The sequence below is a fragment of the uncultured Algibacter sp. genome (assembly GCF_947487575.1).
Taxonomy (GTDB): Bacteria; Bacteroidota; Bacteroidia; order Flavobacteriales; family Flavobacteriaceae; genus Algibacter_B.
In genome coordinates this window covers 1-115,343 of record NZ_CANKXG010000012.1, presented here as the reverse complement: position 1 = coordinate 115,343, position 115,343 = coordinate 1, and the positions used below count along the sequence as shown (strand labels likewise).

The window sequence follows — 115,343 nt, the reverse complement described above, 5'->3', positions numbered from 1 at the left end:
AATAAATGCCATTCCATGGGGTAATTTAGAAGGCTATTATCCAATGTCTGTTTACACCTATACTAACACAGATGATATGTCTGGAAATGGTAATCAAGGTGCTTTGAGAAACTTAAATACAGTAGATTACCAAACTGCTCCATTACCATATGAAACTCAAGCTGCAGGTTCATGGGATGCCGATGCTACATGGTTAAATAACGCAGTTCAACCGTTACCAAATTCATTATCAATTATTGATGGCACAACACCTATTGGCTGGAATATTGTTGAAATAAACCATGACACTTATTTAGGTGCATCTCCAACAGCTGCAAGAAGCAGAGATTGTTCGGTAGAAGGATTAATAATTAATAGTGGTGATTTACAAGTAAACGGAGATACTGCTTCAAATACAGGTATTGGTCTTACGGTGTCGCATTACTTAAAACTTGATGGTACTATAGACTTAGAAGGAGAATCGCAATTAGTACAATTGGATAGAAGTGATTTTGATGCTACCAGTACTGGTACTTTAGAGCGTGACCAACAAGGTTATTCCAATACCTATTTATACAACTATTGGTGCTCACCTGTGTCTCCAACAAGCAATGCAACCTATACCTTACCAGATATAATGACTAATGTAGGCTTCCTAACTTGGGGGTACGACGGTACGGCTTCACCAATTCAAAATGCCGATTATTGGATATGGAAATATGCAAATAGACCAACTAATGATTATTCAGAATGGCAACATGTAAGAAGTACTGGATCATTATCAGTTGGACAAGGATTTACAATGAAGGGCCCTGGAACTTTAACTTCAGATCAAAACTACATTATGCAAGGGCAGCCAAACAATGGCGATTTTAACTTAGCCATTAACTCGGGTAACGATTATTTAATAGGTAATCCATACCCTTCAGCTTTAGATGCAAATCAATTTATTCTAGATAACATCCATACAGCAGATGGAGGTAATAATGATAGAAACGTTATTAATGGTGCATTATATTTTTGGGATCATTTTGCCGTAAACAGTCATCATTTAGCTAATTACCAAGGTGGTTATGCCGTTTATACATTAATGGGAGGTACTGTGGCAATATCAACAGATTCTAGAATTAATGCAACATATGCTTCTGGAACTAAACTTCCTGAAAGATATATTGCTGTAGGACAAGGCTTCTTTGTTTCAGCTAATGATGGCGGATTAACAGGCTTAGTTCAACCCATTATAGATGGTGATTTAAATTTTAAAAATAGCCAAAGAGTTTACCAAAAAGAAATAGTTTCTGGAAGTAATACTGGTTCTGTATTCTATAAAAATGGTAAAAAGTCACAAAACAGTGCCAAAAATGAGATTGATACTAGAGAAAAAATAAGATTAATGTTTGATTCTCCTGATGGATTTCATCGTCAACTATTAACTGGTGTTGATAAAAATGCTTCAAATAATTTTGATTTAGGGTACGATGCTGTTCTAATTGAAAGTAACGAAGAAGATATGTATTGGAGTTTAGATGAATCCAAACTATTAATTCAAGCTGTCAATAATTTTAATGAAGAACAAAAAATACCTTTTAGCATGAAAATAGCAAAAGAAGGCTTAGCTGTTGTAAGAATCGATAATTTAGAAAACATAGATACTAATAAAAACATTTATGTTCATGATTTACAATTAGACACTTATCATAACTTAAGAGACAACGCATATAGTTTATACTTAACTCCAGGAGAGTACAATAATCGCTTTCAGATAACCTTTACTAGTAATAGTTCTTTAAGTACAGAAAGTTTCGAAGAATTAGATTTACAAGTATATTTTTCAAATGATAAAGAGAACCTTATCATTAACAATCCTAAACTAATAAACATTAAAACTGTTGAAATGTATAATGTATTGAGTCAATCAATATTCAATATAAATGATGATGACCTTGACCTTAACAAAAACTACCATGAGTTTAACATTAAGCAACTAAATACTGGTGTTTATATTATAAACTTAACAACAGAAAATAAAACTATTTCTAAAAAGATATTAGTTAATTAATAATCAAAATAACAGTAAAACACAATTTTTAATATAAGAATATGCCCTAAATATAATTTAGGTCTTTTTTACAAAAAATACACTTAATCGGACTTTGTAATCATTTTATCGATTATATGGATTATAATTGCTATATTCGCTAAGCAAATTTTTACATATAAAATAATGTTTAGCCCCAAAACAAACATCTACTCATGAAGCATTTTGCTACTAATATATTTATATTACTCTCTCTATTATTTTGTAGTACTAAAATTTACGGACAACTTCATTCTAAACCTAATTGTGGGCAAAATTTCAATTTAAATTGGACTACAAACTCTGCTAGTGACGATTATTATTGGCCACCAGGAAAATTAACTAACACATATACTAATGTAGATGGTTCAGAAACAGATGTTACTATTACATTTACTGGAGAAACAGAAACCCTAGGTTTTTGGTCAGGAAACACTCCTAAAGTAGGCACTCAATCTAGTTATTTATACAAAGGCATTGACTTACTTTCAAATGGGTTTTCTGGAACAGGAATTACCTGTACCATAACATTTAGCAAACCTATATACGCATTATCATTTGATATTCACCACATAAACAAATGGGAAACTAATGGTGATAAATATACATTTACGGGTAAAGACAAAGATGGAAATACTATTTATCCCGAATTCACGCACTCCCCTTCTCCTTCTTATAATTCAGATACCAATACAGGAATTGTAAATGCAATTTCTAACTTAACATCTTCAAACAATGCAATAATTGGTGTCAACTTTTCAAACTCTAATTATATTAAAAGCGTGTCTTTTTTATGGGAAGATTGCGATACCTGCGACCATTATTTACCTCATGCAACAGGTATAGGGAATTTTAGCTTTTGCGCACCACAAATTATAGATTTTGATGGTCAAGATGATTATATTAATAGTGACGCTTTTTTAGGAGGCAGAACAGAAGTAACCATGATGTCCTGGATTAAATTAGATGAAGGATCGGATGGTGGTGAAATTATGGGGCAACGCAACTTTAGATTGTTTGTAGACTCATCTAAAAGGTTAAACGCATTTTTAAAAACTAATACTGAATCAGAAATTAAATCTCCAGATTTATCAGAGTACATTTTAAATGAAAACATTTGGCATCATGTTGCTCTAAAATTCAATAGTAACGAAGGAAGTGTAATACTATATTTAGATGGAAAAGCCATTTGGAATTATTCAGATAATGCCCTAGTGGGAACCACTATTGATGGCACTACTATTTGGAACCTAAACCATGATTTTGAAATAGGACGCAATTCACAATTTGATAACGATTATTTTGAAGGGTCCATTTATGAAAGCAGAGTGTTCAATAAAGCTTTAAATGAAAATCAATTACACCAACAAATAAATCAAGAAATTGAAAACAATAATGGAAATATTAGAGGTACAGTAATACCTAAAAATATTGAAGGTTTATTTTGGGATGATTTGTTACTATACTACAATATGAAAAATGCAAATACTGGATTTGTTTCAGATATTTCCAATAACAATAGAAATGGTATTTTGAATAACATGCTAATATCGCAAGAAAGTCAAGATTATACAGCCCCTCTACCCTACGAAACAACAAATTCGTGCGATGGAAACTGGACCAATTCAAATAATTGGCTTCATGGAAGAGTTTGGAATATAAATACTAAAATTCCTGAGCATTCAATCATTAAAATTAACGGAAATTTAGAAGTAGGCATGGATATTCTAACCACTGGACTTATCGTTAATAAAGATGGTATATTAAAAGTAAACCAAAACGTTGCATTAATTAATTCTTGGTACTTATTACTTGATGGAATTATCGATTTAGAAGGAAAATCTCAATTAGTACAAACAGAGAATAGTACATTGGATAAAATTAGTTCTGGCATTCTTGAAAAAAACTTACAAGGAACTGCAGATAATTTTACTTATAATTACTGGTCATCCCCTGTTGGTAAAATAAATAATTCTACTATAAATAATTGCTATACCGTAAAAGACATTTTTCCCAATGTAAATTTTTTAACTGCTGGCTATGATGGAATCATTTCTCCATTATCAATTTCAGATTATTGGATTTGGAAATATAGCAATAAACTTACTGACAATTATTCTTCATGGCAACACGTAAGAAGCTCTGGAGAAATAATACCAGGTGAAGGATTTACAATGAAAGGTCCTGGGGCAAAATCTATAACTGAAGTTCAAGAATATAGACTACAAGGAAAACCAAATAATGGCGATATTAGTTTACCAGTATACGCAGGAAACGACTATTTAATAGGGAACCCATATCCTTCTGCTATTGATGCTGTTAAATTTATTCAAGACAATAAATCAACCATATCCGGTCAAGGATCAACAGATGGCACACTATATTTCTGGAATCATTGGGGGGGTGGTTCACATATAGCGACCGATTATCAAGGTGGTTATGCCTCATATTCACTTTCAGGAGGTGTTCCTGCAGTTGGAAAAAACAACGACACAAAAAATACTGCAACAGGAAACTATCAAGAAGATATTCCAAATAGATACATACCTGTTGGCCAGGGGTTTTACACTACCACTGAAACTAACGGATCAATAAATTTTAATAATAGCCAACGTGTTTTCTACATTGAAGATACCCAAACTAATGTAGCTCATAAAAATGGTAGTAAAACAAATAATGTAGTTAATGGTAATGACTCAAGAATGAAATTAAGAATTGGTTTTAATTCTGTGAACACCTTACAAAGACAACTATTAATAACGGTTGATAAAAATGCGACCTCTGGATATGATTGGGGTTATGACTCCAAATATATTGATACACAAGTTGATGATATGTATTGGCTAATTGGTAATAATAAATATATTATTCAAGGAATTAATGAAATTAATCATGAAACGATTATTCCTTTAGGGATTCACACAAAAACTGATGGATATAATAGCATAAAAATTGATGATTTAAAAAATGTACAAAGCGATTTAGAAATCTATTTATATGATAAAGAACTAAATATTTATCATGATTTAAGACAAAGCAAATATGAAACCTACCTAGAAGTGGGAGAGTATTTAAATCGTTTTGAAATTACCTTTTCTAAGAATAATACTTTGGATACTCAAGAAAATGAAAACAAAAAGATAGAAGTTTATTTTTCAAATGAGAAAAACGATATTGTCATAAATAATCCAGCATCTAAGCAAATTGAATATGTTGAAATGTTTAATATTCTAGGACAAACCCTTTTTAGATTTAACTCTAATACTAACCAAAAACGTATTAAATATAATGCCAAACAAATTAAAACGGGTAATTACATTTTAAAAATTGAAACGGAATTTGGAATGATTTCGAAAAAAGTTTTAATTAATTAAGATATAAAATTCAGACAAAAATTTGTATTTTTATGTTTTTTATCGAATTTTTTATACTTTTCATCTTTATTTGTAAGATATTTTATATATTAGATCATGATTATTTAAATCATATATAAAAAACAATAGTTAGCCCCAAACTAATTAACCCATTTATGAAAAAAATTACTATAACAGGATTTATGGTATTATTTAGCGTCCTGTGTTCACTAAAAGTGACGGCTCAATTACATAGTCCTCCAAGCTGTGGAGAGAATTTCACATTAGATTGGTCTTCTACTCCAATGACATCCAGTGAATTTGATTGGTTAGCCGCTGGTGCATTATCAAATACATTTACTAACGTTGATGGTTCTGGTATAGATTTTACAGTAACCTTTACTGGCGATACTGGTTCTTTAGGTAATTGGGGGGGGCAAACTCCAAAAGTAGGCACATCTGCAAGTGGCACTACAGATGAATACCTAGATCTTTTTACAAATGGTCTTTCAGCGGGAGGCATAACATGTACTATAACTTTTAGTTCTCCTATTTATGCTCTTGCATTTGATTTAGCCCATGTAAATGCAGGTGGAGCTAATGGTGATAAATATACAATAATGGCTACTACCACTTCAGGTAGTACAATTTACCCAACTTTTACAAACTCAGCAACCCCATCCTACACAAGTAATAATGCTACAGGAGTTGTTAATGCTAATAACCCATCTACTTTTGGCACAAATGCTATGGTAGGAATAAACTTTTTAGATTCAGATTACATTACAAGTGTTTCCTTTTTATGGCAAGATTGCGATACTTGCTCAAACTTTAACATTCATGGCTCTGGGTTAGGAAATTTTAGCTTTTGTATTCCGCAAACATTAGATTTTGATGGTGTTAATGATTATATCGATAGACCAGCCTTTTTAGGAGGAAAAACTAACCTTACTATGATGACCTGGATAAAATTAGATAGCGGTTCAGATGGTGGAGAAATAATGGGACAACCTAATTTTAGAATTTATGTTGATGGAGGAAAAAAAATAAGAGGATTTATACGAACAAATAACAATGTTACAGTTAGCAATCCAAGTCCTGCCAGTATTCTATTAAATGATAATATCTGGTATCATGTAACGTTAAGATACAATGGAGATTTAGGAATAGCAGATCTTTATTTGAATGGAACAAATATTTGGAGTTATACAAATGCAGTATTAGTAGGTACGTCACTTACTACTATGCCCTCATGGAATTCTGATCATGATTTTGAAATAGGGCGAAACACACTCAATGATAATGCATATTTTGAAGGGTCTATATACGAATGTAGATTATATAATAAAGCACTTAACTTAAATCAAATCCATAGACAAATAAATCAGGAAATTGAAAACAATTCTGGAAATGTTAGAGGCACTATTATACCAAAAGATATAGAAGGCTTAAGTTGGAGTGATTTAGAGTTTTATTACAAAATGGGTATAATTGATACTGGATATACGCCAGACGAATCAAATAACAATGTTCCTGGTCACTTAAACAACATGAGAACCTATCAAGAATACACCGCGCCTTTACCTTATGAGACAACAGCATCTTGTAGTGGAGATTGGACAGATTCAAGCAATTGGCTTCATGGAACAGTATGGGATATACACAGTGCACCCCCAGAATGCGCCATTGTACATATTAAAGGGGATATGGAAATTAACACCGACAAAACAACAGTTGGTTTAATTTTAGATAGCAGTAGTAAACTTGATGTTAAAGGAGACTCTGGACTATACAATTCTTGGTATGTTAAACTTGATGGTGACATAGATTTAGAAAATGAATCACAATTTATTCAAACAGCAGATAGTGAGCTTGATGCTACTAGTTCTGGAACACTAGAAAGAGATCAACAAGGCACTGCTGATAAATTTACTTATAACTATTGGTCATCTCCAGTTGGCGTATCCAATAATTCCACAAATAATAATAGTTACACAATCCCAGATGTTATAACTAACATTAACTTTTTAACTTATGGGTATGATGGTTCTGCATCGCCTGTAGCAGTAGCAGACTATTGGATTTGGAAATATAACAACAGGCTAACCGATGACTATGCTTCTTGGCAACATGTACGCAGTACAGGAACCATGTTAACAGGAGAAGGATTTACAATGAAAGGACCTGGAACTGGTGATATTTCTGACCCTCAAAACTATATTTTTAATGGAAAACCAAACAATGGGAATATTAATTTAACGGCTAGCCCTGGAAATAGTTATTTAGTTGGTAACCCTTACCCATCAGCCATTGATGCCCATCAGTTTATAATTGATAATGGTCCTGTAATTTCAGGAACTGATGTTGGTTCAACTATAAATGGTACATTATACTTCTGGGAACATTGGGGAGGTGGCTCTCATCATCTTAGTGATTATCAAGGTGGTTATGCAACCTATTCGTTATCTGGAGCCGTTCCTGCTGCAGCTATGGGAACTTCAGACCCTGATGTGGCTACTGGAGGAACACCAACAAAATTGCCTGGACGTTATATACCAGTATCACAAGGTTTCTTTGTTACTGCCGAAAATGGCGGCACTATTAATTTCAACAATGGGCAACGTGTATTTCAAAAAGAAGATGGTAGTAATTCCGTATTTACCAAAAATTCTGATACAAAAAAATCTAAATCAACTAAAACTAATAACTTCAATGATACTAGAATGAAGTTAAGAATAGGATTTAATTCTATTAACACACTTCATAGACAACTTTTAATAACTGTAGACGAAAACACAACTCTTGGATATGATTGGGGATATGATTCTAAATATATTGACACACAAATTGATGACATTTATTGGTTAATTGAAAATGAAAAATTCACAATTCAAGGTGTCAACCAAATTGATGAACAAACTATTATTCCTTTAGGTCTGCACACCAAAAATGCTGGTTTAAATAATATTACTATTGATAAGTTAGAAAATGCACCAAGTAATTTAGAGGTCTTTTTACATGATAAAGATTTAAATATTTACCATGATTTAAATCAAGGTAAATATGAAACTTACCTTCCAGCTGGGGAATATTTAAACCGTTTTGAAATTACATTTTCTAAAACTCAAACATTAGGTGTAGAAGAAAATAGTAGCCAACAAATTGAAGTATATTATTCAAATGAAAAGAGCAGTATTGTAATAAATAACCCTGCATCAAAAACAATAGAATCAGTAGAAATGTTTAATATTCTTGGTCAAGCTTTATTTAGGTTCCAAACCAATACTAATGAAAACCACTTGGAATACGATGCCAACCAAATTAAAACTGGTAATTATATTTTAAAAATTAAAACTGAATTTGGTACTATTTCTAAAAAAGTATTTATAAAATAAAAAGTTGAGTTCTTAATGAAATTATTTTGAAGTTAGTCACAAAAAATGTCTTCTTTATACTTAACTTATTTTCAAGTCCTGGGTTGATCCTCAGGACTTCTTTATTATAGAAACTAATGCTTCAAGCAAAACTTTATCTTGCTCTCCAGAACTCATGTTTTTTAGAGTGTACGTATTAGATTCTATTTCTTGTTCACCAACCAAAACTACAAATGGAATATGGCGCTTATTAGCATGATTCATTTGTTTTTTCATTTTAGCAGCATCAGGGTATAATTCTGCGTTAACACCTTGAAAACGTAATTGCTTAATTGCTTTTAAACTAAACAAAGCTTCTTTGTCTCCAAAGTTGATAAACAAAACTTCAACATTTTTGTTTACCGTTTCCGGGAATAAACCCAATTCTTCAAGTACTAAATAAATACGGTCTAATCCAAAACTGATTCCAACGCCACTAACATCTTTCATTCCGAAAATGCCAGTTAAATCATCATAACGACCGCCGCCTCCAATAGAACCCATTTTCACAGATTTAGGAGCAGACACTTCAAAAATAGCACCTGTGTAGTAGTTTAAACCACGAGCTAGAGTAACATCCAATTGTAAGCTAGCAGTTGACAATCCTAACTCGATAATGGCTGAATTTATAAAATCTAATTCTTTAATACCTTTTTGTCCATCTTCGGAAGTATTAAGAATACCTTTTAAACTTTCAATTTGTGATTCAAATGAACCAGACAATGTAAATAAAGGCTGTAATTTTGAAATACCTTCATCTGAAATACCTTTAGAACGCATTTCTTCTTTTACTTTCTCCTCGCCTATTTTATCTAACTTGTCTAAAGCAACCGTAAAATCAATTAACTTATCACTTGCTCCAATAACTTCAGCAATGCCTGAAAGTATTTTTCTGTTATTTATTTTAATGGTAACACCTTTCAGTTTTAAGGCTGAAAAAACAGTGTCATATAATTGTATAAACTCAACCTCTTGCCATAATGATTTACTTCCAACAACATCTGCATCACATTGAAAAAACTCTCTAAAACGGCCTTTTTGAGGTCTATCTGCACGCCAAACTGGTTGTATTTGGTAACGTTTAAACGGGAATTCAATCTCGTTTTGGTGTTGTACTACGTAGCGCGCGAATGGCACTGTGAGGTCGTATCGGAGGGCTTTTTCAGAGATTGATGAAGTAAGTTTAGTCGAATCTTTTTCGGAATAAGCTTCATCATTAGCTTTAGATAAATAATCACCAGAATTTAAAATCTTAAAAATCAAACGATCCCCTTCATCACCATATTTTCCCATCAACGTATCCGAGTTTTCAAAACTAGGTGTTTCTATAGGCTGAAATCCAAAGGTTTCAAAAGCATTACGAATGGTATTAAAAATATAGTTTCGTTTTGCTACTTGTTCTGGATTAAAATCTCTGGTTCCTTTTGGTATACTTGGTTTTTGAGCCATAACTATGCCTGCGAAAGCAGGTATCTCATTTAATGATTATTAAAATTTATTCTTCAAAGTGGATTCCGCATCAAGTGCAGAATGACAAAAATATAGAATGAAAATGTCATTGCGAGCTTTTTCATCAGAAAAAATTAGCTTGTACTCAGCGCAGTCGAAGTATGGCAATCTCATGAATTAAAACTATAATTAACAGATTGCCACGTCGTGCCTCCTCGCAATGACGGTTCAATTCTAATTTATCAACTTATAAAAATAATTATATAATTCGCCTTTGGTAATGTTAGCACCTTGTTCAATCATTTTGAACTTATCCAAATTTTTATCTTCGCTATAATCTTTATCAGCTTGTAAAAACTCAACGTTTTCGTCCATTAAGTTTTCACGTAACCATGCATAGCCTTCTTGAGTTGTAATATCAACATCATTTTTTAAGTTTACAACTATGGCGTGCATATTAGCATCATCTAAATGAAACAAATACATATGCTGTGGCGCAATATGCTCTATATACTCAGCTTTATTTAAAGCGCCTTCCCAAATTAAATCGCTAAATACATCTAATTCCATTTCAGCCAAATCAGGCTTATTGGCTTTCAAATTAGTCCACTCATCTGCAGTTATAGATTGTGTTGCTAAAAAATTGATGAATTCCTGATGTAATTCTTCAAACTGTTCTTTTGTAAGTCTTGCGTATTTCATTAAAAATTATTTTTTTCGTAAAAACGTAAATCATATAAATTTTACAAAAAAAGCCCCAACTAGGTTGAGGCTTTCAAAATATGTTTATTTAAAGCTTATGCTTGCGCTATAACTTCAAATTCTAAATCAACTGATACTTCTCTGTGTAAACGAACTACCGAAGTATATTTACCTAAACGCTTAACAGTAGTAACTGTTATGAATTTTTTATCTATTGATTGTCCTTCTTTTTCTAAAGCGGCTGCTATATCAATGTTATTTACAGATCCAAATAATTTGTCTCCTGAACCAACTTTAGCAGGTATTTTAATTTCTAATGCTTTAATTGCCTCGGCAATTTTGTTAGCATCATCAACTATTTTCTTTTCTTTAAAAGCACGTTGCTTTAAATTTTCAGCTAAAACTTTCTTTGCAGAAATTGTAGCCAATATCGCTTGTCCTTGAGGAATTAAAAAGTTTCTACCATAACCGTTCTTAACTGTTACAACATCGTCTTTAAATCCTAAATTTTCAACGTCTTGTTTTAATATAAGTTCCATTGTTATCGGTATTTTATTTTAATAAATCTCCTACGTAAGGCATTAATGCTAAGTGACGTGCTCTTTTTACAGCTACTGCCACTTTTCTTTGATACTTTAATGAGGTTCCTGTTAAACGACGTGGTAAAATTTTACCTTGCTCGTTAATAAAACGCATTAAAAAATCAGGATCTTTGTAATCTACATACTTAATACCAGACTTTTGAAACATACAATATTTCTTAGTCTTGTTAGTATCAATATTAAGCGGCGTTAAATATCTAATTTCGCCGTCTTTTTTTCCTTTTGATTGTTGTTCTATTGATGACATAAATTAGGCTTTTTGTTTAAGTTTAACTCTTCTTCTTTCTGCCCAAGAAATTGCATGTTTATCTAACGCAACCGTTAAATAACGCATAAAACGCTCATCACGCTTAAACTCAACTTCTAATGGGTTTATTACTTCTCCAGATACAGTGTACTCAAATAAATGATAAAAGCCACTTTTCTTGTTTTGGATTGGATAAGCTAATTTCTTTAGTCCCCAATCTTCTTTTGATACCATCTTAGCGCCGTTCGAAACAAGAAAATCTTCGTATTTCTTTACTGTCTCCTTTATCTGATCTTCAGATAAAACGGGATTTAAGATGAAAACAGTTTCATAATGATTCATAAAAATCGTTTTTATTGTTAAAAATTGGGTGCAAAAATAAATATAATTTACCTTTCTGGCAACGTTTTTGTTATTTAATAATTTAGATGTGCTATTTTGTTAATATTATGTTAAAAAACGCATTTAAACGATGTTTTTTGGTTTTTAACCGAATTATTCGTACTATTGTCGATATCTTAACCGAAATAATATAAATGTTATGACTTTAAACTGTGTAGTAGTAGACGATTCAGCAATACAACGTCTCTCTATTGTTAAACTTGTAGAGAATCACCCCTCTCTTAATTTAATAGCAGAGTACAGTAGTGCTTTAGAGACTAAAAATGGTTTAAATACGCATCAAGTTGATTTAATTTTCCTCGATATTGAAATGCCAGTATTGAATGGATTTGAACTTTTAGACGTATTAAACAACAAACCCCAAATTATTTTTGTAACCGGTAAAACCGAATATGCTTTTAAAGCTTTTAATTACGACGCTACCGATTACTTACATAAACCAATTACAAGAGAACGTTTTAATACTTCTGTAGATAAAGCCTTAGAGCAACATAGATTGACTTTAGACTTTAATGAAGAAGAAGGAGAACATATATTTGTGAAGAGTAACCTTAAAAAACGTAAAGTTTACATTAAGGATATCAAGTGGATTGAAGCTCTTGGTGATTATGTAAAACTTGTTACAGAAGAAAACAGCTTAGTAGTATTATCTACAATGAAGTCTTTTGAAGCTGAATTACCAGAAGGTAAATTTTTAAGAATTCATAAATCTTATATCGTGAATCTTGATAAGATTGACAGATTCAACAGTAAAAATGTTGAAGTTGGCGCTTACGAAATTCCTTTAAGTAGAAATAAAAAGACCCAATTAGTTGATGCTTTAAATAATATTTAAAAGCACACAACAATATTAAAAGTTATCGACATTTAAAATTACCCTAACTGACCGAAAATCTTTTATACTCAAGAAGCTATTATTAATTTTAATAATAGCTTCTTTCGTTTTTGCTAACGAGTGTTGTTTAGGAATTTTAACCAAAATATTTTTATGAAACTGATTTCTAATTCTAGCTATAGGCGGTGACTCTGGCCCCAATACATGTTCTTTAAAAAGCTGCCTTAATGATTTAGCGTACCAAATTGAAGCTGTTTCTACTCTATTATAATCCTTATGCTTTAAAGTGATTTTTATCTGTTTATAAACTGGCGGGTATTTAAAATTATACCGATCGTCCATTTGTTCCTTAAACATATCAATATAATTATTAGTAGATACTTGTTGTAATATATTATGATATGGGTTATAGGTTTGGATTAAAACCTTTCCTCGTTCCTCAGTTCGTCCTGCCCTACCCGATACTTGAAGCATCAATTGAAAACTACGTTCATGTGCCCTAAAATCAGGGAAGTTTAGCATATTATCAGCATTCATAATACCAACCAACTTTACATGCCTAAAATCCAACCCTTTGGTTAGCATTTGCGTTCCTACCAAAATATCAATTTCTTGTTGCTCTAAAGCTGTAATTATTTTTTCGTAACCATATTTGCCTCTAGTAGTATCTAAATCCATACGCGCTACTTTATGTTCAGGAAATAACAATTTTACTTCTTCTTCTATTTGCTCTGTACCAAAACCTTTATTATCTAAATCTTGACTTCCACAAGCTTCACAATCTTGCATCATAGCAGCATTATATCCACAATAATGACAACGCAGTTGATTTCTATATTGATGATACGTTAAACTCACATCACAATTTGGGCATTGCGGAGAATGACCACAGGTTTTACACTCTATAATAGGCGAAAATCCACGTCGGTTTTGAAACAATATAATCTGATTACCATCTTTTAAAGTTTCAGTCATTTCTTCAATAAGCCTATCACTAAAATGCCCTTTCATCCGTTTCTTCTTCAGCTTATCTTTAATATCAACCAACTCAATATCTGGCATTAACACATCGTTATAACGCTTTGTGATTTCAACAAAACCATACTTATTTTGTTTCGCATTAAAATAACTTTCCAAACTTGGTGTAGCTGAACCTAAAAGTGTTTTAGCTTGATGCATATATGCCAAAATAACAGCAGTATCTCTGGCATGATAACGTGGAGCAGGATCAAACTGCTTAAAGGATTGCTCGTGCTCTTCATCAACAATTATTAATCCTAGATTATTAAAAGGCAAAAATATAGATGAGCGCGCTCCTAATATTATTTTCGCTTTCGCGGAATTGTGCAGAACATTATTCCAAACTTCAACACGCTCATGAACTGAGTATTTTGAATGAAAAACGGCTACTTGTTCTCCGAAATAATTCTGAAGCCTTGTAATTAATTGAGTGGTTAGCGCTATTTCAGGAAGTAAATACAATACCTGTTTCCCTTCGTTTAATGTATCTTCAATTAACTTAACATATACTTCTGTTTTACCTGAAGACGTTACACCATGCAGCAAGGTAACTTGGTGTTTCTCAAAAGATGCTTTTATTTCGCCTAAAGCTGTTTTTTGATATTCATTTAATCGTTTTGAAGCTTCAGTATCTTCACCAGAATATTCTACTCTATCAGTTTGAATATGATACTCTTCCAAAACACCTTTATCTACTAATGCTTTTATAATGGATGCGGATGCACCACTTTCTTCTGATAAATCTTTAACTTTTACGGGCTTTTTCGTCTTAGCTGAAATAGAAAACAAAGTCATCACAACATCACGCTGCTTTGGTGCTCTACTCAATTCATCTAATAAACCATGAAGCGCCTTTTCTGAAGTAAAACTAGTGTGTAATTTAACATAGCGTACCAATTTAGGCTTATACTTTTCAAACACTTCTTCATCAACAGAAATAGCCTCTTTTTCAATAAGTCTTTTAATTACTGTAAGCACATTCTTCTTATCAAGAATATTAGAAATATCGTGAATTTTTAAATTTGATTGATGATGCAAAGCTTCATAAACCAAAAACTCATCATCCTTCAAAATTGATTCATCAATAGTTTTAACGCTATTTTTAGAAATTACAGTTTCACTTTCTAAAATAAAAGCACTTGGTAATGCCGCTCGCATAACATCTCCTAGCGTACACATGTAGTAACTTGAAATCCACTCCCAAAGCTGTAATTGAATTTGATTAACAATAGGTGTTTCATCTAAAATTTGTTGAATATCCTTGGCTTCATAAGCGGTAGGTGCATTATTATGAACATTATATACAATACCTGTGTAAATTTTAGATTTCCCAAATGGTACAGCAACACGCACACCTGGCTTTATAAAATTAGCCTCAGAATTGGTAATACTATAAGTGAATAATTTTTGAAGCGGAATTGGAATAATAACATCAATAAAGAAAGCCATAAGCTAAAAGTAATATTTTAAAATTATTCTTCCTTTTTTGGATATTTTCTTAAAAATTGAAGTGATGCATTAAGCTCATAACCTAACAATAGAATATTAGCATTAAGCCACAAATAAAATAATAAGATTAACAAGGCTCCAATTGAACCATAAAGCTTATTATACTGCCCGAAGTTTTCAATATACACACCAAACAAATACGATGTTAGCATTATTAATAAGGTCGTAAAAATGGCGCCAACAGAAAAGAATTTAGAATCGCGACCTTCTCTAGTACCAAAATAATATAAAGTTGCTGTTGCAATATAAACCATAACTACAAAAAATAAATACTGCACAATGTTTGGCCAAAACATATCATTTGAGTCTACCTGATACCCCCTACCTTCCAAAGCTTGCAGTAATTCTTTCACAACATAAATTTGAATATATCCTAAAACTATAATGGTAATAATGAGTAGAAAAGCCAAAATCAAAGCAATACTCAACGCATACAAATACTGTTTAAAAACGCTACGTGTTAATTGCTCATGATAGGAATTCTCAAAACCAGAAAACACCGCATTCACACCAAAAGCCATTAAAGCAATAGACAATACAAAAACAGAAGACAATAAGCCTCCACGTTGAGATTGGTCTATGTTTTCAAAAATATTTTCAAAGAAAAAATCGGATGTACTTGAAGGTAAAAAAGATTCTAAAAATTGTAAAAATTCTATTTTAAAATCGTCAATTGGCACATAAGGAATAATAATTAGCACAAATAATAAAAAGGGAAATATTGCAGTAAAAAAACTAAAAGCAATAGCACTTGCCCTAGTTGTTAATGCTCCTTTAACTATGCCTGTAATGTATAAAACTAATAAATCATAAAATGATAAACCTTCAAGACCTGGAAGCTTTAACTGTCGTAAAAAACGCACCAATATATTTATAATGGGGATTTTATCAAGTTTTTCATCAAGCGCCTTAGACATTAATAATTTGCATTTTTAATATTTATAGCAAAGTTATTAAATTAAAAAAGTAAAAAAGCAATAAGAAAAGAGTTAAATTATTTTATGGCTTTTAAACTTAAATCCATGTTATGCACAGAATGTGTTAACGCACCACAAGAAATATAGTTAACACCACACTCTGCATAATGTCTAATAGTAGTTTCGTTTATATTCCCTGAAGATTCAGTAAGGCATTTATCACCAATTAGCTTAACAGCTTTTCTAGTATCTTCATAATCAAAATTATCTAATAATATTCTAAAAACACCTTCATTCAATAAGATTTCCTGAACTTCAGATAAATCTCTGGCTTCAACCATTATTTGTAAATTTCTTCCGGTTTCTTTTAAGTAGTCTTTAGTCAATTCAATGGCTTTAGTTATACCTCCTGCAAAATCAATGTGGTTGTCTTTAAGCATTATCATATCATAAAGCGCAAACCTATGGTTATCACCACCACCAATTTTTACTGCCCATTTTTCTAAAACGCGAATACCTGGTGTTGTTTTTCTAGTATCTAGAATTCTTGTTTTTGTACCCTCTACTAAATTAACAAACATTCTAGTTTTAGTAGCAATAGCACTCATACGTTGCATAGCATTTAAAACAGTACGCTCTGCTTTTAATATAGATTGCGATGATCCTTCAACATACATTACAATATCTCCAAATGTTACTTCGCTTCCATCTTCAATTCTAACATCTAATTTTAAATTCTTATCTACGTGAGCAAACACCTTTTTAGCAAAATTCACACCACCAATAACGCCTTTATCTTTAACTAAAAGCTTCGCTTTTCCTCTTGCATTTGTTGGAATACAGGCTAACGAACTATGATCGCCATCACCAACATCCTCGCGAATAGCATTTTCAATAATCATCTTCACTTCTGTATCAAACTGCTCTTGTGTAATCATAATAAATCATTAGTTAGTTACAGCAAAAATAAGAAATAGATTCGCTAAAATAAATTTTACATTTACGAAATTTATAATTTTTTTTCTAATTAAATGTATTATTCATAAATATGAAACACTAATTTTGTTTTTATGACTATAGCACTAATCACTATTGGTAAGACTGATAACAAACAACTTACATCCTTAATTGATGATTATATTAAGCGTTTAGGGCATTACATTAAGTTTAACTTAGATGTAATTCCAGACATAAAAAAATCTAAAAATTTAAGTGAAGCACAACAAAAGCAGAAAGAAGGTGAACTTATTTTGAATAAAATAAAGCCAACAGACACTTTAATTCTACTTGATGAAAATGGGAAACAGTACGATTCCTTATTATTTTCATCTTACTTACAAAAGCACATGAACTCTGGCATAAAACGTTTAGTTTTTGTTATTGGTGGTCCATATGGCTTTTCTGATGAGGTATATAAAAAAGCAAATGGGAAAATATCATTATCAAAAATGACATTTTCCCATCAAATGATTCGTTTATTTTTTATTGAACAAGTTTATAGAGGCTTCACTATTTTAAGAAATGAGCCTTATCACCATCGTTAATGCGTTTTATAAACTTCTTTACGCTTTTTTAATTGACGCTCTAAATCACTTATAGTTTCTCTTACTGATACTTCAAAATTACGTTCGTTTGAAGTTGCAAAAATTCTTGGGCCTGGCAAGCTTAACTCTATATTACAAATTTTACCATCTTTATAATTTTTCTCATCTAATTTAAAGTGTACCGATGCACTTATTAAAAACTCATATCTGTTAAATAGTTTTTCTAATTTCTCTTTTGTGAAAGCAGAAAGAGTTTCGCTTACATCTACCCCTACATACTGAAAATTTACTGTCATATTCGTCTTCTTTTTAATGTTTAAATTCTATTCTAAGATACGAGTTTTATAAATAAAAAAAAGCAACAAAAATCATAAAATAAAGATAAATTTTTCTTTTAAAAAATTAAATAATCTCTATATCATTTAAAATCAAATAATAGTATTTTTGAAATCTTAAATATTTAATCCATGAAACTTGTTTTCGCTACAAATAATTTAAATAAACTTGAAGAAGTTCAAGCTTTAATTCCAGCAAGCATAAAATTATTAAGCTTAAAAGATATAGGGTGCTTTGAGGATATTCCAGAAACGCAAAGCACTATAGAAGGTAATGCTATCCAAAAAGCAAAATACATAAAAGAACATTATGCCTTTGATTGTTTTGCAGACGATACAGGTCTAGAAGTCGAGGCACTAAACGGTGCTCCTGGCGTATATTCTGCTCGCTATGCAGGAGAACAGCGAGATGACAACGATAATATGAATAAACTATTAAACGCGTTGACTAATAAAAAAAATCGCAGAGCTCAATTTAAAACTGTAATTGCACTTTATATTAATGATACTTTACAATCGTTTTCAGGAGTTTGTAAGGGGAAAATTACTAAAATCAAACAAGGAAAAAAAGGTTTTGGTTACGACCCCATTTTTAAACCAAATAACTTTAATGAAACATTTGCTGAAATGGATTTAAATATAAAAAACAGTATTGGACACCGAGGAAAAGCTGTTTCAGAATTGGTGAAATTTTTAAATTCTTAAGAACGAAAAAATTACTAATAAAAAAGTAAATTTCTGGTTGGCTGTTAATATTCTTTATGTTACTTTTAATCTATGACAGAGGAAGCAATAGAAATAGAAAACGCTGCCATTACAAGGGCCTACAAAGAACTACTAAAGGTAAGTTACACCACGCTTTCTACTGAAGACAAAAAACTTATTCGTAGTGCTTTTGAAGTGGCGTTAGATGGGCATAAAAACCAACGTAGAAAATCTGGCGAAGCTTATATTTTCCATCCGCTTGCTGTGGCAAAAATTGTAGCTCAAGAAATTGGTTTAGACGCTACCTCAATAGCTGCTGCCCTACTCCATGATGTGGTAGAAGATAGTCCGGACTATAAAATTAATGATATAGCTAAAAAATTTGGCAAAACTATCGCTACCATTGTTGATGGACTTACAAAAATATCTTCCTTAAGTAAGGAAAAAGATATGGACGTGTCCTTGCAAGCAGAGAATTTCCGTAAAATGCTTTTAACCCTTAATGATGATGTTAGGGTAATTATTATTAAAATTGCAGACAGGCTTCACAACATGCAAACTATGGACTCTATGCGTCCTGACAAGCAAATTAAAATTGCATCTGAGACCTTATATATTTATGCGCCATTAGCACACAGAATTGGGCTTTATAATATAAAAACTGAGTTAGAAGATTTAGGTTTAAAGTATACTGAACCTGATATTTACAATGATATTTTTGATAAAATAAAAGAAAGCAAAGAAGAACAAGATAATTACATTGCTTTATTCAGTGAGGTAATAGAAAATTCTCTTAATAAAGAAAACTTAAGATACACTATAAAAGGAAGGCCTAAATCAATTTTTTCAATTCGAAAAAAAATGGTAAACCAAGGGGTTTCCTTTGATGAAGTTTATGATAAATTTGCTGTACGTATCATTTACAAATGTGATTCTGACCCACAAAACGAAAAATTTTTAGCTTGGAAAATTTATTCTGTAGTAACAGATCATTTTAGACCAAACCCTATACGATTACGTGATTGGATTTCTTCACCTAAATCTACAGGGTACGAAGCGCTGCACATTACCGTTATGGGTCCAAAAGGCAGATGGGTAGAGGTTCAAATTAGAAGTGAGCGCATGAATGAAATTGCCGAAAAAGGTTATGCTGCACACTATAAATACAAACAAAATAACGAAAAAGAAGATAATTTAGAAAGTTGGATTAACAGGCTTCAAGAAGCTCTTGAAAATCCAGACATGAATGCTGTTGATTTTGTAGAACAATTTAAATTAAACCTATATTCAAAAGAAATATTTGTTTTTACACCTGGTGGCGATTTAAAATCTTTACCAAAAGGAGCTACCGCGCTAGATTTTGCTTTTAGTATTCATACAGAAGTTGGCATGAAAACGCGTGGTGCGAAAGTAAATGGCAAACTAGAACCTTTGAGTCATGAATTAAATAGTGGCGACCAAGTTGATATTATTACTTCAGAAAGTGTAAAACCTAATCCAAACTGGTTAGACTATACTACAACGGCACGTGCACGAAGCAAAATAAAATCGGCCTTAAAAGAAGACAAAAAACGTATTGGTGAAGATGGCAAGGAAATACTTCGTCGCAAATTAAAACAATTAAAAATTACACTTGATGAAAAAACCATTAACGGAATGGTTAACTATTTCAAGTTAAAAACAAGTCTCGATTTATTTTACAGGATTGGAATTGGTACTATCGATAATACCATGCTAAAAAGCTACGCTTCATCAAGAAGCAATGCTTTAATGAGTTTTATCAAGAATAAAATCAATAAAAAATCTACAATTAAAAAAGAGGAATTAGAAAAACAAGAAGTCACTTTAAAATATGATTCACTCGTTTTCGGTAAAGAGGAAGAAAAACTAGATTACAAATTATCTAATTGTTGTAATCCTATTCCTGGAGATAATGTTTTTGGGTTTTTAACAGTAAATGAAGGCATTAAAGTGCATAAAAAAAACTGTCCAAATGCAGTAAGTTTACAATCCAACTATGCATACAGAATAATGTTTGCAAAATGGGTAGATTCTACTCAGCAAGAGTTTTTAGTTAAAATAATTTTAACCGGAATTGATCATATTGGATTAGTAAACGATATTACTAAAATTGTTTCTGAAAACATGCATGTAAACATGAAAAGCATAAGTTTTGAAAGTAATCATGGTCTTTTTTCTGGAAAAATTGATGTTATAGTAAAAAATAATACTATTATAAAAAAGCTTTTAGAAAAACTTAAAAAAATTAATGGCATAGATAAGGTTAGAAGAATGTAAAAAAGCTTAAATTTGCGACGCAATTATGGACGAAAAGGCAGATTCAAAAAATCAAGAGATTGTTAAAAGTGTATTTACTAGCTTTTTAGAAAGCAACGGGCACCGAAAAACTCCCGAACGTTACGCCATACTACAAGAAATTTATAATAATACAGAACATTTTGATATAGAGTCTCTATATCTTAATATGAAAAATAAAAAATATCGTGTTTCTCGTGCTACGCTCTATAATACCATTGAATTACTTTTAGAATGTAAATTGGTTAGAAAACACCAATTTGGAAAAAACCAGGCGCACTATGAGAAGTCGTATTTTGACCGCCAGCATGACCACGTCATTCTTACTGATACTGGGGAAGTTATTGAATTTTGCGATCCAAGAATCCAATCTATAAAAAAAACCATCGAAGACATTTTCGATATCGAAATTAATAACCATTCACTCTATTTTTACGGAAATAGAAAATCAACAACCAATAACTAATTTTTTACAATGGCAGTAGATTTACTACTAGGACTACAATGGGGAGACGAAGGCAAAGGAAAAATTGTTGACGTACTAACCTCAAACTACAATATTATTGCACGTTTTCAAGGTGGACCAAATGCTGGACACACCTTAGTTTTTAATGGCAGAAAACATGTGCTACACACCATTCCATCAGGGATTTTTCATGACGATGCCACCAACTTAGTTGGTAACGGTGTAGTTATAGACCCTGTGATTTTTAAAGGTGAACTAGATAAATTAGAGGAGCAAGATGTTGATTATAGAAAATCATTAATGATTTCTAGAAAAGCACATATTATTTTACCAACCCATAGATTACTTGATGCGGCTAGTGAGGCTTCAAAAGGAAAAGCTAAAATTGGTTCTACTTTAAAAGGTATTGGACCAACTTACATGGATAAAACTGGAAGAAACGGTATTCGTGTTGGCGATTTAGAACTAAGCGATTGGAAAGAAAAGTATAGAGCCTTAGCTGATAAGCATGAATCTATGATTGCTTTTTATAATGTAGAAATTGAATATGATTTAAAAGAATTAGAAATTGAATTTTTCAAAGCTGTTAAAGTTTTAAAATCTTTAAAATTTATTGATTCTGAAGAATATATTTACCAGGCTCAAAAATCTGGACAAACCATTTTAGCTGAAGGTGCACAAGGATCATTATTAGATATTGATTTTGGAACATATCCATTTGTAACTTCAAGTAACACCACTGCAGCAGGAGCTTGTACTGGCTTAGGTGTTGCGCCAAACCAAATTGGTGAAGTGTTTGGGATTTTCAAGGCATATACAACTCGTGTAGGTTCTGGCCCATTCCCTACTGAGTTATTTGATGATGATGGAGCAACTATGGCCAAAGTTGGCAACGAATTTGGTGCCACTACAGGTCGCCCAAGACGTTGCGGTTGGTTAGATTTAGTAGCTTTAAAATATGCATGTCAAGTAAACGGAGTTACACAACTTATGATGATGAAAGGCGATGTACTTTCTGGTTTCAAAACATTAAAAGTGTGTACTGCATATAAATATAAAGGCGAAGTAATTGAACACTTACCATATAATATAGAACCTGAAAATGTGGAACCAATTTATACTGATTTTAATGGTTGGCAAGAAGATTTAACTGAAATGTCTGAAGCTTCTCAAATGCCAAAAGCGCTTAATGAGTATATCGAGTTTTTAGAAAAAGAATTAGAAATTCCTATTACTATAGTTTCTGTTGGTCCGGATAGGAAGCAGACTATTTTTAGGAAATAAAATTTCTATTTTAATATTAGATTATAAATAAAGACTACTTTTTAAGTAGTCTTTTTCTTTACATTTGTTTTATGAATGATTTGAATTTTAATATCTATAATTTAATTATCTTTTCTGGCATACTACAAGGGTTGATTTTTAGTATTGTTATTTTTTTTAATAAACATTACTCTTCAAAAACTAATAAATATATTGCTTTAACAGTATTAGTTTTATCACTAAGTAATTTACAATACTGGTTTTTAGATGTTGGTTTTAATGGTATTTTTTCTGTTTTTAATAAATTAAGAATTCCTTGTGATACTTTAATAGCTCCTTTTTTCTATTTATATGTAAACAGTTTCCTAAAAAATAAAAATAGAAACGAAATAATAATATTATTATCAATTCCTTTCTTTATTTCTTTAATAGTAAATATAGTCCTATATAGCAATACCTTCTCTACTAATACTATATTTAGAACTATCAATATAGTATTAGAAAATTTATCCTTCATATATAATTTAACTCTTATAATATTAATTCTTTATAAAATAAGAGTTTATGAAAGAAGGAATAAAACATATAATATTTTCAATGTTAGTGTTGAAACTAAATGGTTAAAAAACATTCTATATATAGGTGGGGCGATGTGTTTGTTTTGGTTTTTAGAAATTATATATATGCAAACAAAATATAATGCAGGCGGATTAGGTATATATTATCCTCTTTGGATAAGTATATCTTTTCTTATCTATTGGATATCTTATGTAGGAATATTAAAATCTAAAATACAGAAAGAAAGAGTGTTAATTAGAAATTCTATTATTAATACTATAATTCCAAAAAAAAACAAAACAAAATCCTAAAGGATTCTTAAAAATAGAAAATCATATTAAATCTAATAAAAATTATCTAAACCCTAATTTATCCTTAAAGATTCTTTCCAAAGAACTTAACCTAAGCGAAGGCTATATATCTCAACTTATAAATAAAAACTCAAATCTAAACTTCAATGATTATATCAATTCATTAAGAATTACTGATGCTAAAAATATGCTTGTTGATTCTGAATACAATAACTACACCATTTTAGCTATTGGTTTAGAATCAGGTTTTAATTCAAAATCTAGTTTTTATACCGCATTTAAAAAATTTACGGGAAAAACACCTGTTGAATACAAAAAAAGTGTCCGAAATCTTTAACTTTATATATACTGGACTTTATAAATATCTTGTTAATTTAATATTGTTTCATTAATTAATTTATACATCATATAAACATGAAACAACTATTTTTAAGAACTATTCTATTATTATTCGTTGCATTGTCTTTTACAAATTGTAATGACGAAGTTATTGTTAATGAGAATAACCAATTAAATAAATCAAATAACACATTACAGATTAGCAAAGTAACATTGGATGAAATACAACAGGATAGTAAATTACAATCTGCTTTAAACAAAATAAAAGAGCAATTTGATTATAACAAAAAGAGTAACCTATCATTAAAAACATCAGATAACTCAATTTCAATACTAACTGATGAAATTATTCATGTAAAAACAGATTCTACGGAGGCTTTTACTTTTAGAATAGATAAATTAACCCATCCTAAATCTTCCTTTGAAAATTTTATTATAGAAAAAAGAAACGATGATGAATATCGGTTCTTTATTTATAGATATAGTCAATCAAAACAAAAACATAAAGGAGAAAACATATATAATTTATCAAGAGATTTAGTTGAAAATGCCAACATAACTATAGTAACTCCAAACAACAATGCAAGTAAATATATGTATGATGAAGTCACAGATTGTCTTTATTGGTCATATACATCCAGCGATTGCAGTTGTGAAATTACTGAAATAGATACCTGTGGAGGAGGATCAATAGGAGGAGGATCTGGAGGCTCCACTTCCGGAACTGGCAGTTCTACTTCAGGTGGAGGTACTTCATCTGGTGGTAGTAGTAGCGGTACATCTAACGGCAGTAGGTCTACTGTTGGTCTTTTAACCCCATCTGAAACAGCCGTCTTTGATTCTATTGTAAATTGCTTAGAAGATGATTTAAGTAACGATGCTTTAGCTTGGCTACAAGCCAAAGATCAATTTGAAATATTACCAATTAGTAATTATTTAAATGATAATCGCTGTAGTGATGGAGCTAAAGAAAATATTAGAATTGCGATTGAGGGAGTGATTAGTGGTGAATCTTGGTCAAATTTATTTCCTGAAACACTGTCAAACCCCAAAATAACTGATATTGTAGACTATTTAAAATGTTTTGATTTAACAAAAAATGCTACTTTAAAAATATATGTTGACCAACCAAAAGCCAATTCCAGTAATACTTATAGATTTACATTTAATCCATTTGACCCAATTGATGTAGGTCATACTTTTATATCAATTAATCAAAGTGGTATTACCAGAACTATGGGTTATTATCCAACTCCTGGTACAATAGACCCAACAAATGGCGCTAATAGTTCTACAGCCATATTAAGAAATGATGGTAATCATGAATATGATGTTAGCCTAACGACTGATATAACCCCTTCACAATTATCTTCATTACATAATAAAATTACTAACTTTAATTCAACTTATGATTTAAATACCTATAATTGTACAGACTTCGGTATAAGTATTGGAAATTCGATAGGTTTAAATTTACCCGACACTTCTGGCACTTGGGACTATGGTGGAAACGGAAGTAATCCAGGGAATTTAGGTCAAGATATTAGAAATATGAGTCTAGGATCTGGTGTAACAAAAACTACAAGAAACGGCAATGCTCCAGCAAATACTGGAACTTGTCCTTAAAATTTTATAAATATGAAAAAAATAATTTTAGCATTAATTTTAGTGTCAAATATGGCTACATCCTGTTCTCAAGAGAAATTAATAATATCAAATGATGGGGTAGGAGAAATTAAATTAGGAGAACTCTTAATTGAAAAACCAGATATAAAAGGTTTAGAAATCATTACCAATAAGGATAATGTAATACAATTAATTAAACTAACCTCAAATAATTATAGAACAAAAGAAGGTTTTGGAGTAGGTTCTAATTTTAATCAAATAGAAAAAACTTACAAAAAAACAATGCGAAAATCTTTAGGTTCAACAAAAGGAAATATAATCATTGGAAATTTAGGTGAAATAATAGTATATGAAAATATATCATTTGTTGATAACAACAATGATAATAAAGTCGATACTGTTTGGGTTCAACAATTTGTAATTAATAAACATTAAATTCCATAATTTTATTAAAAAACGCTCCAAAACATTTTGGAGCGTTTTTTGTTTCAAAATACTTAAACATCATTTTAATCGTTATTTTTGCTACAAACATTTTTTTATTTTGAACAAACTACAAGCTCTACTTTTCATTCTCTTTTTTGGTTTTGTATCAACATTTAGTATTCATGGGCAATCCGCAAAAAAAATTAATATTGAATATGCCGGTAAATTAACTATTGATGAAGAAAATTATCCAGGCGCAAAAATCTTAACACGCGATGATGCTCAGCAGGTACATATAGAACATGGTGGGTCAAATATGTGGTGCGATAAAGCCATTCATTACAGTAAAGAAAATTTTATTGAAGCCTATGGTAATGTCATCTTAAAACAAGGTGACACCATTAATATGACTTCAAAATATATAGAATATAGTGGCATTACAGAATTTGCATTTGCAAGTGGAGATGTTGTTATGACTGACCCAAACTCAACCATTACTTCAGACACGCTCTATATGGATAGAAGTAGACAACAAGCGTATTATAAAAGTGGTGGTACTGTTGTAAAAGATTCTTCTGGCACTATCACTAGTAAAATTGGTAGATATTATATGAACACTAAAAAATATCGATTTCTTGAGGATGTTGTTTTGGTAAATGATGAATCTACAATTAATTCAGATTACTTCGATTTTTATTCTGACACTGGATACGCATACCTTTATGGGCCTTCAACCATAACAACAGAAACAAGTATAACTTATTGCGAAAAAGGGTTTTATGATACCGAAAACAAAGTGGGTTATGCACTTAAAAATGCTAAAATTGATTACGATAATCGTATTATTGAAGGAGATAGCTTATATTTTGATAATAATACCAGTTTTGCATCTGCAACTAACAATATAAAAGTTACTGATACTATTAACAAAAGCGTAGTAACAGGTCATTATGCTGAAGTATTCAAGGAAAAGGACTCTTTATTTATTACAAAACGCGCTTTAGCCATTACCGTTCAAGAAAAAGATTCGGTGTATATCCACGCAGATAAAATTATGGTAACAGGCAAATCAGAAAACCGAATTATAAAGGCATACTATAACGCAAAAATTTTTAAAACCGATTTAAGCGGAAAATCAGATTCCATACATTCTAACCAAAATACAGGAGTTACCAAACTATTAAATATTTCAACTCTATCTTCAGGTGATAAATTTTCGGTAAAACGAAAACCTATCCTTTGGAATTTTGAAAGCCAAATGACTGGAGATACCATTCATTTATTGTCAAATAAAGAAACAGAAAAAATAGACTCGCTTCTAGTATTTGAAAATGCCTTTATTATTAGCCAAGATACTATTAGTAAAACGGGATATAATCAAATAAATGGAAAAAGACTAGTAGGTTTATTTAATGATGAAAATAGATTAAAACAAGTTGATGTAACAAAAAATGCACAATCTATTTTCTATGCTAGAAATGACAAACAAGAACTTATAGGTATTGACAAATCAAAATCTGGAAGTATTACCATATTATTTGAAAACGGTGATATTGATGAATACACAAGGTATAATCAAGTTGATGGCGACCTATATCCAGAATCTAAGTTCCCTGAAAAACACAGATTTTTAAAAGGTTTTGATTGGCGAGAGGAAGAGCGCCCTAACAGTGTTGAAGATTTATTTAAAGATGACCCTCCTTTAGAATTACCAATTATTAAAGGCTTAGATGATTATATTCCTGAAGAAGATTTTGTTGATGAAGATTTGCTTAAACGTGCTAAAATAGCAGACGAAAAAACTCAAACGATTCAAAAAAACAAATCCAAAGCTTCCCGTAATTTCCCTAAATCAATTAAAAAAAGCATCAAGGATAAATCTTTAAAAAAGGGTGTTAGTCCCAAACAAAAGGAAGCTAAACAAATAACAAAAAAACCTGACTTAATTAAACAGATATAAATGAAGTCTGACTTCTTCAAGTATCAAGCACAAACAACACCACACCCATTGGCCTTGGAGATTTCTCATGCTAATGGTTCTTATATTTACGACAAAAATAATACAGCATACTTAGACTTTGTTGCTGGTGTTTCGGCTTGTCCGCTAGGGCATAATCACCCAAAAGTTGTAAGTGCCATAAAAAAACAACTAGACAGCTACATGCATGTTATGGTTTATGGAGAGTACATTCAAAAATCAGCTTTAGAACTTGCTAAGTTATTGGCAAATAATTTACCAAAATCTTTAGAAAAAACATACCTAACAAATTCTGGAACAGAAGCCATAGAAGGAGCTTTAAAATTAGCAAAACGTGCTACTGGGCGTAGCGAAATTATAGCAGCTCATAAAGCCTATCATGGAAATACTATGGGCGCCATGAGCGTTATGGGTTTTGAAGAGCGTAAGCAAGCTTTTAGACCACTTTTACCAAACATTAACTTTATTGAGTTTAATAGCGAAAAGGATTTAAAAAAAATCACCAAGAAAACAGCCTGTGTTATTCTAGAAACCATTCAAGGTGGCGCAGGGTTTATTGAACCAACTAAAGGTTATTTAGAAAAAGTAAGAGCAAGATGTACTAGCGTTGGCACACTTTTAATTTTAGATGAAATCCAACCCGGAATTGGACGTACTGGTAAACTTTTTGGATTTGAAAACTATAACTGTATTCCAGATATTTTAGTAACAGGAAAAGGTCTAGGAGGCGGTATGCCAATTGGCGCTTTTACAGCTTCAAGTAAGTTAATGGATTTACTACAAGTTCAACCCGCTTTAGGACACATTACTACTTTTGGAGGACATCCCGTTATTGCCGCTTCAGCATTAGCTACATTAAAAGAAATTACAGAAAGCAATTTAATGCAGAAAGTATTAGAAAAAGAACAACTATTCAAGACACTTCTAGTGCATCCACTAATATTGCAAATTAGAGGAAAAGGATTAATGCTTGCACTAATTACACCTTCCTCAGAAATAACAAATACTTTAATTTTAAGGTGCCAAGAAAAAGGTTTAATACTATTTTGGCTTCTTTTTGAACCTCGAGCAATACGAATAACACCGCCTTTAACGATTACAAATGATGAAATTACTATAGGATGTCAATTAATAATTGAAGTTTTAGATGAAATGTACAATCAGTAAATCATATTTAAAATACTGATAATCAAATTATAAGTTACAAACACCTATACAAACACTAGAAATGTTGATTACTTTGTTAAAAACATTTAATTAATCTCCCTCTAAAAAGCAAATAGAAGTTTAATTTTAATCAAACAGAAACTTTTAAATGCGCTTATGGAGTTTAGTCATGATGACAACAACAATTTGCCTCTTACCAAGTTTGAATCAATGCTAAAAACAAATCATGTTTTGTTTTTTGATTCTGAAGAATTTGAAAATATTATTCACCATTACCTAAATCAAGGTAAAATAGCTTTGGCTAAAAAAGCGATTAAATTAGGTTTAGACCAGCACCCAACTTCCATTAACTTAAGACTCTTTAAAGTAGAAGTTTTTGTTTTTGAAGACAAACTTTCTGAAGCTGATATACTACTAAATGAGTTATATAATATAGACCCTACCAATGAAGAAATATATATTCAAAAGGCAAATATATTTTCAAAAAAAGATGAACACGAACAGGCTATAAGTATTCTTAAACAGGCCATTCAGCTTACTAATGATTTTGTGGATTTGTATTCTCTTATTGGAATGGAATACCTGTTTCTTGATAAATATGAAGATGCTAAATCATATTTCATGAAATGCCTAGAAGCAGATGTAAATGATTATTCAGCACTCTACAATATTATTTACTGCTTCGAGTTTTTAAATCAAAATCAAGAGGCTATCACGTATTTAAATCAATTTTTAGATAAAAACCCATATTGTGAGGTAGCATGGCATCAATTAGGTAAACAATATTTTACTTTAAAAGATTTCAAGAAAGCATTAACTGCTTATGATTTTGCTATTATTTCTGATGACACTTTTGTTGGCGCTTACCTAGAGCGAGGTAAAGTTTTAGAACAACTTAAGCGTTATGAGGATGCTATAGAAAATTATACTATTACTTTAAAATTAGATGAGCCTACTTCTTTTGCATTGTTACGCATAGGAACCTGCTATGAAAAACTAGACAAAGAAGATTTAGCAATTCAATATTACGATAGAACTGTTCATGAAGACCCATTGTTAGATAAAGGTTGGATTGCAATCACAAAATTTTATAATAAAAAAAATGATTACAAAAAGGCATTGTTTTTTATAAACAAAGCGCTTAATATTGATTCTGAAAATGTTATCTATTGGAAACTATACTCGCAAATAAATCAGCGTTTAAAATTATATGAAGAAGCTGAACGTGGGTATAAAAAAACTATAGAACTAGGTAACTATGAGTTAAACACATGGCTTTCTCGAGGAGATTTATTAATTAAACTAGGCGAACCACAAGCTGCAATATTTAATTTTGAGCAAGCTATAGAATTCTATCCTGAAAATGCCGAATTGGAATACCGTTTAGCAGGGTTATATTTTGTTTTAAAAGAAAATGACAAAGGCATTTTTTATCTTAAAAACGGACTCAATCATAATGAAGATTATGCTTTCATTATTGAAGAACTTTTCCCTAAAGTTTCTAACAAACTTCAAATAAAAAATATAATTAATCAAACCCTTAAATAAAGTTTTCATAGAGTTATATTATTTTTTTTTAATAACCAATTGTATACCTTTGATTTTAAATAAAATCAAAGTATGCGAAGACAGTTAAAAGATTACCTAATTATTTCGTTTAAAGGATTAGCCATGGGAGCTGCAGATGCCGTCCCTGGAGTTTCTGGAGGTACTATCGCTTTTATTTCTGGTATTTACGAAGAACTTATATCTACAATTAGTAACGTAAATGGGGCGCTATTTAAAACCCTTTTTAATAAAGGTCTTAAAGCATTTTGGCAGCAAGCAAATGGAAATTTCCTATTAGCACTTCTCTCTGGTGTAATAATCAGCTTTGTGTCTTTTATGAAGCTTGCTAAATATTTACTTGAGCACCACCCTGTTTTAATATGGTCGTTCTTTTTTGGCCTTATCATAGCTAGTATTTACTTTGTTGGAAAACAAATTACAAAATGGAATCTTGTTTCAATATTGGCTTTAATTATTGGAGCTGCAATTGCTTTTTATATAAGTAAACTACCATCATTAGGCACTAATGACAATCCATGGTTTTTATTTCTGGCAGGAGCTATAGCTATCTGCGCTATGATTTTACCAGGTATTTCAGGCTCTTTTATACTAATTATTCTAGGTGCATATAAAACGCTTAGTGATGCCATTCATGATATTGACATAAAAAAAATAATCATTTTTGGGTTTGGAGCTGTTGTTGGACTTTTAAGCTTTAGTCACGTTTTAAAATGGCTTTTTAAACATTATCACAATATCACACTAGCCCTTTTAACTGGGTTTATTTTTGGTTCATTAAACAAAGTATGGCCATGGAAAAATACAATAACATGGCACACAAATTCAAAGGGAATAAAATCTCCTTTATTACAGGAAAGTATTAGTCCTTTGTCCTTTGAAGGGAATAATCAACTTACATTAGCCATAGTACTTATGATTTTAGGTTTTTTAACAATTTTTATTCTTGAACGTTTGGGCTCTAAAAAATAATAATGGAAAGTACCAGAACACTTACAGGTAAGTTATTTCTAATTTTAAAAGGATTAGGAATGGGTGCTGCTAATAAAGTACCTGGTGTTTCTGGCGGTGTTGTAGCATTTGTTGCTGGCTTTTATGAAGAATTTATTTATTCTCTAAAAAAAGTTAATTCTAAAGCCTTTAAACTTCTCATAAACGGGCGATTTAATAGCTTTTACAGGTATATAAACGGGCGTTTTTTAGGTTTGCTTTTCTTAGGAATGATTGTAAGCTATTTTAGTATTTCAAAAGTTTTAGACTATCTTATTAAGCATTATGAACTCTATATTTGGAGTGTGTTTTTTGGAATGATTGTAGGCTCAATTTATTATATCAATAAAGATTTTAAAGACTGGAATTATAAAACCTATACTTCGCTTGCTATTGGTATTTTACTCGGACTCGGAATTAGTTTTTTAAACCCAGCAAAAGAAAACGACAACCTTTGGTTTGTTTTTTTCTGTGGAATAATTAGTGTTTCTGGCATGACTTTACCTGGTTTTTCAGGTTCTTTTATTCTTATTCTTTTAGGTAATTATGTACTGCTTTTAGTTGACTCTGTAAATGCATTATACGATACATTTTCTGAAGTCATCACTGGAAATTTTAGCTTTATTGAAAATAATGAGCGCTTAAGAATGTTAAAGGTTTTAGTGGTTTTTACCATAGGTTCAGTTGTTGGTTTAGTAACATTCTCGCATGTATTAAGTTACATATTAAAACGCTTTAAAAGCATAACACTTTCAACTATTATAGGCTTCATAATAGGTTCATTAGGCGTTGTTTGGCCATGGAAAGAAACCATTTATAAATTAGGTGAAACCGGAAGTTTTCTATTGGACTCAAGAAATGAAAAAATTATAGAGAATTACCAGCGTTTCATTCCAGATTTAAACACCCAAACTTATTACGCTATTTGTTTTATTATTTTAGGAATAGTCATAGTTTTGGCATTAGAATGGTACGGACAAAAAACTAGAAAAGCAACATGAACAAACTAGGTTTATTAGGTAAAAATATATCATATTCATTTTCAAGGTCATACTTCAAAAAGAAGTTTGAAAATGAAAATATTAAGAATATTTCTTATGAAAATTTTGATATTGAAAACATTGATTTGTTTCCTTCAATTATAGAAAATACGGAAGGCATAAAAGGTCTTAATGTTACCATTCCATACAAAGAACAAGTCATTCCGTTTCTCGATAAAATTAATAAAAAAGCGAAGGCTATTGGAGCTGTAAATACAATCAAGATTACAAAAAAAGGAAAACTAGTAGGTTACAATACTGATTATTATGGGTTTAAAAACACACTTAAACCATATATTGAGCCGCAGCATAAAAAGGCCTTAATATTAGGTACTGGGGGTGCTAGTAAAGCTATTGCATATGCACTTAGCAAAATGGGTATAGATTATCAATACGTATCAAGAACGTTAAAAGAAGGGATAGGCTTTTCGTATGATACGTTAAACGAAAAAGATATAAATGACCACCAAATTATTATTAATTGCACACCTTTAGGAACGTTTCCTAATATCGAGGAATGTCCTAAAATTCCTTATAGTGCAATAAATGAAAACCATATTCTCTTTGATTTAATATACAATCCCGAGGAAACCAAATTTTTGCAACAAGGCAAAAAAAATGGAGCAACAATAATTAATGGATTAAACATGTTAAGACTTCAGGCAGAAAAGTCTTGGTCTATTTGGGATATTAAATAAAACAGTTCATACTGCTTTGTAAATACTATACTTGTTAGTATCTTTAATGTCGAAAGTAATTTTGACGAACCTTAACATTTTTAAAAATGTCTGATATTAATAAACCTCAAGAAATAGATGGAGTTGAAGAAAATAACTCTGAAGATAGCACCATCGAATTAAATGAAAATCAAAACGTTGAAGCCACTCCTAGTGATGTTACCGAATCTACTGTACCTAATCAAGCTATAGAAGACGAGAGTATTAAGAGTGATGACGTTGTTGAAGAGCAAGACGAGGTAATTAATGAAATTGAAGACTCAAATGCTGAAGATGCAGAAGACGAAGGCAATAAAGACAGGCATACAATTGAGGTTAAAGAGTACGATACTATGTCGTTAGAAGCTTTAGCTATTGAGCTAGAAAAGCTTATAGAGAAAGAAAAGGTACAAGCTATTAAATCTCACGTTGATAATATAAATTCTGAATTTAAAACAAAATTTCAGGCTTTAATTGATGAAAAGAAAGAAGATTTTATAAATGATGGCGGAAACATAATAGACTTCTACTACTCTTCTCCCGTTCAAAAAAGATATAAGGAAGCTTATAGACAATATCGCAAAAAGGTAAATGAACATTATCAAAGTTTAGAAAAAAACTTAAAACAAAATTTAGCTGATAAACTTGAGATTATTGAAGAGTTGAAAGGGCTAATTAATGTTGAAGAAAATATTAATACAACATACAAACACTTTAAAGAATTACAAGAACGCTGGAGAAACACAGGCCCTATACCAAGAGACAAGTATAATAACGCCTGGAATAGCTACCACCATCATGTAGAACGATTCTATGATTTTTTAAACATTAATAGAGAGTTACGTGACTTAGATTTTAAGCACAATCTCGAAAAAAAATTATTAATTATTGAGCGCGCTGAAGAATTAGCAAATGGAGATGATGCCATGCGTGCTTTTAGAGAGTTACAAGAACTTCACAAAATGTGGAAGGAAGAACTTGGCCCAGTTTCTAGAGAACATCGCGAAAGTATTTGGGAACGTTTTAAAACTGCCACAAAAACTATTAATGATAAGCGTCAAGTTTATTATAAAGAAATTGACAAAGTTTACGAAAAAAACCTAGAGCATAAACTAGAGATTATTTCAAAAATTGAAGACATAGCTACTCAAGACACGCAATCGCATAGTGCTTTACAGAAAAAAATTAAATATGTTGAGGAACTAAGAGAAGCATTTTTTAGTGCGGGAAAAGTACCTTTAAAAGTTAATGAAGCAACTTGGGCAAAATTTAAGGACGCAGTTAGAACTTTTAATAGAAAGAAGAACGCATTTTACAAAGACCTTAAAAAAGATCAATTCAAAAACCTACAACTTAAACTTGATTTAATAAAAGTAGCAGAAGACAATAAAGACAGTGACGATTTTGAAACCGTTACACCTTTAATGAAAAAAATTCAAAGTGATTGGAAAAGAATTGGTCATGTTCCAAGGAAAGATAGCGATAAAATCTGGAAACGTTTTAAAGCGGCTTGTAATGGCTATTTTGATAGAATACACGCCAAGCGAAATGCGGCTAGTGAAGAACAAGTTGAAGCTTACAACAAAAAGAACGAGTTCTTAAAAAGCTTAAAAGATTTAGAACTCCCGAAAGATAAAGAAAAAGGTGTTGAAACCATAAAAGAGCATATTAAACAATGGCAAATCTTAGGGCGAGTTCCTAATGATAAACGCTATATTGATGGTAAGTTTCAGAAAACTATAGATAGTTTACTTAATGGATTGAATCTCGACAAAACCGAGGCTGAAATGATTAAGTATGAAAATAAACTGGATAGTCTTCATAATCCTGATGACACAAGAAACCTTGATAACGAGCGTAATTTTATTCGTAAGAAGATTGACGAAGTTAAAGGACAAATCAATCAACTTGAAAATAACTTACAGTTTTTCACTAATGTAGATGAAGAAAATCCACTTGTTAAAGAAGTACATACTAATATTAAAAAACATAAAGAAGCTTTAGATCTATGGAAAGCTAAGCTTCAAAAAATTAAAGGGTTTTATTAGTTAGTTGTTAGTTGTTAGTTGTTAGTTGTTAGTTGTTAGTTGTTAGTTGTTAGTTGTTAGTTGTTAGTTGTTAGTTGAAAATAGTAAACTGAGACTGTAAACTATAACTTCTTAGCTTCTTCCCAAAACACATCCATTTCAGCAAGTGTCATGTCTTTAAGTGGTTTGTTTAATGCTTTAGCTTTACTTTCTAGATACTGGAAACGTTTTGAGAATTTTTTATTAGTACGTTCTAATGCATTTTCTGGGTTTATGTTTAAAAAGCGAGCATAGTTTACCATAGAGAAAATAACATCACCAAATTCACTTTCCATTTTATCTTTATTACCAGATTGTACTTCAGCTTTAAATTCGTTTATCTCCTCCTCTACTTTTTCCCAAACTTGATTTGGTGCTTCCCAATCAAAACCAACACCAGCAACTTTTTCTTGAATTCTGTTGGCTTTTACTAAAGCTGGTAAACTTTTTGGAACACCTTCTAACACACTTGTTTTACCTTCTTTAAGCTTTAGGTTTTCCCAATTACGTTTTACATCGTCTTCATTTTCAACTTTTACATCGCTGTAAATGTGTGGATGCCTATTTATTAGTTTTTCGCAAATGCTGTTACATACATCGGCGATATCAAAATCTTTGGTTTCGCTTCCTATTTTTGCATAGAAAACTATGTGTAATAACACATCGCCTAATTCTTTTTTAACTTCTTTTAAGTCTTTATCCAGAATGGCATCTCCAAGCTCATAAGTTTCTTCTATGGTTAAGTGGCGCAAGGTTTCCATAGTTTGCTTTTTATCCCACGGACATTGCGCGCGCAACTCGTCCATAATAGTTAATAATCTATCAAAAGCTTTTAACTGGTCTTGTCTGGAGTTCATTTTTTTGAAGTTTTTTCAAAAATACGGTTTTGATGTTTTGGATTAAAGGTAATATGTCTAATAATTGTTCCTAGTAGTGATATTTTGTATTTCTTGACTTTATCAGAAAAATTGACTAACTTCTTTTAATACTATAACCTAGTAAATAAGTGCGTTAGGGATTGCAGTGGCATCCTTTTTAAAAAATAGATAGTAATAAATTGGCTTTAAAGTAACCAATAAACAGATAGCCACGTCGCTCACTCCTCGCTATGACGTTTTAAAAAGATATAACGGAAAGCCCGACCCTTTTTAGGGTAACGCCCAAAAAATCTTAAATATAAAAAAAGACCTGTCAGGTTTTAAAAACCTGACAGGTCTGTGTAAGCTATTTGATATGTAATTATGCGTTTTGCTTCTTAATTAAATTAAGCGCTGAACCTTCGTTATACCATGCTATTTGTGCATTGTTATAGGTGTGGTTCAATTTGATGGTATCTGTTGATCCGTCTTCATGAACTGCTTCTAGGGTTAACTGTTTTCCTGGTGCAAATTCATTTAAATCTGTAAAATTGAAGGTATCGTTTTCTTGGATTAAATCGTAATCGCTTTCGTTAGCAAAGGTTAAACCTAACATCCCTTGTTTTTTAAGGTTTGTTTCGTGAATACGGGCAAAAGATTTTACAATAACCGCAGCGACACCTAAATGGCGTGGTTGCATGGCAGCATGTTCTCTAGATGAGCCTTCGCCATAGTTATGGTCTCCAACTACAATGGTTTTGATGCCTACAGCTTTATATGCTCTAGCCGTATCTGGAACGCCTCCGAATTCTCCTGTTATTTGGTTTTTAACAAAATTAGTTTTCTTACCAAAGGCATTTACTGCGCCAATTAAGGTATTGTTTGCAATGTTATCTAGATGCCCTCGAAAACGTAACCAAGGACCTGCCATAGAAATATGATCAGTAGTACATTTTCCGAATGCTTTGATTAATAGTTTTGCGCCTGTAATAGAATTTCCGATAGGTTCGAAAGGTGTTAATAATTGTAAACGCTCTGAATCGTCTTTTACTGAAACTTGAACATGGCTACCATCTGCTTCGGGTGCTAAATAGCCGTTATCGTCTACGGCGAAACCTTTTGGTGGTAATTCCCATCCTGTTGGCTCATCGAACATGACTTCTTGCCCGTCTTCGTTGATTAACTTATCGGTTAACGGATTGAAATCTAAACGTCCAGCAACCGCTATAGCAGCTGTTAATTCTGGTGACGCTACGAATGCGTGGGTATTTGGATTGCCATCCGCACGTTTTGCAAAGTTTCTGTTGAAAGAATGAACTATACTATTTTTTGGCGCATTTTTAGGATCTGAATACCTTGCCCATTGTCCAATACATGGTCCGCAGGCATTGGTGAATATTTTTGCGTCTAGGTTTTCAAAAATCCCTAGAATACCATCACGTTCTGCTGTGTAGCGTACTTGCTCTGAACCTGGATTAATTCCTAATTCGGCTTTCATTTTCAAACCTTTATCTAAAGCTTGTTGCGCAATAGATGATGCTCTTGATAAATCTTCATAAGATGAATTTGTACAAGACCCTATTAATCCCCATTCTACTTTTAAAGGCCACTCGTTTGAAGTTGCTTTTTCAGTCATGGCTTTACCAACTGTTGTTGACAAATCTGGAGTGAAAGGGCCGTTTAGTAATGGCCCTAATTCTGATAGATTGATTTCTATAACTTGATCAAAATACTGTTCTGGATTAGCATAAACCTCAGCATCAGCCGTTAAGTGTTGTTTTACTGTATTTGCAGCATCGGCGACATCTGCTCTATCTGTAGCACGTAAATAGCGTTCCATAGAGTCATCATATCCAAAAGTAGATGTTGTTGCTCCTATTTCAGCTCCCATGTTACAAATGGTTCCTTTTCCTGTACAAGACATAGATGTTGCTCCAGGCCCAAAATATTCAACAATAGCCCCTGTTCCTCCTTTTACCGTTAAAATTTCGGCTACTTTTAAAATAACATCTTTAGGCGCTGTCCAACCCGATAATTTTCCAGTTAACCTAACACCAATTAATTTTGGAAACTTTAATTCCCATGCCATGCCAGCCATAACATCTACCGCATCAGCACCGCCCACGCCTATAGCTACCATTCCTAAACCTCCGGCATTAACCGTGTGAGAATCGGTACCAATCATCATTCCTCCGGGGAATGCATAATTTTCTAAAACTACTTGATGTATAATGCCTGCACCTGGTTTCCAGAAACCAATTCCGTATTTATTAGACACTGACTCTAAGAAATTAAAAACTTCACTACTTACATTATTAGCGTGTTTTAAATCTGTTGCCGCACCTTCTTTAGCTTGTATTAAGTGATCGCAATGTACCGTTGTTGGTACTGCAACCTCTGTTTTTCCAGCTTGCATAAATTGTAATAATGCCATTTGCGCTGTAGCATCTTGACACGCAATTCTGTCTGGTGCAAAATCTACATAATTCTTTCCTCTAGTAAAAGCCTCGGTAGGCTCGCCATCCCAAAGATGAGAATATAAAATCTTTTCTGATAGTGTTAGTGGTTTCCCTACAATCTTACGTGCTTTATCTACACGTTCAGCCATTTTGGTGTAAACACCTTTTATCATGTTAATGTCAAATGCCATAGTATATTTTTTAGTTTTTTTAAGTAACCTAAGATACGAAATAAAGCTTGACTTTAAAAGCCGAATTTTACTCCAGAAATTGAAACTTAGTCCTGAAGTGCGTTAGGGATTGAAGCGGCATCCTTTTTTTTAAAAACCACTTAAAATAAATATATTGAACTACAATTAGACAGATTGCCACGTTGCATACTCCATGCAAAGACGTATAAAAAAAGATATAGCGTAAAGCCCGACCCTTGTGGTAACGCCCAAAGAATTGTATTAAATAAAAGTGCAAAAAAAAATCCCAAGTCTTAGACTCAGGATTTTAAATTATTAAAAATCTGATGACTATCTTACTAATTGCTTTTGCGAAGGCTTAAACTTAGTTAAAACAATGCCATCGACAGCAGCTTCATATTCCGCCATAGTTGGTGTTCTACCCAAAATTGTAGATAATACAACCACTGGTGTAGATGATAATAATGATTCTCCTTTTTTCTCGCCAGAATCTTTTACAACTCTACCTTGGAACAAACGTGTTGATGTTGCCATAACCGTATCGCCTGGTTCCGCTTTTTCTTGGTTACCCATACATAAGTTACAACCTGGACGCTCTAAGTACAGCATGTTTTCGTATTTGGTACGTGCTAATCCTTTTGGTGCGCTATCGTCAAATTCAAATCCTGAGTACTTTTGAAGTACTTCCCAATCGCCTTCTTCTTTTAACTCGTCTACAATATTATATGTTGGAGGTGCAACAACTAATGGCGCTTTAAATTCTACCTTACCTTGTTGTGCTTCAACATTCTTTAACATTTGAGCCAATATTTTCATATCGCCTTTATGTACCATACAAGATCCTACGAATCCTAAATCTACTTTTTTAGTGCCGCCGTAGTAAGATAATGGCCTAATGTTATCATGCGTGTAACGTTTAGAAACATCTTCGTTATTTACATCTGGATCTGCAATCATTGGTTCAGCAATTTCATCTAAATCAATAATAACTTCAGCATAATACTTTGCGTTTGAATCTGGTCTTAACGATGGTTTAATTCCGGTTTTAAGCTCCGTAATTCTAGTTTCTGCTTTATCAACAAGACCTTGAAGCACTTGTTTTGCATTGTCCATACCTTTTTCAATCATGATTTGGATACGACCTTTTGCAATTTCTAAAGATTCGATTAAGGTATCATCTTCAGAAATACAGATAGATGCTTTTGCTTTCATCTCTGCCGTCCAATCTGTAAATGTGAAAGCTTCGTCTGAAGTTAAAGTTCCAATATGAACCTCGATTACACGTCCTTGGAATACGTTTTCACCGCCAAATTGCTTTAACATTTGAGATTGCGTTGCATGAACAACATCACGGAAATCCATATACGATTTCATTTGTCCTTTAAAAGTTACTTTAACCGATTCTGGAATTGGCATAGAAGCCTCGCCTGTAGCTAATGCTAAAGCAACGGTTCCTGAATCTGCTCCGAAAGCAACACCTTTAGACATACGTGTATGAGAATCTCCACCAATAATGATGTCCCAATCACCCACCGTAATATCGTTAAGCACTTTATGAATAACATCGGTCATTGGGAAGTATTTTCCTTTTGGATCACGACCAGTAATTAAACCAAAGTCGTTCATAAAGCTCATTAATCTTGGAATATTAGCTTTAGATTTATCATCCCAAACTGATGCTGTATGACAACCTGATTGGTACGCACCGTCTACAATTGGAGAAATAACTGTTGCAGCCATCATCTCTAATTCTTGAGAAGTCATTAATCCTGTAGTATCCTGAGACCCTACAATATTTACTTCTGCACGAACGTAAGAACCTGCATGTAAGGTTGCTCCAGAAGTTCCTACTGCATTCTTATTAAATATTTTTTCCACAGCTGTTAAACCTTGTCCTTCAATAGATACTTCTTTTGAAGGCGCATATACTTGAGGTGCTTCGATACCTAAAGTTTTAGCTGCAAATGTTTGTAATTTTTTACCGAAAACAACAGCGTAAGAACCGCCCGCTTTCATGAACTCCATTTTCTGTGGTGTAAATGCCGCAGAAATGTCTTTTAATTCTGTATCTCCGTTATATAATTTTTTCTCTTTTGTGTTAATTGTAAGTACCGTTCCTGTTGCTACAGAGTAGGTTTCTTTTAATACTGGTTCTCCGTCTTTATCACGAATTGTTTTTCCATCTGCATCTTTTTGAATTACCCAGTTTTTCAGGTCTAAACCAATACCACCAGTTACGCCAACCGTAGTTAAAAAAATTGGAGCAATACCATTTGTACCAGCAATTACTGGAGCAATATTAATAAATGGCACGTAAGGACTAGACGAAATACCTGTCCATAAAGCTACATTATTTACACCAGACATTCTTGAAGAACCAACGCCCATGGTTCCTTTTTCTGCAATAAGCATCACACGTTTATCTGGGTGCTGAGCTTTTAAAGCTAACACTTCTTTTTGCATGTCTTTATTATGCTCAAAAATACATTGCCCGTGTAATTCTCTATCTGAACGCGAGTGCGCATCTCCTCCTGGAGATAATAAATCGGTAGAAATATCACCAACTCCGGCAATATAAGTTACGACTTCAATTTCTTCGTCTATTTCTGGTAGTTTAGTAAAGAATTCAGCTTTTGCATAACTTTCGATAATATCTTTTGCAATTGCACTTCCTGAATTCAAAGCGTTTTCTAAACGGTCTGTATCAGCTTCGTACAAGAAAACTTGAGTTTTTAAAACTTTGGCCGCTTCCTCAGCGATAGCAGTATCGCTGCCTAAAGCTAAATCTAATAACACCTCAACCGAAGGTCCACCTTTCATGTGTGATAACTGCTCGAAAGCAAATGCAGGTGTAATTTCTTTAACAATTGACTCTCCTAAAATAATTTCTTTTAAAAACTTAGCTTTTACACCAGCAGCACTCGTGGTCCCTGGTAAAACATTGTAGATAAAAAAGTTAAGAGAATCCTCTCTATATTCGTTATCTAAATCTTTAATTTGGGTAATGATTGCGCTTAGTAATTCGGCACCATCAATTGGCTTAGGATGAAGTCCTTGACCTCTTCGTTTTTCAATCTCCTTGATGTAATCTTTATAAATACTCATAAAAGAAGTTTTTTCAGTATTAAATTGGCCTCAATTATTAAATCTAAGCCAAATAGTTAATTATTTTTTAGTTCTACAAACTTAATGAATTAAAGCAAAGTTTTAAAAAGAAACACTAGAATACAACAAGTAATTATAGTTATTTATTATAGTGATATTATTAATTTGATTGATTATGGTTTTACTACTATTTTACTAATAAAATTGATTATTATTTAAGCTAATCACAAAAATACCTTCTTATAGACTTCAAATCTCTTAAATCGGTCATTGGTTTTTCAAAAAACCTGTATAGTAAAAAAGCTAGGGCAAAGGAAGAAAGCCAGTAAACAGCCAATAAAATTATTTTTATAAATACAGATTGCACCTCAATATTTATAAAATGTTGCATTGTAAGTAATATTAAAGAGTAATTAACAAGATACAAACCGTATGACAAAATACTTATTTGGGTAATTTGAGATTTAAATCTATTCGATTGGTCCCAATTAACAAATACTGGAAACAGCAACAACAAGCTAATGGATAAAAGTGGTAAATAAAATATATTGAAAAAAAGTGTTGCATGTTCTGGCTGTAAATCAAATCCAAAAATCAAAATATGAATTCCCAAAAAAAGGACTAATCCAATCCAAAAAAAACGGCGTTCAAATTGCTTTACAAAACTATTGAAATTATAAATTAAGAATGCCGCCAAAAAACCGTAGTATATACTATCAATTCTATATATAACCACTTTTCTTATCTCCTGACTCCATTCATGCATTGATTGTATTTTATTACTTAAATGAAAATTAAACCTCAAGCAAGTCACTAAAATTATAATACCTAAAACTGTAATTAAAAACAATTGGTTTTTGGATGTTTTTTTAAAATAAGAAACCAAAATAAACAAAAGTAAAGGGCCAATTATATAAGCATACTCCTCAATAGATAAACTCCATGCTTCGGTAAAAAAATTAGGATGTGGGCTATTAAAATTTTGTAAAAATCCAAAATAAGTAATTACTTCATTTATAATTTTTCCTTTCAAGACATATAACGCCAGGATATTTAGTGAAAGAATTAAAAAATAATTTGGTAAAGTTCTAAACCAACGACGCATCCAGAAATAACAAAAATCTTTAAATTTAGTCTTTCCTTTTTGTAGTTGCTTTAAAATAATTGTTCCAATGAGGTATCCACTTAGTACAAAAAATAAATCGACACCAATAGTTCCAAAAAATTGAATTATGGTAATTAATAAATGTTGTTGATTAGGAAATAATAAAAGCGTTGAATGTGAAAATAAAACCATTAGGATAGCAATTGCTCGAAGAACATCTAATCCAAAGATTCTATTTTTATAATCTATATACATCGAAGCCCGTTCAATGTAACTAATTTAAAATAAACTCTTAATAATCTGCGCTTCTGAAACGCCTTCTGCTTCTGCTTTATAATTTTTAATGATTCTATGACGTAATATACTTTGAGCTACGGCTTGAACGTTTTCAATATCAGGAGAAAATTTACCATGTATTGCAGCATGAGTTTTTGCTGCTAATATTAAATTTTGCGATGCTCTAGGGCCTGCACCCCAATCTAAATAAGTTTTTACTAAATCTGGAGCTGCTTCTGAATTTGGTCTTGTTTTCCCCACCATAGAAACCGCATATTCAATAACATTATCCGCCACAGGTATACGGCGAATTAAATGTTGAAAATCTACAATATGCTGAGCAGAAAATAAAGCATTTACTTTAACTTTAATATCTGAAGTTGTTGCTTTTACAACTTGTACTTCTTCCTCGTAAGTTGGGTAATCCAAATTAATAGCAAACATGAAACGATCCAGTTGTGCTTCTGGCAAAGGATATGTTCCTTCTTGTTCTATTGGATTTTGCGTTGCTAAAACAAAATATGGTAAATCTAAATTGTAATGATGACCAGCTACAGTAACAGAGCGTTCTTGCATAGCTTCTAGCAAAGCGGCTTGTGTTTTCGGCGGTGTTCTATTAATCTCGTCTGCTAAAATGATGTTTGCAAAAATTGGGCCTTTTATAAATTTAAAATGACGGTCTTCATCTAAAATCTCACTTCCTAAAATATCACTAGGCATTAAATCTGGAGTAAACTGAATACGTTTAAAATCTAAGCCTAATGCTTGAGCAATGGTATTTACCATTAATGTTTTTGCTAAACCTGGGACACCAATTAATAATGAATGCCCTCCAGAGAAAATTGAAATAAGAATTTGAGTAACTACTTCGTCCTGTCCAATTATGACTTTGGAAATTTCTGTTTTTAAATCTTTAAATTTTTTTACAAATTCCTCTATTGCAGCGACATCAGACATATTAACTATTTTTTTAACCAGTTTCCAGAAAAATCACATCCTTTATGTTCTTTACTTATTTTAACATAGGTATCAATAATTTTTTCATCTTGCCACTTTTCAATAGCTCTAATTTTCTTTTCTTCTAATGCTAAACCTTTAATTTTCAAATAATCACGTGCATAATCAGCTTGGTGTTCATCAATTCTATCAGTAACCGTTAGGAGTTTAAATTTTTGCCCACCAGTTCTATCTTCTTCCCTTAATACCAAACTCACTTCTTCATCTTTTAAGTTTTGAATTTGAGCATATAATTCTGGATCCATTCTTGTTAACTCAAAATTATAATCTTGTGTTGTTGGGTTTATCAATTGACCACCATCACTTCTAGTCTCTTTTTCATCACTAACTTCTCTTGCTGCATCAGCAAAAGAAATATCACCAGCAACAATGCGCTCTCTAACTTTTTCAAGACGCTCCTTAGCTTCTTGAATAGCTTCACTAGACACTTGAGGGGTTAATAAAATATGGGCAACATCATATTCTTGCCCTCTAATTTTTTCTAAGGTAATAATATGATAACCATATTCCGTTTTGAATGGCTCAGAAACTTCGCCTTCTTGTAATGCAAACGCTACTTGCCTAAACTCTTTAACCATTTTTGGTTGCTTTTTGTTAAGCGTATATTTACCTCCTCTACTTGCAGAGCCAGGGTCTTGCGAATATAAAACAGCTTTAGAACGGAAACTTGCTCCTTTTTCAATAATATCTGCTTTAAATTGTTTTAAACGGTTAATGATTTTTTGATTTTCTTCATCAGAAACTTTAGGTTCAGCCACGATTTGTGCAACTTTAAGCTCTGTACCAAAATTTGGTCGTTCATCCTCTGGTATTTTATTGAAAAAAGCTCTAACCTCTTCTGGTGTAATTTCAACTTCTTCAACAATTTTAGCTTGCATTCTCTGAGCTAATAAGTTTGATTTATTTATCTCAAACATTTCATCTCTAAAACTTTGCTCATCGTCTTTATTATAAAACTCTAAAAGACGCTTCATAGACCCATTTGTTTGTTGTAAAAACTGTTGAATTTGATAATCAACATTTTTTCTTACCTCAGCATCTGAAACAGGTAGACTATCTTGAATAGCATGATGTGCATAGAGTTTTCTTTCTAACATCAAACCGAATAACTCACAATCTTCAACACCTTCAATGGAACCTCCGCTTGCTTTTATTTGATCCTTTTCTTTTTGAATATCTGATTCTAAAACTATAAAATCTCCAACTACAGCAGCAACACCATCAACTTTAAAGGCATTTGATGTATCAACAGAATCTACTTTTTTAATAACCTCTTCCTTCTTAACTTCATCTTCAATAATTTCTTGGGCGCCAATAGTATTTACTGCTAACAAGACTACACATAAAATAATTATGTGTTTAAGGTTAATTGTATATTTCAAATTGTTTGTTTTTAATCGCATCTTTTGTGATATCTTTTTCTAATTCTCTAATAAATTCGAGCTTACGTTTATTAATGACTATTTGGTCGATTGTAGGCTTAACATATTCTAACGGTGCCGTGTCATTTCTAACTAAAACATCATTAATTTGCATCAAATATACTCCTAATGAATCTTTGAGTTGTACAAAATTAGATTTTTTTAACAGTTGATTTCTGTTTTCTGGATTTACAGATGGAATTTTTTTAATTACTTGACTTAATTTAATCCAAATAGAGTCGTTAAGTGAGTAAGATTTAAATTGAATTGAGATAGAATCTAAAGCCCTTTTATCTTCGTTATTGTAACGTTTTAGCTTCTTTTTTATATTTTCAAAATCAATAATATTTTCGTTAACATGGATATAACGAAACTTAATAAGTTCTTCGTTCAACTTAAAAACTTCTTTATTATTACTATAATATGATTCTGCTTCTTGATAAGAAACATCTCTATTTATGCTACGCTTTACTAAAGCTTCAATATAGGCCTTACTATATAAATCATTTTTATATTGATCAACCAATCTATTAAAAGCTTCTTGTTTTTCTTCTGTTAAATTTAGTTTAGCACCATCAACAAATAATTGCTGAGTAGCCCAACGCTTAATAAAATTTTTAATTAAAAGTGTACTATCTTCTTTTGATGCGTCTTCTGAAACCAAGCCTTTAATATCATCTTTATAAAGATAATTATTATTAACTCTAGCTATTGCTTCTTGCTCATCCGAATTTTTTAATAAGTCGCAAGAACTTACTAATACTAGTAATAATAATAAAATGACTTTAACGCGCACCTTTAGTTTTTAAGTTTTGTTTTAATAGCTTTTAATGTTTCTTGATTCAAAGCTATTTTATATTTATCCTTTAAGTTTTCAATCCAGTTTTCTTCTTTATAATTTTGATAATCGCTTATAACATTGCCTTTAGCGTCTTCAAATGATTTTTGTGTTTGCGGCAATACCTCTTTTACTTTAACCAACACAAAAGCATCGTTATGTTTATAAATTTCTGAAAGCCCTTTTTTAAATTCAAAATTATCTGGAAGCGCTTGGTGTTTAGCATCCATAATACCTGTTGTAAAAATAACATCAATTTTGACACCACTGTTCACAATTGATTTTATTTCATCTAACTCTATTTCTTTACTTAAAAGTTTAGATACTTTTTTTAGTGTTTTTTGTTTTGCTGAAACCGCTACAATAGCATCCACACGCTCTGGCAACATATAATTTGTTTTATGGTTATCATAATACGCCTGTATAGCTGTTGAATCGGTTTTTGCTGTGTTCCATATTGTTGTTTCCATAAGATCAAACAATAATAAACCATCTCTGTACTCTGAAACTATGTATGCATAGTCTTCGTTTTCTTCTTCTAAATGGTCTTCTTGATATTTAATCAAGTTTTTATTTAAAAATAAATTAAACTTTTTTGATACTAATAATTTAATTGGTTCCTTGCCAGAATTATCACGCTGGGTATTGGTTAAATAGACTCCAAAATCATTATAAGAAAATTGCTTCTCACCTATTTTAACTAAATCTTGACGCCCATTAAAATCTGCTGGAAGCTTCCAAGTTTTTTTAAAATAGTCATCATTTAAAATAGAAACAAAGTAATCTAAATTTGGAGGCGTATCGCTAATACTATATTTTACCCTAAGCTTGTTTGTAAGGGCTTTATCAATTAGTTTTGAACGGCTATCGCGTCTTACTTTTTCTACTAATTCTGATTTAATAGCTTCAAAACCAGGTATAGGAGTAATTTCATGTAACTTTACAATGTGCCATCCAAAATCGGTTTTAAAAGGCTCAGAAACATCGTTAATATTTTTTAAACCAAAAGCCACATCTTCAAATTCTTTGGCTCTTAATTGCCCTCCAGAAAATGCTCTAAGCTTTCCGCCTTTTGAAGCAGAGTTTTTATCATCAGAAAATTGTTTAGCTAAAGCTTCAAAAGTTTCACCTTGATTTAATTTTTTATAAATATCTTGAATTCTAACTTCTGGTTTTTCTGCTAAAGAATCTTTTTTGTTTTCCATAACCATAATATGAGAAACCGTACGCTCTCCTCTTGATTCTCGCTTGTCTAAAATATTTACTATATGATAACCAAAACGTGTTCTAAATGGTTCTGAAATACCGCCCACATTCGTATTAAAAGCTGCATTTTCAAACTTATAAACCATTTTAAAACCTCCAAAATACCCCAACTTTTCACCATAAATGGATTGTCCGTTGTGTACTTCTGCTCTTACTTTTTCAAAACCTTCTTTTAAAGCTCTCTCTTTTAATTTAGTTATTTTATTATATGCCGCCAATGAATCTTGTGGGCTTGCATTTTCGTCAACTTTTATTAAAATATGATTTGCATTAACCTCGTACAACATACGCTCATAGGCTTCTGCTACTAATTTATCTGTTACCTTAGAATCTGTTATATAATTTTTGGCTAATTGCTTTTTGTAATTAGCAAGTTCTCTTATATAGGAAGGTTTATTTTGTAAGCCCAAAGTTTTAGCCTCTTCAAGCTTTAATTTATAGTTAGTAAAAAGCTTTAAATATTCGTCAACATCTTTTTGGGACTCATCTTGAACCAAATCTAGGTTTTTGTTATAAACTCTCAGAAATTCTGAAGCATATACAGGTTTACCTTCAATTGTAAAAAGCACATCGTTATCAACTGATTGTGCCTCTACATTTAGCATGAATAATGCTAAAAATAAAGTAAATAAATATCTTAATATCATAGAGTAATTTTTTTTCAACGCTTACAAAAATAATAATATAAACGTATAATACAAGTTGTTTTGCTAACGATTAAAAAAAGTAATTATTATATACTCAATACTTTAAACAACGAATTATATTTCATTCTTTTAACTTTATATTTGAGCAAAATTTCACAACACTCATAATCACTGAAAATAGTTAACAAAACATATGCGTAAACTAAAACTAATTTGGGACTTTCATGGTCCTGATGCCAGCAAAATTGCAGAACACCACGAAATACACCTTAAAGAATACATCCAATTAGAAAAATTAAATATTACCATTACAGGAATTGAAAATTTAAGTAATATACACACCATTGCATTTTTGGTGATTGATGAAAACAAAATGAAACCTATAAGAGATGTTTTAAAACCACATAGAGGACAAGTTTATACAGAAAATGCTTGATACATTATTTATTGAATTTATTATACCATTTTTGATTTTATCAACTTGAATTTGTCAGAAAAATAAACTAACTTCGTTACATCGAATATAAGTCATTAAAACGACGTCATATTCGCTTAGTTGGAGTGAATTCCTGCGTTATTCACTCCAACGTCCCCGCGAATAAGATTTGGAGCGACTGCCAAAAGGCACTCACACCAACAACGAATAAAATTCATTGAAACAAATCTTATTCGCGGGGACGTAACGAAAACCAAAAATTTCAACGCTTAGGATACTGCTTCCTTATGTTCCAAATCAGTTCTTCCAAGCCATTTAGCTTCAATTCATAAACCTGTTCCAACATCGTACCTAATTTTCCTTTTGGAAACCCCTTGTTATGATACCAAACCACATAATATTCGGGTAAATCAATTAAGTAACGGTCTTTATATTTTCCGAAAGGCATTTTAGTATGTGCCAAGTCTATTAAAAATTGTTTATCGGGCAGCATTTGGTTATTGGTTATTGGTTATTGGTTATTGGAACTTAGTAATTATTATTTAGAAGTTGATTTATATTTAGAGTACTTTTTAAGCTCAGTATCTATATAAATTTTCCATGTAGTCTGATATTCAAAATTTCTAGAATAATCAGTTTCATTATCATACTTGTCTTGCATCTGCGCCAATTCAACATTAATATCATTATGCATTTTCTTAAGCTGCCTCCTAACGTTATTCGAAACTTTTAATTGGCTAATTCTATATCTAAACTTACGTGCATATAATTCAGTAATATCAAAATGTAATTGTTCGTGTCCTAAAATATGATTATCGGCCTGTTTAATTTTATACCAAGATTGCTCAGGATAAAAATGTGCAAACACTTCAGTTGTAAAACTAACCACTTCGTTTTTATCAGTTTGAGTAATAGAAAACCCAAATGTAATACCCGAAGCTGTTATAGCAACTGCGCTTTCATTCATATTGGGTTTGTCTTTAAAATCTGCCCAAGATAATTTGTAAGATGCGTTCCAAGGTAAAACTGGTTCTTCATCTTGAACACAAACAAAACATAAAAATAAAAGAAGCATTCTAACCACAGAAACATTATAGGTTTAGTAAATTATAATTTAAACCAAAGTATAAACAGATTGTTACACTGCGTTCACAATAACGTAGCTATAAAACGAACAGCCTTAAATCTTATTGTTTTACCTCAACAATAGTTAAATCGTTGTACTTAACAAGGTAAACAGAGTCATTAAAATAGCCTCCAAAAAGTTTCTTGGTATAGGCAAACTTATTTTCAACATACTCCGTTAAGGGTGCATTATTTACTGATGCATATAAATCTTCAGAAGACACCAAACGCAATACCACATCCATAGTTAAATCAAAACCTTTAACCGCTCTTTTATTAGGCGTAATATTATAAAGCTTAGTATACTCTTTAACAAAAGTATTATTATCATTCTCGCTATACTCTTTTGAGGCGGTAGCAAAATGAAACTGTAAATTAGACAAGTGTGTATTGTTTATTTGCTCACCCTCAAAAGCTGAGTTAATATTGGTAGTGACCAATAAAATTTCTGGAGCAGCTTCCTCTTCTTTTTCAGGATTTATTCTATTATTTAAAGATGCCAAAACACTCGTTACGTTTGATGCATACCCTTCATTTTGAGTTTCTAAGAACACCATGTTTTTTCCAGGTTTTAAGGCAGCTTCAATATCCTCTTTAATTACAAAAAACTCATCTTCACCTTCTTTATTCTTCCTTGAATACACCACCTTAGCCGCATTAAACTCACGCTTCAATTCATTTGCAATGGTTATATTTTTGGTATCAGTAATAACAACAATGTTTTCTACCAGCGTATCAGATTTCACAAAATTAATAACCTTGGTTTTCAATAAATCATCAGATGGCCTAGACTGGAACACATTATCATGCAATTTTAAATTTGTTCCTATTGGAGAAATTACAGGCGTATTATACTTTTTTAATTCCTTGGCTACTGTATTAAAACTAGCAGGTGTTAATGGTCCTATAACCGCATCAACATTTTCAAAATCATTTTCGCTTAAAATTCTTGACACCTCACTAACTTCGTATCGTGTATCATAAACATCAACCTTTAAAGAGAGTCCTAAGGATTTTAGCGAATCTAAAGCCATTAAAACTCCCGAATGAAAATCGAGAGACACATTTAAATATGGGTCTTTCTTTAAACTCTTTTTAGCATCACTTATAGAATCAAAATCAACACGATGCATTCTAAAAGGCAACATAATAGCAATGTGCTTTGTGTTATAATCCGATATACTATCAATCAAACTTATAGCTGCTTTTTCAGCACCAACTACACCTTCAACAGCATCAGTAAAAGGTATTTTTAAAATCATTCCAGACTTTAAGCCCGTTTCTTTTAATCCTGGATTTAAAGCCTCTATTTCATCTTGTTCAAGGTCTAATTTAAGTTTTAAACGATAAAACCCTTCTTTTGGCAAGACCTTATAATAACTATACTGATTGTCAAACTGTTTCTGCTCATCCTCTTCTATATTAGGTACATTAATAATAGCACCTTCCTCTAAAACCTCAGCCATATCTGGGTTTAGAACTTCCAATTCTTCAACCGAAATTCCGAATTTATAAGCAATACGCCATTTACCTTCTTTAGGCAAAACCGTATAGGTTTTTGTAGTAGCAACTTCCTCAATAATCTCAGTAATTTTATAATTCGGAATTTGAAGTTTATCACCTTTACGCAACGGATTAGAATACAAAAATTTATTATATTTCTTAATATCCTCCTCAGCGACATTATACTTTTTAGACAAGCTATAAAGCGTTTCTTTACGTTTCGTTTTATGCTCCTTAAAACCTTGTAACTCTTTATTAACAGTAACCTTAGGCTTTAAAGCTTTAGATATTGGTATAATTAAAACCGTATTAGGTTTCAATTCCTTTTTAGCATCAGGGTTTAACTTATAAATATCTAAAGGCGTTACAAAATAACGTTTTGCAATCCCCTCAATAGTTTCTCCCTTTTTAACGTTGTGCGTACTAAAGTTCTGCGCTTCAACAGTAGTAAAACCAAATGCTAAAAACAAAACAAATACTAATAAAAATCTCTTCATGTTGTTGTATCTCCTGGATAAATATAATAAAACCTGACTACTTAATAATATACGTTCCATATCTCTATTACAGACTAAAACGAAATCTCTTTTCTTAACATTAGCACATAACATGCCAAAATTTTATTTGGGCGTTACCCAAGGGTCGGGCTATTCGTTACAAGTCCTCGCACCTCCTTCGTCGGGCTGTGGGCTTTCCACTACTATCCCTAACGCGGGCAAATCTGCAAAATTAGTTTCAGTTCCAGTCTCAGTAACCACTTATAACTTCCAGCTTCTAGCTAATTTACTCCCATTCAATTGTAGCTGGCGGTTTCGAACTAATATCATAAACTACTCTATTAACGCCTTTAACCTTATTTATTATATCGTTAGATGTTTTTTGCAAAAACTCGTATGGTAAGTTTACCCAATCGGCAGTCATACCATCAGTACTTTCTACAGCTCTTAGTGCTACACATTTTTCATAAGTACGCTCATCTCCCATTACACCAACACTATTAACAGGTAATAACATAGCTCCTGCTTGCCAAACCTTATCGTAAAGCCCCCAATCTTTTAAACCTTGAATAAAAATATGGTCTACCTCTTGTAGCATACGTACTTTTTCGGCAGTAATATCACCCAAAATACGAATCCCTAATCCAGGACCAGGAAATGGATGACGCCCAAGTAATTCTGGATCAATACCCAAAGTTGTTCCTACACGCCTTACTTCATCCTTAAAAATAGCACGAAGAGGCTCTACTATTTTAAGCTTCATAAAATCTGGTAAACCTCCTACGTTATGATGACTTTTAATAGTAGCTGACGGGCCACCTGTAGCGGAAACACTCTCAATAACATCAGGATAAATAGTACCCTGTGCCAACCATTTTACATCTTCTAATTTATGTGCCTCATCATCAAACACTTCAATAAAAGCGTTTCCAATAGCTTTACGTTTTTTCTCTGGGTCTTCAATACCTTTTAAAGCATCTAAAAATCGTTTAGAAGCATCAACCCCTTTAACGTTAAGTCCCATACCCTCATACTGGTTTAGTACGCTTTCAAATTCATCTTTACGAAGCAAACCATTATTTACAAAAATGCAATACAGGTTTTTCCCTATAGCCTTATTTAGTAAAACAGCCGCTACAGTAGAATCTACACCTCCCGAGAGACCTAAAACCACTTTGTCATTTCCAACTTTAGCTTGAATAGCTTCAACCGTTTCTTCAACAAAAGAATCTGGTGTCCAATCTTGATTGATATCTGCAATTCTTACTAAAAAATTTTCTAATATCTGCTTACCATCTTTTGAATGATAAACCTCAGGATGAAATTGAATTGCATAAGTCGTTTCACCTTCAATTCTATAGGCTGCATTTTCAACATCATTTGTACTAGCTAATAAAACAGCTCCTGTTGGTAATGCTTTAATAGTATCGCTATGACTCATCCAAACTTGGCTACCTTCAGAAATGCTAGAAAAAAACGGCTCACCCTTTTGGATAAAAGATAAATTTGCACGACCATATTCTCTTGTGTTTGATGGTGCCACTTCACCTCCTGAAAAATGAGCTAAATATTGAGCGCCGTAGCAAACAGCAAGCATTGGTTTTTTACCTCTAATTTCTGATAAATCTGGATGCAATGCATCTTCACCCCTTACTGAGTTTGGGCTACCAGAAAGAATTACAGCTTTGTATTCTGCTATATTTGTTGGAATTTTATTAAATGGATGTATTTCGGAGTATATGTTGAGTTCTCTAACTCTACGAGCAATAAGCTGAGTGTATTGCGATCCGAAGTCTAAAATTAATACCTTGTCATGTTGCATGCGCAAAAATAGGAATTGATTTTAAAATGACGAATTTGGAATACCTCTTTTTTTATTAATTTTTAAACCATAGAATCTAAAATCATTTCTATATCCTTTTCAGTAGTATCTGGATTGATAAAACAAAATCGTGAAACAGTTTCAAAACTATCTCCATTTTTCCATTTTGTAGGGGTTACCAATGCAAAACCATTCTTGTGGTTTTGATAAGTCCAATGTGTGTAATCTTCAGGCTCCCAATCAATTCTTCTATATAAAACACAAGATAAACTTGGTACTCTCACCAACTCTACATGGGGTTTACCTTCAATCAGCTCTCCTGCAATTTGAGCTAACTCAATACCTCGCTCTACTGCTTCTTTGTACCTGTCTGTGCCGTGTGTTGCTAATGAAAACCATAATGGCAAGCCACGTACCCGACGTGTAAGTTGTATTTGATAATCTGTAGGGTTAAAACCATGTGCACCTTCATCTTTAAATATATCTAAGTATGACCCGTCTTGTGAGTGCGCTTGTTTTGCTAATTCGGGGTGTTTATAAATAACAGCGCCGCAATCGTATGGTGAAAACATCCATTTGTGTGGGTCTATGGTAATACTATCAGCTTCTTCTATACCGTTAAATAAATGGCGTACAGAATCTGCAACTAAGGCCCCTCCTCCATAAGCAGCATCAACATGAAACCACAAGTTTTCCTTTTTACTAACTTGAGCAATACCTTCTAAATCATCTACAATTCCAGCGTTAGTAGTTCCACCAGTTGCAACAACAGCAAACAGTCGTTGTCGTTGTTGTATTGGTAAATTATCGATTGCCTTTTGCAATGCCTCCTTCTCAAGTCTATCTTCAGTGTCAACTAATACCACATCTATATCGGCAACTTTTGCCATAGCTTTAATTGAGGAATGTGCGCCAATAGATGTTATAATAAGCCCTTTTTCAAGATTATTCCTCTGTTTTAGGTTCTCCAATATTCTCTAGCCGTTACGATTGCAGAAAGGTTAGCTGCCGTTCCTCCACTGGTAAATACCCCAAATGCACCTTTTGGTAATCCTGTTAAAGAAACAATCCAACGCATAGCTTCATTTTCGCAAAAAATACCACCAGCGCCTTCCATCCAATAAGCGCCATGAATACTGGAAGCAGAGGTGACCAAATCAAACATAACTGCTGCTCGTGTTGGCGATGCCGGCACAAAGGCTAAATGCCTAGGGTGGTCAATAGGCACATTCGATTTAGCTAGATGTTTTCGCCATAATTTAAATGCAACCTCACCACCAACTCCTTGTTTTGTGATGGTTTCACCAACCAAAGCTTTAAGCTCTTCTTCTTTTTTAGGTATACCAATTTTGTTCTTAGTGTTGGATAATCGGTCTATAACATACTTCATGACATCCATAGTCATGTCAACTAAATCTATATCTATTTTGTGCATTCTAGATAGTTATTATAGAAAATTTACTCTTTAAAGGCTCTAAACTTTCTAAAAGTTTTGGAATTAATCGCTCTCCATACTCCAAATAAAACTCAGAAAAATTAGTATTACGCTCTTGTAAACTTCCGTTTGGAAATAGTTCATTTTTAATATCTGTCATTCTTTGAACTTCATCAGAAAGTTTTCTTTTTTGTGCTTTTAATAGTCGCTTCTCAAGAGTATCAAGCCCTTTTAATTGTTTAATTTCTTGTGCTTTTACAGCTCCTAAAAAAGATTTATCGGTTTGTTCTGTTAGCTTAAACAACCCTTCAAATTGCTGTTTTAAATGTAATTTTTGAGGAGAAAAATCAATATCAATATTAGATATTTCTCTAACTTTTTTATTAATTAGAACATCTCTATTCAAAAACAAATCTTCTTTTGAAATATTTAATTTATGAAGTTTTTCTTCATGCTTTTCAGTTTGGATTAAAGCAGAATTTCTTAATAATAATATTGGAAATGGCATTTCTACTTCATCAAAATAATCTTTTAACTGCATCCAATAGGCCAATTCGCCACCTCCTCCAATATAACATAGATTAGGCAATACAACTTCTTGATACAACGGACGCATAATTACGTTAGGTGAAAATCGTTCTGGCGCCTTATTTAGATGTTTTAATATCTCACTCTCACTCCAAACAATATCTGTGTTTAACACTTTATAACTGTCATCCTCAAAAACAATACGCTCTCTTAAATTTTCTTTTAAATAGAATAAATTGATTTCTCGAGGATTAACTTGAATTTTATAATCTTCTGAAATGTTAGATAACCTTTCATTAGTTTTAGTAACCGCAGTAAATGCCGTTTTATTTAATAATTCAGTTTTAACAAAAGGAATAAATTGATTTTTTAATTCGGAATTATTGGCATCAATAATAACTAAACCATATGGTGCAAATAATTCATTAGCTAAAAACCTAGTAGCATCAGTAAGGTTATCATGATTTAGATAAGCTCTGTTAAAAAGATCTTTTAAACCCTGAGCATTTTCACCTTGCCCAAGCTCTTCAGAAAAAACTTTGAATACATCATTTAATCCCTCGATATTCAACTCTCCCACTGCTCCACTTGCTTCTTTATTCCATTGGAATTTCTTTCCCTTAAAATTAAAATAATTAATTTCATCAAAATCATGGTCTTCAGTAGCCATCCAATATACAGGTATAAAATTTTTATCTGGATATTTAGATTTTAGTGCTCTTGAAAGATTTATTGCAGACACTATTTTATATAAAAAATAGAGTGGACCAGTAAATAAATTAAGTTGATGACCTGTTGTAATAGTGAATGTATTTTCAGAACTTAAACTATTAATATGCTTTTCTGTTATTTGAGATGTTTGTATACCTTGATACTGCTTTTTTAAAACTGAAACTAATGTATTTCTGTCCTGTAAAGAAAAAGCATCTCCTTTTTGACTAATTTGATTTTTAAAATTATCAAGACTAGGAAAACGGTTATAAAATGTCCTCAATTCTTGTTTTTCATCTAAATAATCACAAATTAAAGATGAAAAATATCCTGTTTCACTAAATGCAATATGATTTTGTTTCATGTTATAATTAAGAATCATGTAAATATACAGCTATTCTAATTTTTGAAATCTAAAAAATACGTTAAGAGTTTATACGAATAATTATTCCTATAAAACTTACTAAATACGTAATCTAAAAAGTTTCTTAGACAAAAACCAAATACAATTTAATCATTTGTTTTTTAGGTATTTACAATAAAAAAATGTATTTTAATCCTAAAATAAAAAGTCATGAAAAAATCAAATTTATACAAGCTTCATTTAATAATATACCTTTTGCTATTTAGTTCCACCAGCGTTTTAGCTCAAGAAGTCAATTTAGATTTTAAAGAAATAGAGGCCAAAGTTATTGATAGCGACACAAAGAGTCCTTTAATTTTTACAGATATTCTTATTAAAAACTCAAATATTAGTACGGTTACCAATAGCGATGGAGAATTTCTTTTAAAAATACCAAATGCTTTTTCAGGAGGTAGTTTAATACTATCTCACTTAGGGTATAAGCAAACTGAAATAAAAATAGCTTTAATAAAAAAGCATGAAAAAATTGCGCTTAAGCCGGCAGTAACCGAATTAAATCAAATTAATATAACTACAACTACCAAAGATGCTAGAAAACTAGTTGAAGAAACGCTTAAAAAGAAAAGCAGTATTTACAATGACAATAACACTATTATGACTGCTTTTTATAGAGAAACTATTAAAAAACGTAGAAAAAACGCATCAATTTCAGAAGCCGTAATTAAAATACATAAGCAGCCTTATAACAATTTTAGAAATGATAATATTGAACTTATAAAAGCGAGAAAAAACACAAATTACTCTAAACTAGATACTGTAGCTCTTAAACTGCAAGGAGGTCCTTTTAGTAATCTATATACAGATATTATTAAATATCCTGATTTAATTTTCACTTCTGAAGACATTCCTCTGTATAAATTTAGTTTTGATAATTCTACAAGCATAAATAATCGTCATATTTATGTGATTAACTTTAAGCAAAAAAATGATGATGGCATCCCTCTTTATTTTGGAAAATTATATATTGATGCTGAAACTTTAGCGCTAACTAATGCCGTGTTCAGTTTAAATGTTTCAAATAGAGAATTATCTAGTAGAATGTATGTACGCAAAAAACCAAGAAAAGTTGATGTATATCCAACCGAAGCAACCTACAGAGTAAATTATCGAACAACAAACGGAAAATGGCATTATGCGTACAGTAATATATCATTAACATTTAAAGTAAATTGGAAAGGCAAACTATTTAATAGCACCTACACCTTAAATAGTGAAATGGCCATTACAGATTGGGAGATATATAATACCAAGCTTGCGAAAATAAGAAGCAGGTTAATTCGTCCTTCTACTATTCTAAATGAAAAGGCTTCTGGTTTTTCAGACCCAAGATTTTGGGGCACTTATAATATAATTGAACCTGAAAAATCTATTGAATCTGCAATAAAAAAAATACAAAAACAATTAAAAAGAACTTAGAAACTAAAATTTAATTAAAAAAATTTAGAACTCGAAACGGTAAAAAAAATATACTGTTTCGGGTTTTTTTTTAAATTATTTTTAATCAATTTACATGATTGTTTAAAAATCCATATAATTAATAAATAGTCTTACTTTTTCAGTAAATCCCCAAAACAGGGCTACACAAAATCCCTATATTGCAAACTTTTAATAAAAAGTAAACGGAAATCATAGCTTTTTATTTAACCATCAAAACCATTATTTCATGCAAGAAGTAGCAGTAGCAGCCATAGAACAAACAGAATTAATTTCAGCAATTGACACTGTTTGGGTGTCTATTTGTGCAGCAATTATATTTTTAATGGAAGGTGGTTTTGCCCTTTTAGAGGCAGGATTTGTGCGTTCAAAAAATGCCATGAGTATTATAGCAAAAGTTTTTATTGACATCACATTTGGTGGCTTAGCATTTTATATAATAGGATTCGGAATTGCCTATGGAGCATCTAATGGATGGTTTGCTTTTGATACAGGAATTACTGATGGTGATTTAGGATTAGGATTAACCGTTTCTAATAAATTATTTTGGTTTATTCAACTAGGCTTTGCCATAGCAGCTATATCAATAGTTTCTGGTGCAGTTGCTGAAAGAATGAAAGTTTGGGCTTATGCACTTTATGTTATTATTTTTTGTGCCGTATTATATCCTTTAGCAGCTAATTGGGTATGGAACCCAAATGGCTGGTTAGCTATAAGAGGTTTTAACGATTTTGCTGGTTCTGCAGCCGTTCATGCTATGGGTGGATTTGCTGCTTTAGCCGCAGCAATTGTTCTTGGCCCAAGACTAGGTAAATATGATAAAAATGGTAACGCAGTAGCTATTCCTGGACATAATTTACCTCTAGCCGCTGTGGGTGGTTTTATTCTTTGGTTTGGTTGGTTTGGATTTAATCCAGGATCAACTTTAGGAGCTGTTGGAAACTGGGAATTAATTGGAACCATTGCTACAAATACATTTTTAGCATCTGCCGCTGGTGGAGTTTCAACCATGTTTTATACATACTTTAAGTACGGACAAATTGATATTACAATGACTATAAATGGTGTATTAGCCGGTCTAGTGGCAATTACTGCTGGTTGCAATGTTATGGATTCTGGTTCAGCAATAATTATAGGATTAATTGCAGGTATTTTAGTAGATATGGCAGTATTATTTATTGACAAAACAAAAATAGATGACCCTGTTGGAGCTATAGCTGTTCACGGTGTTAATGGATTATTTGGAACTATAGCAGTTGGATTATTTGCTTCGGAAGATGGTTTGTTTTTTGGAGGTGGTACAGAATTATTACTTACACAAGCCATTGGTGTACTTGTTATTGGTTCTTTTTCTTTTATTATTACTTTTATTATAATGAAGGTTATGAAAAAGACTATTGGTATTCGTGTAAATCGTTCTGAAGAAAACGCGGGTATTGATGCCGTTTCATTTGGTGTGGAAGCTTACACTACTTTCGAATAAATAATCATAAACTAAAAACTTAAAATTAAAAAGATGAAAAAGGTAGAAGCCATTATAAGACCATCAAAATTAAAAGCTGTACAGCGCGGACTAAAAGAAGCTGGCATCCCATGCTTAACAGTAATCCCTGTAAAAGGAACTGGGCTACAAAAAAGCTACTCTGAACGCTACCGAGGTACTGAACAATCTATGATTATGAAAACACGAATAATGATTATGTGCATAGTAAGTGATGATAATCTAGAAAAGTGTATCGATACTATTTTAGATAATAGCTCAGAAAGTAGTGTTGGCGATGGTAAAATATTTATTTATAATGTAGAAGAGGCCATAAGAATTAGAACGAGAACTAGAGGAGCTGAAGCTATTAAGTAATTAATTTACTGCTAACCTAGCAAGTATAGGTTCATGATCGGAAAGTTTTAAATTAAAATTTTGGTGAGATAAAACTTCTATATCATTATCTACTAAAATAAAATCTATCCTAAATGGATAGTTAAATAGCGGGTAAGTGACTCCTAAACCGAAACCTGCCTCTATAAAAGAATCCTTTTTATTATTTTTTAAATAATTATAGTTTTTTGAATATTGGGTACTATTAAAATCCCCAGCAAAAATAACTTTCCCTTTAAATGTTTTTGCATGGTTAAGAATAATTTGAACCTGCTTTTCTTGTTTACTTTGAGCTGTATTAACCTTATTTACTAGCATGTTAACTCCTTGAGGATTAAAATTTGACTTACTAATTTTTAATAAATAAGATTGTAAATGAATATTGTAAACCCTAACAATTTCATTTTTTATATTAATATCTGAGTAAATAGCTAAGTTCCTAGTATTAGGAAAATCAACATACCCTTTACTAACAATTGGATATTTAGAATAAATAACTTGCAAAGACTTTTCAAAATTTGGTCTGTAACCAATAAATTGATAGGGATATAAGGGAAAACTTTTTAATTCAAATTTTGAAAACTCTTGAAAACTTATAATATCAGGATATTCGTTTTTAACAAAATCTATTATTTTTTCACTATTTACAGAATTCCTAACATTATGGCTTGCTCCAAATGCCCTGGAATTAAATGTCATAAAACTGAAAACATTTTCCTTGTTTACATCACGTTTACCATTAAATTGTAATGGTGAGCTAAAAAAAATAAAATATATGAATAAGCTTAATAAAGGGAAATAACTATAACCTCTATGTTTTATAAACCAATAAAACATAAAAAGTGTATTGATAATCAGTAATATTGGAGCTATTAATGAAAATAAAAAAGCAAAAAAGTTTAATTTAAAATTACAAATGATGCACCCTACCATCAAAAGTATTGAAGAAATATAAGTAAGCAGCATACTAATCTTACTTCTTCCAGATACTTTTTTAGAAGTTTTATATTTCATCATTTAAAGAAAACCTATTTAACCTTATTTTTTAAAACAGGGTGATTTGCCCCTCATCATCAATATCAGTATCCTCATTTGATTCAGGTTCATTCTTTGAAGTCTTATCATTTTTATTTTCCAAAAATGCAGATGGCACTTCTTTTTCATCAACAACTTCTAAATCATCAGCATGTACTTCTTCTGGGGCTTCATAAGGTAGTGGCTCTAAAAGATTTACTTGGTTTACCTTATCTTTAGTTAATTGATTTCCTAATGCGTTTATCCCTTTAATAGTAATGAATTCCTCAAGATTAATTTCTAAATTACCTTTACGGTCTTTACCCCGTTCTTTTGAAAAAACAATTTCTGCCATAGGCTTCCAATCTGTAGAAACAATTTCTAATTGTGAATTAGAGTGTTCAGATATAAAAGACTCTTCTCTGCCTTCTTGCTCTATAAGAAAACGTTTTACATAATAAAGTTCTTTTTCACCATTAAAGTAAATAGCCGATATTGGTTTTTTAGGTATCCACTTTTCCATTACAATCATATCATCATCAAAATGCATCGTCACCTCTGGTGTAACCGTTTTAAGCATTCCCGACTGATTGATTATTAATAATTTGTCTTCGCCTCTAAACTCTCCTATAAGCTCTCCTCTACCATCAACATTTAAACGCTGGACTGTATCATCAAACCAAATTTTTCGAGGTTTTAAGGTAGATACCCCTTTCTCTTTAAGTTCAACACGTTTTACAGGATATTTAGTAACCAAATTACCTTTTGAAGTTCGTGCTTTAATCAAAATATCAGCAAAATCAATATCCCATTTTAGTTTTTTAATACTTCCTGCTTGCCTTAAATTAATGGATACAACTTCTGCTTCTCCATTAGGATTAGCTGAGAAATATAAACTAACAGAGCCTTTATTACCATTGGTTAAATCGTACTCTCTGTCTCTAGTCATACTAGTAACAGCAAAACGTTTAATGTATGAAGGTCCTTTTTTACCATCACGATAAATCATGTTGTAAATGGTACGCTTATCTTTCTTTTTAAAGACCGCTACATGAATAATATCTTTTCCGATAAATGTTTTAGAATCGACTTTAGTAACCATCATTTTACCTTCTTTGGTAAATACAATAATATCATCTATGTCACTACAATCGCATACGTACTCGTTTCTTCGTAAGGATGTACCAATAAAACCTTCTTCACGATTTACATATAACTTAGTGTTTCTGATTACCACTTTTGTAGCGTCAACATCATCAAAAGTTCTAATTTCAGTTTTACGTTCTCGTCCTTCTCCGTATTCTTTTTTAAGCCTTTGAAAGTAAGTAATAGCATAATCAATAAGATTTGCTAAGTGATGTTTTACTTCGGCTATTTGATCTTCAAGGGCATCAATTTTTTGCTGCGCTTTATCAATATCAAATTTAGAGATACGTTTTATGCGTATTTCTGTTAAACGTGTAATATCCTCAGTAGTTATCGCTCGTTTTAAATGTTTTATATGAGGTTTTAAACCTTTATCAATTGCAGAAATTACACCTTCCCAAGTTTCTTCCTCTTCAATATCGCGGTAAATTCTATTTTCAATAAAAATGCGCTCTAAAGATGCAAAATGCCATTGTTCTTCAAACTCACCTAATTTAATTTCTAATTCTTGTTTAAGAAGTTGAACCGTATTATCTGTTGAACGACGGAGCATTTCAGTAACTCCTATAAATAAAGGTTTATTATCTTCAATAACACAGCCTAATGGCGAAATAGATGATTCACAACTTGTAAAAGCATAAAGCGCATCTATAGTTTTATCTGGAGATAATCCTGATGGAAGATGCACTAGTATCTCAACTTCAGCTGCCGTATTATCCTCTATCTTTTTAACCTTAATTTTACCTTTATCATTCGCTTTTAAAATGGAATCTATTAAAGAAGATGTTGTTGTTCCAAAAGGTAATTCTGTAATAACTAAAGTATTCTTATCTAACTGAGAAATCTTAGCTCGAACACGAACTTTGCCACCTCTATTACCATCATTATAATTTGAAAAATCTGCTATTCCTGCAGTTGGAAAATCTGGCAAAATAGTAAAACGTTTTCCTTGTAAATGTTTGATGGAAGCATCAATAAGTTCAATAAAATTATGAGGTAAAATTTTAGTTGATAACCCTACAGCTATACCTTCGCCACCTTGAGCTAAAAGCAACGGAAACATGACTGGTAAGTTTACTGGCTCTTTACGCCTACCATCATAACTTGCTTGCCATTCAGTGATTTTTGGATTAAAAACCACATCCATACCAAACTTAGAAATACGAGCTTCAATGTAACGAGAAGCAGCTGCACGATCACCAGTTAAAATATTTCCCCAGTTTCCTTGGGTATCAATCAATAAATCTTTCTGGCCTATCTGCACCATTGCATCAGCAATACTTGCATCTCCATGTGGATGGTATTGCATAGTATGACCTACAATATTGGCTACTTTATTATAACGTCCATCATCAAGATCCTTCATAGAATGCATAATGCGGCGTTGCACAGGTTTAAAACCGTCTTCTATAGCTGGTACAGCTCGTTCTAAAATAACATACGATGCATAGTCTAAAAACCAATCTTTGTACATACCAGTAACTCTGGTTATGGTTTCTTGAGGCTCGTTTTGATCGTTTGTTAATTCGTCGTTTTCTTCGTCTATCATAAGTTATGATACTTTCTCATCTTCAATTAAATCTAATTCCACTTTTAGATTATCAATTATAAATTCTTGTCGTGTTGGTGTGTTTTTACCCATATAGAAAGATAATAACTCTTCAATAGACATATTATCATCTAACATGATTGGGTCTAAACGAATATCATCACCAATAAAATGTTTGAATTCGTCAGGTGATATTTCACCTAATCCTTTAAATCTAGTTATTTCTGGTTTAGGTTTTAACTTTTCAATAGCATTTCTTCTTTCCTCTTCAGAATAGCAATAAATGGTTTCCTTTTTATTTCTTACACGGAATAGTGGCGTTTGCAAAATATATAAATGTCCTTCTTTTATTACTTCAGGAAAAAACTGCAAAAAGAATGTAATTAATAGTAAGCGAATATGCATCCCATCAACATCGGCATCTGTAGCAATTACCACATTATTGTAGCGTAAATCTTCTAGAGATTCTTCAATATTTAGAGCAGCCTGTAATAAATTAAACTCTTCGTTTTCGTAAACAATTTTCTTTGTTAATCCGTAACAGTTTAATGGCTTTCCTTTTAAACTGAATACTGCTTGTGTATTAACATCTCGAGATTTTGTAATACTACCAGAAGCCGAATCTCCCTCAGTAATAAATAAGGTGGTTTCAAGATTCCTTTCGTTTTTAGTATCTCCAAAATGTACACGGCAATCGCGTAATTTTTTATTATGAAGGCTTGCCTTTTTTGCTCTGTCTTTTGCTAATTTTCTAATACCAGAAAGTTCTTTTCGCTCACGTTCTGCTTGAAGAATTTTACGCTGAATCTTTTCAGCGGTATCTGCATTTTTATGCAAATAGTTATCTAGTTTGGTTTTTAAAAAGTCGTTGATATAAGTTCTTACCGTTGGTAAGTCTCCTCCCATATCTGTAGATCCTAGTTTTGTTTTTGTTTGACTTTCAAAAACAGGCTCCATAACTTTTATAGCAATGGCACTAACTACAGACTTTCTAATATCTGAAGCATCATAATTTTTTCCATAAAACTCACGAATGGTTCTCACTAAAGATTCTCTAAAGGCATTTAAATGGGTTCCTCCTTGGGTTGTATTTTGTCCGTTTACAAAACTATTATACTCTTCGCTGTATTGTGTTTTACTGTGTGTTAAAGCTACTTCAATATCATCACCACGTAAATGAATAATTGGGTATAGCAAATCTGTTTCAGCAATTTTTTCAGCTAGTAAATCTTTTAATCCGTTTTCACTATAGTATTTTTCACCATTGAAAACTATAGTTAATCCTGGGTTTAAATACACATAGTTTTTGAGCATTTTTACAACATACTCACTCCTGTATTTATAATTTTTGAAAATAGTTTCGTCTGGCACGAATGATACCTTGGTTCCTTTTCTTCGAGTAGTATCATCAAGTAAATCTTGATTAGTCAAATTTCCTTGTTCGAATTCCGCAGAAGCGGACTTACCATCTCTGTTAGATTCTACTCTAAAATAATTGGAAAGCGCATTTACTGCCTTTGTTCCAACACCATTTAAACCAACCGATTTTTTGAAGGCTTTGGAATCATACTTACCACCAGTATTCATTTTTGAAACCACGTCTACCACTTTCCCTAACGGAATACCACGACCATAATCTCTAACAATAACTTTACTACCTTGTATAGAAATATCAATAGTTTTGCCGGCTCCCATCACATACTCGTCAATGGAATTATCTAAAACTTCTTTAAGGAGAATATAAATCCCATCATCTGGAGAAGACCCATCACCAAGTTTTCCAATATACATTCCTGGACGCATACGGATATGCTCTTTCCAATCTAATGAACGTATATTATCTTCGGTATATTTGGTTTGTTCAGCCATAAAAAAGAGTGTGATTTAATGCTTTCTATTAGTAAAAATAGAACATAGCATGCTAATATAGCACAACCTTTCAAAAAATAAAATAGCTAGCTAACAAAGTAATTAACAATGACTATTCTATTTTGTTGAGAACATTTAACTAAGACTTACCCGTCTTATTTAAAGACACTAGTAATATACCTAATATAACTACCAAAGCACCAAATAGTTGTAGTAAAGTCAGTCTTTCATTTAGAAAAATTGCAGCTAGAATTATAGTAGAAATTGGACCTACTCCTGCTACAATTGCAAAATTTGAAGAACTAATCATTTTAATTGAAGCTGACACTAAAAACGATGGAATTACGGTTGCAAATACAGCAATTAAAAAACCTAAGCCATAAACTTCCCAAGAAAAGCTAAAAAGGTTTATTTCGCTAATTAGACTATAATGAACAAACACACAAATGCATGATATAATCATAGCGTAAGCTGTAAATTTCATGATGCCAAATTTTGGAATTAACCAACCACTCCCCACTAAATAAGAGGCATAGGTTATAGCACTTAATAATATGAAGAATCCTCCTAAATAAGTGCCTTGACCAGAAATGGCGACTTCGTTTGAAAACGCAATGATAATTCCTAAATAGGTTAGCCCAATGGCGCCCGCTTGAATTTTAGTTATAGGCTGTTTTAAGAAAATTTTATTTAAAAGAAGTACTATGGTTGGATATAGAAATAAGATGATGCGTTCTAGACTTGCTTTTATATAAGTAAGCCCTACAAAATCAAAATAGCTTGCTAAATAGTAACCTACAAATCCGAAAAACACAAGCCATAGATAGTCTTTTGAATTTGGTTTATCTAATGATTCTTGATTTCTATAGATGTATGCAATAACAATATAGAATGGAAAAGAAAACAACATGCGTAAAAGTAAAATACTAATAACATCAACCTTATAATTATAGGCTAATTTTACCATTACTGCTTTTGAGGAAAATAGAACAATTCCTAAAATACCAATACCTATTCCATACCAAAATTGCTTTTTTGACTGCATGAAACAAAAATATAAAGGTAATTTTTACGAGTATTGAATAAAACGTTTATATTACGATGCCCAACGTTACTATTCTTCTTTTAGAAATTTAAGAACTAGGATGGTTTAAAGCTGAATAAGCTCTTGTCTAGAAAGTTTTAGAGATTTGAGTCTATCTTTACAAATTTTTTCAGCTTCTTTTTTCAATAATTTATTTCTAGTTTTTAATAGCTTTTTCATATAACGCTTCAAAAATAGAATATTAGCCGTTTGCCCTAAAAGGCCAAAAGGAGATTCAAAATGGAACTTATCAATCATTAAAGTTTTATCATCAACTTTATAAAAAATATGTTCATGTCTAAAAGATTTAAAAGCCCCCAACACCATTTCATCTACAAAGTAATTTGGGCTTTCAAATTCTGTTATTTTTGATGTTAGATGTTGAACAAAACCTAAATGCTTAGCCTCCCAGCTTACCCACTCACCAAGTTCAATTAAACCTGTTGTTTTTCCAGCTATAGCAATTTCGCCTGTATGCTTCAAAGATTCTTTGTGAATATCAATATTCCTAGCCAAATCAAAACAGGTTTTGACGTCACAATCTATTCTAGTATGAATTTCAATTAAGGGCATTTTTATATAACTGTCTTAATTATTTGCACCGAAAATAAATAAAAACTTACATAATTACAATGTTTTATTATAAAGTTTGCTAAAAAAAGCTACACATTAAACAAAAAATGCATTACATCGCCATCTTTAACGACATAATTTTTACCTTCTACCCGCATTTTGCCTGCTTCTTTTACTTTAGCTTCGCTTCCATAACTTATATAATCATCATAAGCAATAACCTCAGCACGTATAAATCCTTTTTCGAAATCTGTATGAATTACACCTGCAGCTTGTGGTCCCGTTGCACCTATATCGATAGTCCAAGCACGAACTTCTTTTACACCTGCAGTAAAATAGGTTTGTTGGTTAAGTAACTTATACGCAGAACGAATTAATTTTGCAGAACCCGGCTCATCTAAACCTATATCTTGCAAAAACATTTGGCGTTCTTCATAATCATCTAATTCATTAATATCAGCTTCTGTACCAACTGCTAAAACTAAAACCTCAGCGTTTTCGTCTTTAACAGCTTCTTTCACTAATTCTACATAATCGTTTCCTGAAATAGCTGCACCTTCATCTACATTACAAACATACATAACAGGCTTATCTGTAATAAACTGAGAGGGTTTTACGTAATCTGCATAATCCTCTTCAGAAAAATCCAAAGCTCTTACCGAAACGCCAGCCTCTAAATTTTCTTTTATTTTTAATAAAACTGCTTCTTCTTTTTGAGCTTCTTTATTCCCTGTTTTGGCAGCACGTTTAACTTTATCTAACTTCTTTTCAGCAGTTTCTAAGTCTTTTAGCTGTAATTCCATATCGATAGTTTCCTTATCACGAATAGGGTTTACATTGCCATCAACATGCACTATATTATCATTATCAAAACAACGTAAAACATGAAGAATGGCATCAGTCTCACGAATATTAGCTAAAAACTGATTCCCTAAACCTTCGCCTTTGCTAGCACCTTTAACTAATCCAGCAATATCAACAATCTCAACAGTTGCGGGTAAAACACGTTCTGGATTTACCAAAGACTCTAATTTTTCTAATCGCGGATCTGGCACATTTACCACACCAATATTAGGCTCTATTGTACAAAACGGAAAGTTAGCACTTTGCGCTTTTGCATTTGATAAACAATTAAACAACGTTGATTTTCCTACGTTTGGCAATCCTACAATACCTGCTTTCATAATTAAATATTTTGCGAGTGCAAATGTAGTTAATAAAAAAGAATTTTGGGTCTAAATTTAGTATTGCCGTCTTCGGGTTATTTTAATTTAAAAATTTAAGTTTCCTTTAATAAAACGAAGTAAACTAACATAATTAAAAGTTAAATCGATAACCTAACTCTTTAATCTTTGTAACATTATTTAACTTCACTCGTTTAAAAAATATAAATCATCATCAAAAAAATGAATATTAAAATTACACTCATTTTATTGCTTGCGAGTTTTACTGTTTTTTCTCAAAATATAACAGCAAAACTTATTGATAAAAGCACAAAAAAACCAATTCCGTATGCCACTATAAAAACTGGCGATTATTCTGGTGTTATTTCTAATGACGATGGATTTTTCACTATTAATTCTGAATACGGCAACAAAAGCTTAACCATTTCATGTATGGGGTATCAAAATAAAATTATGACTATTCACGAATTAAATCTTTTAAAGCATATTATTGAATTAGATGTAGCCATAAATCAACTTGGGGAAGTTTACATTAGCAATAAAGCTGCAAATGCTGATTCTATAATTACAAAAGTTAAAAACAAACTAGCTATAAATTATAGTTCTAATTTAAATAAACATAGTGTATTTAGAAGAACTACAGACTATGTAGATTTTAAAAGTTTAGAATTTGAAATTGAAAAAGCATCACACGTTAAGAAAAGAAATCTTGAATCTGTTAATGAAGATTTACAAGCGCTATCCAACAAAATAAAAGAAAGTAATATTGTTCAATTTGATGATTTTAAAGGAGAATTTTATGCCTTTAATAAAGACAGTAGTAAACTTAAAGTAAACAAAGCAACACAGTTACTAGATTATAAAAATGATTTCTCTGTAGAACAAATACAGGAAAAAGCACAACATATTATTTTAAAATATCTTGATACCACCAAAACTTATAAACTTAAAACTGGGATTTTTAAAATTGAAGACTCTCTATCTCTAAAAGATGAAAACCAAGAAGAACGAAATAAACATGAATACAAAGTGTCTCATTTAAATCATGCAACACGAAAACTTTTAAGGCATTCTCAATTTTATGAAAACTCATTTTTAGACAAACTTTTAAGCTTTAATTTATACGAATACACTTATGAAGACACGGCATATAACAATAACGAATTAACCCATATTATAAGCTTTACACCAAAAAGAGGAAAAGCAAAATATACTGGTCAATTGTTTATTAGTAATAATACCTATGCCATAACAAGGGTAGACTACAAATACTATAAAAACAGACATGGCGAAAAGGTAAACCTAAAACTTATTTTAGGCGTTAAATACATTGGAAATGTTAGTACAGGAACGCTTTTATTTGCAAAAGATAGTAGCAATATTTATAATCCAAAATACTTAAAACGTACTACAGGAAGCTATTTTTATATAAACAGAGATGTTAAGTTTATTGAAAATAGCACAGCGCGAAACAAAGTGAGTTTTAGTTTTAAAATTGAAGGCGATAACCAAGAAAAAGAAGAGCTATTATTTACTGCAAATAGCAAACTGAGTTTACAAGATTTTGAAGGTATAATAGAAGATTCTGTTGTGCCTTACAAACAATTAAGCAAGTTTGAAAAAACCATTTGGGACAATGAACAGATTATTGAACCTACTTTGGAGATGAAGGCCTTTACCACAAATTAATTAGTTCTATTTGATGTAAACTGTTTTTGTTAGTGTAGCTCTTCCCCAGTTATAATTAGGCGGATTTGCATCCCACATATTAAACCTATAATTATGCGTAATGCCACTTCTAAGTTGTTCAATATAACCATTTAGCGTATAAGTAATAGTCCTAACCGCTGCTGCACTCGCAAGGTTTTCTGTATAAACATTAGAAATAGTAATCATGTTAGCTGTCTCTTCTTGATTATCACTATTATTTAAAACTGAAAATTTTCTAGATCCTGATGGAGCTTCTACCCCATCTTTTAAAAATCTAATTCCATAATATCCTACTGGTTCTGTAAAAGAGGCAAGCCCCATTGGTACTGAATAATTCATAATTATTCTAGCTTCTACATTGGCAGGTATAGTAACTACTATAGAAAGTCCTAAATCAATATTGTTAACAATGATATCGGCACTTGTGCTATAATTTACTGGAACTACAGCAACTTGTGAATCTACATCCCACAATACAAAATTTTGTGATTTAGATATATTTCCGTCTGCATCAGCTGTTAAAACACTTGTAGCTAAGTTATTTATTGGCAAATTTCTAATCCTCAATTCGCCATTAACATCTAAATCTTTTGTAGGGTCTGTTGTATTAATACCAATTTGAGAGAAACTCAGATTGCAAAAACAAAGTAAAGTAAAGTAAAGTAAAGTAAACTTGTACATCATAATTAGGTAGGTTTGGTTATAATAGTTTTTAAATTAAATTCAAAAAAACTTTGATTAACTCTAAGCATAAGAGAGTAAGGAAGTTACAATTCACTTAGCAAATATAAACAAAAAAAGTACAGACGAAACATAGATAATAAAAACTAGAATTCTACCTTCTTCTAATTAGTATTAACCATAAAAAATCCCAAGCCAAAGCTCAGGATTCATTTTATAATTTAATATCGCTTATCGATTCTACTATCCTTCAGGATGCATAAATTTTTGTTTAGCCAGTAACTCTTCTTCTGTTTCAACAACATCTTCATCAGGTATACAACAATCTACAGGGCAAACCGCTGCACATTGTGGCTCATCATGGAAACCTTTACATTCTGTACATTTATCTGGTACAATATAGTAAAGCTCATCACTTACAGGCTCTTGTGCTTCATCAGCATCAACTTCTTTACCATTTGTTAAAACCACAGTACCTTCTAAACTCGTACCGTCTTTATAGCGCCAATCATCAGCACCTTCATATATTGCTGTATTTGGGCATTCAGGTTCGCAAGCACCACAATTTATACATTCATCTGTTATTATAATTGCCATAGTAATTTTTTATCTTTTAAAATTTAAGAACTCTATTGAGATTCCGTAAATTTGCAGTTGCAAAAATAAAGCCAAAACCATTCATAACCAAATTAAGGATGCAATTACAAGAAAGAATTGATGCTTTTGTAAAATTAGGAGATTTTTTAAGGCAATTTTCTAACGAAGTTATCCAAAAAGCAGATAATATTGAACATAACGAGTTATTCTTTGATGGCTTTAAACACCAGCTAAAACTAGCGAAAGAGAGTAACGGTTGGTTTACTGAAGAGAATATTAGCTTTGCATTAAAGTCGTGGTCTGATGCATTAACATTAAGCAATCTTAATACTTGGCTAAAACCATATACTATTAATAATATAGACTCTAAACAAGTTGCAATTATTATGGCTGGTAATATTCCTTTAGTAGGATTTCATGATTTTTTATCAGTACTAATTTGTGGTCATTCTGTTTTGGTTAAACAATCCTCAAACGATAAGCACTTACTACCCTATTTAGCTAAGTACTTAGAGTTTATTGAACCTCAGTTAAAAGGAAAAATAACTTTTACTGATGCCAAAATTGAAAATTTTGATGCAGTTATTGCCACCGGGAGTAATAATACAGCACGCTATTTTGAATACTATTTTAAAGGAAAACCATCTATTATTAGAAACAACAGAAATTCTGTAGCTGTTTTAACTGGAGAAGAAACAACTGAAGATTTAAAAAACTTATCAGAAGACATTTTTAGATATTATGGATTAGGCTGTAGAAATGTATCAAAACTCTTTGTACCAAAAGGTTATGATTTTAAAGTGTTTTTTGAAGCCATTTACCATTGGCATCCCATTGTTGAAAAAGCAAAATATGCCAACAATTACGACTATAATAAAGCTGTATACTTAATGAGCGAATTTGACATGCTCGAAAATGGTTTTTTCATGATTAAAGAAGATAAAAATTTTGCATCACCTATAGCAACAATGTTTTATGAATACTATGAAAACGCATCAAAATTAAAAGAAACTTTAGAAGTAAAAAAAGAGCAAATTCAATGCATTGTTTCACATGGATTTATAAAAAAAGAAATTGCATTTGGAGCTACACAAAAACCTCAACTTTGGGATTATGCGGATGATGTAGATTCTGTTGAATTTTTGTTAGCAATTTAACGAAAAAATTATTGAATTTTTAACGCATATTACCCAATTAATTAGCAACTTTGTATCTTAAATTTTTATCATAGAAAATGAAAATACATAACTTTAGTGCAGGACCGTCTATTTTACCACCAGAAGTATTATTAAAAGCTTCGCAAGCTGTTGTAGATTTAGATAATAGTGGTTTATCTTTAATCGAAATCTCTCACAGAAGTAAAGCCTTTGTAGATATTATGGAAAATGCTAGAGCACTCGCTTTAGAATTACTTGGTTTAGAAGGAAAAGGTTATAAAGCTTTGTTTTTACAAGGTGGAGCTAGCACACAATTTTTAATGGTAGCTTTAAATTTATTAGAAAAAAGAGCAGGTTATTTAAACACAGGTGCTTGGGCTGCAAAAGCCATTAAAGAAGCTAAAATATACGACGATATTTATGAGGTTGGCTCATCAAAAGATGCTAACTATAATTATATTCCAAAAGGTTATGAAATCCCTGAAGATTATGATTACTTTCACTGTACTTCTAACAATACCATTTTTGGTACACAAATGAAATCATTTCCAAAAACCAACATCCCAATGGTTTGCGATATGAGTAGTGATATTTTTTCTCGTACTTTAGATTACTCTCAGTTTGATTTAATATATGCAGGTGCTCAAAAAAACATGGGCCCTTCTGGAACCACTTTAGTAATTGTAAAAGAAGATATTTTAGGAAAAGTATCTCGTAAAATTCCATCAATGATGGATTACAAAATACATATTGATAAAGGGAGCATGTTTAATACACCTCCTGTATTTCCAGTTTATACTACCATGCTAACTTTAGAATGGCTAAAAGGTCTAGGAGGAATCGCTGCTATTGAAAAGGAAAATGAAAAGAAATCGCGTTTAATGTATTCTGAAATAGACTTAAATCCATTATTTAAAGGATTTGCATCTAAAGAAGATAGATCAGACATGAATGCCACATTTACCTTAGAAAACGATAACCTAAAAGACACATTTGAAACAATGCTTAAAGAAGCAGGAATTAGTGCTGTAAACGGTCACCGTAGTGTTGGTGGTTATAGAGCTTCTATGTATAACGCTCTGCCATTAGATAGTGTAAAAGCATTAGTGGAAGTAATGAGTGAATTAGAAAGTAAAGCATAAAAATTCGCAGTAAGCAGCATCAGTTAACAGTTGCTTACTCAAAAACAATTAAAATTTAATTTAAAGTTGAATAACTAATCGTTCGCAGAACTTTTAACTTTTTAACTTATAACTTATAACTTATAACTTATATAATGAAAGTATTAGCAAACGACGGAATTTCTCAAAGTGGTATTGATGCCCTAGAAAAAGGTGGTTACGAAGTAAGCACTACAACCGTAGCGCAAGAACAATTAATAAACTACATTAACGAAAATGACATTTCAGTTTTATTAGTACGTAGTGCAACCACAGTACGTAAAGATTTAATTGATGCATGCCCAGGATTAAAAATAATTGGTCGTGGTGGCGTTGGCATGGATAATATTGATGTAGAATATGCTAGAGAGCAAGGGCGCAGTGTAATTAATACGCCGGCAGCATCTTCACATTCTGTTGCAGAATTAGTATTTGGACACTTATACGGTTTAGCTCGTTTTTTACATAACGCAAATAGAGAAATGCCTCTTGAAGGAGATAGCAATTTTAAAGGCTTAAAGAAAGCTTATGCTAAAGGAACTGAACTTAAAGGCAAAACTTTAGGTGTGTTAGGTTTTGGTCGTATTGGTCAGGCTACAGCTAAAGTAGCTCTAGGAGCCGGTATGAAAGTAGTTGCCTTTGATCCGTTTTTAGAAAATGCTAACTTAGAATTAGATTTCTTTGATGGTCAAAAAGTAAACTTTGATATTAAAACCATTTCTAAGGAAGACGTTTTAAAACAAGCAGACTTTATTACATTACACGTTCCTGCTCAAAAAGATTATGTTATTGATGAAGCTGAATTTAACATAATGAAAGATGGTGTAATTTTAGCAAACGCAGCTCGTGGTGGTGTACTTAATGAAGTAGCACTTGTAAAAGCAATAGAAAGCGGAAAAGTAGCAAGAGCCGCTCTTGATGTTTTTGAAAAAGAACCAAAACCAGAAATGCAATTATTAATGAATCCTGCCTTATCATTAACACCACATACTGGTGCAGCAACTAACGAAGCACAAGACAGAATTGGCACAGAATTAGCATCACAAATTATCAGTATCTTAGGGTAAGTGATTCCCGATTTCGAGAGAATGACAACTTAAAAGAAAAACTCAATTAAAAAATTGAGAAACTCTTTTTCAAACAAATTGTGACCTAAATATAATTATTGAGTCCTAACTATATAAGTTGGGACTTTTTTTGTACATTCAGCTTCCAATTTTATTAAATTTTATTAATTAATTCATACAACAAACATGGCAGGAATTTTAGATTTATTAAACAGCGACATAGGAAAAACTATTATTAGTGGAGTAGCAGGTTCAACAGGACAAGACAAAGGAAAAACAGGAGGCTTATTAAGTATGGCTTTACCCGTTTTAATGAAAGCTATGGAACGTAATGCATCCACACCACAAGGGGCTGAAGGATTAATGGGGGCCATTAGTGGAAAACACAACGGAAGCATTTTAGATAATCTTGGTGGCTTATTTGGTGGCGGCGTTGACGATGGTATAAAACAAGACGGTAGTAAAATATTAGGTCATATATTAGGAAATAAACAAGCTGGTGTTGAACAGGTATTAGGGCAAAAATCTGGCATGGATACTGGCGCTGTTGCAGATGTATTAAAAGTTGCTGCGCCAATACTAATGGGCGTTTTAGGAAAACAAGCTAGCCAAAACAATGTAAGTTCTGCTGGAGATTTAAGCGGACTACTTGGTGGATTACTTGGTGGAGCTAGTCAAAGCGGTCCAGTTACTCAAGAGCAAACTTTTCTTGAAAAAATGTTAGATAGCGATGGTGATGGTAGCGTTATTGATGACGTTGCAGGAATGGTTTTAGGTCAAGCAACAAAAGGAAAAGGTGGTCTTGGCGGTTTGCTAGGTGGTCTTTTTGGAAAATAACTTTACACATAAATAAAATTAAAAAGAGCTAAACTTATGTTTGGCTCTTTTTTGTTAAAAAAAGCTCAAATTCAATATTTTAGGAATAGTTTTTGTAAATTTATTAAGTAAGCAATACTTTTTACTCATTGAAACTAGTAGTTAACTTATTCCTTATTTTTAAACTTGGTGATATAGCATACTTTTGAAAAAGAAAAGCAACAATCATGAAAAAAATAATTTACATCTTACTGATTTCCGTTTTTTTATTCAACTGTAATACATCAAAAAATACAGCATCAAAAAAAGATGAACGTTTAGAAAGTTTAAAGCAAAATGATACCGTAAAAATTGCAAATGAGGACATTGAATATGAAATCCTAATTATTGAACCAGGCTTTAATTTCTGGTTAGCAAGTACAGCAAGACAAAGAGGTTACTACTCCCAGCAGTTCCTAGAAAACAGGAATAGATTATATGTTATTGAATGGAACCAACGTGTACTTCAACCCCAACGCTATAGTCCAAATTTATATGAATTACAAATTGATTACCAACAAGGTATAGATTATGGCTATGAGGTTAATTATGTGCTTTACAACTACTTTATTTACTTTCAATTAACCTATAAACAAAGATTAGGGGGTTTTGTTCCTAGAATTTAATTTTAATTTAATATTTTTGCAAGCAAATTGCTAGAGTGAAAAAGCTAAAAGAACGTTGGGGAATAGAATCCAATTTGCAGATTATTTTAATACTGATTGTTTTTGCAATAACTGGTTCTACAGCCTCTTATATTGGAAAACCAATACTTTCTAGCCTTAACATAACACCAGAAACTTTTAGTACGCCTGGATATTGGATAGTTAGAATTCTTATTCTATTTGTAATGTATCAATTTCTATTAGTATTTTTTGGCTGGGTATTTGGTCAATATAAATTTTTCTGGACATTTGAAAAGAAAATGCTTGTAAGATTAGGCTTTAAAAGATTCTTAGATTAATTGGAGAAACAACAAAGACATATTATATTTAGAATAGTTTCTACACTAATTGTAGTGATTCTTCTAATCCCTTCAGGTATAAAGCTTATACATGTTTTCGAACATGAAAACCATCCTCAATGTTCAAATATTGATACTGATAATTTTCATGAATGTGAAGTAGATTGTGTGCTTCTTAAATACAGTCTTCAACACCATAATTTAAAATCTCAAAATTATAATATAAGTATTTATTTAATCAATAATTTTGAAATTCCATCCGCAACATATGGTTTCTTTTATAACCATCGCGTTTTATCTTTCTCTCTAAGAGGCCCTCCTACTCTAGTTTAACACTCTGTTTAAACTAAAAAATAATACAAAAAAATAATACAATGAAACACAATTTATTGATTGTGGTATTGTGCATTTTCAGTACGATTCACTCTCAAAATTGTAAGTATACTTTTATTGGTGAAATTATGGATTTCCATGATGCCACGCCAATGTCTGGAGCAACAGTATATATTGAGACACTAAATAGTTACACAACAGGAGATATTAATGGTAAATTCTCTATTAAAAACCTCTGTAACGGCAAATTAGTTCTTGTTATATCACATGTAGGGTGTGAAACTAAACGTATTGATGTAGATATTGTTGGAGATACATACGAGAAGATAAGTATGGAACATCATCTAGAAGAATTAGATGAAGTTAGCTTACAAAATAAAGGTAACAAAACCACAAAAACAGCTCAGGAAACTGTTATTAAAGATAACGTTTTAAAACGCTATAGTAGTCTCAGTTTGGGTGATGCACTAAAAGAAGTTGCAGGTATATCCTCAATTAATACAGGAAGTACTATTGTAAAGCCTATGATAAATGGCCTACACAGTAGTAGAATACTAATTCTTAATAATAGTGTGCGTTTACAAGATCAAGAATGGGGTATTGAACATGCTCCAAATATTGATATTAATAGTGCAAACCAGATTTCTGTTATTAAAGGCGCTGGAGCATTAGCTTATGGAGGTGATGCAATTGGAGGTGTTGTGGTTATAAACTCAAGTAAAGTAATTCGTAAGGACACACTTTATGGACGAACCATTTTAGGAGGGCAAACTAACGGAAGAGGCTACAATATATCTTCAACTGTAAATAAAAATTATAATTCTGGGTGGTTTGCGCAAGTGCAGGGATCCTATAGAAAAAATGGTGATTTTAAAGCTCCTGATTATAATCTTACCAATACAGGGCTAGATTCTAAAGGCTTAACAACGAGATTTGGTAAAAATAAATTTCAATCTGGTTTTGAAGTATATTATAGCTATTTGAAAAACGAAATTGGAATTTTAGGTGCATCACATATTGGTAGTGTTTTTGATTTAGAGCGCGCTATAAATTTAGGTCAACCTTCTATTCGAAGAGCATTTAGTTATGATATCAATGCGCCAAAACAAGACATAACACATCATTTAGCAAAGGTGAGTTATTACAAACGTTTTTCAAACTTTGGTAAAGTAACTTTTCAATACGATTATCAAAATAATAAACGCCTTGAGTTTGATGTTAGAATAGGCGATAGAAGGAATATTCCAGCTATTGATTTAACATTACAAACCCATACTGTTTTAGCAGATGCTAACTTGGATGCAAACTTGAATCGAAAATTTAATTTTGGTATAATGGGGCGCTATCAGGATAATTTTGCAAACCCAGATACGGGCGTAAGACGCTTAATTCCTGATTATAACAAATATGACTTTGGTGTTTACACTACAACAGAATGGCGATTAAACAATGATTTAATTCTTGATGCTGGTATACGCTACGATTTTAATCGATTTGATGCGAAAAAGTTTTATCGTAAATCAAGATGGGAAGAACGTGGTTATGATGTTGATTTTTCAGATATCATTATTGACGAAACTCCAACACAATTTTTAACGAACCCTGTTTTTGATTATCATAACATTTCGGCTTCTGTTGGTGCAAAATACTATCTAAATGATAAAAGTTATCTTATAGGTAACTACGCATTATCTAGTAGACCACCAAATGCTTCAGAGCTATTTAGTGATGGCTTACACCATTCTGCAGCTAGGTTTGAGCTTGGTGATATAAGATTTGATAAAGAAATTTCTAATAGAGTTTCTGCATCTTATAATTACAATACATCAAAATTCAACCTTGTTACTGAAATATTTTATAATAGGATTAGTGATTACATCTATTTAAAACCTTTTGCTTTTATACCAACAACTAGAGGCCCATTCCCATTATGGGAATACCAACAGGCCGATGCTGAATTGTTTGGTATTGATGTAAATACCTCTTATGATGTAACGAATAACTGGCAATGGCAAAATAAAACAGCATTTATAAAAGGATATGACTTAAAAAATGATATTCCTTTAATTGACCTGCCAGCATTTAATACGATGAATCAAATCACTTATAACAATAAAGCTTGGTGTAATTTTTCGGCTAGTATAAAATCTGAATGGGTATTTGAACAGAACGAATTTCCTGATTTCAACTTTGAAATTACAGATGCACTTACAAGTGAAAAGCGGGAGATAGATATCAGTACACCTCCACCCGCCTATCATTTATTACACTTTTATAGTGAAGCTACTTTCTCTTTTGGCGAAAAATCAAATTTAAATGTAGCCTTAGGAATTAATAACCTCTTTGATACATCTTATAGAAATTACTTAAACCAATTGCGCTTCTTCGCTGACGATTTAGGGCGTAATGTAACATTACAAATACAATTTAATTATTAATAAACATGAACACAAAAACTTTAAACCTTAAAACAATGAAAATCAATTATTTAAATTCAAATCTTATGAAAACTAGTAAATTATTTCTTAGTGCACTTTTTTGTTTAACGCTTATTACATCATGTTCAGATGATGATGATCCAGAAGCCGTTCTTGAAGAAGAGCTAATAACCAATGTTACATTAACCTTTGTGAATGATGCAGATGCTACAGATATTGTTGTTATGACTAGTGTAGCACCAGATGGTCAAGATGGCGCTTCTATAGAGGACGTTACTGGATCTTTTACTGCTGGAGCAACATACGCTTTAACACTCTCTATACTTAATGCAGAAGATCCTAATGATCCTGAAGATGTATTAAATGAAGATATTATTAAAGAGGCCGATGAACACTTTTTTACTTATGCTGTAAGCGGCGGTATTAACTTAACAATGTCTAGAGATGGCGATGACATAGATGGAGCTGATAGTAATAAATTAGGTGTAAATACAACGTGGGTTGCAGGAGCTGTAAGTACTGGAAATGTGCAAATCAAATTAATTCATTTACCAGAAGGTGCTGATGATTCTGACGAATTTGGTTCAGTAACTGGAGGTTCAGAAGACTTAAATATTACATTTACTAGCGTTGAAATCCAATAGGGTTTTACAAATATTTATCTAAGCTGTGATAATTAATTACAGTAATATCAAAAAAGGTGGAAGTATTAACTTCCACCTTTTTTATTTGATTTATCTTGAATAATTAGGAGACTCTTTAGTAATGGTTACATCATGTGGATGGCTTTCATTAATACCACTTGCTGTAATTTTAACAAATTGTCCAGTTTCTTTAAGTGCCTCAATATCTTTAGCTCCACAATACCCCATTCCTGCACGCAAACCACCTACAAATTGATGAATACTTTCGTTTAATTCGCCTTTATAAGGTACGCGTCCCACAATACCTTCTGGAACTAGTTTTTTAATATCATCCTCAACATCTTGGAAATAACGGTCTTTACTTCCTTGTTTCATAGCTTCAACAGATCCCATACCACGATACGACTTAAATTTTCGCCCTTCGTAAATAATAGTTTCTCCTGGAGATTCTTTAGTTCCTGCTAAAAGTGACCCTAACATCACGGTATCTGCACCTGCTGCAATAGCTTTAGGGATATCACCTGTGTAACGAATTCCACCATCTGCAATAACTGGAACGCCTGTTCCCTTAATAGCTGCCGCTACTTCTAATACTGCAGAAAACTGAGGAAAACCAACACCTGCAACAACTCGCGTTGTACAAATAGACCCCGGACCAATACCAACTTTTACAGCATCTGCTCCTGCTTCTACTAAAAACTTAGCTGCTGCACCAGTTGCAACATTACCAACAATAACATCTAAATCTGGAAATTTATTTTTAACAGATTTTAATGCTGTTAGCACTGTTTTTGTATGTCCATGCGCTGTATCTATAACAACCGCATCAACACCAGCATTAACTAAAGCTTCTGCTCTATCTACAACATCGGCAGTTACACCTAAAGCAGCAGCGACACGTAAACGTCCATATTTATCTTTATTAGCATTGGGTTTTTGTGTTAACTTGGTAATGTCTCTAAATGTAATTAATCCAGAAAGTTTATAATTATCGTCTACTATAAGTAGTTTTTCTATTTTATGATTTTGTAAAATTGATTCGGCATCAGCTAACGAGGTTCCAACAGCAGCAGTAACCAAATTTTCACTTGTCATTACTTCTGTAATAGATCTTTTGTTATCGTGCTCGAAGCGTAAATCGCGATTGGTAACAATACCTTTTAAAATACCATCTGCATCTATAATAGGAATTCCTCCTATACCATGCTCTGCCATGTACTGTTTAGCATCTAAAACTTTAGCGGTAAGCGGTAAAGTTACAGGATCGATAATCATACCGCTTTCGGCACGTTTTACCTTTCTAACTTTAAGAGCTTGCGCTTCTATAGTCATATTTTTATGTAATACACCAATGCCGCCTTCTTGTGCCATGGCAATAGCCATTTTACTTTCGGTAACGGTGTCCATTGCTGCAGACACAATAGGTACGTTGATAGTAATGTTTCTTGTAAATTTTGTTTGAATACTAACTTCTCTTGGAAGAACTTCAGAAAAAGCTGGAACTAATAGAACGTCGTCGTAGGTTAATCCTTCTCCAACTATTTTGTTTTCGTGTGCTGTCATTTGCAATTACAGTTATAATTGCGTGCAAATATACAATTTAAAAATAGATAAAAGTGCTTCTTTTTTGTTAAGAAATTAACAAGATAAATCTAGTCTTTATGAAAGACCTGTTTTAAGATAATAAGCGTTGAGGCTGTAAAAGTAAGTGTCATTAATATACCAGACAGCATAACAATGTATTTCATCCAGAGCATACCTGTCCAGAGTAGATAAAGACCTCCAAAAGTTAGAATAACAGACAGAAAGGGTTCTACTATCAGAAAGGTTTTTAGTTTTTTTGGAAGTTTGGTTATTGAAACTAACAAGCCTACTAAAAAGAAAATAATAGACATGGATAAAATATGGTTATGAACCAGTGTAAGCATTTCTTGTGGGCTTTTTTTGAAACGCATTACCTCAGCGTTTTCATCATCTTCATTTCCTAAATATTGTTCTTCAATGCCGTTCGGGTTTGCTGAAGAGGTTTCTCCAACAAATAACAAACCTGTATAGAAACCAATACTTAATACAATTACGAATGCACCGATTAATAATTTAATCTCTTTAGGTAGTGTAAATATTAATCCGTTTAGTTGCATTTATAGGATATTTTTGCTTTGAAGGATTTTTAATGACTGAAGAAAATCGTTCATGGCATTGGTCATGGAACGGACAGAAATGGTTGCTCCAGAAATGGCTATAATATTTTCGCCATGTTTTAGCTGGTCTCCTCCTTTTTTTCCTATAAATTGTTTTAACCAACGTGTGCTACCAATTTCGCCTCCATATTCTTCTCTATAAATTAAGATTTTTGATTTTAATACAATTAAATCTTTATCAAGTAATACTAAATAATCGAAAAGCGCTGTTTTACTTGGTGCTTTAGATAAATAGGCATACCCTAAAAGGTTTCCATTTTCTTCAATTTTAAATAAGCTATTAGCTTCGAATTTTGATGGTAAGTCTTTTGTAACATTTGAAGCTATGGCAACTTCGGTAAGGTTAAAGGTTTCAATGTTATAGGTTTTAACTATTTCTTTATTTAATTTTTTCTGAATGTTTTTGGGTAAACCAAAAGACATCATGATTAAAGCTAAAACTAATATTGATATGTGTTTAAAACGCATAGTGCAAAAGTATTGTTTTTTATTCTTTTAACAATTAAAATGCCAAATAGCTTATTGATAATATAAAATTAACGAATAAGCTATTTGGTACTTGTGCGTTAGGGATTGCAGTGTAAAGCCCACAGCCTGACGAAGGAAGTGCGAGGACTTGCAACGTAAAGCCCGACCCTTTTCGGGGTAACGCCCAAATTATTTTAAAACCAAACTCCGATTCCGAAATTTAATCTATTTGCAACATCGCCACCAGAAACGGCGTTGTCTCTAAATTGGTAATCGCCTTTAAGCACAACTCCAGGTGCTAAATGGTAGCTTAAACCAGTTGTTAAGTCGTTTCGATTGTAGGCATCGTTTCTTTGTATACCAACTGTACTGGCGTGAGTGTCATACTGCTCGTACCTTGCAAAAGCAAATAAACGTTGTTTTTTTTCTTGAGGTAGTAGGTTGTAAGCTGCTTCTAGATACCAACCTTGTAACTCGCTTCCTAAATCTTTACCTGTTAGGTTATTATAATCTTCAGTCCCTGATAATGAACCGTGAACGTACTGTCCACGAGCCGTGAAACGTTGGAATGCATAACGTGCATCTAGACCAACCATAGAGATGCCAATGTTGGCTCCTTTGATATCTTCTACATCGTCTTCGGCTTGTGTGTCTCCAAAATATCCTGAAAGTCCTAAACGTAAACCTGGGATGCCGTAATAATCGAATTTCATTGAAAGTGTTGGGCTATCTACAGTAGACTTAATTGCTTTTTGACGACCTGAGCGTAATCCGTTTGATCCTTTTAAAACACCGTTTACTCCACCTTCTCCATCGAAAGAAGTAGATTTGAAGCCGTTGAAAATATAAGCTTGATAACCAAGAGACAACTCGTTAAAGCGTCCTGTTACACCTACTCCAAGCTCTCTCCATGTGGTTGGAATAATTACATTATCTACTGATGGTCTTTCTACACCGTTGAATGTTGTTGGTTCGTGAAACTCGTTTATAATACCAAAAGGTACTAACATTAAACCACCTCGTAAACTAACATTTGGTGCTACATTATAGTTTACAAAAGCTTGTTCTACAAAAATTTCTACGGTATGCTCAACTTCTAATTCTGTTACAAACTGTGTTCTGTCATCAAATTTATAACCGAATAGTAATACTAAGCGTTGAATATCTAACTCGCCATTTAAAGCTTCTGGCTGATTGTAAGTTAACTCTCCATAAGCCCCTACAGTTACTGCTTTTCCATAGTTTCCAGAAAGGATACGTTGCGCTGCATTTAATTGTTTTTGAGGGTCGAAAGTAATTGAATCTTGTAATGTTTGTGAGCTTGCTATTGAAGCTAATAAGATTGAAAAAAGTAAGGTTAATTTCTTCATTTTTTGTTTGATTTATTGTTTTTATTTAGACTTATTATAAATAATATTTCAATTGAAGATGCAAATATAAAACTCATAATCACTTACACAAAGTTTATTTAGATTAATTTTAAATAAAGAAATAAAATAAAAAATAAGATTCTGAAATACAGTGTATTACACTATAAATTTAAACATAATAAATATCTTAAAAAAGAACAAAAGTTTAATGGAAATGATTAAAAATCTTTGAAGCTTCATTGTAAGCACTTTCAAAACTTAACGCATTTAAGCTATTATTTTGTTGAGAAGTAAAGTATGAAAGTAGTTTTTCTGTAGGCATATTTCCAGTTAATTCGTCTTTTGCCATAGGACAGCCACCAAAGCCTTGTATAGCGCCATCAAAACGATAACAACCAGCTTTATATGCTGCATCAACTTTTTCGAACCAAGTAGTTGGTGTTGTATGTAAATGTGCACCAAATTCTATATTTGGATATTTTGGAATTAAATTTGAGAATAAATAATCTATGCTTTCTGGATTTGATGTTCCAACAGTATCGCTTAGCGATAATATTTTAACACCCATGTTTGCTAATTTTTCTGTCCACTCTCCTACTATATCCACATTCCAAGGGTCTCCATAAGGGTTACCAAACCCCATAGAGATATAAACAACAACTTCTTTTTTAGATTTATTGGCTATTTCTAAAATTTCTGAAAGCGTTGTCACAGATTCCGCAATGGTTTTATGCGTATTACGCATCTGGAAGTTTTCTGAGATAGAAAATGGATACCCTAAATAGTCAATTTCTTGATGCTTAGAGGCATCATTTGCACCTCTTGTATTTGCAATAATTGACAAAAGTTTACTTGTAGTTTTACTTAAATCCAGTTTCGATAATACCTCGGCTGTATCTACCATTTGCGGAATAGCCTTTGGGGAAACAAAACTTCCAAAATCGATGGTATCAAAACCTACCCGTAATAATGACTGAATATACTGCACCTTTTGCTTAGTGGGTATAAACTGCTTTATACCTTGCATAGCATCACGCGGGCATTCTATTATCTTTATTGGTTTCGACATATATTGATACTAAATAGAGGATAAAAATACTATTATTTTTTATGATTGTAAGTTTTTAAGTTTATTTACGACTTATAGGAAATTCTATATAATTTCTACAAAAATATAATTATGAAAAAAATTACTTTACTACTTATTTCTTTTTTAGTATTCTCTTCCAGCTCTTTTTCTCAGACTACTGCGATTTACGACATTTCTGTAACTACAATATGGAATAGTACCGATCATTCATCTTTACCTAGTGGAGCACATTGGTCTCCATTAGCTGGAGCTACGCACAAAAACATTAATGATATTTTAGAATTTGGAGTTACAGCTCCTTTAACTAATGGTATAAAGAGTATTGCAGAAACTGGAAATACTACTAATTTTAATAGTGAAATTAATGATGCTATTAGCGCTGGTAATGCCGATCAATATTTGCAGCAAGCATTTTCTCCGTTTGCTGGAAATAATAGCGTTTCAACATTAACGAACATCTCTGTAAGTGAAGATTTTCCATTAATAACGTTAGTATCAATGGTTGCACCAAGCCCAGATTGGTTTATAGCAGTTAATAGTTTAAACCTTCGCTCTGGCATTAATCCTGATTCTAATGGATGGGAAAACACATTTACTATTGATGTTTTTGCTTATGATGCTGGTACTGATGATGGAACCAACTATGGTTCTGGCGACATAATTAGCGCTCCAAGACAACCTATTTCAATGGTATCTGGATTTCCTATTAACGGAAATAGAATGGCAACTATTACGTTTACATTAAATAATTCAACTTTAAGTACTGAACCTATAAAACCAATAGAAAGTTTAAAAATATATCCAAACCCTTCAAATGGTAATGTAACTATTTCTAATATTCAAAATGTTGACTTAAAAACAATAGAGATTTACAGTGTAATAGGTAAGTTGATGAAAATTATTCAGGTTAAAAATCAATCAAAATTAAATTTAGATTTATCACAATTTAACAAAGGAATGTATTTGTTGAAAACGTTGAACAGAAGTGGTTCTAGCTTTACCCAAAAACTTGTAATTGACTGATAAACATTAGGTTTTAAGAAAAACTAATAAGACATTAACTTATTAACAAATAAGTTGCTAAAATGTTAATAATCGAAAATATTAACATTATAACGTTTATTTTATATTTAAGATCCATTTAGGTATACATTTGATTATAAATGTTTTCACCCCAAATGAATATTTTTACCTATAAATTAAACGTTATAATGTTTTCGATATTTATATCGATGTCATTTAGTCTATTTTCTCAAAATAGTGACGAGGTAAACTGTGGAAACATTACAAGCTCAAAATCAATTGAATTTTACAATAGTATTAAACCTCAACTCAAAAAATTTGAGACTTCTTTTTTGTTGTCTAAATCTTCCAGAGGTACTATTCCTACAAAGTTTATAAATTCCATTCCTGTAAAAGTATATGTTATTAGAAATTCAGACGGCTCGGGAGGTTTAAGTAGTACTGAAATTAATGATGCTTTCACTAATTTAAATTCTGTTTTTAAAGATGCCTTACTTGAATTTTTCTTGTGTGACGGTATTGAATATATTGATGATGACAAACTCTGCCATTTTAAAAGAGGGGACGAAAAAAGTTTCACAGAAAACAACTACGTTCCTGGATTAATAAATATATATTTTACTAACAACCTTAAAAACGAGTCTAACGAAAGTATTTGTGGTTACAGTGATAATGTTAGCAGAAATGATATGGTATTTATGACAAATAGCTGTGCTACAAACGGCTCTTCACTTCCACATGAGTTAGGTCATTTTTTCTCTTTATTACACACCCATGGTTTAGATAATAACACTATGACATCAGAGTTGGTTAACGGTAGTAATTGCGATACAGATGGAGATGGCATATGTGACACACCTGCTGACCCTATGCTAACTAGCTCAGCAATTGATAGTTCTTGTAACTATTCTGGAACAAAAACTGACGCCAACGGTGATGTGTTTAGTCCAGACACAAGCAACATTATGTCTTACTCAAGAAAAAATTGTAGAACACTTTTTTCTGAACAACAACTCGCTAGAATGTACGCGTTTTACATGACTACAAAAAGTTATTTATCATGTCCTTCTTTTAATGCTGATATAACCGTTAACAAAAGTGAAACTTGTGAAACATCACTAACTGTTAATTTTGAAAGCCTAAGTGAGAATCTTACTAATTGGCAATGGGATGTTGATGGTGATGGAATTACTGATTACCATACTAAAAACCCATCACATACTTTTGAATCTGGTATTTATGATATAACACTTACGGTATCCAATAAGTCTAAAACAATAAGAAAAAAGTTTAGCAACTTAATTAAAGTAGGTACATACTCCAATCTTTTAGATGAAGATTTTGAAAACTTTAATATACTAGAAAAACATGGTTGGACAAATCAAGATATTTCAAGCAATGGTTACCATTGGTATTCAAATTTTGGTAATACACAATCAAACAAAACTGGCCCTTCAAATTATAAAAACGCTCAAAACGGCTTAAATACTTATATTTATGCTGAAGCATCAGGTGCCAAGGAAGGCGATGTAACATCATTTATATCACCTTGTATTGATGTTAACTATCAAAACAGCGAATTAGAATTTTCATACCATATGTTTGGTAATGATATTGGCGAACTGCATGTAGATATCTTAACTGATTCTGGTTATATAAATGATGTAATAGACCCATTAATCGGGAGTCAACAAGGTAGTCAAAGTGATGATTTTATTACTAAAACTATTGATTTATCAACCTATACCAGCGAAACTATTAAAGTTAGATTTAGAGCCGTAAGAGGTTCTGGATGGAAAGGTGATATTGCTATTGACAATATCCGTTTTAATACAGTTTACACGCCTATATCTGACGAATTATATAAAGTATATCCCAACCCAATTAAAGGTGATTTACTTTATATTAAATCTAATGATTTAGAAACTTTATCAACTTTCACTATCACAAGTTTAATAGGTCAACCTTTTTTATCTGGCGTGGTAACAGATAATCCTATTGATTTTAGTAGTCTATCTTCAGGCACTTATTTGCTTACTTTAATTCATGGCAATTCAAGAGTTGTAAAAAAGATAATTAAATAAAAATTACTTACTTATTAAGAAGTATCGCTTTATTTATAGATTTTATTAAACTTGGACCTTCGTAAATGAATCCTGTATAGATTTGAACTAGGTCTGCCCCTGCATCTAATTTTTCAAGTGCATCTTTAGCCGAATGAATACCACCTACTCCTATTATTGGAAAAGATTTATTACTTTTATCTGAAAGATATTTTATAACCTGAGTACTTTTTTGCTTTATTGGTTGCCCACTTAAACCACCATTACCTATAGCTTCAAGGCTTTCTATGGAAACTTTTAATCCACCTCTATCGGTAGATGTATTACTTGCAATAACACCATCAAGATTTGTTTCTTTAACGAGTTCAACAATTTCATCTAATTGATTGGTATTTAAGTCTGGTGCTATTTTTAAGAGTATGGGTTTTTGTTTTTCAAAAGTTTTATTGGCGTTTTGAACTGTGCCTATCAACTCTTCCAAATAATCTTTATCATTTAATTTAGCATGGCTACCAACATTTGGGCAACTCACATTCAAAACAAAATAATCAACATAAGGATGTAATGCATTAAAACACTCCAAATAATCTTTGGTATAATCTTCAGGTTTAGTATCCGTGTTTTTACCAATATTTCCACCAATGATTAACTTCCCCTTATTGGTTTTAAGTTTTTCGATTGCAGCATTTAACCCATCATTATTAAAACCCATTCGGTTTATAATACCTTTATCATCCTTTAACCTGAATAGTCTCTTTTTAGGGTTTCCAGCTTGTCCTTTTGGTGTTACGGTTCCTATTTCAATAAAACCGAAACCAAAATTTGCCAACTCGTTATACAATACTGCATTTTTATCAAACCCAGCAGCAAGACCTACAGGGTTTTTGAATTTGAGTCCGAATAACTCTCTTTCTAGTTTTTTGTCTTCAATAACATATAAAATTCTATAAATAGATTTAAACCCTGGGATTTTTGACGTGAATTTTACTAATGAAAATGTAAAATGATGAATTTTTTCAGGATCAAAAGAAAAAAAAAGTGGGCGAAGTAGTAATTTATACATCAAGATAATTTCATGCAAAAATAAGTTGAAATCTTGTAAATAAAAAATAGTGTTGCAGTTACTTGTTAACGGCTAATAATTGTAAATTACAGCCAATTATAGTTATCAATTTTTCTAATATGATTTCAAAAGAGCACATTATAAAACGTTTCATTAGCTATGTTACTATTGATACGGAATCTGACCCAAATTCTAATACAACACCTAGTACAAAAAAGCAATGGGATTTAGCTAATTTATTAGTTGAAGAACTAAAGCAAATTGGGATGACAGATGTTAGTATTGATAACAATGCTTACATCATGGCTACATTGCCAAGTAATGTAGAACATGAAATTCCCACTATTGGGTTTATTTCACATTTTGATACCTCGCCAGATTTTACTGGAGCTAACGTTAAACCTCAAATTATTGAAGCCTATGATGGTAAAGATATTGTTTTAAATGAAGCTGAAAACATTATTTTATCACCCGATTATTTTGATGATTTATTACTTTATAAAGGGCAAACATTAATCACAACTGATGGTACTAGCTTATTAGGGGCTGATGATAAAGCGGGGATTTGCGAAATTGTTTCTGCAATGGAATATTTAATTAAACACCCCGAAATTAAACACGGCACCATTAAAGTGGGTTTTACACCAGATGAAGAAATAGGAAGAGGCGCTCATAAATTTGATGTTGAAAAATTTGGAGCAGATTGGGCATACACTATGGACGGTAGTCAAATTGGAGAATTAGAATACGAAAATTTTAATGCCGCTGGTGCAGTCGTAAAAATAAGAGGTAAAATTGTGCATCCTGGCTACGCAAAAGGGAAAATGATAAACTCCATGTATATAGCACAGGAATTTATCAACTCTATACCTAGAATGGAAACGCCAGAACATACAGAAGGGTATCAAGGTTTTTTTCATTTACACAATATGGAAGGTAATGTTGAAGAAACCACACTTCAATACATTATTCGTGATCATGATATGGGACATTTTGAAGCCAGAAAAGAAGTTATGGTAAAGCTTACCAACGAACTTAACAGACAATATGGTAGAGAGGTAGTTACTACCGAAATTAAAGACCAATATTTTAATATGCGTGAAAAGGTTGAACCTGTAATGCATATTGTTGATATTGCAGAAGAAGCCATGAAACAACTTAATATTGAACCACTTATTAAAGCCATTCGTGGAGGAACAGATGGCTCTCAACTAAGCTATATGGGTTTACCGTGCCCTAATATTTTTGCTGGCGGACACAACTTTCATGGGCGTTACGAATATGTCCCAGTAGAAAGCATGATTAAAGCTACCGAGGTGATTTGTAAGATTGCGGAGTTGGTGGCTATAAAGAATTTGAAATAATTCAAGACTTGACATTGTAAAAATTTTCAACTACCTTCGTTTAACGTTGGATATAAAACATTAAAACGTTTCATATCCGCGAACTATTGTAGCCAATGAAACTACTCAGTGAAATTTACGTTTTCATCGATGTAACCCTTTAGTTCAATGAAATTATCCGAATTAATATTTAATTGTTTTAAAATATTTCTTATGTTTTGACCTATTTCATTTGCTTTTACTTCAAGAGGTCTGTCAATAACAAAATTTGCAAATAGGACATTATTAACAAAACTCCATTCTATAAATACTGACAAAGGTCTGTTTCCATCCCATTTATCAACCTTGCTGCGATAGTTTATTGCCTTACAGGCAAAATATATATCCTTAGTTATAGCAAACTCTTCTATAGGTTTTAAATTTTTTAGGTAAAAATCTAATTCTTCATCAGTATTTTCTACTTTTAGAATAAAATTAGCAACACCTGAATCACAAATTTCCACACCATTTACTTTAGCATTTTTCTTATTTACATTCAAATTAGAACCAGAATAAACGTCAATTTTTTGTTCATCTGTTAAGACTAACAAACCACTTCTTTCTCCACCGTGTTTATTTAATAGCTCAAATTTCCATCCAATTTTTATGCATTTTTCTTCAGTTCTTTTATGCTTTTTAAAATAAATTAGATAATCATCAGAAAAAGATTTTTCTACAGATTTTATACTTTTTACCATAACCTCTTTAGCTTCATCACCAAAAACCTCTGTAGCTCTTTCAAATGACATTTTATTTTCTAAAAAATCTGCATCATTTTGCTTAATCGAAATTTTAAATTCTCTATTTGTACTCGTATTTAGATTCTTCGTTAAAATATAAATATCAGTTTTACATTCACCTTTACTCGGTCTGGGTTTACCAATATTTATAATTTCATATTTTTCTTTCTCAAAAATAAATTCATTTGCCTCTTCAAATAATCTTATAATAGAACGCTCAGTTTCACCGTGTTTAATCATTTCAAATCTTTTAATAAATTAGATAATGGAATATTTAAAGCTTTTGACAACTTAAAAGCAATTACCAAAGAAATATTTCTAGAACCTTTCTCAATATCATTTACATAAGTTCTATCAACATCAGCTTCTAACGCTAATTTCTCTTGAGACAAATTGAGTTTTAATCTTTCTTCTTTTATTTTATTTCCAAAATAAACGTTTATATTCATAGCTGTAAATTTGATGTTTTGTAGACAATAGTACAACGGACTATTGTCTACATTTTTATTTCTTTTATAACTTTAAAATAACTAACTTTGTAACTTAAAAGTATTTGATTATATGAAGGTAGTTTCTTTTTTTGCAGGAGCAGGTGGTCTTGATTTAGGTTTTCAAAAAGCAGGTTTTAATGTTATTTGGGCAAATGAATATGATAAAGAAATATGGGAAACTTACGAAAAGAATCACCCAAATACTATTCTTGATAAAAGAAGTATTGTTAATATTCCTGCTGATGAAGTTCCAGAGTGTGATGGAATAATTGGTGGTCCACCTTGTCAAAGTTGGAGTGAAGCTGGTGCAGCAAGAGGAATTAAAGATAAAAGAGGTCAATTGTTTTATGACTTTATCAGGATTTTAGAATCTAAACAACCAAAATTCTTTTTAGCAGAAAATGTTAGTGGAATGCTAATTTCAAAACATACTGAAGCTTTAGAAGGAATAAAAGAACTTTTCAGAAATGCAGGAATAGGATATGAACTTTCTTTTCAAATGCTAAACGCATCTGATTATAATGTTCCGCAAGACAGAAAAAGAGTGTTTTTTATCGGAATTAGAAAAGACTTAAACTTTAAATATCAATTCCCAACTGAAACTTTCCCAAAAATACCGCTTGAAAATGTTATATCTGATTTACAAGAAGGTGTTTTACCGGCTTTAGAATACAATAATACCAATGGAGACAATTGTGTAGTTCCAAATCACGAATATATGATTGGTAGTTTTTCAACAATTTATATGTCGAGAAATAGAGTTAGAAGTTGGGACGAACAATCTTTTACAATTCAAGCTGGAGGAAGGCACGCACCACTTCATCCACAGGCACCAAAAATGAAGTTTATTGAAAAAAATAAAAGAATTTTTGTTCCTGGAAAAGAACATTTATACAGAAGATTAAGTGTTCGAGAATGTGCAAGAATACAAACCTTTCCAAATGATTTTATCTTTCATTACAAAAAAGTTGCAGCAGGTTACAAAATGATTGGAAATGCAGTACCTGTTAATTTAGCGAAATTTTTAGCCAAAAGTATAAAGTCACAAATTGAAAATGCTGAAAAGCTAAATTCGAAAAAAGAATCAGTTTATTCCGAGAAAAAATCACTGGCTACAACACCGTATATAAAAAATAGCGGTGTATTTGCTAAAACGAAAGTATAGATATGTAACAAAGTTCAGTGACAAACCGAAAAGTAATGCTTAAATTCCGCTACTTTTCATATACATAAACGTTAAACGAACCTTTAAAAAACTCCTCTTTTTTCCAACAAAACGTCTTATTACAAAAAAAAACATGCGCATAGATATCATCACAGTTTTACCAGAATTACTTAAAAGTCCGTTTGAAGCTTCCATTTTAAAACGTGCTATTGACGCAGGTTTAGTAGAAGTACATTTTCATAATTTACGTAATTACACTACTGATAATTATAAATCTATTGACGATACGCAATTTGGTGGTGGTGCTGGCATGGTGATGATGGTGGAACCTATCGATAAATGTATTTCGGCTTTAAAAGCAGAACGCCATTATGATGAAGTAATTTACATGACACCTGATGGTGAAACCTTAAAACAAAGTATTGCCAACCAAATATCTTTACAAGAAAACATTATTATACTTTGTGGACATTATAAAGGTGTAGACCAAAGGGTTCGCGACCATTTTATAACACGCGAAATTTCTATCGGCGATTATGTGTTATCTGGTGGCGAGCTAGGTGCTGCTGTGCTTTGCGACGCTGTTATTAGATTAATACCAGGAGTTTTAGGTAACGAAACCTCAGCCCTTACCGATTCGTTTCAAGACGGATTATTGGCACCACCTATTTATACAAAACCTAGAGACTATAAAGGTTGGAAAGTACCTGAGTTATTATTTGGCGGTAACTTACCAAAAATTGAAAAGTGGCGTGAAGAACAGGCGTATTTAAGAACTAAAGAACGACGTCCTGATTTGTTGGATGATTAATCGGTTGTCATTGCGAGGCGTTTTTTACGACGTGGCAATCTTTTTTAATTTTAGTTCTTTTCATGAGATTACTTCGTCATTATTTCTCGTAATGACGTAATTTGATTAATTTTTTGTTTAAATATAATACTATACACAACAAACAACACTGTGTTAAGGATAGAAGCGGCATCCTTTTTTGTGCTGAAATAGAAATTTGATAATAGAGTTAAATTTCAATATACAGATTATGCTTAATGAGATACTGAAACAAGTTCAGCACAAGAAAGATATAGCGGATAGCCTGACTTTTTGTGGTCCTGCAAGGTTTTGAAAACCTTGTAGGTATGAGCAAAAAGAAACACCAAAAAAACACAAATAAAACATTGCAGATTATGAATTAATAGTTATTTTTGCACCCAATTTCGGGTTAACCTCTGGCGAAAATCGTGAATGTTGTTCTGGATTAATTATAATTAAATTTAAAGATATGGAATCTTTAGTAAAATTTGTACAAGACGAATTTGTAACAAGAAAAGATTTACCAGAATTTGCAGCTGGTGATACAATTACAGTATTCTACGAAATTAAAGAAGGTAACAAAACGCGTACTCAGTTTTTTAGAGGTGTAGTAATACAAAGAAGAGGGTCTGGAGCTTCAGAAACTTTTACAATTAGAAAAATGTCTGGATCTATTGGTGTAGAGCGTATCTTCCCAGTTAATTTACCAGCATTACAAAAAATAGAAGTTAACAAACGTGGTAAAGTACGTAGAGCACGTATATTCTACTTTAGAGGCCTTACAGGTAAGAAAGCTAGAATTACTGAGCGTAGACGTTAATAACAATACACCTGCAATTGCAGTATTTAAAAGCCTTGAGATATCTCAAGGCTTTTTTTATTAACTTTTGTTAATAAGTTAAGTACATAAACTGTTGATATCTAAACGCTTAATAAATTGCTTTTTTTGAAATGTGATGTTATATTTACTGTAGAAATAATGACAACCTTGGTTGGTTTCGTGGCAACACGAATTTACATGACTTTCTAAATAAGGTAACGTTCTTTATATAATTGTTTTTGAGGTTGCATTGTGCCGCGTGTATACGTGTGATATCAGGAGACCAAGACATTATAAAAAGTGGCAGATGCGTAAGCAGATGTAAACTAGTATGATGAAAAGCTTAAAAAGCAACCTAAACGAAAGTGCATGTTGTAATATAAGCAATGCTAATAGCAAATTTAACACGAAAGTGAAGCAGGAGTTAGTAGCATCAAGGAAACAATTAACAGAAACATAGTAGTAATACGTCAATACATTTTGAAAATTACAATGATGTTTCGTTGAAATAACAACACTTGAACTGAAACAGTTTAGATGAAAATTTTAAACAAACATGAGTAGCAATATTCATTAGGTCACGCCGAGTTATTTCAAAAAAGCCATATCAACGTAGATTAAGTTCTGTTGTGATATGGCTTTTGTTTTTTATTAAATTACAACTTACTCTTCCCTATTTTGAATATCTTCTAAAAGTTAAGGTTTTCTGCGTTTTTCAAGAAATAATTGAACATTATTAAATGCCAATTTTTGTATATTCGCACCGCGAAAACGTTATCGTTATTTCGTTTTAAATTAATAGCCAAGTAATAATCTAAAAAAACGACACCAATGTCTAAAATCATTTATACAAAAACTGACGAAGCTCCGGCTTTAGCAACACGCTCTTTACTACCTATTGTACAGGCGTTTGTTAAATCTTCTGGTATTAATATTGAAACTAAAGATATTTCTTTAGCGGCAAGAATTTTAGCAGTGTTTCCAGATTTTTTAAATGAAGACCAACGTGTATCAGACGATTTAGCAATACTCGGTGAATTGGCAAAAAAACCAGAAGCTAATATTGTAAAACTACCTAATATTAGTGCTTCAGTTCCTCAATTAAAAGATGCGATTGAAGAGTTACAAGCTAAAGGTTTTAATATACCTGATTATCCTAACGAAGCTAAAAATGCTACAGAAAAAGATATTAAATCGCGTTACGATAAAATAAAAGGCAGTGCTGTAAACCCAGTTTTACGTGAAGGAAATAGTGATAGACGCGCACCAAAAGCAGTGAAGAATTATGCTAAAAAGAACCCTCACTCTATGGGTGCTTGGTCTAGCAATTCTAAAACGCATGTTGCCACTATGAGTGAAGGTGATTTTGCTCATAATGAAAAGTCTGTTACTTTAAAAAATGCTACTAACATAACTATAGAACATACAGATAGTAATGCTAACACTACGGTTTTAAAAGATAGTTTAGCTTTACTTAAAGGTGAAATTATTGATGCTACAGTAATGAATAAAAAAGCATTAGTTAGCTTTTTAGATAAGCAAGTTGCTGATGCTAGAGATAAAGGTATTTTGTTTTCGTTACACATGAAAGGCACGATGATGAAAGTGAGTGATCCAATTATTTTTGGGCACGCAGTAAAAGCGTTTTTTAAAGATGTTTTTGCCAAACACGCTGCAATTATTGAAGAACTAGGTGTTAACGTGAATTCTGGTTTAGGGAACTTATTAGAGCGTATTCAAGAATTACCTGAAGCAAAACGTACTGAAATTGAAGCTGATATTGCTGCGACTTACAAAAAAGGTCCAGGGGTGGCTATGGTAAATTCTGATAAAGGAATTACTAATTTACACGTACCTAGTGATGTCATTATTGATGCTTCTATGCCTGCAATGATTCGCACATCTGGACAAATGTGGAATGCTGAAGGTAAACTACAAGATACAAAAGCGGTAATTCCAGATAGTAGTTACGCTGGTATTTATGCGGCAACTATAGATTTCTGTAAAGAAAATGGTGCATTTAATCCTACAACTATGGGTACTGTACCTAATGTAGGTTTAATGGCTCAAAAAGCTGAAGAATATGGCTCTCATGATAAAACTTTTGAAATCTCTGCAAGCGGAATAGTAAAAGTTATTGATGCTAACGGAAACACTTTGTTAGAGCACACTGTTGAAGAAGGAGATATCTGGAGAATGTGCCAAACTAAAGATGCACCAATTCAAGATTGGGTAAAATTAGCTGTAACACGTGCTAGAGCTTCTAAAACTCCTGCTGTTTTTTGGTTAGATGAAAATAGAGCACATGATGCTGAACTGATTAAAAAAGTAAATACATATTTAAAAAATCATGATACATCTGGTTTAGATTTAAGAATCTTATCGCCTATTGAAGCCACAAAATTTACGTGTGCAAGACTTATAAAAGGTGAAGATACTATTTCGGTTTCTGGAAATGTATTACGTGATTATTTAACAGATTTATTTCCGATTTTAGAAGTTGGTACAAGTGCAAAAATGCTATCTATTGTTCCATTAATGAATGGTGGTGGTTTATTTGAAACTGGTGCTGGTGGTTCTGCTCCAAAACACGTTCAACAATTACTTGAAGAAAACCACTTACGTTGGGATTCTTTAGGAGAGTTTTTGGCTTTAGCGGTTTCTTTAGAGCATTTTAGTAATGTTAATAACAATTTAAAGGCTAAAGTTTTAGGTGAAACTTTAGATGATGCTACTGACAAATTATTAGAGAACAGAAAAGGACCTTCTAGAAAAGCTGGCGAGTTAGATAACCGTGGAAGTCATTTCTACATAGCTCTGTATTGGGCGCAAGAATTAGCTAATCAAAACAAAGATGCAGCTTTAAAATCTGAATTTGAACCTATTGCAAAACAACTAGCTGATAATGAAGAAACCATTGTAAAAGAATTGAATGATATTCAAGGTAAATCTGCTGATATTGGTGGTTATTACGAACCCAATGAAGCGCTAATAAATAAAGTGATGAGACCTAGCGAGACATTCAATACGATTTTAAGATAAAAATAACATTAATATAAATTTCAAAAGCTCCTTTTTAGGAGCTTTTTTTATACTTTTATAAAAAAAGCTAATTCATGAAGAATACCTTACTATGGTTTCTTTGCGCGTTTTATTGTTCTATTTCTGTATTAAACGCTCAAGAAAAATTTACATTAAGCGGAATAATTTCTGAAGAAAAAAGTAATGAAACGTTAATTGGTGTCAACATTATTTTCCCTGAAATAGCGGCAGGAACAACTACAAACGAATATGGTTTCTATTCCCTTACACTACCAGAAGGCACATATGATATTGTAATTAGTTATTTAGGGTACGCAACCGTTAAAGAAAAAATTACGTTTTCCAAGGACATCTCAAAAAACTTTAAATTAATAGATGCTTTGGAGAGTTTAGATGAAGTTGTTATCACAGAAAATATTGAAAAACTCAATATCAGAACACCACAAATGAGTGTCAATAAATTAACTTCTACAACTATAAAAAATATTCCTGTTGTCCTTGGAGAGGCAGATATTATAAAAGCAATAACTTTACTACCAGGAGTTACCAATGCAGGCGAAGGTTCATCAGGTTTTAACGTGCGTGGTGGTGCTGCAGATCAAAATTTGATTCTTTTAGATGAAGCCACTATTTACAATTCATCACATTTATTTGGTTTCTTTTCTGTTTTTAATCCAGATGCAATTAAAGATTTAAAACTTTATAAAGGTGGAATTCCTGCCCGTTATGGCGGCCGAGTTTCTTCTGTTTTAGACATCTATCAGAAAGAAGGAAATAGCAAAGAATTTCACATGAACGGAGGTATTGGTATAGTTTCTAGCAGATTATTAGCTGAAGGGCCTCTTAAAAAAGACAAAGGCTCTTTTCTTTTTGGAGGACGGTCAAGTTATGCACATTTATTTTTGCCTCTATTTGATATTAATAACAAAGCATACTTTTACGATTTAAATACTAAATTAAGTTACAATTTAAACGAAAAGAATAATATTTACTTATCTGGCTATTTTGGTAGGGATGTTTTTAAAATTCAAGATCGATTTGAAAACATTTATGGTAACTCAGTTTTAAATTTTAGATGGAATCATTTATTTTCAAATAAGCTATTTTCAAATTTATCTCTAATTTATTCTGACTATTATTATGATTTAAAACTGGATTTTGTTGAATTTGAATGGGTTTCTGGAATCCAGAACTTCAACTTAAAATATGACTTCAAACATTATTTAAATGACAAACTAAAACTTCAATACGGGTTAAACAGTATTTATTACAAATTTAATCCAGGGGATATTAAACCTTCAACCGAGTCCTCTGGAATCAATCCTTTTAAACTTACTGATAAGTATGCTTTTGAGAACGCTATTTATATAGATGCTGAACATAAAGTTTCAGATAAATTAGCTTTATCTTATGGATTACGTTTAAGTACCTTTCATCGTTTAGGCCAGGATGAATTAAATATTTACGAGAATAATCAAGCTGTTTTGTTTAATGAAGATTTTCAGATTTATGAAAAAGCAGAACCTATAGGCACTGAATCTTTCAATAGAAGTGATGTCATTGAAAGTTTCTCCAATTTAGAGCCTAGAGCTTCTCTAGCATATCAACTAAATTCTGAAAGCTCTATAAAATTAAGCTATAACCGTATGGCGCAATATTTACATTTGCTTTCAAACACCAACTCACCCACACCCTTGGATATTTGGACACCTAGTGGTAAATATGTAAAACCTCAATTGTTAGATCAATATGCCGTTGGGTATTTTAAAAATTTTAATGACAACGCTTATTCTTTAGAGTTAGAAAGCTTTTATAAAAATGTTGAAAATAGAATAGATTACATTGATGGAGCCAACTTAGTTGCCAATAATGCAATAGAACAGATAATACTAAACGGAAAATCTAGAGCTTATGGCTTAGAGGTTTTACTTCGAAAAAATGAAGGTCGTTTTAAAGGTTGGTTAGCTTATACCCTATCTAAATCGGAACAGAAAGCCCCCGGAAGAACGGCAACAGAATTAGGAATAAACAACGGAAATTGGTACAGTTCGCCTCACGATAAAAGACACGATGTATCATTCACAGGAAGCTATGAATGGAATAAAAAATGGAAATTAAACGCTAACTTCTTATTTCAAACAGGTCAACCTGCCACTTTCCCAAATGGTCAATATATATTTAATGGACTTACAATTCCTAACTATAGTGACAGAAATTCAGATAGACTTCCAGCATACCATCGTTTGGATGTATCTGTAAATTATACGCCAAAACCAAATAAAACTAAAGGTTGGCAAAGCTACTGGGTCTTTGGTCTCTACAATATTTACAACCGCAAAAATGCGACCTCTATATCTTTTGGGCAAAATGAAACTACTGGACAAAATGAGGCCACTAAATTATCCATTTTTGGAATCGTACCGTCACTATCTTATAATTTTAAAATATAAAGTTATGCGAATACTAAAATATATTTTATCTATAGTTCTAGTTTTAATTATTACAGCCTGCGAAGAGGTTATAGATGTAGAACTAAATAATGTACCTCCTAGGTTAGTAATTGATGCTGCTATTAATTGGCAAAAGGGTACAGACGGAAAAGATCAGGTAATAAAATTAAGCCTTACTGCGCCATTCTTTAATGGCACAATACAACCTGCTACTGGAGCAACTATTAATATTACAGACACTAGTAATAATACATTCAATTTTATTGAAGAAGCTAGCAGTGGTATTTATAAAAACAATTCTTTTATTCCAGTAATTAATGGTGTTTATAATTTAAATATTACTTATAATAACGAGCAATATAGTGCTACCGAAACACTTATACCCGTTGTTCCTATAGAGTATGTAGAACAAAAAAATGATGGTGGTTTTTCCGGAGATCAAATTGAACTTAAAGCATTTTATACAGACCCCATAGACATCGAAAATTTCTATTTATTTGAATTTAATATTGTAAAATATAATACAACTTTTCTCGATGCTTATAATGATGAATTTACAGATGGTAGTCAAATATTTGCATTTTACACCAATGATGATATGGAACTTGTTGATGAAATTATAATAACCAATCATGGGCTTTCCGAACGTGCTTTTGAATTTTATAATATTCTTTTACAACAAAAAGCCGAAAACAATGGTGGTCCTTTTGAAACGCAACCAGCAACGGTAAGAGGAAATTGTAATAATCAAACCAATCCAGATAACTTTCCCTTAGGCTATTTTAGAGTTTCTGAAATCGATGTTTTTAGTTATATTATTGAATAATTAGTAGTTCATTAGCTATTTTCTATACTGATTACTTCAAATTTTATGTACTTTTGAAACATGAGTTTTATAAAAACCACAGAGCAAGATTCTAACTACAATCATTTGGAAAAAATGAGTGTTTTAGAATTGCTAAAAAACATCAATAAGGAAGACAAAACTGTTCCAAACGCAGTTGAAAAAGTATTACCACAAATTGAAGCTTTAGTGTTTCGAATAGTTGAAAAACTAAAACATGGTGGTCGATTATTTTATATGGGAGCAGGTACCAGTGGTAGATTAGGTATTGTTGATGCTTCGGAATGCCCTCCTACTTTTGGTGTCTCTCACGATTTAGTTGTTGGATTAATTGCAGGTGGAGATTCTGCTATTAGAAAGGCTGTGGAATTTGCTGAAGACTCAAAAACTCAAGGCTGGATAGATTTACAAGAACACAATATAAACTCAAAAGATGTGGTTATTGGAATTGCAGCTTCAGGAACAACACCTTACGTGATATCTGCTTTAGAAAAGTGTAATGAAAACAACATTATCACGGGTTGTATTTCTTGTAATAAAAACAGTCCACTTTCAAATGTATCTCAATATTCAATTGACGTTGTTGTTGGTCCAGAATTTGTAACAGGAAGTTCAAGAATGAAAGCAGGAACGGCTCAAAAGTTAGTACTAAATATGATTACTACTTCCGCCATGATTCAACTCGGTCATGTAAAAGGGAATAAAATGGTAGACATGCAACTAAGCAACAATAAACTTGTTGATAGGGGGGCTAAAATGATTATGAAAGCAGTAAACGTCTCTGAAGATGAAGCTTTGGAATTACTTACCAAATATAAAAGTGTTCGTGAAGCCGTTAACAATTATAATAATGGAAACTGATAGAACAAATAAAGAAGTACTTGCCAAAGGACTTAAGTTTTTGGGTTATGCCTTAGCCTGTATGTTTACAGGGCCAACTCTAGTTTATATTTCACAGACTAAACTAAGAAAACCAATAGACCTTATTGTTCTAATTTTATCAATAGTAATTTGTATCCTAGCAATTTTCTTCGCTTTCAAAGGTATCAATACTATTCTGGACAGTATGTTTAATAAAAATAAAAACTAATTAACAGAAGTCTGTTTAGGTGTAGTAGGGTTATATCCAAATTCTTCATCATTAATAACAATACCTAAACTATCAAAAATATAATTGATAATAGCATAATGATGAATAGTGTGACTGTTCGCTTGAGCCAATAAAGAACCATAAGTATAAGGAATCTCTGTTTTACCCAATCCTAAATCGTCAATAACTAAAACAGCTTCATTAATATCAAATGATTGAGAATTTAATTTACCAATAATTAAATTAAGGTAATTTTGTGCACATTCACAGTCAGCTTCAACTTCCTTATTTCTACTTCTTGCTGTTAAGTCAACTCTATTTTCAGAATCTGTAGTAAAAATACAGTCATAAAAATCTAAAATATGTCTAATATGAGTACCAATACTCGAATAATATGGTGAAACCGAGGCATCACATAATTGATTATTAGATAAATGGTCTAATAAAACTTGAGATTTTTGAAGTGTTTTAAGTGTAGATTGGATGATAACATTCATGGTTACTAAAATAGTTAAAAAAAATTTAATTAAACGCTACGCTCGTTAGTCTTTCTTTTACTTAATCCTTACGTTGTCATATAACATTGTAAGAGTAAATTAGTTTATAAAAATCGTTATCTTAGTTAAATTATTATATGTATTTTACCCCATCAAAAAACTCAACCTTATAAAAAACTTGCTAGTCATTAGGCATAAAACAACCATTTATGTTCTGCCACTTTTCATATTGTTTTTTTGTTGTTGTCTATTAAACGCACAAAAAAATGACAACACAAATTTAGATTCAAAATTTCCCAAAAAGCAATTTTCCTTTAAAACCTTAACCATTAATGATGGGTTGTCTCAAAATAGTGTTATTAGTATAGCACAGGACAGTATTGGTTATTTATGGATGGCTACACAAGATGGTTTAAACAAATATAATGGTAGAGATTTTATACATTACGATAAACAGTTTGAAGACATCACCAGAACTAATTTTAGTAAATTAGGTAAAGTATATATAGATAAGCAAAACAGGCTCTGGATAATTACACACTCAGGAAAATTAGAGCTTTACCATCAAAAAACCGATAGCTTTAAGCATATTAAACTCCCATTTGATGCAAGTACGGTGTTTCAAGATAAAGACTTGAATTTTTTTATTGGCTCATATAATAAAGGCCTTTTCAAGATAGATGCCCAAACAAAGGATACTATTCAAATTTTCAAAAACAATTCAAACAAAACGATATACAATATTATTGAACAGGATAGTAGTATTTTAATTGCCTCCTCTGGTTATGTATACGATTTAAAAAAAGATAATAGCTATAATGAATTACCTGTTATAGGCTCTAAAATTGAAAATTTTAGTGTTTTAAAAAAGAATAAAAATGGAGATATATGGTTGGGGTCTTATGGTTCAGGTTTATTTTTCAAATCTAAATCAAGTAACTTTTTTAGCAAATTTAAAGCACCAACCCTTCCAGAAAACCTGAATATTGAGGACCTTCTAATTGATTCAAAAAGCCGACTATGGATTGCTACTTATGGCAATGGTGTATACTTAATTGATTTTAAAACAAATGTTATTGAAAACTTTAAGGCTAATAAAAACAATCCTTTTGCTATTCATTATAATGATATGCTTTGTTTATATGAAGATACAACTGGAATCATATGGTTTGGGTCTGATGGTACAGGAGCTAGTTATTACGACACGCACTTAATTAAATTCAATATCTTAACTAACAATCAAGTACCAAAAACGGTAAATGTCGATATGGTAAGATGTATTACTACCGATAATCTTGACAATATATGGATTGGAACTTCAGGAAAAGGCTTAACCGTTGTAAACCAAAAAACAGACAGTTATAAAACATTTACCACAGAAAATACAGCTTTAGCCAGTAATCGAATAATTAGTTTAAACTTTATTGAAAATGAGTTATGGATAGGCCACCAAGGATACGGATTAAATATTATAGACAGTAATGGTAAATATAAATTTTACCCGAAAATTAAAAACCTAACCATTTGGAGTATTGTTAAAGCTGTAAAAAACCAAGCTTGGTTGTGCACAGAACGAAATGGCATTATATTATTTGATAAAAAAAAAGGTATTTTAAAGCAATATAATACAGAAAACTCTTCATTAAAATCTAATAATGTTAGAGCTCTAACTTTAGGAAAAGATAACGATATATGGATAGGGACAGATGATAATGGTTTATTTAAGCTTAATAAACAAACCGGGATTATAAAAAAAATTGATTTAATAAATGATAAAATAAAATCTTTGTTTGTTAAAGACAATATACTTTGGGTGGGTACTTATGGAAATGGGCTAAAAGAATATAATATAACAAAAAACACTGTAACTGTTTTTACAGAAAAAGAAGGACTACCTAACGATGTTGTCTATGGAATTCTTCCTGGTGTGAATGAAAACTTATGGTTAAGTACCAATAATGGTTTAAGTCAATTTATTTTAAATAATAATGAAAAACGTTTTGAGAATTTTAGTGTTTATGATGGTTTACAAGCAAAAGAGTTTAATACCGGAGCATATTTCAAAGACAAAAAAGGCACCTTAATTTTTGGTGGATTAGAAGGTATTAATTGGTTTCACCCTGAACAATTAACATTCAATACTATTAAGCCAAAAACCATCATTTCAAAATTTGAAGTATTCTCAAAAGCGAGAGATTTAACCCAAGGTTTGAGCTTAGAATACAATAATAATACGGTTACCTTCACATTTTCAAGCCTTCACTTTTCTCAACCCAAACGAAATGCGTATAAATACAAACTGGTAAATCACGATAAAAATTGGATAGAATCTGGCAACTCCAATATAGCCCACTACACAAACTTGCCTCCAAACAACTATAAATTTCAAGTTATTTCTAGTAATTATGATGGTGTTTGGAACAACTCGCCTACCTCATATTCATTTACTATAAACCAGCCATGGTATTTAGGAACTTTGGCTATTATTAGTTACATAATACTGGCCTTCCTATTAAGTTTTGCAATTTATCGTTATCTAAAATGGAGATTGCATATTAAAATGCAACTCCAGTTTGAACAAAAAGAAACCGAACGCCTCAAGCAATTAGATGGGTTTAAAACAAAACTTTACACAAATATTTCTCATGAGTTTAGAACTCCACTTACACTTATTACAGGCCCTATAGAAAAACAATTAAGCAACCCTAAATTGTCAAAAACAGATAAAACCGAACTAACATTAGTTCAACGCAATTCCAAACGTCTTTTAAATTTAGTAAACCAATTACTCGATTTATCTAAATTAGAAACGGGAAATTTAAGTTTATCTGTAAGTCAAGGTAATTTAGGCATCTTCTTAAAACAGCTCGTTAAGGGGTTTCAATTTAATGCAGAAGAAAAGAATATTTCTTTTTCATATAAAATAGCACCAATTGATAAGGCGTGGTACGATAAAGATGTTATAGAAAAAATCGTAACCAATTTATTAGCAAATGCTATAAAATATACACCAAACGGTGGTTACATTAATTTTGATGTAAACACACAACAAGGCCAAATCATTCTTACCTTTATAAATAATGGAAATACCCTAAAATCTGAAGATATTGGAAAATTATTTCTACGATACTATCAAAAAAACAAATCTACTGATGGTGTTGGTATTGGACTATCTTTAGTTAAGGAACTAACCATTTTATCTCATGGAAATATTGTTGCTCATGCTTTAAATGAAGATGATATTCAATTTACAGTAACCTTACCTATAGAACGTTCGTTTTTTAATGCATCAGAGTTTGCTGAAGAAGCATTTTCTAATACACCAGAAATAGATGAAAATCATGATTTACAAACATCTACAAATACGTTAAAACAGCCTTTAATGCTTATTGTTGAAGATGACCTAGACATCCGCATTTTTCTAAAATCAATATTTAAAAATGAATACATTGTTGAAGAAGCAATAAATGGCGAATTGGGCATAAAAAAAGCTATAAAAATTATTCCTGATATCATAATAAGTGATATTATGATGCCAAAAACTGATGGTATAGCGCTATGCAATACTTTAAAACAAGATGAGCGCACAAGTCATATTCCCATTATCCTCCTTACCGCAAAAAGTGGAAATGACAATGAAATTAAAGGCTTAAAAACTGGAGCGGATGATTATGTAGTAAAACCGTTTAATAGCGAAAAACTAAAAATCAAAGTAAAAAACCTTATTGAATTAAGATTACAATTACAACAACGTTACAGTAATGGTTTAGAACTAAAAGATATTGCAACAACATCTGTAGAACAACAATTTTTAAATAAACTTAAAGATGTTTTAACCGAAAACATTACAAATTCTTCATTTAATTCGGCGGTATTTACAAATAAAATGCACATGAGCCGTATGCAACTTCATAGAAAATTAAGAGCAATTACTGGATTATCTACAACTGAATTTATAAGAAGTGAGCGTTTAAAACTATCCTTAAAACTTTTACAAACTTCTGATCTTTCTATTTCAGAAATTGGCTATCAAATTGGTTTCAATTCACCTTCTTATTTCATAAAATGCTTTAAAGAAAAGTATCAATGCACGCCTTCAGAATACGTTTTAAAGTAGTATTACACTAGATTTTTAAACGTGTTACATATGTTACATACTTTGTTACATACTTGATATCTTCTAAAACACTTTCATTATAATTTTACAACTGAACATAAAAATGATGTTAAGTAATCCACTACCTAATCATTAAAATCAATGCACAAAACCGATGATATAAATAAAGAAGAAAATCAAAACATTTATTTAAGCATCGATCATTTAAAAAAAGGGCATTACTTATTAAATATCACTCTTAAAAATAAAGTAATTAAATCTATAGAAATAAAGAAATAAAGATGCTATTAATCAAGTGAAGAAAAGGGGAATAATGAAAATATAACTATGGCAGTTATTCCCTTTTTAAGAAACTAAAATTCTTTTTTTGCTCCTCAATTCTCCCCTAGTCCATGATTAAATGAGCAACAGAAATTAATCATAAATCTAAAAAAAATGAAAACAAAAATCACATTAACATTAGCACTACTTTTTTGCTTTTTAACCAACGCCAATAATATTTCAGTAAGTAATATTACTTTGGAAAACTTAAATGAGCCTGATTGGGTGCAAATAGAATTCGATTTAAGCTGGGAAAATTCTTGGAGACTAAACGCAGGTCCATCTAATTGGGATGCTGCATGGGTATTTATTAAATATCGTGTAAATAGTGGAGATTGGATGCACGCTCAACTTGCACAAACAGATTTTATTGCAGCCTCTGGAAGCACTATAGACATATCTAGTGATGGTGTTGGTGCTTTTGTTTATAGAGATAGTGAGGGTAGCGGCGATTTAAACCTACAAGATATGCGATTACGCTGGGACTATGGTTCTATAGATCCAAATGATATTATAGATATAAAAGTATTTGCTATTGAAATGGTAAATGTCCCTGAAGGATCATTCTCTGTAGGAAGCTCTACAGGTAATGAAGTTGGTAAATTCTATACATTTCTTCAAAATATTCCTTACAACGTAACATCAGAAAACGCCATTACAATAGCTGGCGGAGTAGGCAACCTATATTATAGTACCGCTACTGGTGGCTCCAGACCTGGAGACCAATTAGGCCCGCTACCTGAAGCATTTCCAAAAGGTTTTAATGCATTTTACTGTATGAAATATGAAGTAACTCAAGGACAGTGGGTTAGTTTTTTTAACACGCTTACAGCAAGCCAAAAAACTGATAATGATATTACTGGAACCAATGGCAAGGGTGTAGATACAGTTTTAAATAGAAATTCAATTTCTTGGGAAGAAGGTAGTGCTAGTGCTACAACTACATCACCAGACATTCCTCTTAATTATGTTACAAACAAGCTATTATTGGCTTATTTAGATTGGTCAGGTTTAAGACTAATGACAGAGCTAGAATACGAAAAAGCATGTCGAGGTCCAATTGCTCCAAAAGGAAATGAATTTGCTTGGGGTAATGCAAACATTGCTACCAATACATATACTTTAATAAATGAATCTCAATCAAACGAATTAGTATCAAATCCAGAAACGGGTACAGGAAATGCTTTATATGCCTCAACCAATGGCACTCCAACTGGACCTAAAAGAGTTGGCATATTAGCTGCTAGCGCTGTAAACAAAACTAGAGAAGAAACTGGAGGAAGCTATTATGGCATTATGGAATTAACAGGAAATCTATATGAGCGTTGCATAACAGTTGGGAATCCAGAAGGCAGAGCATTTACTGCAACACATGGAGATGGTATATTAACTCCTAGTGGAGATGCCAATGTTAGTTCGTGGCCTAATGACTATAATACAGGCATAGGCTATAGAGGTGGTTCTTTTTTTAATGGTATAAATTTTATTAGAGTTTCAGATAGGCACGATGCCGCTTCAGTGATATCAATTGGAAACAACAGGTTAGGGTTCCGTGGAGTAAGGTCTATTGATTAAAACATTGACTCATGATTCAAAAATTATATTTTATACCTATAGTACTCATTAGCTTTCATTTGAATGCACAATTCATTGGAGGAAGAGATGATGGAAGTGATATAGCTTCCCTAAAAGGTAGCAGATTAACTGGTGAAATAGCCTCATTTTCTGTAATGTATCAAGGTAATCAAGGTGATGGTCACGATACTGAAATGAATCAACTATTTCTTGCAGGTTCTGATGTTAACCTTTATCACGGAAGCTCGGGCGATGGCTTTTCTATAAATGCGTCTACACTAACTATTTCTGGAAGCAACATCAATAAACTATATGTTGGAAATTCTGGTGATGGGCATTCAGAGAATAACGTGCAATCCATTATCAATGGTACAGATTTAAGTATGCTTTTTACTGGAAATTCTGGTGATGGCGCAGATTACCAAGAACTGAATTCTGTATTCCTTGTAGGGTTTATGAACGCTATTTTTGAAGGCGGCGATGGCGATGGGTTTTCTAGTGAATTAAAACCAGGAAATTACCTGTCTGGTCTTATGCTAACCTTATTTAATGGGGGTAATGGTGATGGATTTGCTGTAAATAAATTAACCTCGGCATTAACCTTAGACCTCATTGAACAATTGATAGAAATGGATGTACTCTTATACCCAAATCCAGCAAGTCATACAGTAAACATCAAACCAGGCCAAGGAGTAATTATTACTGCAATTGAAGTCTACGATATAACTGGAAAAGCAGTCCATGTAAACTTATCTATAGACCATACTATCAATGTTAGTAGGTTACCAGATGGTATGTATCTATTGAATATTATTTCAGAACATGGTAAAGTAACAAAAAAATTAATCGTTAAAAAGTAACAGAAAAAATATATTTAATTTTTTTGTAGTTAGTCATTAGTTTAGTTAGTGAAATCAAATTGAGCCAAAAGTATTAGAGATTAAGTGTTAAAGTATGCTTTTGGTTTAATTTGATAATTCATTCACCACTAATCTAATTTCTCCATAACTATACTTATCATCCAATTGGTGTTTCAAATCAGATAAGTTTTCATATTTTTTCTTCGGAATAATAGTCTTCAACTCTTCGTAATAAGCAACCGACATTAAATCGGTAATTTTAACTTCTCCAGATGGTATAAAACTAGCCAAATGACCAATAATTGTATTTATGTTTAATTGACGAGTTTCAGCAATATTTGCTACCGATTTTCCAGTTTCAAAAAGTGCTAACGATTCTTTTTTAGTATCACCTTTTTTTCGTTTAGGTTTTGGGTCATCAAATATTTCAATTTCAGTAGAAGTCTCAATATCATGTTCATCACAATAAGATTTAATTACTTTCAAAATTTCAGACCCATATTTTTCAACGCGGGTTTTCCCCATACCATTTACCTTAAGTAATTCTGCCTTATTGGTTGGCAAAATCTCACACATTTCATATAAAGCCTTCTGAGTAAAAATCTGATAATGAATTAAATCTTTCTCGTCAGCAATATCATTTCTAAGCACCCTAAGTAATTCAAACAACTCTACATTACTAGTACCTTCAACAACTGTTTTTCTAGATTTTTTAGGTTTTTCTTTCCCCATAAAAACAGACTTAGTTCGAAGTTCTAAAATATGTTCAGCAGTAAAACCAGTCACCAAACCTTTAAAATAAAGTAACTTAACCGACAATAACTCTTCAAAATTTTCTAAGTGTTTAACAATCTCACCTCCTACTGCTTGATTATCTGTTGTAAAAGCAAAGGTTTTTAATGGAACAACAATTTTGGTTTCTGTTTCAGATGAAAAATACGTAATCCCTTTTTTAAAACGCTCCTGAATCATAGCGCTATGTTCAGGCAAATTACCAGCCTTAGCAAGTTGTTTTAATTGGGCATTAAATCCGTTGGCTACTTTCAAAAAGTTTGTAACTGTATCTTTAATGGGTAAAAACGTAGCTTCAACAGGTCCTTCAACCACCGTTCTATTCTTATAAAAAACATCTAAAATTCTATTCAGTGGATATAAAAATTTATAAAAAGCAAACACTTCAGCTATTAAATCCAACTGAAAATTAGACTGCGATTCTGCCAAAATAACTTCATCTGGTGCATTCTGCTCTGCGTTCTCGTTAAACGAAGTTACATTCCTATCACTTATAATTTGGCTTGAATGTATCTTACTCTTCAACACCAAACCCTCCAAAGATTTACATCTACTTAATGCTACATAAGTTTGCCCATGTGCAAAAGCACCTTGTGCATCAATAATAGCTTTTTCAAACGTTAAACCTTGACTTTTATGTATGGTAATACTCCAAGCCAAACGCAAGGGCATTTGGGTGTAAGACCCAATTATATTTTCCGAAATGGCTTTTGTTTCCTTATTAATTGTGTAATTAATGTTATTCCAAATTTCGGGTGTTGTTACAATATTAAAATCATCTTCGGGGCAATGCACTACCACTTCATCGGCATCTAACAAAATTACCTTTCCTATTTTCCCATTAAAATACCGTTTTTCAGGGCTACTATCATTTTTAACAAACATTACCTGTGCCCCAACTTTAAGTTCTAAAACCTCTTTATTAGGGTAAGCATACTCAGGAAACTTACCATCAACTTCAGACTTATAAGTAAAGGTCTTGGTTTTTAACTTCTCCAACTCCTTCCTATTGGTCGCTTCTGCTTTGTTATTATGAGTAGTTAACGAAATATAACCAGCATCGCGCTCAGCTATAAAGTCGGGTATAAAGCGCTTATTTAATTCAGCTGCGGCTGCTTCAGTAAGCGCATTATTTCTAATCTCGTTTAAAATTTCAATAAACTTAGGATTGTCCTGCCTATAAATATGTTTCAACTCAATAGTAATAGCATTACATTGTTTGTAGGCGTGGCTACTAAAAAAGAATCCGTTTGTATAATACTGTTTTAGCAAACCCCATTCCTGCTCCTTAATCACCGGCGATAGTTGTTGCAAATCACCAATCATCAATACCTGCACCCCTCCAAACACTTTGTTTCGGTCTCTAAAACGACGTAAGGTTTTATCAATTCCATCCAGCAAATCGGCACGTACCATGCTAATTTCGTCAATCACCAACAAGTCCATCGACTTAATAATATTAATTTTCGTCTTACTGAACTTCCTATTAAAACCTTTCCCAGCATTCAAATCTGTATCAGGTAAAATCGGACCAAAGGGCATTTGAAAAAACGAATGTATTGTAACCCCCTTTGCATTAATAGCGGCGACACCCGTTGGAGCAACGACCACTAAGCGTTTCAAACTATTCATTTTCAAACGGTGCAAAAACGTTGTTTTACCAGTCCCTGCCTTACCCGTCAAAAAAATAGAACGGTTTGTATTATTCACGAACGCCCATGCCAATTCCAGTTCCCTATTTTCTGTCATTAAATAGTTTAAAAATTTAAAAAATTCAATATAATAATTTGAAAAATCTTTTTAGTGGGTTTTATATATAAAATTAAAAGAAAACAACTCAAGACTTGTTACAATATGCTTAATTATTTAAAAACTGCGCTATCCGTTACTAGTTTTGGCTCGATGCGCGCCTCACCAAAAGCTAACCACTGCTATCGCTCCCTCAACTATCTATCAACTACATTAATTACACCAATTGATTATTTATTTATTAAATATTTGCCTATTAACAAGAACAAAAATTACATTATAAAAAAGGGAAATCGATAAAATAATATTAAATTACAAAAATGAGCAGTTCAAATTATTATAAGGATTTAAGTAATGAGTCATTACTTGGTGTGTATTTAAATAAGGTTTATCCTAAAATATTTGAGGCTACAAAATATGTAATAAAAAGAATAGATAATCTTGATTTGCAACATAAGGGCGTTGATTTAGTCTTAACAAATAAAAATATAACTTATTATGTTGATGAAAAAGCGCAATTAGATTACCTTAATAAATCACTACCAACGTTTGCTTTCGAGCTTTCATATTTAAAAAATGATAATTTACATAAGGGTTGGTTATATGATGGCCATAAATTGACTAACATTTATTTTTTAATTACCAATATTTACACCAAAAATGGCAAGGACCTCTCTGATGGTATCAGAAAGGTTAAAATTACGGGTGTTTATCGTGATAAATTGATTCAGGTTTTAAACGACTTAGGATTAAGCGCACCAAAGTTATCTGAAATTGACAAAAAAATAAGACTTAAAAGTGAGCACGGTAAAATTCCAATCAAAGAATTAAACCCAAAAACGGAAGGCTATATCTACTATTCTAAAGATAACAAAGCTGAATCTCCAATAAATTTAGTATTAAAATTAAAGTTTCTTGAAAAAACTAAAATAAGTAGTGTCCTTTTTAATTCTTGATTTCTTCCGCTAATACTCTTCCAATTTTTTCTATCAGACCAACTACCAAAGCATTTCCCATAAAAAAAGCACGTTTCGTATCACTAATGCCTTCAAGTTTTGTATGATTATCTGGAAACATGTTAAGTCGTTCAAGTTCTTTAGGTGTTAGTCTTCGCATTTTGCCATTAGGCTTAACTACATGTTTAAATCTAGATGCAGACACGCCACCTTCACCAGTAATAATAGTTCTTGAAGCCTTATCTAGCGCATCAGGAAATATCATGCTACCTTCACTATAATTATACTTAAATCCTTGCGCTTTGTTAATCCGTTCTTCTTTTTTAGCACCTTTGAGATACACCCATTTATCAATGCTATCCGCATCAATATAAAATTCTGAAGGCACCTCATTTTCAGGAATTAATATTTGACCTAAATTGATGTACTCTCCACTATATTTTGGAGCATATTTATGAGTCAAATACGCCCCATCAATCATAACCCCTGCATTTTGAAAAGGAGATAATTTCCCGTCTTTATTAAATGTACTTGAAACGGTTGCTAAGTCTTTATCAATAATACCTTTAACTAAGACATTATCTTTTTTAGTACTCGAGAATGATTTAGCCATTACCCCTTCACTCAAAAGCCAATCTTCTTTATTATTTAGTTTTTTAAGCCTTTTGTATATATAGGTAGATTTATGATAAGCCACTATAAAAATGCGTCGTCTTCTTTGAGGCATACCATACTCAGCAGCATTAATTATTTTCCATTCAACCGCATAACCTTTTTCATTTAATGACGAGAGCATTATAGCAAAGTCTCTCCCTCTCTGACTTGCAGGAGATTTTAGTAAGCGGTCTACATTTTCAAGTAAAAGGTATTTAGGTTTTTTAGCTTCAATAATTCTATGGATTTGCCACCATAAAACCCCTTTCTTTCCTATTAGTCCATCACTTCTTTTTAAAGTTGTAGCCACAGAATAATCTTGACAAGGGAATCCACCAACTAATAAATCATGCTCAGGAATATTTTTAGTATCTACTGTAGATATGTCCTTACCACAATGATTTTTTGTCCCCCAACGCTCAGTATATACCATATTAGCATGCTGAGTTTTTGTACTTGGCTCCCATTGGTTACTCCATACTACTTTATAAGGTGCATTCTTACTTTTAGGATATCCTTCAAGTCCAATTCTAAATCCGCCAACACCAGCAAATAATTCAACAACTCTAATCGGCATAAAACAATTGTTTTTCTATAAATTTTTAAAAACTAAAAATATTGTTTTTAATCTTAAAAATAAACGCAATGTGTAGAATATAATAAAGTATTTTTTAACATATTAACATCTTTCTAATAATTTTGTGAATACTGCTAGAGTGTTTATTATTTTGAGTTTAGTGCAAAAAAAAATCCTCAATCTAAAAATTAGATTGAGGATTCAAAAAAGGCAACGA

General features: G+C 31.9%; 89 protein-coding genes and 1 pseudogene (1 of these 90 running past the window's edge). 48 read left to right on the top strand and 42 right to left on the bottom strand.

Annotation, left to right across the window (positions count from 1 at the left end; genetic code table 11):
* The 3 genes from Q0870_RS13705 to Q0870_RS13695 form a co-directional block, all read left to right on the top strand.
* Positions 1–2,038, top strand: partial view of a choice-of-anchor D domain-containing protein gene (locus tag Q0870_RS13705; protein ID WP_298556257.1) — the end only. 4,577 nt of this gene lie to the left of the window's left edge; the window shows 2,038 of its 6,615 coding nt (coding positions 4,578–6,615); its start codon lies off the left edge, out of view; it ends in the stop codon at positions 2,036–2,038.
* A gap of 194 nt (positions 2,039–2,232) precedes the next feature.
* Entirely contained in the window at positions 2,233–5,430 is a 3,198-nt protein-coding gene (locus Q0870_RS13700; protein WP_298556255.1) for a LamG-like jellyroll fold domain-containing protein, read from the top strand.
* Positions 5,431–5,585: 155 nt separating this feature from the next.
* Positions 5,586–8,804: a LamG-like jellyroll fold domain-containing protein gene (locus tag Q0870_RS13695; protein WP_298556253.1), complete on the top strand. Its 3,219-nt coding sequence runs from the start codon at positions 5,586–5,588 to the stop codon at positions 8,802–8,804.
* A gap of 90 nt (positions 8,805–8,894) precedes the next feature.
* Here the strand turns inward: Q0870_RS13695 and hisS are convergent, their stop codons facing one another.
* The 5 genes from hisS to rpsF form a co-directional block, all read right to left on the bottom strand.
* On the bottom strand, positions 8,895–10,271 hold the full coding sequence (gene hisS, locus Q0870_RS13690; RefSeq protein ID WP_298556250.1) for a histidine--tRNA ligase: 1,377 nt from the start codon (positions 10,269–10,271) through the stop codon (positions 8,895–8,897).
* A 234-nt stretch (positions 10,272–10,505) separates the two neighbouring features.
* On the bottom strand, positions 10,506–10,973 hold the full coding sequence (locus Q0870_RS13685) for a DUF6495 family protein (protein WP_298556248.1): 468 nt from the start codon (positions 10,971–10,973) through the stop codon (positions 10,506–10,508).
* 95 nt (positions 10,974–11,068) lie between these two features.
* Positions 11,069–11,512 (bottom strand): 50S ribosomal protein L9, encoded by a 444-nt coding sequence (gene rplI, locus Q0870_RS13680; protein ID WP_298556246.1) that lies wholly within the window; start codon positions 11,510–11,512, stop codon positions 11,069–11,071.
* A gap of 13 nt (positions 11,513–11,525) precedes the next feature.
* Positions 11,526–11,822, bottom strand: a complete 297-nt coding sequence (gene rpsR / locus Q0870_RS13675; RefSeq protein WP_144117832.1) for a 30S ribosomal protein S18 — start codon at positions 11,820–11,822, stop codon at positions 11,526–11,528.
* 3 nt (positions 11,823–11,825) lie between these two features.
* On the bottom strand, positions 11,826–12,164 hold the full coding sequence (rpsF, locus tag Q0870_RS13670; protein ID WP_298556244.1) for a 30S ribosomal protein S6: 339 nt from the start codon (positions 12,162–12,164) through the stop codon (positions 11,826–11,828).
* Between the two features lie 199 nt (positions 12,165–12,363).
* Between rpsF and Q0870_RS13665 the strand changes: the two genes are divergently transcribed.
* A complete protein-coding gene (locus Q0870_RS13665) occupies positions 12,364–13,059 on the top strand; it encodes a LytTR family DNA-binding domain-containing protein (RefSeq protein WP_019388305.1) in 696 nt (231 codons plus the stop codon).
* Between the two features lie 15 nt (positions 13,060–13,074).
* Here the strand turns inward: Q0870_RS13665 and priA are convergent, their stop codons facing one another.
* The 3 genes from priA to nadC form a co-directional block, all read right to left on the bottom strand.
* Entirely contained in the window at positions 13,075–15,528 is a 2,454-nt protein-coding gene (gene priA, locus Q0870_RS13660) for a primosomal protein N' (RefSeq protein ID WP_298556241.1), read from the bottom strand.
* 23 nt (positions 15,529–15,551) lie between these two features.
* Entirely contained in the window at positions 15,552–16,505 is a 954-nt protein-coding gene (locus Q0870_RS13655; RefSeq protein ID WP_298556240.1) for a YihY/virulence factor BrkB family protein, read from the bottom strand.
* Between the two features lie 77 nt (positions 16,506–16,582).
* Entirely contained in the window at positions 16,583–17,443 is an 861-nt protein-coding gene (nadC, locus tag Q0870_RS13650; protein WP_298556238.1) for a carboxylating nicotinate-nucleotide diphosphorylase, read from the bottom strand.
* Between the two features lie 132 nt (positions 17,444–17,575).
* Here nadC and rlmH point away from each other — a divergent pair, with 132 nt between their 5' ends.
* Positions 17,576–18,049 (top strand): 23S rRNA (pseudouridine(1915)-N(3))-methyltransferase RlmH, encoded by a 474-nt coding sequence (gene rlmH / locus Q0870_RS13645; protein ID WP_298556236.1) that lies wholly within the window; start codon positions 17,576–17,578, stop codon positions 18,047–18,049.
* Here rlmH and raiA read toward each other — a convergent pair.
* Positions 18,046–18,345: a ribosome-associated translation inhibitor RaiA gene (raiA, locus tag Q0870_RS13640; protein ID WP_298556234.1), complete on the bottom strand. Its 300-nt coding sequence runs from the start codon at positions 18,343–18,345 to the stop codon at positions 18,046–18,048. The genes rlmH and raiA overlap by 4 nt on opposite strands.
* A gap of 171 nt (positions 18,346–18,516) precedes the next feature.
* Between raiA and Q0870_RS13635 the strand changes: the two genes are divergently transcribed.
* The 15 genes from Q0870_RS13635 (at position 18,517) to Q0870_RS13565 (ending at position 35,899) form a co-directional block, all read left to right on the top strand.
* Positions 18,517–19,089, top strand: a complete 573-nt coding sequence (locus Q0870_RS13635) for a non-canonical purine NTP diphosphatase (protein WP_298556232.1) — start codon at positions 18,517–18,519, stop codon at positions 19,087–19,089.
* A gap of 72 nt (positions 19,090–19,161) precedes the next feature.
* A complete protein-coding gene (locus tag Q0870_RS13630) occupies positions 19,162–21,387 on the top strand; it encodes a RelA/SpoT family protein (RefSeq protein WP_298556230.1) in 2,226 nt (741 codons plus the stop codon).
* A gap of 25 nt (positions 21,388–21,412) precedes the next feature.
* On the top strand, positions 21,413–21,871 hold the full coding sequence (locus Q0870_RS13625) for a transcriptional repressor (RefSeq protein ID WP_298556228.1): 459 nt from the start codon (positions 21,413–21,415) through the stop codon (positions 21,869–21,871).
* Between the two features lie 9 nt (positions 21,872–21,880).
* Positions 21,881–23,155 carry an adenylosuccinate synthase gene (locus tag Q0870_RS13620; RefSeq protein ID WP_298556226.1) on the top strand — a complete coding sequence of 425 codons (1,275 nt, stop codon included), beginning with the start codon at positions 21,881–21,883 and terminating at the stop codon, positions 23,153–23,155.
* Between the two features lie 71 nt (positions 23,156–23,226).
* Complete coding sequence (locus Q0870_RS13615) at positions 23,227–24,003, top strand: hypothetical protein (RefSeq protein ID WP_298556224.1); 777 nt, start codon at positions 23,227–23,229, stop codon at positions 24,001–24,003.
* A 13-nt stretch (positions 24,004–24,016) separates the two neighbouring features.
* The gene (locus tag Q0870_RS13610) at positions 24,017–24,340 is read left to right on the top strand and encodes a helix-turn-helix domain-containing protein (protein WP_363317970.1); all 324 of its coding nucleotides are present in this window, start codon (positions 24,017–24,019) and stop codon (positions 24,338–24,340) included.
* Between the two features lie 77 nt (positions 24,341–24,417).
* Positions 24,418–25,968, top strand: a complete 1,551-nt coding sequence (locus Q0870_RS13605) for a hypothetical protein (RefSeq protein ID WP_298556222.1) — start codon at positions 24,418–24,420, stop codon at positions 25,966–25,968.
* Positions 25,969–25,980: 12 nt separating this feature from the next.
* Positions 25,981–26,403 (top strand): hypothetical protein, encoded by a 423-nt coding sequence (locus Q0870_RS13600; protein WP_298556220.1) that lies wholly within the window; start codon positions 25,981–25,983, stop codon positions 26,401–26,403.
* 109 nt (positions 26,404–26,512) lie between these two features.
* Positions 26,513–28,354 (top strand): OstA-like protein, encoded by a 1,842-nt coding sequence (locus Q0870_RS13595; RefSeq protein ID WP_298556218.1) that lies wholly within the window; start codon positions 26,513–26,515, stop codon positions 28,352–28,354.
* Complete coding sequence (locus Q0870_RS13590) at positions 28,355–29,539, top strand: aspartate aminotransferase family protein (protein WP_298556216.1); 1,185 nt, start codon at positions 28,355–28,357, stop codon at positions 29,537–29,539.
* Positions 29,540–29,695: 156 nt separating this feature from the next.
* Positions 29,696–31,087, top strand: coding sequence for a tetratricopeptide repeat protein (locus Q0870_RS13585; protein WP_298556214.1), 1,392 nt, complete (start codon positions 29,696–29,698; stop codon positions 31,085–31,087).
* A gap of 72 nt (positions 31,088–31,159) precedes the next feature.
* Positions 31,160–32,077: a DUF368 domain-containing protein gene (locus tag Q0870_RS13580; protein ID WP_298556212.1), complete on the top strand. Its 918-nt coding sequence runs from the start codon at positions 31,160–31,162 to the stop codon at positions 32,075–32,077.
* 2 nt (positions 32,078–32,079) lie between these two features.
* Positions 32,080–33,096 (top strand): DUF368 domain-containing protein, encoded by a 1,017-nt coding sequence (locus tag Q0870_RS13575; RefSeq protein ID WP_298556210.1) that lies wholly within the window; start codon positions 32,080–32,082, stop codon positions 33,094–33,096.
* Positions 33,093–33,833 (top strand): shikimate dehydrogenase, encoded by a 741-nt coding sequence (locus Q0870_RS13570; RefSeq protein WP_298556207.1) that lies wholly within the window; start codon positions 33,093–33,095, stop codon positions 33,831–33,833. The genes Q0870_RS13575 and Q0870_RS13570 overlap by 4 nt, the downstream gene beginning before the upstream one ends.
* A gap of 86 nt (positions 33,834–33,919) precedes the next feature.
* Entirely contained in the window at positions 33,920–35,899 is a 1,980-nt protein-coding gene (locus Q0870_RS13565) for a DUF349 domain-containing protein (RefSeq protein ID WP_298556205.1), read from the top strand.
* A gap of 101 nt (positions 35,900–36,000) precedes the next feature.
* On the opposite strand, the gene mazG is transcribed toward Q0870_RS13565, so the two are convergent.
* From mazG to Q0870_RS13525, 8 genes are all read right to left on the bottom strand, one after another.
* Entirely contained in the window at positions 36,001–36,774 is a 774-nt protein-coding gene (gene mazG, locus Q0870_RS13560; RefSeq protein WP_298556204.1) for a nucleoside triphosphate pyrophosphohydrolase, read from the bottom strand.
* Between the two features lie 382 nt (positions 36,775–37,156).
* Positions 37,157–39,424: an aconitate hydratase gene (locus Q0870_RS13555; protein ID WP_298556201.1), complete on the bottom strand. Its 2,268-nt coding sequence runs from the start codon at positions 39,422–39,424 to the stop codon at positions 37,157–37,159.
* 330 nt (positions 39,425–39,754) lie between these two features.
* Positions 39,755–42,529 carry a bifunctional aconitate hydratase 2/2-methylisocitrate dehydratase gene (locus Q0870_RS13550; RefSeq protein ID WP_298556200.1) on the bottom strand — a complete coding sequence of 925 codons (2,775 nt, stop codon included), beginning with the start codon at positions 42,527–42,529 and terminating at the stop codon, positions 39,755–39,757.
* A gap of 220 nt (positions 42,530–42,749) precedes the next feature.
* Positions 42,750–43,889: an acyltransferase gene (locus tag Q0870_RS13545; RefSeq protein ID WP_298556199.1), complete on the bottom strand. Its 1,140-nt coding sequence runs from the start codon at positions 43,887–43,889 to the stop codon at positions 42,750–42,752.
* 24 nt (positions 43,890–43,913) lie between these two features.
* On the bottom strand, positions 43,914–44,867 hold the full coding sequence (locus Q0870_RS13540; protein ID WP_298556197.1) for an AAA family ATPase: 954 nt from the start codon (positions 44,865–44,867) through the stop codon (positions 43,914–43,916).
* 5 nt (positions 44,868–44,872) lie between these two features.
* On the bottom strand, positions 44,873–46,309 hold the full coding sequence (locus Q0870_RS13535; RefSeq protein ID WP_363317969.1) for a peptidylprolyl isomerase: 1,437 nt from the start codon (positions 46,307–46,309) through the stop codon (positions 44,873–44,875).
* Positions 46,293–47,144, bottom strand: a complete 852-nt coding sequence (locus Q0870_RS13530; protein WP_298556193.1) for a peptidyl-prolyl cis-trans isomerase — start codon at positions 47,142–47,144, stop codon at positions 46,293–46,295. Before Q0870_RS13530 ends, Q0870_RS13535 begins: the two co-directional genes overlap by 17 nt.
* A gap of 2 nt (positions 47,145–47,146) precedes the next feature.
* A complete protein-coding gene (locus tag Q0870_RS13525; RefSeq protein WP_298556191.1) occupies positions 47,147–49,099 on the bottom strand; it encodes a peptidylprolyl isomerase in 1,953 nt (650 codons plus the stop codon).
* A gap of 193 nt (positions 49,100–49,292) precedes the next feature.
* Between Q0870_RS13525 and Q0870_RS13520 the strand changes: the two genes are divergently transcribed.
* On the top strand, positions 49,293–49,535 hold the full coding sequence (locus Q0870_RS13520; protein ID WP_298556190.1) for a hypothetical protein: 243 nt from the start codon (positions 49,293–49,295) through the stop codon (positions 49,533–49,535).
* A 262-nt stretch (positions 49,536–49,797) separates the two neighbouring features.
* Here Q0870_RS13520 and Q0870_RS13515 read toward each other — a convergent pair whose 3' ends face one another.
* From Q0870_RS13515 to bshC, 6 genes and pseudogenes are all read right to left on the bottom strand, one after another.
* A complete protein-coding gene (locus tag Q0870_RS13515; protein WP_298556188.1) occupies positions 49,798–50,028 on the bottom strand; it encodes a DUF3820 family protein in 231 nt (76 codons plus the stop codon).
* Positions 50,029–50,073: 45 nt separating this feature from the next.
* Positions 50,074–50,610 (bottom strand): DUF922 domain-containing protein, encoded by a 537-nt coding sequence (locus Q0870_RS13510; RefSeq protein WP_298556186.1) that lies wholly within the window; start codon positions 50,608–50,610, stop codon positions 50,074–50,076.
* 112 nt (positions 50,611–50,722) lie between these two features.
* Positions 50,723–52,660: a LysM peptidoglycan-binding domain-containing protein gene (locus Q0870_RS13505; protein ID WP_298556184.1), complete on the bottom strand. Its 1,938-nt coding sequence runs from the start codon at positions 52,658–52,660 to the stop codon at positions 50,723–50,725.
* A 286-nt stretch (positions 52,661–52,946) separates the two neighbouring features.
* Positions 52,947–54,482 carry a glutamine-hydrolyzing GMP synthase gene (guaA, locus tag Q0870_RS13500; RefSeq protein ID WP_298556182.1) on the bottom strand — a complete coding sequence of 512 codons (1,536 nt, stop codon included), beginning with the start codon at positions 54,480–54,482 and terminating at the stop codon, positions 52,947–52,949.
* 62 nt (positions 54,483–54,544) lie between these two features.
* Positions 54,545–55,917, bottom strand: a pseudogene (locus Q0870_RS13495) (aminotransferase class V-fold PLP-dependent enzyme).
* A gap of 1 nt (position 55,918) precedes the next feature.
* Entirely contained in the window at positions 55,919–57,520 is a 1,602-nt protein-coding gene (gene bshC / locus Q0870_RS13490; protein WP_298556180.1) for a bacillithiol biosynthesis cysteine-adding enzyme BshC, read from the bottom strand.
* Positions 57,521–57,730: 210 nt separating this feature from the next.
* On the opposite strand from bshC, the gene Q0870_RS13485 reads away from it, so the two are divergent.
* The 3 genes from Q0870_RS13485 to Q0870_RS13475 all read left to right on the top strand — a co-directional run bounded on the left by Q0870_RS13485 (position 57,731) and on the right by Q0870_RS13475 (position 60,872).
* The gene (locus Q0870_RS13485; RefSeq protein WP_298556178.1) at positions 57,731–58,996 is read left to right on the top strand and encodes a carboxypeptidase-like regulatory domain-containing protein; all 1,266 of its coding nucleotides are present in this window, start codon (positions 57,731–57,733) and stop codon (positions 58,994–58,996) included.
* 247 nt (positions 58,997–59,243) lie between these two features.
* Positions 59,244–60,497, top strand: a complete 1,254-nt coding sequence (locus tag Q0870_RS13480) for an ammonium transporter (protein ID WP_298556177.1) — start codon at positions 59,244–59,246, stop codon at positions 60,495–60,497.
* Between the two features lie 33 nt (positions 60,498–60,530).
* Positions 60,531–60,872: a P-II family nitrogen regulator gene (locus Q0870_RS13475; protein ID WP_298556175.1), complete on the top strand. Its 342-nt coding sequence runs from the start codon at positions 60,531–60,533 to the stop codon at positions 60,870–60,872.
* Here Q0870_RS13475 and Q0870_RS13470 read toward each other — a convergent pair whose 3' ends face one another.
* The 6 genes from Q0870_RS13470 to ychF all read right to left on the bottom strand — a co-directional run bounded on the left by Q0870_RS13470 (position 60,873) and on the right by ychF (position 69,309).
* Complete coding sequence (locus Q0870_RS13470; RefSeq protein WP_298556173.1) at positions 60,873–61,907, bottom strand: endonuclease/exonuclease/phosphatase family protein; 1,035 nt, start codon at positions 61,905–61,907, stop codon at positions 60,873–60,875. It abuts the gene before it with no gap.
* A gap of 28 nt (positions 61,908–61,935) precedes the next feature.
* Positions 61,936–64,599, bottom strand: coding sequence for a DNA gyrase/topoisomerase IV subunit A (locus tag Q0870_RS13465; protein ID WP_298556171.1), 2,664 nt, complete (start codon positions 64,597–64,599; stop codon positions 61,936–61,938).
* Between the two features lie 3 nt (positions 64,600–64,602).
* On the bottom strand, positions 64,603–66,468 hold the full coding sequence (locus tag Q0870_RS13460) for a DNA topoisomerase IV subunit B (protein ID WP_298556169.1): 1,866 nt from the start codon (positions 66,466–66,468) through the stop codon (positions 64,603–64,605).
* 139 nt (positions 66,469–66,607) lie between these two features.
* On the bottom strand, positions 66,608–67,513 hold the full coding sequence (locus tag Q0870_RS13455; RefSeq protein ID WP_298556167.1) for a DMT family transporter: 906 nt from the start codon (positions 67,511–67,513) through the stop codon (positions 66,608–66,610).
* A 105-nt stretch (positions 67,514–67,618) separates the two neighbouring features.
* Positions 67,619–68,125, bottom strand: a complete 507-nt coding sequence (locus tag Q0870_RS13450; RefSeq protein ID WP_298556165.1) for an SRPBCC family protein — start codon at positions 68,123–68,125, stop codon at positions 67,619–67,621.
* 89 nt (positions 68,126–68,214) lie between these two features.
* Positions 68,215–69,309: a redox-regulated ATPase YchF gene (ychF, locus tag Q0870_RS13445; RefSeq protein ID WP_298556163.1), complete on the bottom strand. Its 1,095-nt coding sequence runs from the start codon at positions 69,307–69,309 to the stop codon at positions 68,215–68,217.
* A gap of 222 nt (positions 69,310–69,531) precedes the next feature.
* On the opposite strand from ychF, the gene Q0870_RS13440 reads away from it, so the two are divergent.
* Positions 69,532–70,998, top strand: a complete 1,467-nt coding sequence (locus Q0870_RS13440; RefSeq protein WP_298556161.1) for a carboxypeptidase-like regulatory domain-containing protein — start codon at positions 69,532–69,534, stop codon at positions 70,996–70,998.
* A gap of 6 nt (positions 70,999–71,004) precedes the next feature.
* On the opposite strand, the gene Q0870_RS13435 is transcribed toward Q0870_RS13440, so the two are convergent.
* Positions 71,005–71,703 (bottom strand): hypothetical protein, encoded by a 699-nt coding sequence (locus Q0870_RS13435; protein ID WP_298556160.1) that lies wholly within the window; start codon positions 71,701–71,703, stop codon positions 71,005–71,007.
* Between the two features lie 240 nt (positions 71,704–71,943).
* Complete coding sequence (locus tag Q0870_RS13430; RefSeq protein WP_298556158.1) at positions 71,944–72,297, bottom strand: 4Fe-4S dicluster domain-containing protein; 354 nt, start codon at positions 72,295–72,297, stop codon at positions 71,944–71,946.
* 98 nt (positions 72,298–72,395) lie between these two features.
* On the opposite strand from Q0870_RS13430, the gene Q0870_RS13425 reads away from it, so the two are divergent.
* From Q0870_RS13425 to Q0870_RS13390, 8 genes are all read left to right on the top strand, one after another.
* Entirely contained in the window at positions 72,396–73,454 is a 1,059-nt protein-coding gene (locus tag Q0870_RS13425; RefSeq protein WP_298556155.1) for an acyl-CoA reductase, read from the top strand.
* Positions 73,455–73,531: 77 nt separating this feature from the next.
* Complete coding sequence (gene serC / locus Q0870_RS13420; RefSeq protein ID WP_298556153.1) at positions 73,532–74,596, top strand: 3-phosphoserine/phosphohydroxythreonine transaminase; 1,065 nt, start codon at positions 73,532–73,534, stop codon at positions 74,594–74,596.
* Positions 74,597–74,730: 134 nt separating this feature from the next.
* On the top strand, positions 74,731–75,681 hold the full coding sequence (locus Q0870_RS13415) for a D-2-hydroxyacid dehydrogenase (RefSeq protein ID WP_298556151.1): 951 nt from the start codon (positions 74,731–74,733) through the stop codon (positions 75,679–75,681).
* 186 nt (positions 75,682–75,867) lie between these two features.
* Complete coding sequence (locus Q0870_RS13410) at positions 75,868–76,518, top strand: DUF937 domain-containing protein (RefSeq protein ID WP_298556149.1); 651 nt, start codon at positions 75,868–75,870, stop codon at positions 76,516–76,518.
* 206 nt (positions 76,519–76,724) lie between these two features.
* Positions 76,725–77,162, top strand: coding sequence for a DUF6146 family protein (locus tag Q0870_RS13405; RefSeq protein ID WP_298556147.1), 438 nt, complete (start codon positions 76,725–76,727; stop codon positions 77,160–77,162).
* A gap of 35 nt (positions 77,163–77,197) precedes the next feature.
* Entirely contained in the window at positions 77,198–77,500 is a 303-nt protein-coding gene (locus tag Q0870_RS13400) for a DUF6787 family protein (protein ID WP_298556145.1), read from the top strand.
* 374 nt (positions 77,501–77,874) lie between these two features.
* Positions 77,875–80,271, top strand: a complete 2,397-nt coding sequence (locus tag Q0870_RS13395; protein ID WP_298556143.1) for a TonB-dependent receptor — start codon at positions 77,875–77,877, stop codon at positions 80,269–80,271.
* A gap of 65 nt (positions 80,272–80,336) precedes the next feature.
* Positions 80,337–80,915 carry a hypothetical protein gene (locus tag Q0870_RS13390; RefSeq protein WP_298556141.1) on the top strand — a complete coding sequence of 193 codons (579 nt, stop codon included), beginning with the start codon at positions 80,337–80,339 and terminating at the stop codon, positions 80,913–80,915.
* 90 nt (positions 80,916–81,005) lie between these two features.
* On the opposite strand, the gene guaB is transcribed toward Q0870_RS13390, so the two are convergent.
* The 5 genes from guaB to Q0870_RS13365 all read right to left on the bottom strand — a co-directional run bounded on the left by guaB (position 81,006) and on the right by Q0870_RS13365 (position 86,023).
* A complete protein-coding gene (gene guaB, locus Q0870_RS13385) occupies positions 81,006–82,478 on the bottom strand; it encodes an IMP dehydrogenase (RefSeq protein ID WP_298556139.1) in 1,473 nt (490 codons plus the stop codon).
* An 89-nt stretch (positions 82,479–82,567) separates the two neighbouring features.
* Positions 82,568–83,056 (bottom strand): hypothetical protein, encoded by a 489-nt coding sequence (locus Q0870_RS13380; protein ID WP_298556137.1) that lies wholly within the window; start codon positions 83,054–83,056, stop codon positions 82,568–82,570.
* Positions 83,057–83,584, bottom strand: a complete 528-nt coding sequence (locus Q0870_RS13375) for an FMN-binding protein (RefSeq protein WP_298556135.1) — start codon at positions 83,582–83,584, stop codon at positions 83,057–83,059. It abuts the gene before it with no gap.
* 194 nt (positions 83,585–83,778) lie between these two features.
* Positions 83,779–84,954 (bottom strand): hypothetical protein, encoded by a 1,176-nt coding sequence (locus Q0870_RS13370; RefSeq protein ID WP_298556133.1) that lies wholly within the window; start codon positions 84,952–84,954, stop codon positions 83,779–83,781.
* A 205-nt stretch (positions 84,955–85,159) separates the two neighbouring features.
* A complete protein-coding gene (locus Q0870_RS13365) occupies positions 85,160–86,023 on the bottom strand; it encodes a hydroxymethylglutaryl-CoA lyase (protein ID WP_298556131.1) in 864 nt (287 codons plus the stop codon).
* Between the two features lie 111 nt (positions 86,024–86,134).
* Between Q0870_RS13365 and Q0870_RS13360 the strand changes: the two genes are divergently transcribed.
* Positions 86,135–87,067, top strand: a complete 933-nt coding sequence (locus Q0870_RS13360; RefSeq protein ID WP_298556129.1) for a spondin domain-containing protein — start codon at positions 86,135–86,137, stop codon at positions 87,065–87,067.
* A 209-nt stretch (positions 87,068–87,276) separates the two neighbouring features.
* Positions 87,277–89,151 carry a T9SS type A sorting domain-containing protein gene (locus Q0870_RS13355; RefSeq protein WP_298556126.1) on the top strand — a complete coding sequence of 625 codons (1,875 nt, stop codon included), beginning with the start codon at positions 87,277–87,279 and terminating at the stop codon, positions 89,149–89,151.
* A gap of 7 nt (positions 89,152–89,158) precedes the next feature.
* Here the strand turns inward: Q0870_RS13355 and Q0870_RS13350 are convergent, their stop codons facing one another.
* Positions 89,159–90,193: a quinone-dependent dihydroorotate dehydrogenase gene (locus tag Q0870_RS13350; protein WP_298556124.1), complete on the bottom strand. Its 1,035-nt coding sequence runs from the start codon at positions 90,191–90,193 to the stop codon at positions 89,159–89,161.
* 119 nt (positions 90,194–90,312) lie between these two features.
* Here Q0870_RS13350 and pepT point away from each other — a divergent pair, with 119 nt between their 5' ends.
* The gene (pepT, locus tag Q0870_RS13345) at positions 90,313–91,557 is read left to right on the top strand and encodes a peptidase T (RefSeq protein WP_298556122.1); all 1,245 of its coding nucleotides are present in this window, start codon (positions 90,313–90,315) and stop codon (positions 91,555–91,557) included.
* Positions 91,558–91,658: 101 nt separating this feature from the next.
* On the opposite strand, the gene Q0870_RS13340 is transcribed toward pepT, so the two are convergent.
* A complete protein-coding gene (locus Q0870_RS13340; RefSeq protein ID WP_298556120.1) occupies positions 91,659–92,555 on the bottom strand; it encodes a hypothetical protein in 897 nt (298 codons plus the stop codon).
* Positions 92,552–92,764: a helix-turn-helix transcriptional regulator gene (locus Q0870_RS13335; protein WP_298556118.1), complete on the bottom strand. Its 213-nt coding sequence runs from the start codon at positions 92,762–92,764 to the stop codon at positions 92,552–92,554. The genes Q0870_RS13340 and Q0870_RS13335 overlap by 4 nt, the downstream gene beginning before the upstream one ends.
* Before the next feature lie 112 nt (positions 92,765–92,876).
* On the opposite strand from Q0870_RS13335, the gene Q0870_RS13330 reads away from it, so the two are divergent.
* From Q0870_RS13330 to Q0870_RS13295, 8 genes are all read left to right on the top strand, one after another.
* A complete protein-coding gene (locus Q0870_RS13330; RefSeq protein ID WP_298556116.1) occupies positions 92,877–93,971 on the top strand; it encodes a DNA cytosine methyltransferase in 1,095 nt (364 codons plus the stop codon).
* A 133-nt stretch (positions 93,972–94,104) separates the two neighbouring features.
* Positions 94,105–94,782: a tRNA (guanosine(37)-N1)-methyltransferase TrmD gene (trmD, locus tag Q0870_RS13325; RefSeq protein WP_298556114.1), complete on the top strand. Its 678-nt coding sequence runs from the start codon at positions 94,105–94,107 to the stop codon at positions 94,780–94,782.
* A gap of 469 nt (positions 94,783–95,251) precedes the next feature.
* Complete coding sequence (gene rplS, locus Q0870_RS13320; RefSeq protein ID WP_298556112.1) at positions 95,252–95,602, top strand: 50S ribosomal protein L19; 351 nt, start codon at positions 95,252–95,254, stop codon at positions 95,600–95,602.
* A gap of 831 nt (positions 95,603–96,433) precedes the next feature.
* A complete protein-coding gene (locus Q0870_RS13315; protein WP_298556110.1) occupies positions 96,434–98,644 on the top strand; it encodes an NADP-dependent isocitrate dehydrogenase in 2,211 nt (736 codons plus the stop codon).
* A gap of 74 nt (positions 98,645–98,718) precedes the next feature.
* The gene (locus Q0870_RS13310; protein ID WP_298556108.1) at positions 98,719–101,094 is read left to right on the top strand and encodes a TonB-dependent receptor; all 2,376 of its coding nucleotides are present in this window, start codon (positions 98,719–98,721) and stop codon (positions 101,092–101,094) included.
* A 4-nt stretch (positions 101,095–101,098) separates the two neighbouring features.
* Entirely contained in the window at positions 101,099–101,920 is an 822-nt protein-coding gene (locus Q0870_RS13305; RefSeq protein WP_298556106.1) for a DUF4249 domain-containing protein, read from the top strand.
* A 60-nt stretch (positions 101,921–101,980) separates the two neighbouring features.
* Entirely contained in the window at positions 101,981–102,799 is an 819-nt protein-coding gene (gene murQ, locus Q0870_RS13300) for an N-acetylmuramic acid 6-phosphate etherase (protein WP_298556104.1), read from the top strand.
* Positions 102,789–103,028 carry a DUF6095 family protein gene (locus Q0870_RS13295; RefSeq protein WP_298556103.1) on the top strand — a complete coding sequence of 80 codons (240 nt, stop codon included), beginning with the start codon at positions 102,789–102,791 and terminating at the stop codon, positions 103,026–103,028. The genes murQ and Q0870_RS13295 overlap by 11 nt, the downstream gene beginning before the upstream one ends.
* Here the strand turns inward: Q0870_RS13295 and Q0870_RS13290 are convergent.
* A complete protein-coding gene (locus tag Q0870_RS13290) occupies positions 103,025–103,525 on the bottom strand; it encodes a hypothetical protein (protein WP_298556102.1) in 501 nt (166 codons plus the stop codon). The two genes, Q0870_RS13295 and Q0870_RS13290, sit on opposite strands and share 4 nt — an antisense overlap.
* A gap of 340 nt (positions 103,526–103,865) precedes the next feature.
* Here Q0870_RS13290 and Q0870_RS13285 point away from each other — a divergent pair, with 340 nt between their 5' ends.
* The 3 genes from Q0870_RS13285 to Q0870_RS13275 all read left to right on the top strand — a co-directional run bounded on the left by Q0870_RS13285 (position 103,866) and on the right by Q0870_RS13275 (position 110,398).
* Positions 103,866–107,642, top strand: a complete 3,777-nt coding sequence (locus Q0870_RS13285) for a two-component regulator propeller domain-containing protein (protein ID WP_298556101.1) — start codon at positions 103,866–103,868, stop codon at positions 107,640–107,642.
* A gap of 435 nt (positions 107,643–108,077) precedes the next feature.
* Positions 108,078–109,538 (top strand): SUMF1/EgtB/PvdO family nonheme iron enzyme, encoded by a 1,461-nt coding sequence (locus tag Q0870_RS13280; protein WP_298556100.1) that lies wholly within the window; start codon positions 108,078–108,080, stop codon positions 109,536–109,538.
* An 11-nt stretch (positions 109,539–109,549) separates the two neighbouring features.
* On the top strand, positions 109,550–110,398 hold the full coding sequence (locus Q0870_RS13275; RefSeq protein ID WP_298556099.1) for a T9SS type A sorting domain-containing protein: 849 nt from the start codon (positions 109,550–109,552) through the stop codon (positions 110,396–110,398).
* 105 nt (positions 110,399–110,503) lie between these two features.
* Here Q0870_RS13275 and Q0870_RS13270 read toward each other — a convergent pair whose 3' ends face one another.
* Positions 110,504–112,939: a helix-turn-helix domain-containing protein gene (locus Q0870_RS13270; protein ID WP_298556097.1), complete on the bottom strand. Its 2,436-nt coding sequence runs from the start codon at positions 112,937–112,939 to the stop codon at positions 110,504–110,506.
* 320 nt (positions 112,940–113,259) lie between these two features.
* On the opposite strand from Q0870_RS13270, the gene Q0870_RS13265 reads away from it, so the two are divergent.
* Positions 113,260–113,895 (top strand): hypothetical protein, encoded by a 636-nt coding sequence (locus tag Q0870_RS13265; protein ID WP_298556095.1) that lies wholly within the window; start codon positions 113,260–113,262, stop codon positions 113,893–113,895.
* On the opposite strand, the gene dcm is transcribed toward Q0870_RS13265, so the two are convergent.
* On the bottom strand, positions 113,885–115,126 hold the full coding sequence (gene dcm / locus Q0870_RS13260; protein ID WP_298556093.1) for a DNA (cytosine-5-)-methyltransferase: 1,242 nt from the start codon (positions 115,124–115,126) through the stop codon (positions 113,885–113,887). The two genes, Q0870_RS13265 and dcm, sit on opposite strands and share 11 nt — an antisense overlap.
* Between the last annotated feature and the right edge of the window lie 217 nt (positions 115,127–115,343).

What these genes read in the sequence shown, in the direction of transcription:
- Q0870_RS13700 (WP_298556255.1), top strand. Translation starts at nt 2,233, where the DNA reads ATGAAGCATTTTGCTACTAATATATTTATATTACTCTCTCTATTATTT.
- Q0870_RS13695 (WP_298556253.1), top strand. Translation starts at nt 5,586, where the DNA reads ATGAAAAAAATTACTATAACAGGATTTATGGTATTATTTAGCGTCCTG.
- hisS (WP_298556250.1), bottom strand. Translation starts at nt 10,271, where the DNA reads ATGGCTCAAAAACCAAGTATACCAAAAGGAACCAGAGATTTTAATCCA.
- Q0870_RS13685 (WP_298556248.1), bottom strand. Translation starts at nt 10,973, where the DNA reads ATGAAATACGCAAGACTTACAAAAGAACAGTTTGAAGAATTACATCAG.
- rplI (WP_298556246.1), bottom strand. Translation starts at nt 11,512, where the DNA reads ATGGAACTTATATTAAAACAAGACGTTGAAAATTTAGGATTTAAAGAC.
- rpsR (WP_144117832.1), bottom strand. Translation starts at nt 11,822, where the DNA reads ATGTCATCAATAGAACAACAATCAAAAGGAAAAAAAGACGGCGAAATT.
- rpsF (WP_298556244.1), bottom strand. Translation starts at nt 12,164, where the DNA reads ATGAATCATTATGAAACTGTTTTCATCTTAAATCCCGTTTTATCTGAA.
- Q0870_RS13665 (WP_019388305.1), top strand. Translation starts at nt 12,364, where the DNA reads ATGACTTTAAACTGTGTAGTAGTAGACGATTCAGCAATACAACGTCTC.
- priA (WP_298556241.1), bottom strand. Translation starts at nt 15,528, where the DNA reads ATGGCTTTCTTTATTGATGTTATTATTCCAATTCCGCTTCAAAAATTA.
- Q0870_RS13655 (WP_298556240.1), bottom strand. Translation starts at nt 16,505, where the DNA reads ATGTCTAAGGCGCTTGATGAAAAACTTGATAAAATCCCCATTATAAAT.
- nadC (WP_298556238.1), bottom strand. Translation starts at nt 17,443, where the DNA reads ATGATTACACAAGAGCAGTTTGATACAGAAGTGAAGATGATTATTGAA.
- rlmH (WP_298556236.1), top strand. Translation starts at nt 17,576, where the DNA reads ATGACTATAGCACTAATCACTATTGGTAAGACTGATAACAAACAACTT.
- raiA (WP_298556234.1), bottom strand. Translation starts at nt 18,345, where the DNA reads ATGACAGTAAATTTTCAGTATGTAGGGGTAGATGTAAGCGAAACTCTT.
- Q0870_RS13635 (WP_298556232.1), top strand. Translation starts at nt 18,517, where the DNA reads ATGAAACTTGTTTTCGCTACAAATAATTTAAATAAACTTGAAGAAGTT.
- Q0870_RS13630 (WP_298556230.1), top strand. Translation starts at nt 19,162, where the DNA reads ATGACAGAGGAAGCAATAGAAATAGAAAACGCTGCCATTACAAGGGCC.
- Q0870_RS13625 (WP_298556228.1), top strand. Translation starts at nt 21,413, where the DNA reads ATGGACGAAAAGGCAGATTCAAAAAATCAAGAGATTGTTAAAAGTGTA.
- Q0870_RS13620 (WP_298556226.1), top strand. Translation starts at nt 21,881, where the DNA reads ATGGCAGTAGATTTACTACTAGGACTACAATGGGGAGACGAAGGCAAA.
- Q0870_RS13615 (WP_298556224.1), top strand. Translation starts at nt 23,227, where the DNA reads ATGAATGATTTGAATTTTAATATCTATAATTTAATTATCTTTTCTGGC.
- Q0870_RS13605 (WP_298556222.1), top strand. Translation starts at nt 24,418, where the DNA reads ATGAAACAACTATTTTTAAGAACTATTCTATTATTATTCGTTGCATTG.
- Q0870_RS13600 (WP_298556220.1), top strand. Translation starts at nt 25,981, where the DNA reads ATGAAAAAAATAATTTTAGCATTAATTTTAGTGTCAAATATGGCTACA.
- Q0870_RS13590 (WP_298556216.1), top strand. Translation starts at nt 28,355, where the DNA reads ATGAAGTCTGACTTCTTCAAGTATCAAGCACAAACAACACCACACCCA.
- Q0870_RS13585 (WP_298556214.1), top strand. Translation starts at nt 29,696, where the DNA reads ATGGAGTTTAGTCATGATGACAACAACAATTTGCCTCTTACCAAGTTT.
- Q0870_RS13580 (WP_298556212.1), top strand. Translation starts at nt 31,160, where the DNA reads ATGCGAAGACAGTTAAAAGATTACCTAATTATTTCGTTTAAAGGATTA.
- Q0870_RS13575 (WP_298556210.1), top strand. Translation starts at nt 32,080, where the DNA reads ATGGAAAGTACCAGAACACTTACAGGTAAGTTATTTCTAATTTTAAAA.
- Q0870_RS13570 (WP_298556207.1), top strand. Translation starts at nt 33,093, where the DNA reads ATGAACAAACTAGGTTTATTAGGTAAAAATATATCATATTCATTTTCA.
- Q0870_RS13565 (WP_298556205.1), top strand. Translation starts at nt 33,920, where the DNA reads ATGTCTGATATTAATAAACCTCAAGAAATAGATGGAGTTGAAGAAAAT.
- mazG (WP_298556204.1), bottom strand. Translation starts at nt 36,774, where the DNA reads ATGAACTCCAGACAAGACCAGTTAAAAGCTTTTGATAGATTATTAACT.
- Q0870_RS13555 (WP_298556201.1), bottom strand. Translation starts at nt 39,424, where the DNA reads ATGGCATTTGACATTAACATGATAAAAGGTGTTTACACCAAAATGGCT.
- Q0870_RS13550 (WP_298556200.1), bottom strand. Translation starts at nt 42,529, where the DNA reads ATGAGTATTTATAAAGATTACATCAAGGAGATTGAAAAACGAAGAGGT.
- Q0870_RS13545 (WP_298556199.1), bottom strand. Translation starts at nt 43,889, where the DNA reads ATGTATATAGATTATAAAAATAGAATCTTTGGATTAGATGTTCTTCGA.
- Q0870_RS13540 (WP_298556197.1), bottom strand. Translation starts at nt 44,867, where the DNA reads ATGTCTGATGTCGCTGCAATAGAGGAATTTGTAAAAAAATTTAAAGAT.
- Q0870_RS13525 (WP_298556191.1), bottom strand. Translation starts at nt 49,099, where the DNA reads ATGATATTAAGATATTTATTTACTTTATTTTTAGCATTATTCATGCTA.
- Q0870_RS13520 (WP_298556190.1), top strand. Translation starts at nt 49,293, where the DNA reads ATGCGTAAACTAAAACTAATTTGGGACTTTCATGGTCCTGATGCCAGC.
- Q0870_RS13515 (WP_298556188.1), bottom strand. Translation starts at nt 50,028, where the DNA reads ATGCTGCCCGATAAACAATTTTTAATAGACTTGGCACATACTAAAATG.
- Q0870_RS13510 (WP_298556186.1), bottom strand. Translation starts at nt 50,610, where the DNA reads ATGCTTCTTTTATTTTTATGTTTTGTTTGTGTTCAAGATGAAGAACCA.
- Q0870_RS13505 (WP_298556184.1), bottom strand. Translation starts at nt 52,660, where the DNA reads ATGAAGAGATTTTTATTAGTATTTGTTTTGTTTTTAGCATTTGGTTTT.
- guaA (WP_298556182.1), bottom strand. Translation starts at nt 54,482, where the DNA reads ATGCAACATGACAAGGTATTAATTTTAGACTTCGGATCGCAATACACT.
- bshC (WP_298556180.1), bottom strand. Translation starts at nt 57,520, where the DNA reads ATGAAACAAAATCATATTGCATTTAGTGAAACAGGATATTTTTCATCT.
- Q0870_RS13485 (WP_298556178.1), top strand. Translation starts at nt 57,731, where the DNA reads ATGAAAAAATCAAATTTATACAAGCTTCATTTAATAATATACCTTTTG.
- Q0870_RS13480 (WP_298556177.1), top strand. Translation starts at nt 59,244, where the DNA reads ATGCAAGAAGTAGCAGTAGCAGCCATAGAACAAACAGAATTAATTTCA.
- Q0870_RS13475 (WP_298556175.1), top strand. Translation starts at nt 60,531, where the DNA reads ATGAAAAAGGTAGAAGCCATTATAAGACCATCAAAATTAAAAGCTGTA.
- Q0870_RS13470 (WP_298556173.1), bottom strand. Translation starts at nt 61,907, where the DNA reads ATGATGAAATATAAAACTTCTAAAAAAGTATCTGGAAGAAGTAAGATT.
- Q0870_RS13465 (WP_298556171.1), bottom strand. Translation starts at nt 64,599, where the DNA reads ATGATAGACGAAGAAAACGACGAATTAACAAACGATCAAAACGAGCCT.
- Q0870_RS13460 (WP_298556169.1), bottom strand. Translation starts at nt 66,468, where the DNA reads ATGGCTGAACAAACCAAATATACCGAAGATAATATACGTTCATTAGAT.
- Q0870_RS13455 (WP_298556167.1), bottom strand. Translation starts at nt 67,513, where the DNA reads ATGCAGTCAAAAAAGCAATTTTGGTATGGAATAGGTATTGGTATTTTA.
- Q0870_RS13450 (WP_298556165.1), bottom strand. Translation starts at nt 68,125, where the DNA reads ATGCCCTTAATTGAAATTCATACTAGAATAGATTGTGACGTCAAAACC.
- ychF (WP_298556163.1), bottom strand. Translation starts at nt 69,309, where the DNA reads ATGAAAGCAGGTATTGTAGGATTGCCAAACGTAGGAAAATCAACGTTG.
- Q0870_RS13440 (WP_298556161.1), top strand. Translation starts at nt 69,532, where the DNA reads ATGAATATTAAAATTACACTCATTTTATTGCTTGCGAGTTTTACTGTT.
- Q0870_RS13435 (WP_298556160.1), bottom strand. Translation starts at nt 71,703, where the DNA reads ATGATGTACAAGTTTACTTTACTTTACTTTACTTTACTTTGTTTTTGC.
- Q0870_RS13430 (WP_298556158.1), bottom strand. Translation starts at nt 72,297, where the DNA reads ATGGCAATTATAATAACAGATGAATGTATAAATTGTGGTGCTTGCGAA.
- Q0870_RS13425 (WP_298556155.1), top strand. Translation starts at nt 72,396, where the DNA reads ATGCAATTACAAGAAAGAATTGATGCTTTTGTAAAATTAGGAGATTTT.
- serC (WP_298556153.1), top strand. Translation starts at nt 73,532, where the DNA reads ATGAAAATACATAACTTTAGTGCAGGACCGTCTATTTTACCACCAGAA.
- Q0870_RS13415 (WP_298556151.1), top strand. Translation starts at nt 74,731, where the DNA reads ATGAAAGTATTAGCAAACGACGGAATTTCTCAAAGTGGTATTGATGCC.
- Q0870_RS13410 (WP_298556149.1), top strand. Translation starts at nt 75,868, where the DNA reads ATGGCAGGAATTTTAGATTTATTAAACAGCGACATAGGAAAAACTATT.
- Q0870_RS13405 (WP_298556147.1), top strand. Translation starts at nt 76,725, where the DNA reads ATGAAAAAAATAATTTACATCTTACTGATTTCCGTTTTTTTATTCAAC.
- Q0870_RS13395 (WP_298556143.1), top strand. Translation starts at nt 77,875, where the DNA reads ATGAAACACAATTTATTGATTGTGGTATTGTGCATTTTCAGTACGATT.
- Q0870_RS13390 (WP_298556141.1), top strand. Translation starts at nt 80,337, where the DNA reads ATGAAAACTAGTAAATTATTTCTTAGTGCACTTTTTTGTTTAACGCTT.
- guaB (WP_298556139.1), bottom strand. Translation starts at nt 82,478, where the DNA reads ATGACAGCACACGAAAACAAAATAGTTGGAGAAGGATTAACCTACGAC.
- Q0870_RS13380 (WP_298556137.1), bottom strand. Translation starts at nt 83,056, where the DNA reads ATGCAACTAAACGGATTAATATTTACACTACCTAAAGAGATTAAATTA.
- Q0870_RS13375 (WP_298556135.1), bottom strand. Translation starts at nt 83,584, where the DNA reads ATGCGTTTTAAACACATATCAATATTAGTTTTAGCTTTAATCATGATG.
- Q0870_RS13370 (WP_298556133.1), bottom strand. Translation starts at nt 84,954, where the DNA reads ATGAAGAAATTAACCTTACTTTTTTCAATCTTATTAGCTTCAATAGCA.
- Q0870_RS13365 (WP_298556131.1), bottom strand. Translation starts at nt 86,023, where the DNA reads ATGTCGAAACCAATAAAGATAATAGAATGCCCGCGTGATGCTATGCAA.
- Q0870_RS13360 (WP_298556129.1), top strand. Translation starts at nt 86,135, where the DNA reads ATGAAAAAAATTACTTTACTACTTATTTCTTTTTTAGTATTCTCTTCC.
- Q0870_RS13355 (WP_298556126.1), top strand. Translation starts at nt 87,277, where the DNA reads ATGTCATTTAGTCTATTTTCTCAAAATAGTGACGAGGTAAACTGTGGA.
- Q0870_RS13350 (WP_298556124.1), bottom strand. Translation starts at nt 90,193, where the DNA reads ATGTATAAATTACTACTTCGCCCACTTTTTTTTTCTTTTGATCCTGAA.
- pepT (WP_298556122.1), top strand. Translation starts at nt 90,313, where the DNA reads ATGATTTCAAAAGAGCACATTATAAAACGTTTCATTAGCTATGTTACT.
- Q0870_RS13340 (WP_298556120.1), bottom strand. Translation starts at nt 92,555, where the DNA reads ATGATTAAACACGGTGAAACTGAGCGTTCTATTATAAGATTATTTGAA.
- Q0870_RS13335 (WP_298556118.1), bottom strand. Translation starts at nt 92,764, where the DNA reads ATGAATATAAACGTTTATTTTGGAAATAAAATAAAAGAAGAAAGATTA.
- Q0870_RS13330 (WP_298556116.1), top strand. Translation starts at nt 92,877, where the DNA reads ATGAAGGTAGTTTCTTTTTTTGCAGGAGCAGGTGGTCTTGATTTAGGT.
- trmD (WP_298556114.1), top strand. Translation starts at nt 94,105, where the DNA reads ATGCGCATAGATATCATCACAGTTTTACCAGAATTACTTAAAAGTCCG.
- rplS (WP_298556112.1), top strand. Translation starts at nt 95,252, where the DNA reads ATGGAATCTTTAGTAAAATTTGTACAAGACGAATTTGTAACAAGAAAA.
- Q0870_RS13315 (WP_298556110.1), top strand. Translation starts at nt 96,434, where the DNA reads ATGTCTAAAATCATTTATACAAAAACTGACGAAGCTCCGGCTTTAGCA.
- Q0870_RS13310 (WP_298556108.1), top strand. Translation starts at nt 98,719, where the DNA reads ATGAAGAATACCTTACTATGGTTTCTTTGCGCGTTTTATTGTTCTATT.
- Q0870_RS13305 (WP_298556106.1), top strand. Translation starts at nt 101,099, where the DNA reads ATGCGAATACTAAAATATATTTTATCTATAGTTCTAGTTTTAATTATT.
- murQ (WP_298556104.1), top strand. Translation starts at nt 101,981, where the DNA reads ATGAGTTTTATAAAAACCACAGAGCAAGATTCTAACTACAATCATTTG.
- Q0870_RS13295 (WP_298556103.1), top strand. Translation starts at nt 102,789, where the DNA reads ATGGAAACTGATAGAACAAATAAAGAAGTACTTGCCAAAGGACTTAAG.
- Q0870_RS13290 (WP_298556102.1), bottom strand. Translation starts at nt 103,525, where the DNA reads ATGAATGTTATCATCCAATCTACACTTAAAACACTTCAAAAATCTCAA.
- Q0870_RS13280 (WP_298556100.1), top strand. Translation starts at nt 108,078, where the DNA reads ATGAAAACAAAAATCACATTAACATTAGCACTACTTTTTTGCTTTTTA.
- Q0870_RS13275 (WP_298556099.1), top strand. Translation starts at nt 109,550, where the DNA reads ATGATTCAAAAATTATATTTTATACCTATAGTACTCATTAGCTTTCAT.
- Q0870_RS13270 (WP_298556097.1), bottom strand. Translation starts at nt 112,939, where the DNA reads ATGACAGAAAATAGGGAACTGGAATTGGCATGGGCGTTCGTGAATAAT.
- Q0870_RS13265 (WP_298556095.1), top strand. Translation starts at nt 113,260, where the DNA reads ATGAGCAGTTCAAATTATTATAAGGATTTAAGTAATGAGTCATTACTT.
- dcm (WP_298556093.1), bottom strand. Translation starts at nt 115,126, where the DNA reads ATGCCGATTAGAGTTGTTGAATTATTTGCTGGTGTTGGCGGATTTAGA.